The organism is Cupriavidus sp. H39, assembly GCF_050271075.1.
Classification (GTDB): Bacteria; Pseudomonadota; Gammaproteobacteria; order Burkholderiales; family Burkholderiaceae; genus Cupriavidus; species Cupriavidus necator_B.
In genome coordinates, this window is sequence record NZ_CP189848.1 from 167,829 (window position 1) to 283,171 (window position 115,343).

90 protein-coding genes and 1 tRNA gene (2 of these 91 cut by a window edge) are annotated in these 115,343 nt (G+C 68.5%); 45 read left to right on the forward strand and 46 right to left on the reverse strand.

All coding sequences use genetic code 11. The features are described from left to right. From ACOCMH_RS16265 to ACOCMH_RS16275, 3 genes are all read right to left on the reverse strand, one after another. A protein-coding gene (locus tag ACOCMH_RS16265) for a lysophospholipase (RefSeq protein WP_427311931.1) crosses the window boundary here: on the reverse strand, positions 1 to 867 show its 5' portion. Its footprint begins 66 nt before the window's first position; 867 of the gene's 933 nt are visible here — the first part of the coding sequence; it begins with the start codon at positions 865 to 867; its stop codon lies off the left edge, out of view. Positions 868 to 981: 114 nt separating this feature from the next. Continuing rightward, the gene (gene cueR / locus ACOCMH_RS16270; protein ID WP_427311933.1) at positions 982 to 1,401 is read right to left on the reverse strand and encodes a Cu(I)-responsive transcriptional regulator; all 420 of its coding nucleotides are present in this window, start codon (positions 1,399 to 1,401) and stop codon (positions 982 to 984) included. Continuing rightward, positions 1,401 to 3,908, reverse strand: coding sequence for a heavy metal translocating P-type ATPase (locus ACOCMH_RS16275; protein WP_427311935.1), 2,508 nt, complete (start codon positions 3,906 to 3,908; stop codon positions 1,401 to 1,403). The genes cueR and ACOCMH_RS16275 overlap by 1 nt, the downstream gene beginning before the upstream one ends. Positions 3,909 to 4,103: 195 nt before the next feature. On the opposite strand from ACOCMH_RS16275, the gene ACOCMH_RS16280 reads away from it, so the two are divergent. Then, entirely contained in the window at positions 4,104 to 4,304 is a 201-nt protein-coding gene (locus tag ACOCMH_RS16280) for a heavy-metal-associated domain-containing protein (RefSeq protein WP_427311937.1), read from the forward strand. A gap of 61 nt (positions 4,305 to 4,365) precedes the next feature. Here ACOCMH_RS16280 and ACOCMH_RS16285 read toward each other — a convergent pair whose 3' ends face one another. Together ACOCMH_RS16285 and ACOCMH_RS16290 are read right to left on the reverse strand one after the other, a co-directional pair. Next, positions 4,366 to 5,088 carry an OmpW/AlkL family protein gene (locus ACOCMH_RS16285; RefSeq protein WP_427311939.1) on the reverse strand — a complete coding sequence of 241 codons (723 nt, stop codon included), beginning with the start codon at positions 5,086 to 5,088 and terminating at the stop codon, positions 4,366 to 4,368. Positions 5,089 to 5,356: 268 nt separating this feature from the next. Next, positions 5,357 to 7,345: an alkyl/aryl-sulfatase gene (locus ACOCMH_RS16290; RefSeq protein WP_427313307.1), complete on the reverse strand. Its 1,989-nt coding sequence runs from the start codon at positions 7,343 to 7,345 to the stop codon at positions 5,357 to 5,359. Between the two features lie 188 nt (positions 7,346 to 7,533). On the opposite strand from ACOCMH_RS16290, the gene ACOCMH_RS16295 reads away from it, so the two are divergent. After that, positions 7,534 to 8,178: a TetR/AcrR family transcriptional regulator gene (locus ACOCMH_RS16295; protein WP_427311941.1), complete on the forward strand. Its 645-nt coding sequence runs from the start codon at positions 7,534 to 7,536 to the stop codon at positions 8,176 to 8,178. Here ACOCMH_RS16295 and ACOCMH_RS16300 read toward each other — a convergent pair whose 3' ends face one another. After that, positions 8,179 to 9,132, reverse strand: a complete 954-nt coding sequence (locus ACOCMH_RS16300) for a delta(1)-pyrroline-2-carboxylate reductase family protein (protein WP_427311943.1) — start codon at positions 9,130 to 9,132, stop codon at positions 8,179 to 8,181. Between the two features lie 59 nt (positions 9,133 to 9,191). Beyond that, positions 9,192 to 10,205, reverse strand: a complete 1,014-nt coding sequence (locus ACOCMH_RS16305; RefSeq protein WP_427311945.1) for an aldo/keto reductase — start codon at positions 10,203 to 10,205, stop codon at positions 9,192 to 9,194. Positions 10,206 to 10,305: 100 nt separating this feature from the next. Between ACOCMH_RS16305 and ACOCMH_RS16310 the strand changes: the two genes are divergently transcribed. Further along, complete coding sequence (locus tag ACOCMH_RS16310; RefSeq protein WP_427311947.1) at positions 10,306 to 11,229, forward strand: LysR family transcriptional regulator; 924 nt, start codon at positions 10,306 to 10,308, stop codon at positions 11,227 to 11,229. Here ACOCMH_RS16310 and pbpC read toward each other — a convergent pair. From pbpC to ACOCMH_RS16330, 4 genes are all read right to left on the reverse strand, one after another. Further along, positions 11,219 to 13,444, reverse strand: coding sequence for a penicillin-binding protein 1C (gene pbpC, locus ACOCMH_RS16315; RefSeq protein ID WP_427311949.1), 2,226 nt, complete (start codon positions 13,442 to 13,444; stop codon positions 11,219 to 11,221). The genes ACOCMH_RS16310 and pbpC overlap by 11 nt on opposite strands. Further along, on the reverse strand, positions 13,441 to 14,145 hold the full coding sequence (locus tag ACOCMH_RS16320) for a lysoplasmalogenase (RefSeq protein ID WP_427311951.1): 705 nt from the start codon (positions 14,143 to 14,145) through the stop codon (positions 13,441 to 13,443). Before ACOCMH_RS16320 ends, pbpC begins: the two co-directional genes overlap by 4 nt. Beyond that, the gene (locus ACOCMH_RS16325) at positions 14,142 to 20,210 is read right to left on the reverse strand and encodes an MG2 domain-containing protein (RefSeq protein WP_427311953.1); all 6,069 of its coding nucleotides are present in this window, start codon (positions 20,208 to 20,210) and stop codon (positions 14,142 to 14,144) included. Before ACOCMH_RS16325 ends, ACOCMH_RS16320 begins: the two co-directional genes overlap by 4 nt. A 109-nt stretch (positions 20,211 to 20,319) precedes the next feature. After that, the gene (locus tag ACOCMH_RS16330) at positions 20,320 to 20,805 is read right to left on the reverse strand and encodes an Lrp/AsnC family transcriptional regulator (RefSeq protein WP_427311955.1); all 486 of its coding nucleotides are present in this window, start codon (positions 20,803 to 20,805) and stop codon (positions 20,320 to 20,322) included. A 167-nt stretch (positions 20,806 to 20,972) separates the two neighbouring features. Between ACOCMH_RS16330 and phhA the strand changes: the two genes are divergently transcribed. The 4 genes from phhA to ACOCMH_RS16350 all read left to right on the forward strand — a co-directional run bounded on the left by phhA (position 20,973) and on the right by ACOCMH_RS16350 (position 24,965). Continuing rightward, a complete protein-coding gene (gene phhA, locus ACOCMH_RS16335; protein ID WP_427311957.1) occupies positions 20,973 to 21,890 on the forward strand; it encodes a phenylalanine 4-monooxygenase in 918 nt (305 codons plus the stop codon). A gap of 166 nt (positions 21,891 to 22,056) precedes the next feature. Continuing rightward, on the forward strand, positions 22,057 to 22,356 hold the full coding sequence (locus ACOCMH_RS16340; protein ID WP_012354319.1) for a 4a-hydroxytetrahydrobiopterin dehydratase: 300 nt from the start codon (positions 22,057 to 22,059) through the stop codon (positions 22,354 to 22,356). A 147-nt stretch (positions 22,357 to 22,503) separates the two neighbouring features. Further along, positions 22,504 to 23,208, forward strand: coding sequence for a response regulator transcription factor (locus ACOCMH_RS16345; RefSeq protein WP_012354320.1), 705 nt, complete (start codon positions 22,504 to 22,506; stop codon positions 23,206 to 23,208). A gap of 128 nt (positions 23,209 to 23,336) precedes the next feature. Next, positions 23,337 to 24,965, forward strand: a complete 1,629-nt coding sequence (locus ACOCMH_RS16350; RefSeq protein WP_427311960.1) for a sensor histidine kinase N-terminal domain-containing protein — start codon at positions 23,337 to 23,339, stop codon at positions 24,963 to 24,965. 21 nt (positions 24,966 to 24,986) lie between these two features. Here ACOCMH_RS16350 and ACOCMH_RS16355 read toward each other — a convergent pair whose 3' ends face one another. Beyond that, entirely contained in the window at positions 24,987 to 25,502 is a 516-nt protein-coding gene (locus ACOCMH_RS16355) for an SET domain-containing protein (RefSeq protein WP_216621379.1), read from the reverse strand. Positions 25,503 to 26,631: 1,129 nt separating this feature from the next. Between ACOCMH_RS16355 and ACOCMH_RS16360 the strand changes: the two genes are divergently transcribed. Both ACOCMH_RS16360 and ACOCMH_RS16365 read left to right on the forward strand, forming a co-directional pair. Continuing rightward, complete coding sequence (locus ACOCMH_RS16360) at positions 26,632 to 26,910, forward strand: HU family DNA-binding protein (protein WP_012354324.1); 279 nt, start codon at positions 26,632 to 26,634, stop codon at positions 26,908 to 26,910. A gap of 241 nt (positions 26,911 to 27,151) precedes the next feature. Further along, positions 27,152 to 28,150 (forward strand): DUF2272 domain-containing protein, encoded by a 999-nt coding sequence (locus tag ACOCMH_RS16365; RefSeq protein WP_427311963.1) that lies wholly within the window; start codon positions 27,152 to 27,154, stop codon positions 28,148 to 28,150. Positions 28,151 to 28,225: 75 nt separating this feature from the next. Here the strand turns inward: ACOCMH_RS16365 and dinB are convergent, their stop codons facing one another. The 4 genes from dinB to ltrA all read right to left on the reverse strand — a co-directional run bounded on the left by dinB (position 28,226) and on the right by ltrA (position 33,556). Continuing rightward, entirely contained in the window at positions 28,226 to 29,305 is a 1,080-nt protein-coding gene (dinB, locus tag ACOCMH_RS16370; RefSeq protein WP_427311965.1) for a DNA polymerase IV, read from the reverse strand. Positions 29,306 to 29,369: 64 nt separating this feature from the next. Further along, entirely contained in the window at positions 29,370 to 30,275 is a 906-nt protein-coding gene (rarD, locus tag ACOCMH_RS16375) for an EamA family transporter RarD (RefSeq protein ID WP_427311967.1), read from the reverse strand. A 148-nt stretch (positions 30,276 to 30,423) separates the two neighbouring features. Beyond that, positions 30,424 to 31,560 carry a TRAP transporter substrate-binding protein gene (locus tag ACOCMH_RS16380; protein ID WP_427311969.1) on the reverse strand — a complete coding sequence of 379 codons (1,137 nt, stop codon included), beginning with the start codon at positions 31,558 to 31,560 and terminating at the stop codon, positions 30,424 to 30,426. Positions 31,561 to 31,846: 286 nt separating this feature from the next. After that, the gene (gene ltrA, locus ACOCMH_RS16385) at positions 31,847 to 33,556 is read right to left on the reverse strand and encodes a group II intron reverse transcriptase/maturase (RefSeq protein WP_427311971.1); all 1,710 of its coding nucleotides are present in this window, start codon (positions 33,554 to 33,556) and stop codon (positions 31,847 to 31,849) included. Between the two features lie 1,441 nt (positions 33,557 to 34,997). On the opposite strand from ltrA, the gene ACOCMH_RS16390 reads away from it, so the two are divergent. Further along, a complete protein-coding gene (locus ACOCMH_RS16390; protein WP_427311973.1) occupies positions 34,998 to 36,686 on the forward strand; it encodes a carbohydrate porin in 1,689 nt (562 codons plus the stop codon). On the opposite strand, the gene ACOCMH_RS16395 is transcribed toward ACOCMH_RS16390, so the two are convergent. The 12 genes from ACOCMH_RS16395 to def all read right to left on the reverse strand — a co-directional run bounded on the left by ACOCMH_RS16395 (position 36,670) and on the right by def (position 47,836). Continuing rightward, a complete protein-coding gene (locus tag ACOCMH_RS16395) occupies positions 36,670 to 37,422 on the reverse strand; it encodes an aquaporin (protein ID WP_427311975.1) in 753 nt (250 codons plus the stop codon). The two genes, ACOCMH_RS16390 and ACOCMH_RS16395, sit on opposite strands and share 17 nt — an antisense overlap. A gap of 297 nt (positions 37,423 to 37,719) precedes the next feature. Then, a complete protein-coding gene (locus ACOCMH_RS16400) occupies positions 37,720 to 38,211 on the reverse strand; it encodes a hypothetical protein (protein WP_427311977.1) in 492 nt (163 codons plus the stop codon). 191 nt (positions 38,212 to 38,402) lie between these two features. Further along, positions 38,403 to 38,753 carry a BrnA antitoxin family protein gene (locus ACOCMH_RS16405; protein WP_427311979.1) on the reverse strand — a complete coding sequence of 117 codons (351 nt, stop codon included), beginning with the start codon at positions 38,751 to 38,753 and terminating at the stop codon, positions 38,403 to 38,405. Further along, positions 38,719 to 39,006 (reverse strand): BrnT family toxin, encoded by a 288-nt coding sequence (locus ACOCMH_RS16410; RefSeq protein ID WP_427311981.1) that lies wholly within the window; start codon positions 39,004 to 39,006, stop codon positions 38,719 to 38,721. Before ACOCMH_RS16410 ends, ACOCMH_RS16405 begins: the two co-directional genes overlap by 35 nt. Positions 39,007 to 39,300: 294 nt before the next feature. Further along, a tRNA-Phe gene (locus ACOCMH_RS16415) sits at positions 39,301 to 39,376 on the reverse strand. A gap of 60 nt (positions 39,377 to 39,436) precedes the next feature. Next, a complete protein-coding gene (locus tag ACOCMH_RS16420; protein WP_427311983.1) occupies positions 39,437 to 40,147 on the reverse strand; it encodes a response regulator in 711 nt (236 codons plus the stop codon). Between the two features lie 52 nt (positions 40,148 to 40,199). Next, positions 40,200 to 42,632, reverse strand: a complete 2,433-nt coding sequence (locus ACOCMH_RS16425) for a sensor histidine kinase (protein WP_427311985.1) — start codon at positions 42,630 to 42,632, stop codon at positions 40,200 to 40,202. Then, positions 42,629 to 43,531: a DUF4390 domain-containing protein gene (locus ACOCMH_RS16430; RefSeq protein ID WP_427311987.1), complete on the reverse strand. Its 903-nt coding sequence runs from the start codon at positions 43,529 to 43,531 to the stop codon at positions 42,629 to 42,631. Before ACOCMH_RS16430 ends, ACOCMH_RS16425 begins: the two co-directional genes overlap by 4 nt. Positions 43,532 to 43,540: 9 nt before the next feature. Then, positions 43,541 to 44,971, reverse strand: coding sequence for a 16S rRNA (cytosine(967)-C(5))-methyltransferase RsmB (rsmB, locus tag ACOCMH_RS16435; RefSeq protein ID WP_427311989.1), 1,431 nt, complete (start codon positions 44,969 to 44,971; stop codon positions 43,541 to 43,543). Positions 44,972 to 45,113: 142 nt separating this feature from the next. After that, positions 45,114 to 45,974: a zinc metalloprotease HtpX gene (gene htpX, locus ACOCMH_RS16440; protein WP_427311991.1), complete on the reverse strand. Its 861-nt coding sequence runs from the start codon at positions 45,972 to 45,974 to the stop codon at positions 45,114 to 45,116. A gap of 188 nt (positions 45,975 to 46,162) precedes the next feature. Continuing rightward, complete coding sequence (gene fmt / locus ACOCMH_RS16445; RefSeq protein WP_427311993.1) at positions 46,163 to 47,176, reverse strand: methionyl-tRNA formyltransferase; 1,014 nt, start codon at positions 47,174 to 47,176, stop codon at positions 46,163 to 46,165. 153 nt (positions 47,177 to 47,329) lie between these two features. After that, positions 47,330 to 47,836: a peptide deformylase gene (gene def / locus ACOCMH_RS16450; RefSeq protein ID WP_018005004.1), complete on the reverse strand. Its 507-nt coding sequence runs from the start codon at positions 47,834 to 47,836 to the stop codon at positions 47,330 to 47,332. Positions 47,837 to 47,996: 160 nt separating this feature from the next. On the opposite strand from def, the gene ACOCMH_RS16455 reads away from it, so the two are divergent. The 4 genes from ACOCMH_RS16455 (at position 47,997) to ACOCMH_RS16470 (ending at position 53,712) form a co-directional block, all read left to right on the forward strand. After that, entirely contained in the window at positions 47,997 to 49,178 is a 1,182-nt protein-coding gene (locus ACOCMH_RS16455) for a LysM peptidoglycan-binding domain-containing protein (protein WP_427311995.1), read from the forward strand. Between the two features lie 7 nt (positions 49,179 to 49,185). Beyond that, a complete protein-coding gene (gene dprA, locus ACOCMH_RS16460; RefSeq protein ID WP_427311997.1) occupies positions 49,186 to 50,388 on the forward strand; it encodes a DNA-processing protein DprA in 1,203 nt (400 codons plus the stop codon). An 83-nt stretch (positions 50,389 to 50,471) separates the two neighbouring features. Further along, the gene (locus ACOCMH_RS16465) at positions 50,472 to 50,876 is read left to right on the forward strand and encodes a thioredoxin family protein (RefSeq protein ID WP_427311999.1); all 405 of its coding nucleotides are present in this window, start codon (positions 50,472 to 50,474) and stop codon (positions 50,874 to 50,876) included. Between the two features lie 157 nt (positions 50,877 to 51,033). Continuing rightward, positions 51,034 to 53,712 carry a DNA topoisomerase III gene (locus ACOCMH_RS16470; RefSeq protein ID WP_427312001.1) on the forward strand — a complete coding sequence of 893 codons (2,679 nt, stop codon included), beginning with the start codon at positions 51,034 to 51,036 and terminating at the stop codon, positions 53,710 to 53,712. Positions 53,713 to 53,789: 77 nt separating this feature from the next. Here the strand turns inward: ACOCMH_RS16470 and ACOCMH_RS16475 are convergent, their stop codons facing one another. Continuing rightward, positions 53,790 to 54,731, reverse strand: a complete 942-nt coding sequence (locus tag ACOCMH_RS16475) for a LysR family transcriptional regulator (protein ID WP_427312003.1) — start codon at positions 54,729 to 54,731, stop codon at positions 53,790 to 53,792. A 201-nt stretch (positions 54,732 to 54,932) separates the two neighbouring features. On the opposite strand from ACOCMH_RS16475, the gene ACOCMH_RS16480 reads away from it, so the two are divergent. Next, positions 54,933 to 55,223 (forward strand): hypothetical protein, encoded by a 291-nt coding sequence (locus ACOCMH_RS16480; RefSeq protein ID WP_427312005.1) that lies wholly within the window; start codon positions 54,933 to 54,935, stop codon positions 55,221 to 55,223. Between the two features lie 262 nt (positions 55,224 to 55,485). Here ACOCMH_RS16480 and ACOCMH_RS16485 read toward each other — a convergent pair whose 3' ends face one another. The 3 genes from ACOCMH_RS16485 to ACOCMH_RS16495 all read right to left on the reverse strand — a co-directional run bounded on the left by ACOCMH_RS16485 (position 55,486) and on the right by ACOCMH_RS16495 (position 58,452). Then, positions 55,486 to 55,935 (reverse strand): hypothetical protein, encoded by a 450-nt coding sequence (locus tag ACOCMH_RS16485; RefSeq protein ID WP_427312007.1) that lies wholly within the window; start codon positions 55,933 to 55,935, stop codon positions 55,486 to 55,488. Positions 55,936 to 56,159: 224 nt separating this feature from the next. Beyond that, positions 56,160 to 56,354, reverse strand: a complete 195-nt coding sequence (locus ACOCMH_RS16490; protein ID WP_012354346.1) for a YbdD/YjiX family protein — start codon at positions 56,352 to 56,354, stop codon at positions 56,160 to 56,162. A 25-nt stretch (positions 56,355 to 56,379) separates the two neighbouring features. Further along, positions 56,380 to 58,452, reverse strand: a complete 2,073-nt coding sequence (locus ACOCMH_RS16495; protein ID WP_427312010.1) for a carbon starvation CstA family protein — start codon at positions 58,450 to 58,452, stop codon at positions 56,380 to 56,382. Between the two features lie 406 nt (positions 58,453 to 58,858). Between ACOCMH_RS16495 and ACOCMH_RS16500 the strand changes: the two genes are divergently transcribed. Continuing rightward, a complete protein-coding gene (locus tag ACOCMH_RS16500; RefSeq protein ID WP_427312012.1) occupies positions 58,859 to 60,265 on the forward strand; it encodes a cache domain-containing protein in 1,407 nt (468 codons plus the stop codon). After that, entirely contained in the window at positions 60,262 to 60,948 is a 687-nt protein-coding gene (locus ACOCMH_RS16505) for a response regulator (RefSeq protein ID WP_427312014.1), read from the forward strand. The genes ACOCMH_RS16500 and ACOCMH_RS16505 overlap by 4 nt, the downstream gene beginning before the upstream one ends. A 273-nt stretch (positions 60,949 to 61,221) precedes the next feature. Here the strand turns inward: ACOCMH_RS16505 and ACOCMH_RS16510 are convergent, their stop codons facing one another. Next, positions 61,222 to 63,078 carry a phosphoenolpyruvate carboxykinase (GTP) gene (locus tag ACOCMH_RS16510; RefSeq protein WP_427312016.1) on the reverse strand — a complete coding sequence of 619 codons (1,857 nt, stop codon included), beginning with the start codon at positions 63,076 to 63,078 and terminating at the stop codon, positions 61,222 to 61,224. A gap of 555 nt (positions 63,079 to 63,633) precedes the next feature. Between ACOCMH_RS16510 and ACOCMH_RS16515 the strand changes: the two genes are divergently transcribed. The 5 genes from ACOCMH_RS16515 (at position 63,634) to ACOCMH_RS16535 (ending at position 71,539) form a co-directional block, all read left to right on the forward strand. Next, positions 63,634 to 64,659 (forward strand): D-2-hydroxyacid dehydrogenase family protein, encoded by a 1,026-nt coding sequence (locus ACOCMH_RS16515; RefSeq protein WP_427312018.1) that lies wholly within the window; start codon positions 63,634 to 63,636, stop codon positions 64,657 to 64,659. 219 nt (positions 64,660 to 64,878) lie between these two features. Further along, a complete protein-coding gene (locus ACOCMH_RS16520; protein WP_427312020.1) occupies positions 64,879 to 66,051 on the forward strand; it encodes an MFS transporter in 1,173 nt (390 codons plus the stop codon). Between the two features lie 151 nt (positions 66,052 to 66,202). After that, a complete protein-coding gene (locus ACOCMH_RS16525) occupies positions 66,203 to 66,841 on the forward strand; it encodes an MOSC domain-containing protein (RefSeq protein WP_427312022.1) in 639 nt (212 codons plus the stop codon). Between the two features lie 261 nt (positions 66,842 to 67,102). Further along, entirely contained in the window at positions 67,103 to 68,338 is a 1,236-nt protein-coding gene (locus ACOCMH_RS16530; protein ID WP_427312024.1) for an efflux RND transporter periplasmic adaptor subunit, read from the forward strand. 3 nt (positions 68,339 to 68,341) lie between these two features. Next, positions 68,342 to 71,539, forward strand: a complete 3,198-nt coding sequence (locus tag ACOCMH_RS16535) for an efflux RND transporter permease subunit (protein ID WP_427312026.1) — start codon at positions 68,342 to 68,344, stop codon at positions 71,537 to 71,539. Positions 71,540 to 71,561: 22 nt separating this feature from the next. On the opposite strand, the gene ACOCMH_RS16540 is transcribed toward ACOCMH_RS16535, so the two are convergent. Both ACOCMH_RS16540 and ACOCMH_RS16545 read right to left on the reverse strand, forming a co-directional pair. Then, complete coding sequence (locus ACOCMH_RS16540) at positions 71,562 to 71,939, reverse strand: helix-turn-helix domain-containing protein (protein WP_427312028.1); 378 nt, start codon at positions 71,937 to 71,939, stop codon at positions 71,562 to 71,564. Beyond that, the gene (locus ACOCMH_RS16545) at positions 71,936 to 72,145 is read right to left on the reverse strand and encodes a type II toxin-antitoxin system RelE family toxin (protein ID WP_427312029.1); all 210 of its coding nucleotides are present in this window, start codon (positions 72,143 to 72,145) and stop codon (positions 71,936 to 71,938) included. The genes ACOCMH_RS16540 and ACOCMH_RS16545 overlap by 4 nt, the downstream gene beginning before the upstream one ends. A 308-nt stretch (positions 72,146 to 72,453) precedes the next feature. Here ACOCMH_RS16545 and ACOCMH_RS16550 point away from each other — a divergent pair, with 308 nt between their 5' ends. From ACOCMH_RS16550 to ACOCMH_RS16605, 12 genes are all read left to right on the forward strand, one after another. Continuing rightward, entirely contained in the window at positions 72,454 to 74,733 is a 2,280-nt protein-coding gene (locus tag ACOCMH_RS16550) for a TonB-dependent hemoglobin/transferrin/lactoferrin family receptor (RefSeq protein WP_427312031.1), read from the forward strand. A 26-nt stretch (positions 74,734 to 74,759) separates the two neighbouring features. Further along, positions 74,760 to 78,749 (forward strand): cobaltochelatase subunit CobN, encoded by a 3,990-nt coding sequence (cobN, locus tag ACOCMH_RS16555; protein ID WP_427312032.1) that lies wholly within the window; start codon positions 74,760 to 74,762, stop codon positions 78,747 to 78,749. 39 nt (positions 78,750 to 78,788) lie between these two features. Further along, a complete protein-coding gene (locus tag ACOCMH_RS16560) occupies positions 78,789 to 79,298 on the forward strand; it encodes a MotA/TolQ/ExbB proton channel family protein (RefSeq protein WP_427312033.1) in 510 nt (169 codons plus the stop codon). Beyond that, positions 79,295 to 79,642: a DUF2149 domain-containing protein gene (locus ACOCMH_RS16565; RefSeq protein WP_427312034.1), complete on the forward strand. Its 348-nt coding sequence runs from the start codon at positions 79,295 to 79,297 to the stop codon at positions 79,640 to 79,642. The genes ACOCMH_RS16560 and ACOCMH_RS16565 overlap by 4 nt, the downstream gene beginning before the upstream one ends. A 13-nt stretch (positions 79,643 to 79,655) precedes the next feature. After that, positions 79,656 to 80,492 carry a ChaN family lipoprotein gene (locus tag ACOCMH_RS16570; RefSeq protein ID WP_427312036.1) on the forward strand — a complete coding sequence of 279 codons (837 nt, stop codon included), beginning with the start codon at positions 79,656 to 79,658 and terminating at the stop codon, positions 80,490 to 80,492. A 507-nt stretch (positions 80,493 to 80,999) separates the two neighbouring features. Then, the gene (locus ACOCMH_RS16575; protein ID WP_427312037.1) at positions 81,000 to 81,968 is read left to right on the forward strand and encodes a Bug family tripartite tricarboxylate transporter substrate binding protein; all 969 of its coding nucleotides are present in this window, start codon (positions 81,000 to 81,002) and stop codon (positions 81,966 to 81,968) included. A 228-nt stretch (positions 81,969 to 82,196) separates the two neighbouring features. Continuing rightward, entirely contained in the window at positions 82,197 to 82,670 is a 474-nt protein-coding gene (locus ACOCMH_RS16580; RefSeq protein WP_427312039.1) for a tripartite tricarboxylate transporter TctB family protein, read from the forward strand. A 25-nt stretch (positions 82,671 to 82,695) separates the two neighbouring features. After that, positions 82,696 to 84,210 carry a tripartite tricarboxylate transporter permease gene (locus ACOCMH_RS16585; RefSeq protein ID WP_427312041.1) on the forward strand — a complete coding sequence of 505 codons (1,515 nt, stop codon included), beginning with the start codon at positions 82,696 to 82,698 and terminating at the stop codon, positions 84,208 to 84,210. A gap of 125 nt (positions 84,211 to 84,335) precedes the next feature. Continuing rightward, positions 84,336 to 85,394: an AbrB family transcriptional regulator gene (locus ACOCMH_RS16590; RefSeq protein WP_427312042.1), complete on the forward strand. Its 1,059-nt coding sequence runs from the start codon at positions 84,336 to 84,338 to the stop codon at positions 85,392 to 85,394. Between the two features lie 50 nt (positions 85,395 to 85,444). Continuing rightward, complete coding sequence (locus ACOCMH_RS16595; RefSeq protein ID WP_427312043.1) at positions 85,445 to 85,858, forward strand: PaaI family thioesterase; 414 nt, start codon at positions 85,445 to 85,447, stop codon at positions 85,856 to 85,858. A 16-nt stretch (positions 85,859 to 85,874) separates the two neighbouring features. Next, complete coding sequence (locus ACOCMH_RS16600; protein WP_427312044.1) at positions 85,875 to 86,771, forward strand: patatin-like phospholipase family protein; 897 nt, start codon at positions 85,875 to 85,877, stop codon at positions 86,769 to 86,771. A gap of 66 nt (positions 86,772 to 86,837) precedes the next feature. Further along, a complete protein-coding gene (locus ACOCMH_RS16605; RefSeq protein WP_427312046.1) occupies positions 86,838 to 88,316 on the forward strand; it encodes a dihydrolipoyl dehydrogenase family protein in 1,479 nt (492 codons plus the stop codon). A 127-nt stretch (positions 88,317 to 88,443) separates the two neighbouring features. Here ACOCMH_RS16605 and ACOCMH_RS16610 read toward each other — a convergent pair whose 3' ends face one another. Beyond that, positions 88,444 to 89,901, reverse strand: coding sequence for a sensor histidine kinase (locus ACOCMH_RS16610; protein WP_427312047.1), 1,458 nt, complete (start codon positions 89,899 to 89,901; stop codon positions 88,444 to 88,446). Between the two features lies 1 nt (position 89,902). Beyond that, complete coding sequence (locus ACOCMH_RS16615; RefSeq protein ID WP_427312049.1) at positions 89,903 to 90,577, reverse strand: response regulator; 675 nt, start codon at positions 90,575 to 90,577, stop codon at positions 89,903 to 89,905. A gap of 296 nt (positions 90,578 to 90,873) precedes the next feature. On the opposite strand from ACOCMH_RS16615, the gene ACOCMH_RS16620 reads away from it, so the two are divergent. Next, positions 90,874 to 91,968 carry an ABC transporter substrate-binding protein gene (locus ACOCMH_RS16620; protein ID WP_427313308.1) on the forward strand — a complete coding sequence of 365 codons (1,095 nt, stop codon included), beginning with the start codon at positions 90,874 to 90,876 and terminating at the stop codon, positions 91,966 to 91,968. 14 nt (positions 91,969 to 91,982) lie between these two features. Here the strand turns inward: ACOCMH_RS16620 and ACOCMH_RS16625 are convergent, their stop codons facing one another. Continuing rightward, positions 91,983 to 92,726, reverse strand: a complete 744-nt coding sequence (locus ACOCMH_RS16625) for a TetR family transcriptional regulator (protein ID WP_427312051.1) — start codon at positions 92,724 to 92,726, stop codon at positions 91,983 to 91,985. Positions 92,727 to 93,357: 631 nt separating this feature from the next. Between ACOCMH_RS16625 and ACOCMH_RS16630 the strand changes: the two genes are divergently transcribed. From ACOCMH_RS16630 to ACOCMH_RS16640, 3 genes are all read left to right on the forward strand, one after another. Next, positions 93,358 to 94,608, forward strand: coding sequence for an efflux RND transporter periplasmic adaptor subunit (locus tag ACOCMH_RS16630; RefSeq protein ID WP_427312052.1), 1,251 nt, complete (start codon positions 93,358 to 93,360; stop codon positions 94,606 to 94,608). Positions 94,609 to 94,681: 73 nt separating this feature from the next. Beyond that, on the forward strand, positions 94,682 to 97,834 hold the full coding sequence (locus ACOCMH_RS16635) for an efflux RND transporter permease subunit (protein ID WP_427312054.1): 3,153 nt from the start codon (positions 94,682 to 94,684) through the stop codon (positions 97,832 to 97,834). 2 nt (positions 97,835 to 97,836) lie between these two features. Then, positions 97,837 to 99,321 carry an efflux transporter outer membrane subunit gene (locus ACOCMH_RS16640; RefSeq protein ID WP_427312055.1) on the forward strand — a complete coding sequence of 495 codons (1,485 nt, stop codon included), beginning with the start codon at positions 97,837 to 97,839 and terminating at the stop codon, positions 99,319 to 99,321. Between the two features lie 254 nt (positions 99,322 to 99,575). On the opposite strand, the gene ACOCMH_RS16645 is transcribed toward ACOCMH_RS16640, so the two are convergent. The 7 genes from ACOCMH_RS16645 to ACOCMH_RS16675 form a co-directional block, all read right to left on the reverse strand. After that, positions 99,576 to 100,415 carry an OmpW/AlkL family protein gene (locus tag ACOCMH_RS16645; RefSeq protein ID WP_427312057.1) on the reverse strand — a complete coding sequence of 280 codons (840 nt, stop codon included), beginning with the start codon at positions 100,413 to 100,415 and terminating at the stop codon, positions 99,576 to 99,578. Positions 100,416 to 100,495: 80 nt separating this feature from the next. Continuing rightward, positions 100,496 to 101,776: a DUF2957 domain-containing protein gene (locus ACOCMH_RS16650; protein ID WP_427312058.1), complete on the reverse strand. Its 1,281-nt coding sequence runs from the start codon at positions 101,774 to 101,776 to the stop codon at positions 100,496 to 100,498. A gap of 36 nt (positions 101,777 to 101,812) precedes the next feature. Next, on the reverse strand, positions 101,813 to 103,168 hold the full coding sequence (locus ACOCMH_RS16655) for a DUF2957 domain-containing protein (RefSeq protein ID WP_427312060.1): 1,356 nt from the start codon (positions 103,166 to 103,168) through the stop codon (positions 101,813 to 101,815). Between the two features lie 152 nt (positions 103,169 to 103,320). Continuing rightward, the gene (locus ACOCMH_RS16660) at positions 103,321 to 104,241 is read right to left on the reverse strand and encodes a DUF1571 domain-containing protein (RefSeq protein WP_427312062.1); all 921 of its coding nucleotides are present in this window, start codon (positions 104,239 to 104,241) and stop codon (positions 103,321 to 103,323) included. A 171-nt stretch (positions 104,242 to 104,412) separates the two neighbouring features. Then, positions 104,413 to 105,390: a TetR/AcrR family transcriptional regulator gene (locus ACOCMH_RS16665; protein WP_427312064.1), complete on the reverse strand. Its 978-nt coding sequence runs from the start codon at positions 105,388 to 105,390 to the stop codon at positions 104,413 to 104,415. Between the two features lie 275 nt (positions 105,391 to 105,665). Further along, on the reverse strand, positions 105,666 to 107,261 hold the full coding sequence (locus tag ACOCMH_RS16670) for a GMC family oxidoreductase N-terminal domain-containing protein (RefSeq protein WP_427312065.1): 1,596 nt from the start codon (positions 107,259 to 107,261) through the stop codon (positions 105,666 to 105,668). Between the two features lie 7 nt (positions 107,262 to 107,268). Beyond that, positions 107,269 to 107,874, reverse strand: a complete 606-nt coding sequence (locus ACOCMH_RS16675; RefSeq protein ID WP_427312067.1) for a hypothetical protein — start codon at positions 107,872 to 107,874, stop codon at positions 107,269 to 107,271. Positions 107,875 to 108,000: 126 nt separating this feature from the next. Between ACOCMH_RS16675 and ACOCMH_RS16680 the strand changes: the two genes are divergently transcribed. The 6 genes from ACOCMH_RS16680 to ACOCMH_RS16705 all read left to right on the forward strand — a co-directional run bounded on the left by ACOCMH_RS16680 (position 108,001) and on the right by ACOCMH_RS16705 (position 113,861). Further along, complete coding sequence (locus ACOCMH_RS16680) at positions 108,001 to 109,074, forward strand: AraC family transcriptional regulator (RefSeq protein WP_427312069.1); 1,074 nt, start codon at positions 108,001 to 108,003, stop codon at positions 109,072 to 109,074. A gap of 256 nt (positions 109,075 to 109,330) precedes the next feature. Continuing rightward, a complete protein-coding gene (locus tag ACOCMH_RS16685; RefSeq protein WP_427312071.1) occupies positions 109,331 to 110,902 on the forward strand; it encodes a flavin-containing monooxygenase in 1,572 nt (523 codons plus the stop codon). Positions 110,903 to 110,967: 65 nt separating this feature from the next. Next, a complete protein-coding gene (locus tag ACOCMH_RS16690; RefSeq protein WP_427312073.1) occupies positions 110,968 to 111,858 on the forward strand; it encodes an SDR family NAD(P)-dependent oxidoreductase in 891 nt (296 codons plus the stop codon). Further along, on the forward strand, positions 111,855 to 112,814 hold the full coding sequence (locus ACOCMH_RS16695) for an alpha/beta fold hydrolase (protein WP_427312075.1): 960 nt from the start codon (positions 111,855 to 111,857) through the stop codon (positions 112,812 to 112,814). The genes ACOCMH_RS16690 and ACOCMH_RS16695 overlap by 4 nt, the downstream gene beginning before the upstream one ends. Before the next feature lie 10 nt (positions 112,815 to 112,824). Next, positions 112,825 to 113,700, forward strand: coding sequence for a metal-dependent hydrolase (locus tag ACOCMH_RS16700; RefSeq protein ID WP_427312077.1), 876 nt, complete (start codon positions 112,825 to 112,827; stop codon positions 113,698 to 113,700). Then, positions 113,697 to 113,861 carry a rubredoxin gene (locus ACOCMH_RS16705; RefSeq protein WP_171516510.1) on the forward strand — a complete coding sequence of 55 codons (165 nt, stop codon included), beginning with the start codon at positions 113,697 to 113,699 and terminating at the stop codon, positions 113,859 to 113,861. Before ACOCMH_RS16700 ends, ACOCMH_RS16705 begins: the two co-directional genes overlap by 4 nt. 195 nt (positions 113,862 to 114,056) lie before the next feature. On the opposite strand, the gene ACOCMH_RS16710 is transcribed toward ACOCMH_RS16705, so the two are convergent. After that, positions 114,057 to 114,893 (reverse strand): MerR family transcriptional regulator, encoded by an 837-nt coding sequence (locus ACOCMH_RS16710; protein ID WP_427312079.1) that lies wholly within the window; start codon positions 114,891 to 114,893, stop codon positions 114,057 to 114,059. Positions 114,894 to 114,986: 93 nt separating this feature from the next. On the opposite strand from ACOCMH_RS16710, the gene ACOCMH_RS16715 reads away from it, so the two are divergent. Next, on the forward strand, positions 114,987 to 115,343 hold the 5' portion of the coding sequence (locus ACOCMH_RS16715) for a LysR family transcriptional regulator (RefSeq protein WP_427312080.1). 600 nt of this gene lie beyond the right edge of the window; the window shows 357 of its 957 coding nt (coding positions 1-357); the start codon lies at positions 114,987 to 114,989; the stop codon falls past the right edge of the window.

Genomic DNA, 115,343 nt, shown 5'->3' on the forward strand with positions numbered 1-115,343 from the left:
CAGCGGCTGCGCTTCATTGAAGATCTCGTGGTAGCCGTGATCGAACCAGGCCTGTTCGCGCAGGTCGGGCGGCGCATTGTCGAAAAAGGTGCGGCTGCCGGCCGGGTCCACCACGCGGTCGGCGCCGCCGACCAGCATCAGCATGGGCGCCTCCAGCAGCGCGGCGTCGGCCTGGGCCTGCGCCATGCCGCGGATAAACCCTTCCAGCACGCCGGCGGTGATGGTGGTCTGCACCAGCGGATCGGCGCGATAGGCGGCGACCACCGCCGGGTCGTGCGACAGATCCCGGGCATCGATCGGGTTGGGCACGCGCAGCCGCGGCGCCAGCGTCAGCAGCACGCGGTGCAGCGCCAGCGCCGGCCGCGACAGCCGCAGCGCCAGCGCCGGCGAGGACAGCACCAGGGCGCGCACCGGCCGCACCCGCGCGGTGGCAAAGCGCGCCGCGATCAGGCCGCCCATGCTGTGGCCGAGCAGGATCGGCAATTCGTGCCAGCCCGGCACCGCGGCATCGTAGATCTCGGCGAGGTCGTTCAGGTAGGTGTCCGGATGGTCCGCGACCATGCGCGCGCCGCCGCTGGCGCCGTGGCCGCGCAGGTCGAAGGCCCGCACCCGCAGTCCCAGGCCGCACAGCACCTCGGCGACATGCTGGTAGCGGCCCGCGTGTTCGGCCAGCCCGTGAACCAGCAGCACCGAGCCGAGCGGTTCGGCAAAGCGGGCCGGATCGGGTTGCCAGGTACGGAGCAGCAATTCGGTGCCGTCGCGCATGCGCTGGCGGCTCTGCGCCGGCGCAAGGCTGGCCGCCGTGGTGGCGGCAAGCGCGTTGGCAACGGCGGCCATGGCCGGGTCCTCCGTCATCGGCTGTTCCATCTGCACAGGTCTCCTGCCGGCACGGTAGCGCACCGGCTGTCTTATTTTTGTGGATACCGCTTTGCCGGCCAGCCCCGGCCACGCCGGGCGTTCAGGCCGACCCCAGCCGTGAGCTCAGCCGTGGCAGGCCGGCCGGTCCGGCGCGTCCGGCTGCGCCATGTCGGCCAGGATCGGGCAGTCCGGCCGGTCGTCGCCGTTGCAGTGCTGCGCCAGTTCGCGCAGCGTGTCGCGCATCGCCGCCAGTTCGGCGATGCGCTGCTCCAGGTCGGCCACATGCCGCAGTGTCAGCGCCTTGACGTCGGCGCTGGCGCGGCCGCGGTCGTGCCACAGCGACAGCAGGTTGCGGATCTCGTCGAGCGAGAATCCCAGATTACGGGCACGCCGCACGAAGCGCAAGGTATGCACCGCGCGTTCGTCATAGCGGCGGTAGCCGCCTTCGGTGCGCGGCGGCGCCGCCACCAGCCCGATCGATTCATAGTGGCGGATCATCTTGGCCGATACGCCCGAGGCCTGTGCCGCTTCGCCGATATTCATCACTCGCCTCCTTGCGTCGCCGCGGACGCGCCCGGCGCGGTGCCGGCCTGCGCACGCCAGCGACGCAGCAGCAGCGCATTGGCGACCACGCTGACGCTGGAGAAGGCCATCGCCGCGCCCGCCACCACCGGGTTGAGCAAGCCGGCCGCGGCCAGCGGGATCCCCACCACGTTATAGATAAAGGCCCAGAACAGGTTCTGGCGGATCTTGCGCACGGTGCGGTGCGAGACCGCCAGCGCATCGGCCACCAGCGCCGGGTCGCCGCGCATCAGCGTAATGCCGGCGGCATGCATGGCGACGTCGGTGCCGGTCGACATGGCAATGCCCACGTTGGCCGCGGCCAGTGCCGGCGCATCGTTGATGCCGTCGCCCACCATCGCCACCACCGCGCCATCGCGGCCCAGCGCCTGCACGCGCGCGGCCTTGTCCTCGGGCAGGACTTCGGCCTGCACGTCATCCAGCCCCAGCGCCTGCGCCACGCGCGCCGCCGCGCCGGCGTTGTCGCCGGTCAGCATCACGGTGCGCACGCCGGCGGCGCGCAGCCTGGCGATCGCCGCCGGCGCCCCCGGCTTGATGGCATCGCCGAAGGCGACCAGCCCGGCCACGCGCGGCGGCGTGGCCTGCACCAGCCACGACACGGTGCGGCCCTCGGCGCGCAACTGGTCGGCCACGGCAGCCAGCGTGCCCGCCGGCGCGCCCAGCGACTCGCGCAGGCGCTCGCTGCCCAGTTGCAGGGCGTGGCCGTCGACCACGCCGGCAATGCCGCGGCCCGGCAGCGCCTGCACGCCGCTGGCCTGCGGCACGGCGATGCCACGCGCCTGCGCCGCGGCCAGCACGGCGCGCGCCAGCGGATGCTCGCTGCCGCCCTGCAGCGCGGCCAGTTGCGCCAGCAACGCGCTGCCGTCGGCGTCGGCCGGGTCGGCCGCATGCAATGCCACCACTTCGGGCTTGCCGACCGTCAGCGTGCCGGTCTTGTCGAACGCCACCACGCTGACCCGGTGCGCGATTTCCAGCGCCTCGGCGTCCTTGATCAGGATGCCGGCGCGCGCACCGGCGCCGGTGCCGGCCATGATCGCGGTGGGCGTGGCCAGCCCCAGCGCGCACGGGCAGGCGATCACCAGCACCGCCACGGCATTGAGCAGCGCCGCTTCCCAGTCGCCCGCAAACAGGCCCCAGCCCAGCACCGTCACCAGCGCAATGCCCAGCACCACCGGCACGAACACGGCGCTGACGCGGTCGACCAGGCGCTGGATCGGCGCCTTGGCCGCCTGTGCGTGCTCGACCATGCGAATGATGCGCGCCAGCACGGTCTCGGCGCCCACCGCCACGGTGCGCGCCACCAGCAGGCCTTCGAAATTGATGGCGCCGCCGGTGATGCGGTCGCCGGGCTGCTTCGGCACCGGCAGGCTTTCGCCGGTCAGCATCGATTCATCGGCATGGCTGGTGCCTTCGACCACCTCGGCATCCACCGGGATGCGCTCGCCGGGGCGCACCACCACTTCGTCGCCGATGCGGACGTCCGCCAGCGGCACGCTCTGCTCGACCCCGCCGCGCCGCACGCGCGCGGTGTCCGGGCGCAATGCCGCCAGCGCGCGGATGGCCTCGGCGGTCTGCCGCTTGGCGCGCGTCTCCAGCCACTTGCCCAGCCGCACCAGCGTGATCACCACCGCCGCGCTCTCGAAGTACAGGTGCGGCATGGCATCGGCCGGCGTGTGCCACATCAGCCACAGCGACAGCCCGTAAGCGGCCGTGGTGCCGAGTGCGACCAGCAGGTCCATATTGCCCGCGCCCGCGCGTACCGCCTTCCAGCCCGCCTTGTAGAAGCGCCAGCCGAACACGAACTGCACCGGCGTGGCCAGCAGCCACTGCACCCACGCCGGCAGCATCCAGTGCACGCCGAACCATTCCAGCACCATCGGCGCCACCAGGGGCAGCGACAGCGCCGCCGAGATTGCCACCGGCCACGGGCCGTCCCAGAACGCCGGACGCGTGGGCTGCCCGGGCTGGGCTGCCTGCACCGCATCCGCCACCGGCGTCGCGCCATAGCCGGCGCGCGCGACCGCGCTCACCAGCGCCGCGGTATCGGCGGCGCCGCGCAGCACCGTCACGCTGGCGCGCTCGGTGGCCAGGTTGACGGTGGCCTCGACCACCCCGGGCACGGCGCGCAGCGCCTTGTCCACCCGGGCCACGCACGAGGCGCAGGTCATGTCGGCGATATGCAGTTCGAGGGTGTCCTCGGGCACGGCGTAGCCGGCCTCGGCCACGGCGCGCGCGGCCGCAGGCAGCACCGCGGCGGATGCCGCGCGCAGCGTAGCAGCCTCGGTGGCCAGGTTCACGGCCACGTCGCGCACGCCAGGCACCTTAGCCAATGCCTTTTCGACGCGCCCGACGCAGGAAGCGCAGGTCATGCCTTCGACCGGCAACCGCCATTCAGGCATGGCGTCGGCGGGCGGGCGGTGGCCCGTGCGGACCGGTTGAGAAGCGAGCACAGCGCTGGAATCTGGCATGGTTCTGAATCATCCACAGTGTCGATGTCAGCATCATGGACCTTACCATCATTGGAAGGTCAAGGCCCCGTTCAGATGATGCCTGCGACACGTCGACACCAGAATTTCCCCTTGCGCTTCCCATGGTGGCAAGGTTCAAACTATGTCTGTCGCGGCTCCATACCGCGTTTCCATCCCGTTCAGGAGCGTTCCAACATGATCCAGTTCCAGGTTGAAGGCATGACTTGCAACCACTGCGTCGGCGCCATCACGCGTGCCGTGCAGGCGGTCGATCCCGCCGCGCGCGTCAGCGCCGATGTGCCGGCCCAGGCCGTGCGCGTCGACAGCGGCGCTGACGCGCAGGCGTTGCGCCAGGCCATCGAGGCGGCCGGCTACCCGGTCAGGTCGGCGGCGTAAGCCGTCGTCACCCAGCAAAAAGGGCGCCCCCGGGCGCCCTTTTGCTTGACGTGTGCCCCGTTCAGAAGCGGTAGCCCACGTTCAGGAACGTCACCACCGGATCGATCTTAATCTTGGTGTGCGACTGGATCGTCACCGGGCCCGCCTGCGTGGTGAACGACGCGCGCGTCGACAGCGGCACATACGACACCGACAGCCCGACGAACCAGTTGTCGTTGATGGCGTAGTTGGCGCCGATATTGAACACGGGGTTCCACGACGGCTTGGCGCTGGCGGTCATGCGTGCGCCGGGCGCGAACTCGCGGTTGACGAAGTTCTGGTTGGTAATGGTCTCGTCGGTAAACCAGGTGTAATTCACGCCGATGCCGACATAGGGGCGGAACTTGGTCTTGGCGTCGAAGAAGTGGTACTTGACCAGCAGCGCCGGGCTCCACTGCTTGACCGAGCCGAGCTTGCCATACTGGGCGTAGTTGCCGGTGCCCTTGACATCATGCTTCGGCGGAATGCCCGCGATGATCTCGCCCGAGATGTTGTCGGTAAAGTAATGGCTAAAGGCCAGACCCAGCGTGTCGGCGGACTCGATTTTCGCGCCGGTATTTGGGCGGGTGATGCCGACCGGGCGGCCGCCAATGCTGTCCACGGTGAGCGGATCGGCGGAGCTGTTCGGCATCACGCGGAACCAGCCCATGCTGACGATATTGCTGCCCGCGGACTGCGCGTGCGCGGCTCCGGTCAGCGCCATCACGGCGCCCGCGGCCAGCATCTTCTTATAGGTCGATTTCATAATCCTCTTACTCCTCTTTCGGTAACTGCCGCGTGCATTATCCGGCCAGCCTGCGCGCGGTTGTTTCATCAATGACACGGATTCGTAGAGGACGCCCCCTAAAGGGAGGGTTAACCATGAAAAAAAGCGGCGGCCGCGGCCCACCGAGGCGACCGTCCGCAGCGTCCACGCAACGGTTTATGCCGCACGGCGGAAAAAACCCTCACATGGAAGCGGTTTTAGCGGCCTGGCGCGCAACAGCAGCCGCGCGCCGGAGCCCGGGACGGCGTCAGGGCGTCACGATGGCAAAGTTCGGCTCGGACTTGTCCATCAGCCCCGCCCACGCCGCCAGCACCTGCGCGTCGCCCTCGACGCGCGCGCGGCCCGCCTGGGTCTCCGCCTGCAGCGTGGTCTGGCCGGCCAGCACGCCCATCAGCACCGCGCGCGGCATGGTCAGCGTGGCCTGCGGCGAGGCATGCTGCGCGTCGGCCTTGTAGCGGAACACGCCGTTTTCCACGGTCAGCGCAAAACGCTTGCCGGTGTCCGGCTGTACCCAGTTCAGCGCCAGCGTCTTGCCGGCGGCACGGTCGCCGTTCAGGCTGATCGCCAGGTAGTCCAGGAACATGGTGTCGGTCATCGCGCGCAGCACGTCCGGGCTGCCGGCGCGGCGGCCGGTCTTGGGCGGGCCCGCGCGCAGCTCGGCGGCGCCGCTCAGGTAGGCGTTGCGCCAGGTCGACGATTCCGCCTGGTAGCCGAGCTGCTCCAGCGCGTCGGCCTCCAGCTGGCGGGCCGCCTGGTTGGACGGGTCGGCAAAGACCACATGCTTGACCACCTCGGCCACCCAGCGGTACTCGCCGCGCGCATAGGCGGCGCGCGCCTGCTCCAGCACGCGCGCCGCGCCGCCCATGAATTCGACATAGTGCTTGCCGGCCTCTTCCGGGGGCAGCGGGTTCAGGTTGGCCGGGTTGGCGTCATACCAGCCCAGGTAGCGCTGGTACACCGCCTTGGCGTTGTGGCTGACGGTGCCGTAGTAGTCGCGCAGGTGCCATTCGCTGGCCAGCGACGGCGGCAGCTTGACGCGCTCGGCGATCTCCGCCGGCACATAGCCCAGGTTGGCCAGCCGCAACGACTGGTCGTGGATGTATTTGTAGCCGTCGCGCTGCTTGCCGAGGTAAGTGACGATCTCCTGGCGGCCCCAGGTGGGCCAGTGGTGCTGGGCGAACAGGACGTCGGTGCGTGCGCCGAAGCGGTCGATGGTCTGGTCCAGCGCGCGCCACCACTGGTTGGCATCGCGCACCTGGGCGCCGCGGAGGGTGTAGAGGTTGTGCAGGTTGTGGGTGGCATCCTCGGCCGCGCACAAGGCCTTCCACTGCGGGAAGTACATCAGCATCTCGGCCGGAGCCTCGGTGCCGGGCGCCATCAGGAACTCGATCTGCACGCCGTCGAGGGTGCGCGTGTCGCCGGTCTTGTGGATCAGGTCGGTCGGCGCGATCAGCGTCAGGGTGCCATGCGCCACGGCCTTGCCCAGCCCCACATCGACCTGCCCGGTGGCCGAGCGCGGCAGGTTGAAGCCATACATGTATTGCGCGCGACGGCTCATGGCGTTGCCGGCGAAGACGTTCTCGCTGACGGCCTCTTCCATGAAACCCTCAGGCGCCAGCACCTTGACCCGCCCTGCCTTGACGTCGTCTTCGCTGACGACGCCCTTGACGCCGCCGAAGTGGTCGCCATGGCTGTGGGTATAGATCACCGCCACCACCGGCTTCCGCGGCCGGTGCCTGAAGTACAGATCCAGGCCGGCGCGCGAGGTCTCCGTCGCGGTCAGCGGGTCGATCACGATCAGGCCGGTATCGCCCTCGATGATGGTCATGTTGGCGATATCGAAGCCGCGCACCTGGTAGATCCGGTCCGTCACCTGGAACAGCCCGTGGTGCAGATTGAGCTGGGCCTGGCGCCACAGGCTGGGGTTCACCGTGGGCGGCGCCGTGTCTTGCTTGAGGAAGTCGTAGGGCTGGAGCGCCCACACCACATTGCCCTTGGCGTCGCGGATCTCGGTCTGGTCCAGCGTGCCGATAAAGCCCCGGCGCGCCACCTCGAAATCGCGCCGGTCCTGGAACGGCAGCTGTTGCAGCACGGCCGCGTTGGCACGCGCGGTGGCAGCGGTGGCCGGGTTGCCTGCCGTGGCCGGGCCGGCGGCGGCACTGGCGGGACCGGCAAGGGTGAAGGCGGCTGCGGCCAGGGCGGCAGCGGCGGCGGCAAAGGCGGTGGGGTACGGCATCATGGTCTCCTGGAATGCTGCGCCGGGCGTCGGTGGTCGACCGCCAAACGCTTATGTCATTGTGCTGAACGTTCAGTACAATTCAGGAGTTTGGTGGCAGACCTCGTCTACTGTCAAATAGACTCCCGGCGCAGATCGGACCCTGCCGCCAGCGACCGTCTTCCTCCACTTCTTGCCGCCCCCATCCAATGCCCTCGACCCGCCCGGCCGCCAGCCCCGCCGCCCAGAACCCTCCCGCGCCCGTCGCCAAGAACCGGCGCGGCCTGGAAACCCGCGAACGCGTGATCACCGTCACGTGCGGGCTGATCAGCGCGCACGGCTACGCCGAGGTCACCCTTGACCAGATTTCCGCAGAGGCCGGCGTGGCCAAGAGCAGCCTGCTATGGCATTTCGGCAGCAAGGAAATGCTGCTGGCCGAGGCCGCCAGCAGCCTGTTCCGGCAGATCGGCGAGGAACTGGGCGCGGAGCCGCGCCACGGCAGGACCGCGGCACGGCGGCTCGAGAATACGTTCGACCGGGTCGCCGACTATTTCACCGCCAACCCCGAAGCCAAGGGTGTGGTGCTGGCGCTGCTGTTCTCCGGCAGCGTGCCGGCCAGCGTGCGCGAAGAAATCCGCCGCAGCTGGGACAGCCACGTGCGGGAACTGGTCGAGGCGCTGTCGGCCCCCGGCCGTCCGCTGCCCGCGCCGATGGCGCGCCTGATGATCGCGACCATCCACGGCTGCTACTGCCACTGGTACGCCAGCGACCGCAGCGAACCGATCGCCGCCTTCCTGGCGCCGGCGCGCGAGCTGTTCGGCGACTGGCTGCGCAGCCGCGACCGCGGCGGCTGATCAGGCGCGGCTGGCGAGCACGCACGCCGCCAGGTCCCACAGCGCATAGCCCACGCTCTTGAATACCAGCGGGCTGCCCGCCCGCGTGCGAATGGCGTCCGCCTGCAGGATTGCGGTCTCGAACGGCTGCACGTCGGCCCAGTCGATGCCGGCCTGCAGCAGGTCGCCGGCCTCGTCCTCGATGCCGAACAGGGTGTCGGCCAGCAGGCGGCCATGGCCGGCGGCGGCGTGGCACAGCGCCGGCGGCAGCTCGCACATGTCGGGCCGGAACGCGCCGACCGCGGCGATGAAGTGATGGTCGCGCCAGAGGCCGCTGTCCAGGTCCGGCAGCACTGCCGTGCGGCTCGACGTGACCGTGACCACCATCGACACGCGCGGCAACACCGCCGCGACCGACTCCGCCACCTGCGCTTCCACCCCCAGCGCCCGGGCATGCGCGACCAGCGCGTCGGCCTTGTCGCGCGTGCGCGAATGCAGCCACAGCTTGCGCACGCCCAGCCCGGCGACGAAGGCCTCCAGGTGCGTCAGCGCCTGCACGCCCGCGCCGACGATCAGCAGTTCGCCGTCGGGGCGCGCGGCAAAGCGCTGCGCCGCCAGCAGCGACACCGCCGCGGTGCGCCGCCCCGTCACGGTCGGTCCGTCGAGCATGGCGATGCGCGCGCCGGTATGGGCATCGGCCACCACCACTTCGCCGAGGATGCTGGGCAGCCCGCGTTGCGGGTTGCCGGGATGGACAGTGATGTTCTTGGTCATCACCAGCTTGCGGTTGCGCGCGGGCATCACCAGCAGCGTGCCCTCGCCGCCTTGCGCGTCGCCTACCGGCAGCGCGATGCGCGGCGGCGCCATGGCGGTGCCGTCGCGCAACTCGGCCAGCATGTCGGCGATGGCTTGCGCCAGTTCGGGATACGGCAGGCGCGCGGCAGTGGTGGCGGCATCGAGGGGGACGAGGGACATGCGCGGGCTCCGGCAGGACGTGGCGAAGCGCCATTATTGCGCATGGCCGCGCCCGCGCTTCAGCCCGCCAGCAACGCCATCACCTGCGCCGCATAGCGCGTACCCGCCGCTGCGCCGGCCGGAAACACCGCGTCGATATCGGCCAGGTCGCGTGCGTCCAGCCGCACCGCCAGCGCGCCGAGGTTGTCGTCCAGGTTGGCGATGCGGCGCGTACCCGGGATCGGCACCACCTGCGGCCCGCGCGCCAGCACCCAGGCCAGTGCCAGTTGCGCCGGCGTGCAGCCCTTGTCCGCCGCCAGCGCGCGCACCTTGTCGACCAGCGCCAGGTTGCGCGCAAAGTTCTCGCCCATGAAGCGCGGGTTGGTCCGGCGGAAGTCGTCCGCGTCAAAGTCCTCCGGGCTGCGGATCGCGCCGGTCAGGAAGCCGCGCCCGAGCGGACTATAAGGAACGAAGCCTATCCCCAGGCGCGCGCAGGCGGCGAGCACGCCGTCCTCGTCGGCGTCGCGGGTCCACAGCGAGTATTCGCTCTGCAGCGCCGTGATCGGATGCACCCGGTGTGCGCGTTCGAGCGTGGCGGCGCTGGCTTCGGACAATCCCAGCCAGCGTACCTTGCCGGCCCGCACCAGGTCCGCCATGGCGCCGACGGTGTCCTCGACCGGCACCGCCGGATCCACGCGATGCAGGTAATACAGGTCGATGTGGTCCGTCCCCAGGCGCTTCAGGCTGGCCTCGCAGCTGGCACGCACATAGTCCGGCCGGCCATTGACGCCCCGCGTGGCGGGGTTGGCGGGGTCGCGCACCAGCCCGAACTTGGTCGCCAGCACCACCTGCCCGCGCCGCCCGGCGATGGCGCGGCCCACCAGTGCCTCGTTGGTGTGCGGGCCGTAGATATCGGCGGTGTCGAGCAGGTTGATGCCGCGCTCCAGGGCGTGGTGGATGGTGCGGATCGACTCGGCGTCGTCGTGCGCGCCATAGAAGTCGCTCATGCCCATGCAGCCGAGGCCGAGCGGAAAGACGCTGGGGCCGGTCTCGCCCAGCTGGCGCAATGAGGTGGAAATGGCGTTGGCGGTCATCGAGGGCTCCGGTTGGCCGGCGGCATGCCGGCGGTGCATGGGATGCGGCAAGTATGGGCACTCGACCCGCCAGGAAACAGCGTGCTACGCTGCATGCATCATGAAGCCAGACTTCACAATCGATATTGATTCACTGCCCGCGCTCGCCGCCTTCGCCCGCGTGGCCCGGCTGGGAAGCTTTACCGCCGCGGCCACCGCGCTGGCCGTCAGTCCTTCGGCGGTGTCGCAGACCATCCGCCAGCTGGAAACGCGCCTGGGCGTGCGGCTGCTGCAGCGGACCACCCGCAGCGTCGGCCTGACCGAGGCCGGTGCCGCGCTGCTGGCGCGCGTGGAACCGGCGCTGGCCGAGATCGGGGCCGCCACCGACGATATCCGCCAGCAGCGCGACCTGCCCGCCGGCACGCTGCGGCTGACCACGCCAACCACCGCCGGCGCGCTGGTGCTGCGGCCCCTGCTGGCCGACTTCATGCGCGCCTTTCCCGGTCTCACCGTCGACGTGGTCACCAACGACCGCTTCGCCGACCTGGTCGCCGAAGGCTTTGACGCCGGCCTGCGCCTGGGCGAGGCCCTGCAGCGCGACATGGTTGCCATCCCGGTCACAGGCCCATTGCGCATGGTGGTGGCGGCTTCGCCCGATTACCTCGCGCGCCACGGCACGCCGCGCCATCCGCGCGACCTGCACGCGCACCTCTGCCTGCACTACCGCTTCGGGCCCCATGGCAGCATCTATCGCTGGGAGTTCGTCGAAGACGGCCGCACCTTCACCATGGATACGCGCGCCGCGCTGATCGCCAACGACAGGACCTTGCTGCACCAGGCGGCGCTCGACGGGATCGGGCTGATCCACGAATTCCCGGTGCATATCCAGCCCTCGCTCGACAACGGCCGGCTGGTCACCGTGCTCGATCCCTGGCTGCCGCCGTTCGACGGGCTCTACCTGTATTACCCGAGCCGCGTGCTGATGCCGCCCAAGCTGCGCGTATTCGTCGATTTCCTGAAAGCGCGCGCAGGCCTCAGCGCCTAGCCGCGGGCACGGGCGCGCGCACCGAAGCACCGCGCACCTCGATGCCGATGCGGTCCACCACCTTGCCGGCGGCATCGAGCAGTTCCACCTGGTGCCGGCCCGGCCACGGCAGCCATGCCACCTCGCCGCCGCGTCCGAGCGGCTTGCCGTCCATGCGCCAGCTGACCGCGCGCGCCGGCTGGCCGGCCACGCCCTGCGCCTGGAACCATACCCGCTGCGAGGCCGGCGGCATGTCGGGATCCAGCGCAAACACCGTGCCGTCGGCGGGCGTGGCGATCATCGGGGCCGCCGTGCGCGCGGCCGGTGCGCCCACGCTGACGCGCCGGATCGCGGTGCCCGCCAGGAACACTTCATCGCGCGCGGGCTCCAGCCCGTCGTCGAAGCTCAGCGCCACGCGCTCCACGCCGGCGGGCATGGCGGGCGCCTGGCTGGGGCGCGCGCGGTGCAGGACTTCCATCACGTCATGCCATACCGGCGCCGCGCCCGACACGCCTGAGACGTCGCGCATGCTGGCGCCGCTGGCATTGCCGACCCACACGCCCACGGTGTAGTGCTGCGACCAGCCGATGCACCAGTTATCGCGCATGTCCTTGCTGGTACCGGTCTTCACCGCGGTCCAGAAGCGCGTGGTGAGCGGGCTGTCGAGCCCGAAGGTGCGGGCGCGGGCGTGGCGGTCAGACAGGATGTCGGCGACCACATAGCTTGCCCCGGGCTGCATCACGGTCTTTGCCGGCGTGGCCGGCGCCCCTTGCCGCAGCCGTGGCGGCGCGTAGCTGCCGCCATTGGCGAGCGCGCGGTAGGCATTGGTCAGCGCCAGCAGCGACACGTCGGCGCTGCCCAGCGCCAGGCTGTAGCCATAGTAGTCGCCCGCCTCGGTCAGCGGCAGCCCCAGCGCCACCAGGCGCTTGTGGAAGCGGTGCGGGGTCACCATCACCAGCGTGCGCACCGCCGGCACGTTCAGCGATGCCGCCAGCGACGCACGCAGGCTGACCCAGCCGGCATAGCGGTGGTCGTAGTTCTGCGGCACGTAAAGGCCGCCGCCGACCGGCAGGTTCACCGGCCGGTCGTCCAGCAGCGAAGCCGCCGTGAGCCGCTTTTCTTCCAGCGCCTGCGCGTACAGAAATGGCTTGAGCGTCGATCCGGCCTGGCGCAGCGCCGCCGCGTGGTCCACCTGCGCGGCGCCGGACAGCGCGCCGGACGAGCCCACGTAGGCCAGCACGTCGCCAGTGGCGTTGTCGATCACCACCACCGCGCCGTCCTCGACATTGCGCCCGGCCAGTTCGCGCAGGTGCCGGTCCAGGCTGGCGACGGCAGCGCGTTGCAGGCGGGCGTCGAGCGTCGAGGCGATGCGCGCGGGCATGGCGGCGCCGGCCACCAGTTGGGCACGCGCCTCGCCGACCAAGCGCCGCGACAGGTGCGGCGCGAGCTGGGCCGCGCCCGCTGACGGCATGGCCGCGGCGGCGCGCTGCGCCACCGGTCCGGTGCGCAGCAGCGCCAGTTGCGCGAAGCCCTCCAGGCCGTCGCACTCGCGCGGCAGGCGCATCTCGCGCAGGATGCCGCAGGCCCGGCTGGCCACCTGCGCGGCCCGGGCATTGGGCGCGCGCACCAGCGCCACCGCCAGCGCCGACTCGCGCGCATCGAGCCCTTCGGGATACTTGCCGAACAGCGCCTGCGACATCGCCGACAGGCCCACCAGTTCGCCGCGGAACGGCACCAGGTTGAGATAGGCCTCGAGGATCTGGTCCTTGCTCCAGCCGCGTTCCAGCGCCGCGGCGCCGGCGGCCTGCCCCAGCTTCTGCGTGACGCTGCGTCCCTGCCCGGGCGCGCCGGGGCGGCGCAGGTCTTCATCGAGCAGGCCGGCCAGCTGCATGGTCAGCGTGGAAGCCCCGCGCGTGCGCGTGTTCCACAGGTTGGCCCACGCCGCCGCGGCCACGCCCTGCCAGTCAACGCCGCTATGTGCATAGAAGCGCCGGTCCTCCGACAACACGATGGCCGTGCGCAGCGCGGGCGAGGTGTCGGCCAGCGCCACCCAGTCACCGCGGCGCGCACGGAAGTCGTCGCGCACGCGGCCCACCGGCTCGCCGTGGCGGTCCAGCACCACCACGTCGGCGCTGCGCCAGTCGGCGCGCACCTGCGCGAACGTGGGCAGGGCCGCTGCCGGCGCCGGCCACGCCAGCGCCGTCCCCACTGCGACTGTGGACAGGCACCGCTTCATTGTTGCGTGCGTCCCGACACCAGCCCCGCCACCAGCAGCACCTGCGCCGCGGCGTAGGTCCACCAGATGCCCAGCTGGAAGGATTCGAACGGCACCAGGAAGCGCGCAATGCCGATCATCATGTCCGACGCGGCAAAGCACAGCGCCCCCAGCGCCGCCAGCGGCGTGGGCAGGCGCGCCACCAGCGCGCTGCACACCATGGCGGCGAGCACGCCCACGTACAGCGTGACCGGCACGGTCAGCGTGCCGAGGTTGGGCCAGAAGCGGCCCAGCATGGTGCCCGCCACGCCGAGCATGGCGCCACAGGCAATCAGCCGGTGCGGGCGGGTATCGCCGGCCAGCGGCACCAGCAGGCGCAGGTAGGCCAGGTGCGCCAGCAGGAAGGCGCCAAGCCCGCCCACGAATGAAAACGACAGCGTCGGCAGCGCCAGCAGGAAATCGCCCAGCGCCGAGCACAGCAGCGCCGTAACCAGCCAGCGGCGCTCGCCGGGCACGCGGTGGAACCACGCGGCGCGCGCCAGCAGCAGCGCCATCGCGGTCTTCCACGCCGGCTGCATGGCGATATGCCCGGTCAGCGGCGCGCCCTCGGGCAGGTCCAGCGCCACCTGCACCAGTAGCGCACCGTAGAGGAGGCCGGCCATGGTGCCCGCGAGCCACCACTCGCGCACGCGCGCCGGCATCATCACGGCCAGCCAGCTCATGGGCGCGCCCCGACCGCCAGCCGCGCGTTGGGCGCCACGCCGAACACGTCGGGCGCATACATCGCTTCGACCCGCGTGGGCGGCAGCGCGAAGTCGCCCGCGTTGTTCAACCGCACCGTGTATTCGACCGAGACCTTGCCCTTGGGCAGGTAACCGAAGTACTCGCGGTAGGCCTGCGGCGTGCGCTCGATATAGGCCGGCCAGGCCGCGCCCTGGCGCTGCTCGCCGCGCGTGGCGATGGCCGAGTCGCGGCCCAGGCCGCTGCCCAGGATGGTGGCGCCGGCAGGCACCGGATCGCTCACCACCACCCAGGTCATGTCGGCCTGCGCATCGATCTCCAGCTTGACCCGGTACACGTCGCCGCGCGACCACTTGCCCGCCACCGCCTGTTCCTGCGGCGTCACGGTGCGCTGGATGCGGTAGCCCGCCGCCAGCGGCGCGGTCACCGGCACCGCCGCCATGGCGCGCACCGTGGCCCACGGCTGGCCCGCGCCGGCGTGCTCCACCTGCAGCGTGCCGCCTTCGGCAGCCGGCCAGGGCAGGTCGATGCCGCCCTGCGCCACGCCGTCGCTGCGCTGCGCGCGCGCCCAGTCGAAACTGCGTGCGGCGTCGGCGGCATTGCTGACGCTGGCGCGCGTGGTGCCGGCCACCGGCGTCTTTTCGAACGCCTGCGCAAAGCGCGTCACCGCCAGCATGCCCCAGGCGTTGGCGGTGGTGGTGCCCCAGGCGCCGTGCACCTGGCGTCCCAGCAGCCCCGTGGCCAGTTTCGGCGCGTCTTCCTTCCAGCCCGGCAGCTCCGACGCCAGCGCCAGCAGGCGCGCGGCATTCACATCGCCGCCGGCCATCATCCACCACCAGTTGTCAGTGCGCTCGGTGGAGAACGCCAGGCGCGTGCCCTGCACCGTCAGGCGCGAGCGCAGCAATTGCTGGGCCTCGGCCAGGCGCTGCTCGCGCTGCGGAATGTCCTGCACGCGCGTGAGCAGCAGGGTCCAGTCCAGCAACGCCGAGGTCGGCCACTGCGCCGGCAGGATCTGGATCGATCCCAGCATGCGCGCCTGCGCATGGCCGGTGCGCGACAGCGCCTCGAGCGCGGCCAGCTTGCGCACCTCCAGATACTGCGTGCCGCCGGCGGGCGACCAGCTGTCGCGGCGGATGCGGCCTTCGACAAAGTCGGTCAGGCCGCGCTCCATCTGCGCGCGCTGCGCGTCGGGAATGCGCAGCGCCTGCCCGGCGCGCGCCGCCTCATCGGTCACCGCGAGCAGGTAGGCAGTCAGCACTTCGCTGCCGTAGTCGCTGTCGCTGTTCAGCGGGAAGTACGAAGCCAGGCCGTTGGCATCGAGGTAGGACGGCAGCTGCGTCATCAGCGCGTCCCACGCGGCGCTGTCGTTCAGGCCGATGGCTTTCGACGCGCGCTGCTCCAGGCAGGTGAACGGGTAGTTGCGGAACCACTCGCGCACGCCCGGCATGCCGCCCGCCAGCGACGACTGGAAGCTGACCTGCAGCCCGCCGCGTACCTTGCCCGCCGGGTCGGCCAGCGCGCCCGGCGGCGCCTTGACCGGCACCGACAGCGACGGCGCCACCTGCGCCAGCGTGGCCTGCTGCACCGTGACCGGCACCGCCGGCACGATCTGCTGCGACACCTTGATGCGGTCGGAGGCACCCTGCGTGCCCTGCTCGCTGGCCTGCACTTCCCACATCACGGTGCCGGTGCGCGCATACGCCAGCAGCGCGGGCGCGGTCACGTCCCAGCCGATCTCGCGCGCTTCGCCCGCGGGGATCTGCACGGTCTGCACCGGCAGGCCGGTCTCGTTGCCAAGCAGCGTGCCGCGCGCGCTGGCCTGCACCGTCATCGCGCGCCGGGTGGTATTGCGCAGCGTGAACATGGCGCGGTAGCGGTCATCCTCGCGCACCAGCGGCGGCAGCCCGGAAATCACCTGCAGGTCCTGGGTGGCGGCAATGGTGGCGCTGCCGGTGCCGAAGCGGCCCAGGCCCAGGTCCGCCACCGCGACGATGCGGAAGCTGGTGAGCGAATCGTTGAGCGGCACCTCGACGCTGGCACGGCCCTCGGCGTCGAGCTGCACGCGCGGGTTCCACAGCAGCAGCGTGTCGAACAGCTCGCGCGTGGGGCTCTTGCCGCCGCCGCCGCCCGCCGGCACCGCCTTGCGCCCGTAGTGGCGGCGCCCGATGATCTCCATCTGCGCGGTCGCGGTTTCCACGCCGTAGCCGCGCCGCTGCAGCATCGCGTCGAGCAGGTCCCAGCTGGTGTTGGGCATCAGCTCCAGCAGCGCCTGGTCCACCGCGGCCAGCGCGACTTCGCCGTTGGCGGCGGGCTTGCCGTCGGGCAGCTTGACCTGGATCGCCACGCGCGCCTTGCCGCGCACCGGATAGCTGGTCTTGTCGGGGGTCACCGCGACGTCGAGCCGGTGGCCGGCATTGCCGACGCGGATCTCGGCCAGCCCCAGCCGGAAGGCTGGCTTGGACAGGTCGACCAGCGCGGTCGGCGCCGCATACTCGCGCCCTTCGCTGCGGAACGCGCGCCACCATTCGCCCGGCTGGCGCCAGCCCCAGGTAAAGAACGAATACCACGGCACCTCATGCAGGCGCCCGCGCAAGGCCAGCACCGACACGTAGACGTTGGGCCCCCACTCCGGCTTCACCTGCACGCGCACGGTGGGATCGCTGCCGTGCAGCTCGACCACCTGGGTCTGGTAGATGCCTTCGCGCTCCACCGCCACCAGCGCGGTGGCGTGGCGGAACGGCATGCGCACCTGGAACACCGCGGTGTCGCCCGGCGCATAAGATTTTTTCTCCGGCAGCAGGTCGATGCGGTCATGGTTCTCGCCGCCGAACCACAGCTCGCCCTGGCGCGTCACCCACACCGTCGAGGCTGCCTGCGCGGTACGGCCGTCCTTGTCGCGCGCGCTGGCCACCAGCTCGATCTGGCCGGCCTGCTCCAGCGCCACCTCGCAGCGCGCGCGGCCCTGCGCATCGGTGCGGGTTTCGCATACGGTGCCGAGGTCGCGCGTCTCGGTACGGTTGTCATAGCGGTAGAAGCCGCCCACCACGCGCTTGCGCGCCGAGGTGGTGATACGGGCGCGCGCGTTGATTTTGACCGGGGCGTCCGCCACCGGCTTGCCGTTGACGTCCAGCACCACGCCGTGCACCGCCAGCTTCTGCCTGACCGAGACCCAGTCGTCGGTACGGATGCCGGCCACCACCGCCGCCGGCCATACCGGCACGGTCTGGCGCAGTGTCTGGATCTCGCCGTTGGGATCGGCAAAGCCGGCTTCGAGCACCAGGTCGCGCGGGGCGTCGGCCTTGGGCAGCTTGCGCAGCGTCACGCTGCCATTGCCGTTCTTGTCCAGCGTCAGCGGCAGCTTGTCGGCGACCAGCTTCTGGCCGTCGGCGCTGGCATCGCGCTGCTGGTCCTCATCCATGTCCTCGTCGCCGCCGCTTTCGCGCTGCGCGCGCGGGGGGTTGAACGAGAATTCGTCATAGCCCGGGAAGCTGACGTATTTGTCGCGCAGCAGCGCGGACATGCGCACCGGCAACCCGGCGGCGCCGCCGCCGGAAAGATAGTGGATCTCGACGCCAACCGGCAGTTCGGCCGGTGCCACCACGGGACCGCCCTTGCCCGCCACCTGCAGCGTGCCGGCGAGCACCGGCAGGCGGAACGCCTCGACGCGGAAGCTGCCGCTGGTGTAGCTGCGCGCGCCGCCGTCGTCTTGCGCGCCATCGCCCTTCGGGCTTTCCAGCTCGACGGTATAGACCCCCAGCTTGGCCGCCGCGGGCACCTGGAAGGTGCTTTCCGCGCTGCGCCCGCCGGTCGCGGTCTGGCGCCATTGCAGTGGCAGCTCGTAGCGCTGGCCGCTGCCCTCATGGCGAATGGTCACGCGCGTTGGCAGCGGACGGCTGGCCGGCGGTAACGCAAAGCCCTGCACGGTCTCGGCGCGGATCAGGTGCTTCATCGACACGGTTTCGCCGGCGCGCAGCAGCGTGCGGTCGAAGATAGTGTGGGCGCGCACGGTGGGCGTGGCGCTGGTGTCGGTGGGCACATTGAAGCGCCAGCTCTCGATGCCGCGGTTCCAGTCCGACATCACGAAGGCCATGTCGGCCTTGCCGCGCGCCTGCGGGTGCGTGGCGGCGATGCGGGCGGAGACAAAATAGCCCGACAGCCCGTTCTGGTCGCACGCGCCTTGCGGTGCCGCGGCCAGCTTGGCAAAGCGCGCCACGCCGCTGGCATCGGTGCGGCCTTCGCCAAGCAGGCGTCCGCTGCAGTCGCGCACCGCCACCGCGGCATCGCGGACCGGCTTGCCGTCGTCCAGTGCGGTGACCCAGGCCACCCCGCTGCGGCTGCCATCGTCCTCGTTGCCGGTGCTGCGGCCCAGCTTGAAATGCACGCCGAGGTTGGTGACCAGCGCGGCGGTGCGCACGTACATCGGCGCGCGCTTGCCCAGCAGCGCCTCGCCCAGCATCGGCGAGGCGATCTCGACCACATGGAAACCCGGCTCCGGCAACGGGATGCCGACCACCTCGAACGGCCGCGGCGCATCGCCCGAAGGTTTGGGCACGGCCAGCTTCTGCACGCCCGGGGCGCGCTCGAGCAGCGACACCGAGCGGGTTTCGATCGACACCGCATTGCGCGGATTATTGACGCGGTACGGCGCGCGGCCCGCCAGCACGGCGTCGAGTTCGCCGCGCGTATAGCTGGCCTCATGCAGCCGGCGCACCAGGCCGAACCACTGCATCACCGCCGCGTCGTCGTCGACGCGCAGCTTCATCACGGTGCCGGCCCTGGCCTGCACGCCGCGCACGGCGAGATCCGCTTCGACATTGCGCAGCGTCACCGGCAGCAGCGGGGGATAGTCGGCCGCCTGCTTGCCGCGCGGCAGTTCGCCGAAGCGCTCGACCACGCCGAACGGCGCCGCGGCAAACTTGGCCAGCGGCGGCATCGAGGCGGTGGCCACCTTGAGCGGGAACAGGTCCGCATTGGCCAGCGCGCGGCCGCTGTCGTCCTGCAGGTTGCGCGGCACTTCGATGGTGAACTGCGCCTTCTCGGCGAACGGCGCGGCAAAGGTGAGCGCGCTGACGCTGGCGTCCGCCGCCAGGTCGGGATCGAACTGCGGCGCGCGCGGACCCGACGGGGTCTTCAGCACCACGCTTTCGGCCAGCTTGCGCGGCACCGGCGCCGAGAACGTTACCGACATCGGCCGCAGCGGCGTGCACGGGGCTTGCGCGTGTTCGCGCTCGCAGCTGAAGCTGGCGGTAAACGGCTCGCGCACGGTGTAGTCGAAACGGCGTTCCTCGCGCGTGGCGACGCCCGAGGGCGTGGCAATACCCGCGCCCAGCACCAGCTGCACCCGCGCCGCGCCCGGCAGCCGCTGCTGGCAGGCGAGCAGGTGCACCGCATCGGGCGCCGGTTTGGCCAGACGGTCCCAGCGGATGGCCGCGAGCACCGCCTCGCGCTCCTTGCCGGCCAGCAACCGGACCGGAATGCGCTCGCCCAGCCCCTGCGCCTGGCACCAGGCGTGCTCGCGCACCGAGGCCGCGGTGGCGGCACCGTTGAAGCGCAGCGCGAAGACCTGGTCTTCCTCGATCTCGCCGCCCGACGGCCGGCTCGAGACCACGGTCGGGCCGCCGGTCTCGAAGCGGTATTCCGCCTTGCCGGCATAGGCACTGCCGGCCTCGCTGCGCAGGCCGGCACGCATGCGCACGGTGCAGCGCACGCCCGGCGGCAGGTCGCTGGCGAAGTCGTAGACCCAGTTTTTTGCGTCGATCCAGCGCGCCTGGCCGCTGGTGCTGGCACCGGTGCAGGAGACCGCCGCGGGCGCGGTGGCTTGGACGTCGCCCATCGGCACCATGGCTTCGTCAAAGCGGATGGCCACCTGCCGCACCTGGCCGACCGTGCCTTCCGGCGAGAAACGGCTCACCTGCGCGGCCAGCGCGCCCCCGGCCAGCGTGGTCAGCACGGCCGCCATGCCCACGGCCGCGCAAGCCCGCGCCATGTGCGATTGCTGCAGCGAACTGCCAAGGCCCCGATCGGCTCGGGCGACGATCCCCTTCATCCTGCCATCCTCCGTTTCCGCCACGTTTGCGGCACCCGGCGAGGGTGACACGCACGCCACAGGAGCGCAAGACCGGCGCGCACCCGGCAGCGCGTTCCGGGGAGACGTTTCAGCGCAGGTGCGACAGCGGCAGCGGGCCCTCGCACTTGATTGCCGTCAGCACGATGTTCGACCGTACGCTCTCCACGCCCGGCACGCGCATCAGCCGTTTCATGGTGAATTCGGCCAGCGTGGGCAGGTCAGGCACGACCACGCGGATCAGGTAATCGGCCTCGCCGGCGACCGAATAGCACTCCTGCACCTCTTCCAGCAGCAGGATCTCTTCGCGGAAGCGCTCGATGATGGTGTCGCCGTGATGCGCCAGCTTGACACTGATAAACACCACCACGCCCAGCCCCAGCGCCTGCGAGGACAGGCTGACGCGGTATCCGGTGATGACCCCGTCGGCTTCCAGCCGCGCCAGCCGGCGTCCGACCTGGCTGGGCGACAGGTGCACGCGCTCGGCCAGCTGCTGGTGCGTGGTGCGGCCGTCGGCCTGCAGCGCGCTGAGCAGGGCGAGGTCATAGGCGTCGAGGGAAATATTCTGGGCAGCCATACATGAATCCCGCATCCGTAGGTCGTTGAATGCGCATTATATGCATGAACCTCCGTAAACAAGCGGACTATGCGGACAGATTGCGGCTCCGCGCGCCTAAACTACGCAGTGAATCCGCATTCATGCTGCCGCCGACGCAGCCAGCACGCATTCAAGGAGACAAGGCCATGGCCAGCGAAGCCCCCGGCGCCTTCCAGGGCACCCTGACCGACAAGCTCAAGGAACAATTCGAAGCCGGCCTGCTGTCCGGCCAGGAACTGCGCCCGGACTTCACCATCGCCCAGCCGGTGCACCGCTACACCAGCACCGACCACGCGATCTGGCGCAAGCTCTACGAGCGCCAGGCCCAGATGCTGCAAGGCCGCGTCAGCGATGAATTCCTGCAGGGCCTGGCCACGCTGGGGATGGAAAAGGACCGCGTGCCGGACTTCGACCAGCTCAATGAAACGCTGATGCGCGCCACCGGCTGGCAGATCGTGGCCGTGCCCGGCCTGGTGCCGGACGAGGTGTTCTTCGAGCACCTGGCCAACCGCCGCTTCCCGGCCAGCTGGTGGATGCGCAAGCCCGAGCAGCTCGACTACCTGCAGGAGCCGGACTGCTTCCACGATGTGTTCGGCCACGTGCCGCTGCTGATCAACCCGGTCTTTGCCGACTATATGGAAGCCTATGGCAAGGGCGGCCTGAAAGCGGCGGGGCTGGGCGCGCTGGAAATGCTGTCGCGGCTGTACTGGTACACCGTCGAGTTCGGCCTGATCCGCACCCCGCAAGGGCTGCGCATCTATGGCGCCGGCATCGTGTCGAGCCAGGGCGAGTCGATCTACAGCCTGGACTCGGCCAGCCCCAACCGGATCAGCTTCGATGTGCGCCGCATCATGCGCACGCGCTACCGCATCGACACCTTCCAGAAGACCTACTTCGTGATCGACAGCTTCGAGCAATTGTTCGACGCGACCCGCCCGGATTTCGCGCCGCTGTATGAAGCCCTGCGTGCCCAGCCGACGCTGGGTGCGGGCGACATCGCCGAGGGCGACCACGTGATCAACGCCGGCACCCGCGAAGGCTGGGCCGATACCGAAGACATCTGAGCCGGCCCGCCCGGCCAAACCCCGGGGCCGCTGCCCCGCTCCCCGCTTTGTGGAACAATGCCGGCATGCCCGCCGCCCCGGCGCGGGCGGGCCGGCTGTCCGTCCGATGCGCGTTGTCCGCATCGGACGACCTTCGTTTTCTCCCAAGATCCAGATCGAGCCCATCATGACTCCTCTTTCCCCGCAAGCCCGTGCCACGCTGCTCGCCGACCTGCCCGGCTGGACCACCGTCCCGGACCGCGACGCGATCTTCAAACGCTTTACCTTCCACGACTTCAACGCCGCCTTCGGCTTCATGACGCGCGTGGCGATCCAGGCCGAGAAGGCCGACCACCACCCGGAATGGTTCAACGTCTACAACCGGGTCGACATCACGCTGTCCACGCACGATGCCAACGGCCTGACCCAGCGCGACATCGACCTGGCCCACTTCATCGAGCGCGCCGCCGACGCGGTGACGAACTGACCCGGCGGGCCGCAGCGGTAGCTGTAGGCAAACCGTAAGGAAGCGGGGAGCGGCGCCTAGTACAATCTGCGGCAGGCCCGCACCGCCATGTGCGCCGTGCGGCCTTTCCCTGCAAGCCATGCCCAACGTCCTTCCCGAACTGCCGCCATGCGTATCCTGCTGATCGAGGACGACCGCCAGATTGCCAGCGGCGTCGAAGCCGGCCTGTCCCGCGCCGGCCACCAGGTACGCGTCGTCCACGACGGCGTCTATGCCACCGAACACCTGCTGCGCGAACAGCACGACCTGGTGATCCTCGACCTGGGCCTGCCCGGCATTGACGGCATGACCCTGCTGGCGCGCTACCGCGCCCGCAACCGCACCACCCCGGTCATCATCCTGACCGCGCGAGACGAACTGGAAGACAAGCTCTCGGGCCTGAACGCCGGCGCCGACGATTACCTGATCAAACCCTTCGCCCTGCCCGAGCTGGAAGCGCGCGTGCGCGTATTGCTGCGCCGCAGCCAGCATGGCGAGGCCGCGCCCGAGCGCGACGTGCGCCTGGGCCGCCTGCGGCTGTCCGGCAACGACCGCCGCATGTTTATCGACGCCCGCCCGCTGGAGCTGTCGCCGCGCGAGTTCGCGGTGCTGGAGCTGCTGCTGCAGCGCCAGGGCCGCGTGGTCAGCAAGGCCCAGCTGCAGGACCACCTGGCCACCTTCGCCCACCCCGCCGGCGAGGGCGGCGATACCGTCGGCGACACCGCGATCGAGGTCTACGTGCACCGCGTGCGCAAGAAGCTCGAGGACAGCGACGTCGAGATCGTCACCGTGCGCGGCTTCGGCTACCTGCTGCAGATCCGCGCCGGACAATGAAACCGCTCCGGCCGCCGCGGTTATCCGCCACGCGGCCCTGTCCTTCGGCCTAGCCGGCAATGTGGCCTCGCTCCCGCTCCTCCTCCCGGGTTTCCTGGCGCACGGCCTCCCGCATCTCGACGCGGAACGTGCCCCCACCTTCCGCTGCGGCTGATGCCGCGGGCGTCAACCCGGCGCCCGCGGCGACGCGCCAGGCCTCCCGCCCCGGCTCCAACATCAGCCTGCGCGTGCACCTGCTGCGCGCGCTGGCCACGCCGCTGTTCGCGCTGGTGCTGACCAGCGGCTCGCTGTCGTACTGGCTGGCGGCGCACTACACCACGCAGGTGTTCGACCGCGCGCTCTATGGCGTCGCCAACAACATCGCCCAGCAGATCCGCATCGCCGGACCGCGGCTGGAGCAGGACATCCCGATGATCGCGCAGACGCTGGTCGAGGCCGAGGGCACCGACCGCATCTACTGGCGCATTCACGGTCCCGACGGGCTGATCGGCGGCATGGATACCTGGCTGGGCTACGGCACGGGCCAGACCACGCTGCATGACGCGCGGCTGTTCTATGCGTGGTTCAGCGGCCGCCAGGTGCGCGCGGTGCGGCTGCCGGTGATGCTGCCCAGCGCCGCGGTGGACGAGCTTGGCACCAGTGAGGCCGGCAAGCCTGCGCGGGGCCCGATCGTGGTGGAAGTGGCGGAATTGCTGGACCGGCGCGAGACCGCCGCCAACGAGATCCTGCTGTCGGTGTCGGTGCCGCTGATCCTGCTGCTGCTGGTGGGCAGCCTGATCCTGTCGCACGTGCTCAAGGAAGAGCTGGTGCCGCTGCAGATCCTGGCCGACAAGCTCAACCGGCAGACCGCGCGCTCGCTCGCCGCGCTCGATGAAACCCAGGTCCCGGCCGAAGTGGCGCCGCTGATCCGCGGCCTGAACGCGCTGCTGGCGCGGCTGCGCGACGCGCTCGACGCCCAGCGCAAGTTCATTGCCGATGCGGCGCACCAGCTGCGCACGCCACTGACCGCGGTCAAGCTGCATGCCGACCGTGCCCAGGCCGCCGATTCACTGGAAGTGGCCCGCCATGCGCTGCGCGAGGTGCAGACCGCGGCCGACCGCGCGGTGCGCCTGTCCAACCAGCTGCTGTCGCTGGCGCGGGCAGAGCCGGGGCTGTCGCTGGAACGGCTGGGGCCGGTGGAACACTTCGACCTGGCCGAGCTGGCCTTTGAAACCGGCGCCGAGTGGGTGCCGCAGGCGCTGGCGCGCCGCATCGACCTGGGCTTCGAGATCCTGCCCGGCCCCACCTTCACCGGCGGCGCCCCGGCCGTGGTGCGGGGCAACCGGCTGCTGATGCGCGAAGCGCTGTCCAACCTGATCGACAATGCGGTGAAATACGTGCCCGCGGGCGGTCGCATCACGGTGCGCGCCGGCGGCGAGACCATGGGTCACCGCGGCATGGCGGTGGTGATGGTGGAAGACAACGGGCCCGGCATCCCGCCGCAGCGGCGCGAGGAAGTGTTCAAGCGCTTTTTCCGCGGCGACCGCGCGCCGGAGCCGGGCGGCGGCCGCGCCGACCAGGCTGGCGGGGCCGGCCTGGGGCTGGCCATCGTGCATGAGATCGTGACCCTGCACCACGGCACCATCCGCATCGAGGACGTGCCGCCACTTCCGCCCGGGACCGCGCCAGCCCCGTCAACCGACAGCCCGCCGGAGCGGCGCGCGGTGATGCGCTTTGTCATCCGGATTCCCTGCGAGCCGGCCGGGGCGGTAGCCTGAACCGCCGCGCGGGCACCGGCCTTACTTGGCCTTCTTCTTCTTTTCCTTCGGCGCCAGCATGGTGCCGCGGCATTGCGGGCTGCCGCAGCGGCACTCGAATTCCTTCTTCAGCTTGGCGGTATAACGGGCGTCGATCACCAGGCCGTAGTCATAGAACAGTTCCTCGCCCTGGGCAATGTCGCGCAGCGCGTGGATGAAGACGCGGCCCTTCTTCTCGCGCGCCTCGCAGTTGGGCTCGCAGGCGTGGTTGATCCAGCGCGCGCGGTTGCCGCCGTACTTGGCGTCGATCACGCTGCCGTCATCCAGGCTGAAGTAGAAGGTGTGGTTGGGATCGCTGGGATCGTGCGGATGGCGCTCCAGCGCCTTCTTCCACGAAATGTGCTCGCCCTTGTACTCGATCACGCGCTCGCCCTCGGCAATCGGGGCGATGGCATAGACGCCCTTGCCGTGCACGCCTGACTGACGCACCTCGATCCGGTCGCTCGCCGTTTTCTTGCTGCCCGCTTCCGCTGCCTTGCGCTTTGCCTTGTCCGCCATTTGCCTTTCCGTGCTCTCGCCTGTTGTGCCTGGGTGGCCGGTGCCGGCCTCCCGGCGCGATCGGGGATGATACCGGGGCTGCCGCGACACGTATACGTAGCAACCGTCTCCGCCCGGGCTCAGCCAGTCCGGGTCAAGCCCTGAGGACGTATACCCACGCCGCCGAGCCGCGCCCCAGCCGTATACGTCCCCCCCTGTTTACCACCCCGCATGTGGATAACCGGGCCCCGATCTGTGGACAAGCACGCGGATTGGGTGTGGGCTGCCTGGGGCTGGCATGGGGATGCCTCGGGCATAAGTCGGAGCGGGTCAGCGGACGACCTCATCCATAGGGCTGAGTCTTCCACCTCGGCCAACATTCGGTGCGACCACTTCTCGTTTACGTAAACCGTTGAAGACAATGATGTTTACCGGGTTTTCCACAGCGGATGCGGGTGTTTACCTACTACTACTATTTGTATACATGAAAGAAAAAGGTAAACCGAAAGAACGACCCCCGGCCCGGGGCACCAGCCAAAAGGCGACAGGCGTAAACGGCGGGTTTGCGAGAGACTTTGAGTTTTGCCCGTTTGGGTATACGGGCGAAGTAAACGAAGGAGGGAGCCAGACACGCACGTATACGCGTAGGGCGGCAAGGCTAAGGAAAGAGCACAGCCAGCCCATGCACGGGCCGAATAAAGAGAGTTCAGTCGCCCTGGAGCCACCCTCACCTCAACATGCACGATAGTGCAGTTCACCTGGGCAAGCCCTATCGGGCTCCCAGACGGCCTGGGCGCAGAAGAGCCCCAATGCCCCTCGGAACGCTTCTGAGGCTGCCAGCGGCCTTCTGATGGCTTTCTGGCGGGGTATACGTGCCCGGGGGTTCACAGTGGCCTGCAGCGGCTGGCGAGCCCAGTCTCGACTGCCTACACCGCCATCCCGCCAGGAAGCACACCTCCCTGACAGTGCCAATTTGCCGCCAGCCCCGCGCTGGCGCGGCCTCGCGGAAACTGTCAGGTAACAATCTGTTCCCGGTGCGCCTTGTCCGACACGGTATCATGTGGCCCGCGGCGTCTTTGCCGGAGCGGTGCCAGCCTGGCCGCCCGGCATGCGGACGCCTGTGTTTTATCAACTCGATACGGAGTGAAGCATGACGAAAACCGAACTGATCGACGCTATCGCAGCCGGGGTGGACGGTCTGACCAAGGCCAAGGCCGAACAGGCACTGAACGTGACCCTGTCGGCCATCATGGACGCCGTGGCCAAGGGTGACACGCTGAGCCTCATCGGCTTTGGCACGTTCAGCAAGGGCGAGCGTGGCGAGCGCATGGCGCGCAACCCGCGTACTGGTGAAGAAATCAAGGTCGAAGCCGCCAAGACCGTGAAGTTCAAGGCTGGCCAGAAGTTCAAGGACGCTGTCAACCAGTGATCCTGACGGGCTGCACTGCAGAGCCCGGCATTGCCTGACCCCGCCATGCCGCCGCCCCGGTGCCCGAGGGCGCAGGCGCGCGCCATGCGGGGGACGTTATCCACAGTCGTGATCTGACTCTTCTGCAGTATCCGCCGCATCACCCGCCCAGCGCCGGGGCGATTGCGCGCGAAGTCTTCCAACAGGCGTCCAGCCTTGGCCAGCACTGGCCATGCCGGGCGCCGTGCCATGTGGGGCCAACATGTTTGCCCATCCGCAGCGCCACAAATCTCCACAGCGTTATGCACAGCGCTTTCCACAGCCGATTCCACAGCGTTCTCCACAGGCGCTCGCGCCGCTGCGCGCCGCCTGCGCGGCCGCGGCGCTGGCACTGCTGAGTGCCTGCACCACGGTCAGCGAGCCGGCCCGGCCGCAGGCACGGGCACTGCCCGACACCGAGCGGCCGCTGACGCGCCCGGGCGCCACGGCGCGCGAGCGCATCGTCGAGATCGCCACCCAGGAATGGGTGCGCTGGGGCAGCCAGGTGGTGCGGCTGGGCCGCGACGACACCGCTTGCGTGACCTACAGCCCGGTGCCGGCGCCGGAGCTTCCGCCCGAGTTGCCGCTGGCATCCCCGACTGACAACGGGGCGCCGGCGGCGGCCACCACCGATACGGAGTCGAAGACCAACGGCAACCCGCCGCCCGCCCCCAGCTGCCTGTCTTTCCCGGACGGCACCGGCATGGAGGCCACGCCGCTGGGATGCACGCTGGCGCGCCGCTACTGGGGCATCGTTGGCGAGGCGCCGAGTTGCAGGCAGGTGACGCAGGGCGCCTGGGCGTGGTCGGCAGTCTTTGTGTCATGGGTGTTGCGCAAGGCTGGGCTGGACGAGCGCCAGTTCCTGACCGGCCAGTCGCACTCGATGTACGTGGTCGATGCCCGCGACGGCATCCTGCCCCATCCCGCCTTCCGCATCGAGCCCGTTCCCGCGATGCCCCGCCCCGGCGACATCATCTGCGCCGGCCGCGGGCGTGACCGCTATCTCGAGGACATCGCCGAAATTGGTTTCGGTACCACGCCGATGCATTGCGACATCGTGGTCGCCGTGGATCCGGCAGCGCGCGTGGTGCGCGCCATTGGGGGCAACGTCCAGCAATCGGTCTCGATGGAAGAGATCGAGCTGGGCGATTCGGGCCGGCTCGACGGTGTCACCAACTCGCACATGCCGTGGCTGCTGGTGATGCGCAACGACCTGCAGTAGATATTGTTATTGATACGAATTATTGGCGTGTTCTGTTTTTGATCGGTCTGATAAGTCGTGCGAATGATTGCGGGTTCAGTCGAACAGCTCGAGCTGCGCGGTATCCCGGTCACTTGTGCCGACCCCGACCCCAAGCAGCCGCACCGGCAAGCCCCGGCGCGCATGGCCCTCTGCCAGCAGCCGCGCATAGACGCTGCGATCCGGGGCATGGCCGCGGCATTCGACCGTGGTCTGGCGGAAGTCCGAGAAGCGCAGCTTTACCGTCAGCTTGTCGATGGTGTCATGCGCCTGGGCGCGCGCGATGCGCGCCTCGAGCATGGCGATCAGCGGTTCCAGCTCGGCCAGGCAGGCCGGCAGGTCGGGCAGGTCGTCGGCGTAGGTTTCTTCCACGCTGATCGACTTGCGCTCGCGCTCGGGCGTGACCGCGCGCTCGTCCACGCCGCGGCACAGCTTGTACAGCCGCGCCCCGAACACGCCGAACTCGCGATGCAGGCGGTCGGCAGACCACGGCCGCAGGTCGCCGCAAGTCTCGGCACCCAGCCGGCGCAGCTTGGCTGCGGTGACCTTGCCGACGCCATGGATGCGCTCCACCGGCAGCGCGGCGACAAAGGCGTCGACTGCCGCCGGCCGGACCACGAACAGCCCGTCGGGCTTGTTCCAGTCGCTGGCGATCTTGGCGACGAACTTGCTGGGACCGACCCCTGCCGACACCGTCACCCCGACTTCTTCACGCACGCGCTGGCGGATCTCCTCGGCAATGCGCGTGGCGCTGCCGGCATGGCGCGTGCACAGGCTGACATCGAGGTAGGCCTCGTCCAGCGACAGCGGCTCGACCAGCGCGGTGTATTCGCGGTAGATCGCAAAGATGCGGCGCGAGACCTCGCGGTACTTGTCCATCGCGGGGCGCACGATCAGCAGGTCGGGGCAGCGCTTGAGCGCCTGCGCCGACGCCATTGCCGAGCGCACGCCGAAGGCCCGCGCCTCGTAGTTGCACGTGGCGATCACCCCGCGCCGGTCGGGCGCGCCGCCCACCGCCATCGGCCGGCCGCGCAGCGACGGGTCGTCGCGCATTTCGACCGAGGCGTAGAAGCAGTCGCAGTCGCAATGGATGATCTTGCGCTGGACCGCGGGACTGGCATCAGGCGGGGCGGACATGGGGGCCGGGCTCGGGATCGGCTTTGTTCTGGTTATCCGTTGGATGAATGACGGTGATCAATTTTCAGGTCGTTTCATTGATCGATTGGATGCCGGCGGGCTTCTGCCGCGCATTCATCCACAACCCTTCGGCCGCATACAAGGCCAGCGACAGCCAGATCAGCGCGTAGCCGGCCTGCTTCTGCGCCGGGAACGGCTCGTTCCACAGCCACACCCCCAGCAGCAGTTGCAGCGTCGGACCGGTGTACTGCAGCAGACCCAGCAGCGACAGCGGAATGCGCCGTGCTCCGGCCGCAAAGAACAGCAGCGGCACCGCCGTCACCGGCCCGGCCAGCAACAGCAGCCACTGCGTACCCGGCGCTGCGTGGGTGAAACTGTCCTGGCCGGTGGCGAACAGCCAGCCCAGCACGGCGGCGGCCAGCGGGAACAGCAGCAGCGTTTCCAGCGACAGCCCTTCCAGCGCGCCCAGCGCACCGGTCTTGCGCAGCAGCCCGTAACCGCCAAAGCTGGCGGCCAGGCCCAGCGCAATCCATGGCAGCTGCCCCGCCGCCACCGTCAGCCAGGCCACGCCGGCCGCGGCCACCGCGATCGCAAGCCATTGCACCCGGCGCAGGCGTTCGTGCAGGAACACCACGCCCAGCAGCACGCTGAACAGCGGGTTGATGAAATAGCCGAGGCTGGCATCGACCACGCGGTTGGCCGATACCGCCCAGATATACAGGAACCAGTTCGCGCACAGCAGCGCCGCGCTGGCGGCAAACGACAGCAACAGGCGCCGGTCCCGCACCACCTGGCCGAGCCACGCCCATTGGCGCCGCCAGGCCAGGATCAGCCCCAGGAATACCAGCGACCACACCATCCGGTGCAGCAGAATCTCCACCGGCGCGATGCCGGGGAGCGACTTGATGTAGAGCGGGAGCAGCCCCCAGATGACGTAGGCCAGCAGCGCGTAGAGAATGCCGAGTTGCATAGGGTTTTCCGATCGATGCCGGCGATTCTACCGGGGCCGCGCCCTCCCCGCCGGCGCGCACCGCGCGCGGCCGCCGCCAACAAAAAACCCCATGCTCCGCTGGGACCATGGGGTTTGCTGATGGCCCGGTTGCCCGGGCGCACGCGGCTTACAGCTTGCGCGCGAAGCTGAACTGGGCGAAGCCCTGCTCGGCCACGTTGAACCACGCCGCCTGGTTGTTGCGGAACACGCGCCAGTCGTCGTAGATCTTCTTGAACGACGGGTTCTTCGCGGTTTCGTCGGCGTAGGATTCCTGGGTCGCCTTGAAGCAGGCCTCCATGATCTCCTTGGAGAACGGACGCAGCTTGACACCGTTTTCCAGCAGGCGCGCCAGCGCCTGCGGGTTGACCGTATCGTACTTGGCCATCATGGTGGTGTGCGCCTCGATGGTGGCGGTTTCCAGCGCGCGCTTGTACAGCGCGGGCAGCTTCTCGAACTCGCTGGCCGAGGCGTAGAACGACAGCTGCGCGCTGCCTTCCCACCAGCCCGGATAGTAGTAGTACGGGGCCACCTTGTAGAAGCCCAGCTTTTCGTCATCGTACGGGCCCACCCACTCGGCCGCATCGATGGTGCCTTTTTCCAGCGCGGGGTAGATGTCGCCGCCGGCAATCTGCTGCGGCACCACGCCCAGGCGCGCCAGCACCACGCCGGCAAACCCGGCGATGCGGTACTTCAGGCCCTGCAGGTCAGCCACGGTCTTGATTTCCTTGCGGAACCAGCCGCCCATCTGCGCGTTGGTGTTGCCGCCCAGGAAGTTGACGACGTTGTATTCCTTGAAGAACTCGCGCATCAGCTTCATGCCGTTGCCCTGCAGCATCCAGGCGTTCTGCTGGCGCGCGGTCAGGCCGAACGGCACGGTGGTGTCGAAGCAAAGTGTCGGGTTCTTGCCGAAGTAGTAGTAGCCGGCGGTGTGGCCGATCTGCACGGTGTTGTTCTGTACCGCGTCCAGCACTTGCAGTCCCGGCACGATTTCACCGGCGGCAAAGACCTTGATATTGAACTTGCCTTCGGTCAGTTCGCGGACCCGTGCCGACAGCGTTTCGGCGCCGCCGAAGATCGTGTCGAGCGACTTGGGGAAGCTCGAGGCCAGGCGCCATTCCACGGCGGGGTTGCTGCCCACCACGGCCGGCGCGGCCGGGCCGCTGGCGGCGGCAGGCGCAGCCTTTTCTTCACCCTTGCCGCACGCGGCCAGTGCCCCGGTGGCAGCCACGGCCGACGCTTTCAACAGAAAGGAACGACGTTCCATCTCCACTTCTCCTCTTATAGATATTGATTCGGATGCGGGCGCACGGCTTGCATGAGGCCACGCGCCGGACCGTGACGCACCGGCCGCCGGGGTACGGCGGCCTGCGCAGCGCTGTGCCTGTGGCGAACGGGCACGGCGGCGTGCCCTGCAGGCCCGACGCCGGAACCGCGCGCACGGCCGAGGGCTGTCTTACCCGAAAGAGTAGGGTAGGGACGAAGGTCATTGCTGACCTGTCCCCCCCTAGGAACCGTACGTGCGAGTTTCCCCGCATACGGCTCGGATCGCACTAAATGCCCCTCTCGGACACCGGCTTCACAACAGTTCTACCTTGGTAATGCACTTGCCTGTGACAGTTCGGATGCAACAGTACGCGATTCCCCAGTGCATCGGAGCCCCCGAGTATGCGAGGTTCGATGTGATGATCTTCCCATCCTGTTTCCTTGGTTATCTTGCACTGACACACCGCGCACAAGCCTTGCTGGGATAGATACAGCTTGATCCACTGCTTACGGTGCGCCATGTTTTCCAACATACGCTCCTGCCGCAGCTTCTCGCCGTACCGCTCCTGCACTGGATCGAAGGGATTGTAGTCCCCCCGAATCTTCTTGTGCCGCCGAATCGGCGTGCTGGACAGCGAGTACAACTCCGTCCAGCCTTCACTGCCTTTGCCGCTCACGAACTTGGTACCAAACACCCAATTTCGTTCGCCGACGGTCGCGAAGTATTTCTTCCGCACCCATTCGACGGACTTATGTGGATGTCGCCGCTTTGCCCACCGTCGTAGAGCATTGAATATTTCATGCTCCACACGGGCGAACATCGCTTTTGCCACCACTGGACTGTGATACTGAGCCCAGCCCCTTAGCATCGGGTTTAACAGCCGGATTAAGTCCGACTGCTCCACCGTCTTGTTGGTGCTGATGACCGCCTTCACCTCGCGATAGAACGCTTGCGCGTTTTTCTTGCTTGGCTTGATAAGCAGTGTTCCGGAGTACTTCCGGAAATTCCACCCTAGGAAGTCAAAGCCCTCAGTGATGCTGACGATTCGCGTTTTCTCCGTCGACAGCGACAGTCCCCGTACTGCAAGGAACTGTTCTACCCACGGCTTCACCTCGTTCGCTAGGACCCCCGGCGTATCACCGGTGATGACGAAGTCGTCCGCGTAACGCACAACGTTCACTTTGAGCCTCTTCGCCTTGGTCGCTCCCCACTTCGCTCCGAGGAACTTGTTGAGTTGCGTTTCCAAGCCGTTCAGCGCCACATTTGCCAGGGTCGGGGAAATGATGCCTCCCTGTGGTGTTCCGGCTTCGGTCGCCTGAAGCCGACCCTGAAATACCACGCCAGCTTTCAACCACTTCCGAAGGATTGCTTTGTCCATGGGGACATTGCTTTCCAGCCAGTCGTGACTGATATGGTCAAAGCATCCTTTGATGTCTGCTTCCAGTACCCATTGGGCCGAGGTCCTCTGGGATAGGGATACAAACAACTGGGACATGGCATCCGCCGTGGATCGATTAACCCGGAACCCATAAGAATTCGGATCGCTCGTCCCTTCGGACACCGGCTCCAGTGCCAGCAGATACAGCGCTTGCATGGCTCTATCCAACATGGTTGGAATGCCCAGAGGCCGCTCCTTCCCGTTGGCTTTTGGGATATAGACCCTCCGTAATGGCAACGGCCGATACCCTCGACGCTTCAACCTCCCAATGGCTTCCCATCGGGCTTCAGACGTTTTCCACTTTTCGCGATCGACACCTGCCGTTCGCTTACCTTGGTTCATTGTCACTCGTCGTACCGCCAATGCTTTTGCGGAAAACGAGCGGGTTAAGGACCGTTGCAGGGCTTTCACCCTTCGCCAATCCCCATCCTGTGTTGCCTTCGCAATTCGAATCTGCATTTCTCGGACGTTCCGTTCCACGCGGCGCCAATCAATGGCGCCCCAGGTTTGCGGCACGCCGGAGAGCGCAGATTCATCCTTGCGGATCAATGCTTCCATGCTGCTCTCCTATCTTGAGGATCTCCCCCAATATCAAGAGGCAACACGCCCCTTGAGGGACGTGTTGCCCCTCAAGGGAAGAAAAATTTAAACAAGCGAGATCAGTCAGCCGTCCTGCGACGTTTGACCAGTTGGAAGTCTGCCCGCTTTCGCGTGGGATGATGTTTCAATCCCTATCCGAGCCATTACAGTCCGGCATTCGCTTTTTCCAACATCCCATACCCGCACAGCCAACAGCGTTCCTTACGGTTCGCCTGCCTGAGCCAAACTGCGCTCCGGCAGCCATACGGGCTTACCACGTTCCCTGCGCATTACACGACTGGGTTAGGGTCTGCCTTTCCGCCGGTGGTCATCGTGGCGACGTGTCCCAAGGCTTGAGTAGGACAACCGACCACACACCTTTTGGTTAATGCCTGGCAGCAGCTTTGGCATCTCAATCGTTACGACGTTTATCAGCAGTTCACTTACGTTACCCATACCAGTCAGCCTAGCGCCTCAACCCCGTTGCTGCTCGGAGCGTCTACCGTCCTGTCTCACGACCTGATGGCACCCTTTCGGGGGCTACATTGTCAGGAGAGCTTCACACCCCACCGTTACCAGTGACGCATGTCTCCCTAGGCTACTGCTAGTCGCATAGCAGGTTCTCTATCGCGCTACCCTTTCGGGCATAACCGACCGAACCATAATGCACAGAGCTACCGCTCCGGAACCTCTCTTGCTTGCCACTGTGCTCCTATGCAAGCGAGCGCTTGACGGCATCGGTCGCTCTTGCGAGCGACGGCAGCCGTCCCAAAGAACGTAGCGCCGTTCTATGCAGAACGGTTTGAATGCTATGTTGCGGCGATACAACGGAGTCTCCGCTGTCTAGCCGCATACACCCTCCGTTAGGGGGGTGTCTACAGAGAACTCGCCCAAAGGCGAGCGTCCCCGCCCTTGGGCAATGGCTGGAAATCCATCCAGCAAAAAGCAAGCTGCAAGTTGGCCACTGTTCCGGCTTCCTCACAACACATCGGACTCCCCTAGCTGTTCGGCCGGGTTCGTCTAAGCAAGTAATGGTCGAGATTGGACGGTTCAGGCCGAAGCCCTCCCCTTGTCTCGACAAGGTCGATGCTCCTTACGTTGGAGCTACCCGGACACGAGAATGCGTGTCGCACCAAGCCAGCCGATTATAGCGGTGGCTCTTTCGGCACGGGGCCCCGCGCAAGTGCGGGTTTTCGCTAGTCAATTGCGTCATATCCGCTATTTTCCGCATCGTGAGACGCCGCACAGTGTGATGGATTTTGTAACCCGGCTTGCGGTCAAATGGTCTCGGCTGATAAAAAACAGTCCCGATTCCGCAGCCCTGCCTGCCTGGCAGGATGGTTGCCACGCGGAATTGCCGTACCCGTTGCCGTCCCCATTGCCGTACCAATTGCCTGCTTCTGCTCGTCGATTCCCCCTGATGCCGTCCGGCTCCCGCGCTTGCGCTGGCCGGCACGTGCCGCTGCGCCGCCTCGGCTTTGCCGTGCTGGCCGCCTGGGGACTGGTGGCGTGCGCGCAGACCGGCGATCCGGCTAGCGGCACGGCTACGCCTGCCACGGCGTTGCAGCCGCCGCGCATCGCGCCACCGCCGGGGGTGCCGGCAACGGTTACCGCGGCCGTGGCGGCGCCAGCCCCGCCGGCGGCAGCGGCGAACACTGAAACGGCGGCATCGCCCGCGCCGGCCGAAGGCGACGACCCGCTCGCCGGGCTGATCGCCGGCGCCGCGGCGCCCGCGGCAAGCGTCACCGTACCCGCCACAGCGGCAACCAGCGTCGCCGCGACCCTGCCGCCGGTCGATCCTGACTTCGTCGGTCCGCCCGAACCACCGGCCCCGCCGCCGCCGCCGCTGGTGCTGTTTCCGCCCAAGCTTGGCGAATTCCAGGCCGAGGCGCCCCCCGCCCCATCTCAAGGCGCTGCCACGGATGCCGGCGCGCCGTCGGACGCACCCCCGGTACTGCATTCGCAACTGCCCGCCGACGACCCGGCGGGCGAATCCGTGTGGCGCCTGAGCTACAGCGGCCGCGCCGCGGCCGAGGAGCGCCCCGCCACCATGCGCGCCTGTCCCGGTGGGGCGCTATCCACCGGCATCGGTAGCGGGCTGGCCTGCCGCAGCACGGGCGAAGTCAAGATCCGCGAGTCAGTGCTGGACCTCGACGGTGGCGCCCAGGTGATGCTGATCGCGCAGGCGCGCGGCACGGATGCCACTACTGTCAATGGCCGCCCGGCGGCCATCGACCCCTATGCCCTGGTGCCGCAGTTTTATACGGCGGTCAGCGGGCTGGCGGTGCTGGACGGCGCCACCATGTGGGCCGGCCGGCGCGACAACGCGCCGTTCCTGATGTCGTCCGGGCTGCTGCCGCCGAATTCCACGGCGATGCGCTTCGGCGTGGACAACGCCAAGGTGATCGGCGATATCGGCCTGAACTACCAGTACACCGCGCGCGCCGACCAGAACGGCCAGAACCTGCCCAGCTACCACTCGCTGCGCACCGCGCCCATCCCCACCAATGAACAGGGCTCGGTCCAGCTCGGCTTCACGCGGGTGGAGGCCCAGCCGCTGGTAGAGGACCCGGGCGGTGCATGGTGGGCTTCGGCGCTGCACGAGCAGAAAGGGGTGCTGTTCGGCACCAACCGGCTGGGGGTGCAGTTCGGCGCGGGATCGCGCAACGCCATGACCGGCTATACCGGCATGGGACCGGCGCTGTCGCGCACGCGCGTGGCCGACTCGATCGAATGGAAGAGCCGCTGGGGGCTGAGCGGCGCGGTGGAGCAAAGCCTGCAGTTCGACCGTTCGCCGGTCGGCACGTTGCAGTGGACCACCACGCGGCTGCGTCCGGCGTACGTCGCCAGCAGCCAGTTCCGGTTGAATTTCGAGGTGTCGCACGACCAGATCTCGTCCGGCTTTGGGGTCAGCGGCCAGCGCACCGCGCTGACCGTGGCGCCTACGCTCACGCTGGGCAAGTCGGCCGGCAACGCCAACCTGCGCGCCTTCTACACCTACAGCCGTGCCAGCGACGTGGAAGGCATCGGCTACACCGCACCGGCCGACGCATGGGCCTCGCAGGCGAGCGGCTCGATCTTCGGCGTGCAGCTCAATCGGCGCTGGTAGTTGGCCGGGTTGTTGCGGGGCGCATGGTGGAGCCCAGGGCGTGGGGCACGGCACTGGCTCCGGCCGGCGCTGTCGCAGCGGACTTGCGGCACAGCCAGTGGAACAGCAGCGTGGCAGCCAGCCCGCCGCCGATCTGTGCCAGCACGAAGCCCGGCACGTCCTGCGGCCGGATCCCGGTGAAGGTATCGGTCAACGCGCAGGCCAGCGTCAGCGCGGGATTGGCGAACGAGGTCGACGACGTGAACCAGTAGCCCGCGGTGATATAGCCGGCTACCACAAACGGCACCAACTGCGGCCGGCTGCGCAGCGTGCCGATGCCCACGCCGACCAGGCCAAAGGTTGCCACGAACTCGCTCCACCACATCGACGCGCCGGTGCGGCTCTGCGCCGACCACGCCAATGCCGGCTCGCCGAACATGGCATGCGCCGCCAGCACGCCGCAAACGCCGCCCGCCAGCTGCATCAGCACATAGCGCAGCGCATCGCGCGGCGCCAGCGTGCCTTGCACCAGTGCCGACAGGCTCACCACCGGATTGAAATGCCCGCCCGAGACCGGCCCCAGCGACACCAGCAAGGCCACCAGCCCGGCGCCCGTGGCCAGCGAATTCGCCAGCAGTGCAAGCGCGGTATCGCCAGCGGCGAGGCGCTCGGCACGAATGCCGGAGCCGACCACGATCGCCACCAGCAGCGCGGTGCCGAGTCCTTCCGCCACCAGGCGGCGCGCCAGCGTACTCATCGCAGCGCTGCGCCGGCGCAGCGGCGCAAAGCATGGGCGGGACTCAGGCTGGACCGCGGACTTGTGTGAGGGCCGGTGGCGGAAAGGATGGGGACAGCGCGCAGCAACAAGATGGACAACGTCGCCTGAGACGACGCCTCGAACAGTGGCAGATCGTGGCCATGAGCATGGCAACGCCGCGGCGCAGCGGCTGCGCGCGCGGTCGCGACAGTGTTCCGCCGCGGCGCGGGGGCGTCAATGTGCGCTGACGATGTTGTGTGCTGACGCCGGGTTTCGAATCGGGTCGTTCAGCGCAATTCAGCGCAACAGGAACGCAATATCCTCGACCACGATATTCGCCACCGGGATGCCCTTGCGGCGCTGGAACAGGATGTGCTGCTGGACGCGGCTGCGCTGATCGGCAAACACGGCGGGATCGATCGGCGTGCCCATTCGCATGTAGTGCTGGACCAGCAGCTTGTAGGCGCGATGGCGCACCTGCATGGCCTCGGTTTCGGCACGCAGCCGCTTGATCTCGGCCGGGCTGCGGTCGATGGCCTGGTGCAGTTCTTCCACTGTGCGCGCGTGCAGCTCGCGGTAGACGTCGCGCTCGGCTTCCATTTGGTGCAGTTCGTCGCGCAGCGCGCGGATCTTGTTCTGCAGCTTCAGGGTCTGCGACACGGCCTGCTGCATCCGCCCCGCCGCGCCCAGCGCCTGGCTGGCGGCGGCCATGGTGCTCTTCCACAAGCCGCGCTCGCCGGCCGCGGTTTGCGGTGGCCAGCGCTTGTCCGTCCCGATCAATGTGTCCATCCAACCCCCCGGTGAGAAGTATCGGCCCGGGCCGGTTATCTGCATTATGGAAGCGGCTTGGCCGGCCTGGCCCGCCCTGCCTGGCGGCAGCGCTTCAGGGCATCGTAGAGAGACATGGATCGGCTGCCAAGTAGAAGATATTTACTTCTGGATTGGGTGTTGCGCGCCGGGCGAAACGGCGGCCGCGGCCATCAACGGCCAGGCAGCAGGCGGTGCGACTTCGCGTAGGCACGCAGCACATCGTTGATGCGCGTCTGCCAGCCATCACCGGTGGCCTTGAAGGCTTCGACCACATCGCGGTCGCAACGCATGTTCAGCGTGACCTTGCGTTGATCTTCCGGCAGCGCCGGGCGCCCGCGTGGCCGCAACAGCGCCTGCGCCGCCTGCTCGCCGACCAGCCGGGGCAGTACTTCACGCGCCGGCCGCATGCGTGCGAACTCGGCATCTGTCAGCGGCGGGTTGTCGCGGTCGGCCTGTGCGGCGCGCGTCAGTGCCTTGTCCTCGGCATCAGTCGGGATATGAACCTTCCGTTTCGTAGACATACTTCAGTACCTCGCGGCGGTTGGCTTTGCGCAGGCTGATGATGCGCATCGTCTCGCCTCGCATCGTGTAGACCATCACAAAAACACGGTTGCCGATCAGCCCGGTAGCGATCACGCGCCCTTCACCGTACGCAAACCGCAGATCGTCCCGGATCAGCGCACCTTCCATATCGAACGCTTCGGCCAGTGCCAGCGATACGCCATGCTTGATCTGGTTGGCCAGGTCCTTGACCGGATCGAACACCACCGGCATTGATTTATTGTATAGACGTTAAATGGACGGGGACAAGGGATATATTTGCCAATACGGAAATTGCCTGCCGCCAGCGCGGGCGAGGTCTCCCTGCTGAGCATGGGAGCGTCAAGATGTGCCGGCACGCAAAAGGCAACCTTGACTGCGATCAGCCGTGCCTGGTAGTTCGGGGGAATGCGACGTGGATGGGATCGAAATGTGTCGCCGGGCGGCGGCGATGCGGGGCATGGCACGCGTACCGGAACAGCGCCCAATGCAAAAAGCCCGGCTGCAAGAGCCGGGCTTTTTCTGTTCTGGTGGCCTGGGACGGAATCGAACCGCCGACACAAGGATTTTCAATCCTCTGCTCTACCGACTGAGCTACCGGGCCAAAGAAGCGAAACTATAACTGGACTTTTGGAGCCAGTCAAGCGTCATCCAGGCCACTGCGTCAGTGCTCGGCCGGCTCCGGCTTGTTGCGGCCCAGCTCGACGCCGAGCTGCTTGAGCTTGCGGTACAGGTGGGTCCGCTCGAGCCCGGTTTTCTCGGCCACGCGGGTCATGCTGCCGTGTTCTCGCAGCAGGTGGTACTCGAAATAGGCGCGCTCGAACAGGTCGCGCGCTTCGCGCAGCGGCATGTCGAACGAGAACTGCATCTCCGCCTCCGGCACGCGCGCCGGGCTGCCGTTGGGAGCGGCTTCTACCGTAGCTTCGGGCGTGGTGGCGGCCGTGCCGGTTTCCGCCGACGGCGCGGTGGCCGGAGCGGCGGTGGCGGCTGCGCTGCTGCGCGGGCGTTCGATGCCGCGGGCCAGGCCCTGCTCCACCGCGGACAGCAGCTTCTGCAGCGCGATCGGCTTTTCCAGGAAATTGAGCGCGCCGATCTTGGTAGCCTCGACCGCGGTGTCGATGGTTGCGTGGCCCGACATCATGATGACGGGCATGGTCAGCTGTCCCTGCGCGGACCACTCCTTGAGCAGCGTCACGCCATCGGTATCGGGCATCCAGATATCGAGCAGCACGAGATCGGGCGTGCCCGCCGCGCGGTAATCGCGGGCCTGTTGCGCGTTTTCCGCGAGTTCGACCACATGGCCTTCGTCGCTGAGGATTTCCGAGAGCAGCTCGCGGATTCCCATTTCGTCATCGACTACGAGGATGGTTGCCATACTTCCCCTCTTAACCCCACCGCAGCGTTCCGGGACCGGACGCCAATGTTGACTATGCCAGTTTAACGAACAGGATCGAGATCTGCGCACCGACGATCTCGGCACCCTCCGTGCGATTGCGCAGTTCAATGCGCGCGCCGTGTTCGTCAATGATCTTCTTTACCATCGCAAGCCCAAGACCCGTGCCCTTGGCTTTGGTGGTCACATAGGGTTCGAACGCGCGGCTCAGGATGCGTGGTGCAAAACCGGGACCATTGTCCGCAATGGTGAGCTTGACGGCCTGCCGGTTCTCGCCGGCAGAATCTTTGTATTCTACAGTCTCGGTGTGCAGAGTGATATGGGGCGCGGCCCTACCGGCCGCGACGTTCTCCGCGGCCGCGTCCTGCGCGTTCTGCAACAGGTTGTGGATGACCTGGCGCAATTGCGTGGGATCGCCCTTGATCTCGGGCAGCGCGCTGCCCAGCGTCGGATGGATCACGGGGTGCTCATGCACCGTCGGATCGTCGATGCCATACAGGTGCAGCACCTCGGCTACCAGGCTGTTGAGCTGCAGCGATTGCAGCACCGCGGGCGGCGTACGCGCGTAGTCGCGGAAATCATCGACCATGCGCTTCATCGCGGCCACCTGGTTGACGATGGTGGCGGCGCCGCGCTTGAGCACGTCGGCATCGGTGCCCTCCAGCTTGGGCGAGAGCTTCATCTGCAGGCGCTCGGCCGAGAGCTGGATCGGCGTCAGCGGGTTCTTGATCTCGTGCGCCAGGCGCCGTGCCACCTCGCCCCACGCAACCGAGCGTTGAGCGGAAATCACATCGGAAATATCGTCGAAGACGATCACATAGCCGGGCTCGTCACGCTCGCCGCCGGGCAGGCGCGCGCCGCGCACCAGCAGCGTCAGCGGCTGCTCCTCGCCCTGCGGCAGTTCGATCTGCTTCTGCCAGTGCTCGGCGCCGCCCAGCACCTCGCTGGTGTTCTGGTCCGAGAAGGCCTGGCGCACGATCTCGCCGAACGACGCCATGCCGGGGATCTGGTCCATCGGCAGGCCCATCACCGCGCTGAACGGCTGGCGGAAGATGCGCTCGGCGCCGGGGTTAGCGGTGATCAGCACGAAGCGGCGGTCGAACACCAGCACGCCCGCGGTGAGGTTCTGCAGCACGCTTTCAAGGTAGGCCTTCGACTGCTCCAGCGCGGCGCGGTTTTCTTCCACCGCCAGCCGGGCCTCGGCCAGCTGGCGCGTCATCTGGTTGAACTGCTGCGTCAGCATGCCCAGTTCATCGCGGCTCTTCAGCTCGCGCTTGGGCGACAGATCGCCCTCGGCCACTTCCTTGGTCCCCTGCAGCAGCATCAGCAGCGGCCGCGCCAGCTGGCCGCCAAGCAGCAGTGCCAGCATCACCGCGATGAACACCGCCAGGAACAGCGTCAGCGTCAGCGTGCCGATATACATCTTGCGCAGGCCGGTGCGGCCCAGCGCCTTTTCCTGGTACTCCTGGTACGCGCGCTGGACCTCGTCGGCATTGCGCGCCAGCGCCGCGGGCACGGGGTGCAGCACCTGCAGGTAGCGTTCTTCGCGCACGCTCTCGCCGACCAGGCCGAAACCGCTCGAAGGGGAGTCTTCCGGGCTGCGTTCGACCGACAGGCCGGAGCCGGCCCAGCGCGGCGGCCGGGTCAACGCGCGGGGTGCGCTGGCGGCGCTGATCGTATCTTGTGCCGGTCCTGGCGCCGCACCCAGCGGGATGATCACGCGCAGGCGGTACAGGTGACTGCTGTCGACGCGCTCGGGAGCCTGGCCGACGTCGCTCGACGGATCGGTGCCGCCCTCCACCGCGGCATAGCCGCCCGCCAGCCGCGCCTGCTCTGCCAGCACGCCGGAAGGCAGGTCCGGCACCAGCGAGGCATAGTTGCTGGAAGCGGTGGCCAGCACGCGGCCGCTGCCGGTGAAGATGGCGGCTTCCTGCACGCCATACTGCTCGCGCAGCCGGTTCAGCTGCAGCGAGGTGGCCACGCCGGAGGCGCCGGCCAGCTGCTCGGACATCAGCCGCGCTTTGACCTGCAGGTCGGCCAGCGAGCTGTCGATGGTGGCGCGTCCCAGGTTCAGACCGGCCTCGAGCGCGGTTTCCACGCGCACGTCGAACCAGGACTCGATGCTGCGCGAGACGAACTGCAGCGACACCAGGTAGATCAGCACGCCGGGCAGCACGCCGACCACGCCGAAGAATACGGCGAGCTTGGTCATCAGCCGCGTGCCGAACTTGCCGCGGCGATAGCGCAGCCACAGCGTCACCGCCAGCGCGCCCACGGTCAGCACCAGCAGCGCGCCGATCACCAGGTTCACCTTGAACAGCAGCGTGAAATAGCGATCGAAGAATTCGGTATTGGCCGACGCGCCGGCAAGCAGGCCCACCAGCACCAGCGCCAGGAACACGATGATGCCGGCCACGACGCGGTACAGCAGGCGCCGGAACCGGCTGTCCCACAACGGGTTGCTCATGGCTGGCTCGAAGCGGGCTGCGCCAGCATCGCCGGCGACAGCGCGTACGACACAGTTTGCAGGTACAGGCCGCGCCCTTCCCCCGGGCCCCGCTCATTGGCTGCGGCAGGCGCCGATGCCGCAGCCGGTGCCGGCATGGGGGGCGAGGCTGGCAACGCAGGCAATGCCGGTGCCGGTGGCGGTGCCGGCGGCTGGGGCGGTGGTGCCGGCGGTGGTGCGGGCGGAGGCGGCGGCGGCGCGCTCAGATCGGTCGGCACGGTGTAGGTGAAGCGCCGCCAGTCTGATGCCAGGTTCCAGTCGCGCGTGTTGACGGCATTGATCTGGAACGGCTTGGGCAACTGCGACAGGTCCAGCCGCATGCGCACTTCGGCGCTGTAGGTTTCGCCGGGCTTGACCGCATTGCGCTCGAACACCCGCCAGCCGCGCACGCGCTGGATAAACTGCAGCGCGCTCTTCAGGCGCGTGAACGGCAGTTGCAGGCCACCGGTGGAGATGCGGTACTGGCGCGTCAGCGGCTGGTACGACAGGCGCACGCTGCGGGTGGTGTTGACCGGCTTGTCATCGAACCAGTACCAGCGCGAGCGCGAGAGCTGGAAGTCGACCGCGAAATAGAGCGAGATGCCCTTGTGCAGCGCGTCCTCGAGCGTGGGCGGCAGGTCGAAGTCAAAGCTGGCGGCCAGCTCGAAGCCGCCGTCCTGGTATTCGATGCGGGCTTCGGTGGCCTCGATGACCTGCGCCTGCGCGGCGCGGGGCAGCCACAGCGCGGCGGCCAGCGCCAGTATCAGCGCGAGCGCCCAGCGCGCCAGCCGGCTGCGCGGGTTGGGCACGGAGGCTGCGCCGGTGTCGGCGCAGCGGGCCACTTCAACGCGAAAGCCTGACAGGCGCGGCGTGCTCGGCATCGGATCAGATCAGGCGCGTTTCTGGAAGCGGGCGTAGAAGAAGCCATCGTGATCGGATGGCAGGCTGGCGCCGCCGGTGCTGTCAAGGGCGGCCTGGTCACCGTCCGCGCCCGCGGCAAGCGTTGCATGGGTGCCGGGCAGCAGCTGCCCTGGCGCCTGCAATCGTATCGCATCTGCCAGTTGCTCACCAAACCAGCGCGCCTGCTCCTCGCCCTCCGTTGGGAAAATAGAACAGGTGACATAGACCAGGATGCCGCCCGGCTTGAGCAGCGGCCACAGCTGCGAGACGATGCGGCGCTGCTCGGTGATGAGCTTGGCGATATCGGTCTCGCGGCGCAGCCAGCGAATATCGGGATGGCGCCGTACGATGCCCGAGGCCGAGCACGGCACGTCGGCGAGAATGCGGTCGAAGAGTTGCCCGTCCCACCAGTCGGCGGGACGGCTGGCATCGCCGACCACGACCTTTGCGGACTTGCCCAGGCGCGCCAGGTTTTCGCCGATGCGGGTGGCGCGCTGCGCGTCGCTCTCGACCGCGGTCACGTCGATATCGGCCAGCTCCAGCAGATGTCCGGTCTTGCCGCCGGGCGCCGCGCAGGCATCGAGCACGCGCATGCCGTCGGCCACCTCCAGCAGCGGCGCGGCCAGTTGCGCACCGGCGTCCTGCACCGAGACCACGCCTTCGGCAAAGCCCGGCAGCTGCGTTACCGGCACCGCGCGCACCAGGCGCACCGCCTGCGGGCCCACCACACGCCCGGCCAGCCCGGCGTTGGCCAGGTCGGTCTGGTACTGCGGCACGGACACGCGCGCGGTGTTGACGCGTACCGTCATCGGCGGGCGCACGTTGGCACTGGCGGCCAGCGCCGTCCACTGGTCAGGATAGGCCTCGCGCAGCATGCGCAGCCACCACGGCGGCAGGTTCCAGCGCGCCTGCTCGTCGCGATTGACCTCGGCCAGCAGCGCCTTGCGCTCGCGCAGGAACCGCCGCAGTACGGCGTTGACCAGTCCGCGCGCATGCGCAGTCTTGGGTTCGGAGGCGGCGGCGCTGACGGCCTGGTCGACCACGGTGAAGGTGCTGTAGCCGGGGCGGCCGGCGTCGGCATCGTGGCGCGCCGGGTCGGCGCTGTCGTGCTTGTCGCGTGGCCCCGGCGTGTGTTCCAGCAGCAATGCCAGCGCCACCGCCAGCAGCGAATCGACCTGCGCCCCGGGCGGGCGCGTCACCAGTTTGGTCACCAGCGCGCGCGCGGTGCCGAACTGGCGCATGGTGCGGTAGGCAATGTCCTGCAGCGCGCCGCGACTGGCGGCATCGCGCACGCGGTCCAGCCGCAGTTGCGCGGCGGCGTCCTCGATCGCCTGGGGCAAGGCCGTGCCTTCGCTGACGGCGCGCACCGCGGTGGCGGCGCCAAGCATCTGGAAGGCAAGCGAATCGGGAGGCAGGCGCATATCGGTCAGGCGGCGGATCAGGCAGCGGTCAAGGCGGTGAATCGGGAGGGCGTGGGGCGCGGGCCAAAAAAAGCCCGCCGGTCCATGCGGAACAGCGGGCAGTTTACCTTGTGCCGGGGCCGGGCCCCGGATTTCCGGCCGCTCAGGCGGGGTAGGTGCCGGTCTGCGCCATCTGCATCAGCCGCGCGATGCGTTCCTCGGTGGCCGGATGGGTCGAGAACAGGTTGGCGATGCCGCCACCGGAGAGCGGGTTCATGATCATCATCTGCGCCGTGGCCGGGTGTTCCTCGGCGGCCTGGAACGGGATGCCCTGCGCGTAGCGGTGGATCTTGTCCAGCGCGCTGGCCAGCGCCTGCGGGTCGCCGCTGATCTCGGCGCCGGCGCGGTCGGCTTCGAATTCACGCGCGCGCGAGATCGCCATCTGGATCAGCGAGGCCGCGAGCGGCGCCAGGATCGCCACGGCAATGCTGGCGATCGGGTTGGTGCGGTTGCCGTTCTCGTCGCGCCCGCCGAAAAACATCGCCATATTGGCCAGCGCCGAGATCGCACCCGCCATGGTGGCGGCGATGGTCGAGGTCAGGATGTCGCGATGGCGCACGTGCGCCAGCTCATGCGCCATCACGCCGCGCAGCTCGCGCTCGGACAGCACCCGCAGGATGCCGGTGGTGGCCGCCACGGCGGCGTGCTCCGGGTTGCGGCCGGTGGCAAAGGCGTTGGGCGCGTCTTCGTTGATCAGGTAGACGCGCGGCATCGGCAGGCCGGCGCGCTGCGCCAGTTCCTGCACCATGCCGTAGAACTGCGGCGCGCTGCCGGCATCGACTTCCTGCGCGTTGTACATGCGCAGGACCATCTTGTCCGAGAACCAGTAGGAGAAGAAGTTCATGCCCAGCGCGATCAGCAGCGCGAACATCATGCCGCTGCGCCCGCCGATCATGCCGCCGATAACGATGAACAGCGCCGTGATGGCCGCCATCAGCATGAAGGTCTTGACCCAGTTGAACATTGCGGTGATCTCCGTGTAATCGTGAGCCGCGTCCCGCGTGAAAGCGGACGCGATGACCGTTAGATAGGGGGCAATCGCCGAAAATTCAACGGCGGTTCAACGGAATGGGAGGAGCGGCGCAGCCGGCGGGCCCGGCCGGGCGCTGCCCCCGGCACTTATGCCGCCATGTGCGGCAAAGGGCTGCCCGGTTATTCCTGGGCGGCGCCATTGCCGGGCACCACGCAGCGCGTGCCCGGCGGCAGCGGCAGGCCCTGCAGGAACTGCTGCGCCGGCTGGCGGCGCCCGCCCGGCTTCTGCAGTTCGGTGACCTGCAACGCGCTGCCCTCGCCGCAGGCGATCAGGATGCCGGCGGCGTCGGCCGCCAGCACCGTGCCCGGCGGATGCGGCAGGCTGCTTGCCGCCGCCAGCGGCACCGCCTGCCAGCACTTGATCACGGTATCGCCCACCTGCACCGTCGCGCCCGGGAACGGGTTGAAGGCGCGCACCTGGCTGGCCAGCGCCGCGGCGGGGCGACGCAGGTCCAGCGGCGCTTCGTCCTTGGCGATCTTCTCGGCGTAGGTAACGCCTTCGGCCGGCTGCGGCGTGGCGGCCAGCGTGCGGCCGGCTTCCAGCTCCCGCAGTGCCGCCACGATCATGCGCGCGCCCAGCGCGGCCAGCGTGTCGTGCAGCGTGCCGGTGGTGTCGTCCGGGCCGATCGGCACGGCTTCGCGCGTGAGCATGTCGCCGGTGTCCAGGCCCTCGTCCATCTGCATCAGCGTGATGCCGGTCTCGGCGTCGCCCGCTTCGATGGCGCGGTGGATCGGCGCCGCGCCACGCCAGCGCGGCAGCAGCGAGCCATGGATATTTAGGCAGCCCAGCCGCGGCAGCGTCAGCACCTCGGCCGGCAGGATCAGGCCGTAGGCGGCCACCACCATGACGTCCGGCGCAATGCCGGCCAGCGTGTCGATGGCCGCGGCGGCCTCTTCCGGATACTTGCCCTGCCGGCGCAGCGACCGCGGCTGCAAGACCGGCGCCAGGCCGTTGGCGACGGCGAACTGCTTCACCGGGCTGGCCTGCAGCTGCATGCCGCGGCCGGCCGGACGATCGGGCTGGGTCAGCACGGCGACCACCGGAAATCCGGCGGCGTGGATCGCTTCCAGCGCGACGCGTGCAAACTCGGGGGTGCCGGCAAAGGCGACACGCAAGGGGCTGGCTTGGGACATGGCAGGTTCCGTGGCCTGAAATGGCACCGGCCGCTGTAGCGGCCGGTATCTGGGTTCTTCGGAAGTCATAAAGATAACAGACCCCGCGCCGATGCCGCACGCGGGTGGCCGGATTCCGGCGGGCTGTTACATCTTTATTGCCGCGGCGGCGGCTTACATGCGGGTCCGTTCGCGCTTCTGCAGCTTGCTCTTGATGCGGTTGAGCTTGAGCGGCGACAGGTACTCGACGAAGACCTTGCCGCGCAGGTGATCGATCTCATGCTGGATGCAGACCGCCAGCAGGTCGTCGGCGTCGAGCTCGAAGCTTTCGCCCTTCTCGTTGAGCGCGCGCACGCGCACGCGGTCGGGGCGCTCGACCCGGTCATAGACCTCGGGCACCGACAGGCAGCCCTCTTCCCACACCTTGCGGTTGTCGCTGGCCCAGACAATCTCCGGGTTGATGAAGACCTGGAGCTGGTCGCGCGTTTCCGAGACGTCGATCACCACCACCTGCTCGTGCACGTTGACCTGGGTCGCGGCCAGGCCGATGCCGGGCGCTTCGTACATGGTTTCCGCCATGTCCTTGACCAGCTGGCGGATGCGGTCGTCCACCGCGGCCACGGGTTTGGCGACGGTGTGCAGGCGGGGATCGGGGTAGGTCAGGATGTCGAGTTTTGCCATGATGCTGGGGCGCAACGCCGGCTGCTGCCGGCAACCGGGCCGCGTTGCGGCGGCGGATGTTTACATGCAGAATCGGGGCGCAAGTACAAAAATTCAAGGCGCGCCGCAACAGGCACGCTCTCCCGGGTCAATCCGGCCGAACCTCCGGCCGGTCAGGAAAATGCGCGATCTTACCAAAGAACACCAGGCGGCGTCGGGCCGCAGGCTGCACGCGTTCATCCCCAGGTTTGCTTATCCGTTATTGAGTGCCGCGGCCTTCACCGCCGCGGCCGCGCTGCCAGCCACAGCGGCGGACCTGACGGTCACGCCGGCCCAGCAGGCCGAAGCCCAGCGCACCGCCCGGCAGGGCATTCCCGTGGCCGACCTGGCCGCCAACGCGCCATCGCAATATACGGTGCGCGCCGGCGACACGCTGTGGGGCGTTTCGGGCCGCTTCCTGCGCCAGCCGTGGCGCTGGCCCGAGCTATGGGGCATGAACCGGCAGCAGATCCGCAATCCGCACCTGATCTACCCGGGCCAGATCCTGTACCTGATCCAGCGCGACGGGCGGGCCTGGCTGTCGACGGCGCCGGGCGGCAGCGACGCCGTGCGCCTGTCGCCGCAGATGCGCGGCGGCACCACCGACACGGCCGCCATCCTGAGCATCCCTGCCGCCGATATCGAGCCCTTCCTGATCCGGCCGCTGGTCGTCGACCAGGACACGCTGGACACCTCCGCGCGCATCGTGGCGGTGTCGGAATCGCGCGTCATCCTCGGCCGTGACGACACCGGCTATGCCCGCGGCATCCCTGCGGACGCGCCGCAGGGCAGCGACTGGCAGGCCTACCGCCCGCTCACCCCGGTGCGCGATCCCGTGACGCAGGCCGTGCTCGGCTACGAGTCCGAATATGAAGGCAATGTGCGCCTGGCGCGCGGCGCGCAGGGCCCGGACGCCGTCTCGACCATGCAGGTCACGCAGGCCAGGCAGGAAATGGGCGTCGGCACGCTGCTGATGCCGCAGCCCGCGCGTGAAGCCTTGCGCTATGTGCCGCACGCGCCCGATGCGCAGCTCGACGGCCGCGTCGCCAAGGTCTATGGCGGGGTGGAGTTCGGTGGTGCGAGGCAGGTGGTGGTGCTCAACCTGGGCAGCCAGGCCGGGGTGGAACCAGGCCACGTGCTGGCGCTGTCGCGCACTGGCGAAACCGTGGCCGACAAGACCGACGGCAACCGCGCCATCCGGCTGCCGGACGAGCGCTACGGCCTCGCTTTTGTCTTCCGCGTGTTCCCCGGCGTGTCGTATGCGCTGGTCACCGACGCTTCCAACGTGATCGCGGTCGGCGACCGGGCCACCTCGCCGCGCTGAACCCGCCTTGGCGACGTCTGCGGCGGCGCCGGTCTGCGCCGCATCCCTGGGCCATGCCGGCGCCGGCGGGCAAGCCGCCATCCGCAATGCCGACGACCTGAAGGCATGGCTGCAGCTGACCTGTGCCCCCGGGATCGGCCCGGTCGCGGTGCGCTTGCTGCTGGCTGCGTTCGGGCTGCCGCAGCAAGTGTTGGCACAGAGCGTGACGGCGCTGTCCGCCGTCGTTCCGGCCAAGCTGGCCCGCGCGGTACTGGCCAGGCCCGATGCCGGGCTGCCGGCGCTGGTTGAACGCACGCTGGCGTGGCTGGGCACGCCGGGCAACCACCTGCTCACGCTGGCCGATGACGCCTACCCTGCCCGCCTGTTCGACCTGCACGATCCGCCGCCGCTGCTATATATCAAAGGCGATCCCGCGATGCTGGCCCGCCCGGCGGTGGCCGTCGTCGGCGCGCGCAATGCCACCGCGCAGGGCAAGCGCAATGCGCAGGCTTTCGGGCGCGAACTGTCCGGGGCGGGCCTGACGGTGATCTCCGGCCTGGCGCTGGGGATCGACGCCGCCGCCCATGCCGGCGGGCTGCTTGGCTGCGGCAGCACGATCGCGGTCACGGGTACGGGGGCCGACCGGGTCTATCCCGCCGACAACCTGGCCCTGGCCCATGAGATCTCTGAGCGCGGCGCCGTGGTCACCGAATTTCCGCTTGGCATGCAGGGTATGCCGGCCAATTTCCCGCGCCGCAACCGGATCATCGCGGCGCTCGCGCACGGCGTGCTGGTGGTCGAGGCCGCGGCGCGATCCGGCTCGCTGATCACCGCGCGGCTGGCCGCGGAACTGGGCCGCGAGGTGTTCGCGGTGCCCGGATCGATCCACGCGCCGCTGTCTCAGGGCTGCCACCTGCTGATCCGCCAGGGCGCCAAGCTGGTGGAACGCACCGAGGACGTGCTTGAGGAAATCAACCTGGGGCCGGCCTCACCGCTTCGGCCGCAGGCCGCGGCGCAGGCCCTGGCCTCGCAGCCAGCTGCGGAGCAATCTGAATTAGCCGACCGTGCCGACCCCCTGCTGGCCGCCCTCGGCTACGATCCGGTTACGCTGGATGCGCTGTGCGAGCGCAGCGGCCAGCCCCCGGACGCCGCCGCGGCACGCCTGCTGGAACTGGAACTGGCCGGGCTTGCCGAGCGTCTACCGGGAAACCTGTTCCGACGCCTTGCGTGAAGGCGGCACGGCCGGCCCTCAGCGCAATACCGATACAATCGCCGGCTGTCCGTGTGTCGCGGGCTCCTCATGTTTCCGATGCCATGACCGTTTACTTTCCTGAACGTGACGCCGGCGCCATTGCCGAGTGCCTGGCGGCGCGGCCGCAGGGTCGCCTGGTGGCCTGCCTGTGCGCACAGTGGTGCGGCACCTGCCGGGATTACCTGACGGCGCTGACGGCGCTGGCGGCACGCCATCCGGACGATTGCTTTGTCTGGATCGATATCGAGACCCATGCGGATGCGCTTGGCGATATCGATATTGAGAATTTCCCGACCGTGCTGGTGCAGCCGGCAGCGGGTGGGGTGCCACGGTTCTATGGCACCCTGCTGCCGCATGTCGAGGTGCTCGAGCGCATGCTCGCCCGCGGTGCGGCCATGCCGGTGCCCGCGGAAGAAGCGCCTCAGGTGCTGGAGTGGTTGCTTGGCGGACGGCGCGGCGGCGCCTAGGCGGTGTACGGGACGGCAAGAGGGCCGCAAGGAGGCTTGCTTGCACCACCGTCGAAACCGCGCTTATTATTGGCGCCTCATAGCCCCCGGCGTTCTGATTACTACGTTTGCAGTGCAATTAGCGGGTTGCCAGAAGCAGCTCGCAAGGACCCTTCCCATGTCAAAAGCCCTCATCATCGCGGAAAAACCGTCGGTCGCGGCGGATATCGCCCGTGCCCTCGGGGGGTTTACCAAGCACGACGAGTATTTCGAGAGCGACGATTACGTGCTGTCCTCTGCCGTCGGCCACCTGGTCGAGATCGCCGCGCCGGACGAATATGAGGTCAAGCGCGGCAAGTGGAGCTTCGCCAACCTGCCGGTGATCCCGCCGCATTTTGACCTGCGCCCCATCCCCAAGACCGAGTCGCGCCTGAAGGTGCTGAACCGGCTGATCAAGCGCAAGGACGTCACCGCGCTGATCAACGCCTGCGACGCGGGGCGCGAAGGGGAACTGATCTTCCGCCTGATCGCGCAGCAGGCCAAGGCCAGGCAGCCGGTGCGCCGGCTGTGGCTGCAATCGATGACGCAGCAGGCGATCCGCGACGGCTTTGCCGCGCTGCGCGAAGACGAAGACATGCTGCCGCTGGCCGACGCCGCGCGCTGCCGCTCCGAGGCCGACTGGCTGGTCGGCATCAACGGCACGCGTGCCATGACCGCCTTCAACAGCAAGGGCGGCGGCTTCTTCCTGACCACCGTGGGCCGCGTGCAGACCCCGACGCTGTCGATCGTGGTGGAGCGCGAAGAGAAGATCAAGCACTTCGTGCCGCGCGACTACTGGGAGGTGCGCGCCGAGTTCATCGCCGCCGCCGGCCTGTATGAAGGCCGCTGGTTCGACCCCAAGTTCAAGAAGAGCGAGTTCGATCCCGAGGCGCGCGAGTCGCGGCTGTGGAGCGAGGCCGAGGCCAAGAGCATCGTTGCCGCCTGCCGCGACAAGTCCGGCACCGTCACCGAGGAATCCAAGCCGTCGACGCAGCAGTCGCCGGCGCTGTTCGACCTGACCACGCTGCAGCGCGAGGCCAACTCGCGCTTCGGCTTCTCGGCCAAGAACACGCTGGGCCTGGCGCAGGCCCTGTATGAAAAGCACAAGGTCCTGACCTACCCGCGTACCGATGCGCGCGCGCTGCCCGAGGACTACCTGGACACGGTCAAGCAGACCATGGACATGCTGGCCGACAGCTCGCCCAACTACCTGCCGCACGCCAAGAAGATCCTGGCGCAGGGCTGGGTCAAGCCGAACAAGAAGATCTTCGACAACAGCAAGATCAGCGACCACTTCGCCATCATCCCGACGCTGCAGGCGCCCAAGAACCTGTCCGAGCCGGAGCAGAAGCTGTACGACCTGGTGGTGCGCCGCTTCCTGGCGGTGTTCTTCCCGGCGGCCGAGTTCCAGGTCACGACCCGCATCACCGAAGTCGCCGGTCACCACTTCAAGACCGAAGGCAAGGTGCTGGTCAACCCGGGCTGGCTGGTAATTTACGGCCGCGAGGCGCAAGGCGACAAGGACGCTGCCAACCTGGTGCCGGTGGCCAAGGACGAGAAGGTCAAGACCGACAAGGTCGAAGGCGTCGGCCTGACCACCAAGCCGCCCGCCCGCTACAACGAAGCCACGCTGCTGTCGGCGATGGAAGGCGCCGGCAAGCTGGTCGATGACGACGCGCTGCGCGAAGCCATGGCCGGCAAGGGCCTGGGCACGCCGGCCACGCGCGCGGCGATCATCGAAGGGCTGCTGACCGAAAAGTACCTGGTGCGCGAAGGCCGCGAACTGATACCCACCGCCAAGGCGTTCCAGCTGATGACGCTGCTGCGCGGCCTGGGCGTGCAGGAACTGACGCAGGCCGAACTGACCGGCGAATGGGAGCACAAGCTTTCGCAGATCGAGCGCGGGCGCCTCAAGCGCGATGAATTCATGCGCGAGATTGCGCAGATGACGCAGCAGATCGTCAAGCGCGCCAAGGAATACGACAGCGACACCATTCCCGGCGACTACGCCACGCTGGACACGCCGTGCCCGCAGTGCGGCGGTCAGGTCAAGGAGAACTACCGCCGCTTTGCCTGCACTGCGTGTGAATTCTCGATCAGCAAGATCCCGGGTGGCCGCCAGTTCGAGATCGAGGAAGTTGAAGAACTGCTGCTGAAGAAAGAGATCGGGCCGCTGCAGGGTTTCCGCAGCAAGATGGGCCGCCCGTTCGCCGCCATCCTCAAGCTGGGCAAGGACGACGAAGGCCATTACAAGATGGAATTCGACTTTGGCCAGAATGACGACGACAACGACGGCGAGCCGGTCGACTTCAGCGGCCAGCAGCCGGTGGGAACCTGCCCGAAGTGCGGCGGCTCGGTGTTCGAGCACGGCATGAAGTATGTCTGCGAAAACAGCACGACCAGCCCGAAGAGCTGCGACTTCACCACCGGCAAGATCATCCTGCAGCAGGAAATCAGCCGCGAGCAGATCGGCAAGCTGCTCAACGAAGGCAAGACCGACCTGCTGACCGGCTTCAAGTCGTCGCGCACGGGCCGCAATTTCAAGGCCTTCCTGGTCAAGCAGCCGGACGGCAAGATCGGCTTCGAGTTTGAGGTGCGCGAGCCCAAGGCCGGCGCCAAGACGGCCGCCAAGGCCCCGGCCAAGGCGGCATCGCGCGGCACGGCCGAGGCCGAAGCGGCGCCCGCGACGAAGACGGCCGCCAAGACCGCGGCCAAGACCGTCGCCGCCAAGGCGCCGGCGAAGAAGGCCGCCGCAAAGAAGGCGCCCGCCAAGACCCCCGCGGCGAAGAAGACGCGCGCGGCCGCGGCCGGCGAGTAAGCGCAGCCGCCCATGGCAAAACGCCCGGCATTGCCGGGCGTTTTGCTGTCTACGCTGCGCAAGCGGCGCGCTGCCGTTCAGGTTCGCAAGGCGTGGGCGCCCAGGCTGGCGACAGGGTGCGCCTCCTTGTCCCGCACCTGCCCTTCTTCCAGCAGGAAGTCGATAAAGGCACGCACTTTGGTGGGCAGGAACTTGCGGCTGGGATAGACCACGCTGACATCGCGCCGGGGCAACTGGTATTGCGGCAGCACGTGCACCAGCCGGCCCGATTCGATATTGGGCCGGGCCAGGTAAGACGAGAGCATGGCCACGCCCATGTCGGCCAGTGCGGCCTGGTGCGCCAGTTCGGCGTTGCTGCACAGCAGCCCCGGGCGGATCGGCACGGTGAGCTCGCCTTCGGGGCCCAGCAGCGTCCATTCATGCTCGGCGCTGGGCAAGCGCATGGCGATGCAGCGATGGTGGCTCAGTTCGTGGGCATGGCGGATCGGCGCATGCGCGGCGACATAGCCGGGCGACGCGCACAAGATCACCTCGGCCGAAATCAGCGGGCGCGCGACCAGGTGCGAGCCCAGCCCCAGGTCCGACAGCATCACGGCCACGTCGCGGCCTTCTTCTACGATATCGACATTGCGGTCCGACAGGATCACGTCGAACACCACCTCCGGGTAAAGCTGCTGGAAACGCGACAGCAGGCCTGGCAGCAGGTGCAGGCCGAACATGACCGGCGTCACCAGCCGCAGCGTGCCGGACAGCGACTGGCTGCGGGCCGTGACCACGCTTTCGGCTTCCTCCACGTCTTCCAGGATCTGCTGGCAGCGTTGCAGGTAGGTCTCGCCGGCATCGGTCAGCGACAGGCTGCGGGTGGTGCGGTTGAGCAGGCGCGTGCCGAGATGGCTTTCCAGGTCGGCCACGTAGCGGGTGACCACGGCGTTGGACATTTCCAGCTGCTGCGCTGCACGCGCGAAGCTGCCGAGCTCCACCACTTTGGAAAACACACGCATCGACTGCAGGCGATCCATGACATAGTCTCCCGATTCTCTGCTGAATTCTTACGCAATCAGCCTATTTTATTGTTCGAATCAAAACTAATCATTGTGGATCCTGATATTTATTGATATGAGGGAAATGCCTAATATCTAGCCATCGGATGCCGCAATGCAACATGCCCTTCGCCTGAAGGTGCCGGATCAGGCATCCACGCTACAAGAAAGGCCCGAATCATGAAAACCAACCGTTACGCCCTGATCGCTGTCGCCACCGTTGCTGCCGCCCTGTCGGCCGCCCCCGCCTTCGCCAAGAGCGGCAAGTTCGACGTCTACACCGACGGCGCCAAGGTGGCCAGCTTCGACGTCTATGCCGACGGCGCGCGTGCCGGCAAGTTTGACCCGTACACGGACGGTGCCAAGGCCGGCAAGTTCGATACCTTCACCGACGGCGCGCGCACCGGCAAGTTCGACACCTTCTCGGAAGGCGCGAAGTACGACACCACCACCGATCGCGCACCGCTCTAAGCCAAGCCAGCGCTGGCGCGGTCGGCCCGCTTGCACCTGGTCTCCACAGGTCTTTAGGAGAGCGCCCTCGCGCCTCTCCCGCTTTATTGGAGAAGAAGCCCGCACCGGTTCCGGTAGCGGGCTTCTTTGTTTCTGGCGCCGGTGCGTCGGGGCCAAACTGCAACTGATTATGCCAGACGCCGCAAAGCAAAACGGCACGCGGCCGCTGCCGGCGCAAAGAAAAACGGGCCATGACGGCCCGTTTTGCTGACCCCGCTGCGACTTAATCGTCGTAGTGGTGGTGGTGCTTGTGCTTCTTGCGCTTGTAATTGCTCTTGTAGTAGCGGCGGTCGTCGTCGTACGAATTGCTGCGCGAGACGTTGCCACCCAGCGCCGCGCCGGCGCCGCCGCCGAGGCCGGCGCCGATCAGGCCACCGGTGCGCCCGCCCATGGCGTTGCCCGCCGCGGTGCCGGCCCCGCCGCCGAGCGCGCCGCCGATGATGGCGCCAGTGCGCTCGCGGCGGTTGGAGGTGACCGCGCCACCGGCGCCGCCGCCCACCGCCCCGCCGATCACAGCGCCGGTGCTGCCGCCCAGCGCGCCGCCGACTGCGGCACCGGCGACGCCGCCGAGGGCGCCACCGAGGGCATTGTTCATGTCGCCCGCGACGGCCGGCAGCGCGCAGGCCGCCAGGGCAAGGGCAACGGTCAGGTTGCGAACGGGATGGCGAGTCATATCTTTTTTCCTCTAATTGCCATGATGTGTCGCAAGTGTAGATAAGGAGCCGCGCCGTTGCTGTAACCACCTGTAAAGCCCTGTAACCCCCTCGAGAAACGGTATCCGGCGATTACAAAGGCGCGGTAAAAATACAACACTTAATAGAAAGACAGGCGATCATGTGATCGCCTGTCTGCATTGTTTGCCGGAGGATAGGTCCGGCGTCGATGGCTACCGTGCCTCTAGCAACACTTTCCCTGGCCGCCGCCGTAGCGGGCTTCCTGGCGCTCGCGGAAAAACTCCTCGTAGCTCATCGGCGCACGGTCGGGATGCGTGCTTTCCATATGCGCCACATAGGTCTGGTAGTCAGGCAGCCCGACCATCAGCCGCAGCGACTGCCCCAGGTACCGGCCCATGGTGCCAAGTTGTTCCAGCATGGCGGGCTCCTTGTCGATGTATGGATCAGGACTGGGCCGAAGCGGCGCCCGGCAGGGGCTCGAACGGCGTTTCCTTGTCGGTCGGGCGGTTCACGGCGCGTGCCTGCATCGCGGTCTTGAAGCCGTAGAACACGATGGACAGCACCACCACCATGAACAGCGCGCACAGGCCGGCATCCAGGTAGTCGTTGAAGACGATGCGGTGCATCTGCTCCATCGACTTGGCCGGGGCCAGCACCTTGCCCTCGGCGATGGCGGCGCTGAACTTGGCGGCGTGGGTCAGGAAGCTGACCTTCGCGTCGGCATGGAACAGCTTCTGCCAGCCGGCGGTCAGCGTGCAGATCAGCAGCCAGACCGTGGGTACCAGCGTGACCCAGGCGTACTGGCCGCGCTTCATCTTCACCAACACGCAGGTGCCCAGCACCAGCGCCACCGCGGCCAGCATCTGGTTGGAGATGCCAAACAGCGGCCACAGCGTGTTGATGCCGCCGAGCGGATCGACCACGCCCTGGTACAGGAAGTAGCCCCACGCCGCCACGGTCAGCGCGGTGGCGATCAGGTTGGCCGGCAGCGAGTCGGTGCGCTTGAGCGACGGCACGAAGCTGCCCAGCAGGTCCTGCAGCATGAAGCGGCCGGCGCGGGTGCCCGCGTCGACGGCGGTCAGGATGAAGAGTGCCTCGAACAGGATGGCGAAGTGGTACCAGAACGCCATCATGGCCTGGCCGCCGACCACCTGGTGCAGGATGTGGGCGATGCCCACGGCCAGCGTCGGCGCACCGCCGGCGCGCGAGATGATGGTGTTCTCGCCAACGTCCTTGGCGGTCTGGATCAGCACGTCAGGCGTGATGACGAAGCCCCAGGTCGACACCGCCTGCGCCACGGCCTCCGGCGAGGTGCCGATCACGGCCGCCGGGCTGTTCATGGCGAAGTACACGCCGGGTTCGATCACCGCCGCGGCGACCAGCGCCATGATGGCGACGAAGGACTCGGCCAGCATCGCGCCGTAGCCGATGAAGCGTGCGTGGGTCTCGTTCTCCAGCAGCTTGGGCGTGGTGCCCGACGAGATCAGCGCGTGGAAGCCCGACACCGCGCCGCAGGCGATGGTGATGAACAGGAACGGGAACAGGTTGCCCGACCACACCGGCCCGCCGCCCGCCGCGAACTGGGTGAAGGCCGGCATCTTCAGCTCCGGCGCGACGATCAGGATGCCGATGGCCAGCGCGATGATGGTGCCGATCTTCAGGAAGGTCGACAGGTAGTCGCGCGGGGCCAGCAGCAGCCACACCGGCAGCACGGCGGCGATAAAGCCGTAGATGATCAGCATCCAGGTCAGCGCCTTGCCGTCGTAGGTGAACAGCGGCGCCAGCACGGCGCTTTCATGCACGTACTGGCCGCCGAGGATGGCCAGCATCAGCAGCACGAAGCCGATCACCGACACCTCGCCGATGCGGCCCGGGCGGATGTAGCGGGTGTAGACGCCCATGAACAGCGCGATCGGGATCGTCACCGCCACGGTAAAGGTGCCCCACGGCGAGTCCGCCAGCGCCTTCACCACGATCAGCGCCAGCACCGCCAGGATGATGATCATGATCATGAAGCAGCCGAACAGCGCGATCATGCCCGGCACCGTGCCCATCTCGGACTTGACCAGGTCGCCCAGCGAGCGGCCGTCGCGGCGCGTGGAGATGAACAGGATCATGAAGTCCTGCACCGCGCCGGCGAACACCACGCCGGCCAGCAGCCACAGCATGCCGGGCATATAGCCCATCTGCGCGGCGAGCACCGGGCCGACCAGCGGGCCGGCCCCGGCGATCGCGGCGAAATGATGGCCGAACAGCACCGCCTTGTTGGTCGGCACGTAGTCCAGGCCGTCGTTGTGGCGCCAGGCCGGGGTCATGCGTTTCGGGTCGAGCTGCATCACCTTGTCGGCGATAAAGCGGCTGTAGTACCGATAGGCGATCAGGTAGATGCAGAGCGCGGCAACCACGATCCACAGCGCGCTGACGGCTTCGCCGCGCGCCAGCGCGACAGTGCCGAAGGCAAACGCGCCAAGGATGGCGACGGCCAGCCACACCAGGTGTTCTCCGATGCGATTCATAGTGAAGGTCTCCTCAGACCGGAATTTGTAAAGCCTGCGGCGGCGAAGGACTGGCAACTGGCAACGGGCGGGTCGGCGGCGGGCGCGCCGGGGCGGGCAGCGTGGGCAATCCGGCGGTGAGGGGTCTCCTGGGCTGCTGGAATTGAGGCTGCTGCGCGCCCGGTTCGTGTCGTTTCCGGATCTCGTCTGGCAGGCAGGCGATGCACCAACCGGGTAGGCCGTGCACCAGCTGCGTGGACCCGCGCCGCATGTTGGGGCAGCTCGCGCGTCCGGCGTGTAGTATTGACAGCCGCCAAACCCCGCACAAGCGCGTAACTACGCAGCACTTCTGCGTAGTACTACGCAAGTCGACGGTGGCATGCCGCCTGCGCGGCATCGGTGTTTACCCCCGATCCCCCGGTCTTGTATGAAACTCCGCCAGAAGATCCTCTTGCTCGCCGTGGCGCCGCTTGCGGTGGCGATGCTCGGCATCGCGCTTGCCGTGCGCTTCCAGGCCACCCAGCTCGCGCAGCACGAGCGCGCGCTGGTCGAAGCCGCCTACCTGCAGAGCAAGGAGACCGAGCTGCGCCATTACGTGGAGCTGGCGCAGAGTGCGATCGCGCCGCTGGTGCGCTCCGGGCGCAGCGACGCCGCCACGCGCGAAGCGGCGATGGAAGCGCTGGCGCGGCTGGACTACGGCCCCGACGGCTACTTTTTCCTGTACGACCTGCAGGGCCGCAACCTGATGCATCCGCGCCAGCCCGAGCTGGTCGGGCAGGATTTGTGGTCGCTGCGCGACCCGCAGGGCGCGCCCACTATCCAGCAACTGATCGCCGCGGCCAAGGGCGGCGGCGGCGCGGTGCGCTACCAGTGGCGCAAGCCCTCGTCGCAGCAGCTGGCGCCCAAGCTGGGCTATGTGGTGGCGGTGCCGGAATGGGGCTGGATGTTCGGCACCGGCATCTACCTGGATGATGTCGAAAGCACGCTGCGCCAGCTCGACGCCCGCGCCGAGACCGATATCCGCGAGACCATGGCATGGATCGGCGTGATCGCCGGCATCAGCATCCTGCTGGTGGCGGCCAGCGGCCTGGCGCTCAATATCAGCGAGCACCGCGAGGCCGACGCCAAGCTGCGCCAGCTCGCGCAGCGCGTGGTGCAGTCGCAGGAAGACGAGCGCGCGCGGCTGTCGCGCGAGCTGCACGACGGCATCAGCCAGTTGCTGGTGTCGGTCAAGCTGGTGCTGGAGACCGCCGCCAACCGGCTGCGGCTGGCCCCGGCCGAAGGTGCGGCGGTGGCGCCGGTGCTTGGCATGGCGCTGAACCGGCTCGACACCGTGTTCAACGAAGTGCGGCGCGTGGCGCGCAACCTGCGCCCGGCCCTGCTCGATGACCTCGGCCTGTTCGCCGCGCTGCAGCACCTGGCGCGCGAGATGCAGGGCGGCAGCGGACTCGAGATCGCGGTGACGCAAAGCGGCACCCCGCGCGAACTGCCCGACGAGCAGGCCACCGCGCTGTTCCGCATCGCCCAGGAAGCGCTGACCAACGTGGAGCGCCATGCCGGGGCCCGGCGCGTCGCGGTGTCGCTGGCGTTCGACGCCGATGCCACGCGCCTGGCCGTGCGCGACGACGGCCACGGCTTCGATGTCGCGCGCATGCAGGCCGACCCGCAGCGCGGCATTGGCCTGCGCAACCTGCGCGAGCGCATCGCCGCGCTGTGCGGGCAGTTCGACATCCTTTCCGGCACGGGCGGTACCCAGATCATCGCCTCGCTGCCGCTGGCCAGCGCCGCCGCCGTCGCGCGCGACGCCATTTCCGCAGGACCCTCGCAGTCATGATCCAGTTTCTTGCCCAAGATATCGAAGACCACGAAGCCCTCGCCCGCGTGCTGCTGATCGACGACCACGCGCTGGTGCGCGATGGCATGCGCATGCACCTGGCGCTGCAGCCGGGGCTGCGCGTGGTGGGCGAAGCCGATGACGGCGAAGCCGCGCTGGCGTGGCTGGACCGCGCCGGCGCGGCCGACATGCCGGACCTGGTGATCACCGATATCGGCATGCGCGGCATGGGCGGGATTGCGCTGGCGGCGGCGCTGCACGACCGCTATCCGGAACTGGCGGTGCTGATCGTGTCGATGCACGACAACCTGGAATACGTGCGCCAGGCCGTGCGCGCGGGCGCGCGCGGCTATGTGCTCAAGGATGCCCCGGCCGACGAACTGATCGCGGCGATCCGCTCGGTGCTGGCCGGACGCGTGTTCTACAGCGCCCGCATCGCGCGCGGCATGGCCGAGCAAAGCCCGGCGGCCGGCCCGCTCGATGCGCTTACGCCGCGCGAGCGCGATATCCTGCGCGGCATCGGGCGCGGCCTGGCCAACAAGGAGATCGCGGCGCAGCTGGGGGTGTCGGTGCGCACCGTCGAGACCCATCGGCTCAATCTGAAGCGCAAGCTGGGGATTGAAGGGCGGGCGGGGCTGGTGAAGTATGCGGTGGAGACGCTGGGGGATAGCGAGGCCGGGTGATGGCCGCACCATGCAAACGAAAAGAGCGGTTTCCTGTGCGCCAAAACCGCCCGAACTTGCCAAGGCAAGGTGTTCTCCCTCTCCCCTCATGGGGAGAGGGCCGGGGTGAGGGGTGGTCTAGCAAGGAACCCCATCAAGCGGAGCCAGCGGTTTAAACCCACAGGCTTCAGCCTTTGATCCTCCTGCCCTCACCCCCTGCCCCTCTCCCGCAGGCGGGAGAGGGGAGCAAACCAGCGCGATGCCGGTTGCTTGATCAGGCGCGGATGCCGGGGATCACCCCTCCAGCCGCTTGCCCAGCGCCGCGCGCGTTTCAACCAGCGCCTGCGGCAGGTGCTGCCGCAGCTTGCTGAACAGCTCGTCGTGCAGCGCCAGCTCCTGCTGCCACGCGTCGCGATCGATCGAGGTGACCTGCTCGAACTGCGCCGGCGAGAACTCGACGCCGTTCCAGTTCAGGTCCTGGTATCGCGGCGAGGTGCCGAACACGTGCTCGGCGCCCTGGCCCTTGCCTTGCACGCGGTCGATCATCCACGACAGCACGCGCATGTTCTCGCCAAAGCCCGGCCACACGAAATTGCCGTCGGCGTCCTTGCGGAACCAGTTGACGCAGTAGATCTTCGGCAGCGTGGCGCCCGCGGCCTCGAGCTTCTTGCCAAGTTCGAGCCAGTGGCCGAAGTAGTCGCTCATGTTGTAGCCGCAGAACGGCAGCATGGCGAACGGGTCGCGGCGCACCACGCCTTGCTGGCCGGCGGCCGCGGCAGTGGTTTCCGAGCCCATGGTGGCGGCCATGTAGACGCCTTCGGTCCAGTTGCGCGCCTCGGTCACCAGCGGCACGGTGGTCGAGCGGCGGCCGCCGAAGATGAACGCATCAATGGGTACGCCGGCCGGGTTGTCCCAGTTGTCGTCGATCGACGGGCATTGCGACGCGGGGGCGGTGAAGCGCGCGTTGGGGTGCGCGGCCTTGGCGCCGGTGGCCTTGGCGATCTCCGGGGTCCAGTCCTTGCCCTGCCAGTCGACCAGGTGCGCGGGCGCCTCCTTGGTCATGCCTTCCCACCAGACGTCGCCGTCGTCGGTCAGCGCGACGTTGGTGAAGATGACGTTTTCCTTCAGCGTCGCCATCGCGTTGTAGTTGGTCTTCTCGCTGGTGCCCGGCGCCACGCCGAAGTAGCCGGCTTCCGGGTTGATCGCGTACAGGCGGCCGTCCTGGCCCGGCTTGATCCAGGCGATGTCGTCGCCGATGGTGGTGACCTTCCAGCCCTCGAAGCCCTTGGGCGGGATCAGCATGGCGAAGTTGGTCTTGCCGCAGGCCGACGGGAAGGCGGCGGCGACATGGTATTTCTTGCCCTCGGGCGAGGTCACGCCCAGGATCAGCATGTGTTCGGCGAGCCAGCCTTCGTCGCGGCCCATGGTCGACGCAATACGCAGCGCAAAGCACTTCTTGCCCAGCAAGGCGTTGCCGCCGTAGCCCGAGCCGAACGACCAGATCTCGCGCGTTTCCGGGAAATGCACGATGTACTTGGTGGGATTGCACGGCCACGCCACGTCTTTCTCGCCGGCGGCGAGCGGCTTGCCGACCGTGTGCACGCACGGCACGAAGGCGCCGTCGCTGCCCAGCACCTCATACACGGCCTTGCCCATGCGGGTCATGATGCGCATGTTGACCGCCACATACGGCGAATCCGACAGCTCCACGCCGATATGGGCGATCGGCGAACCCAGCGGCCCCATCGAGAACGGCACCACGTACAGGGTACGGCCGCGCATGCAGCCGTCGAACAGGCCGGCCAGGGTCTGGCGCATCTCGGCCGGCGGGGTCCAGTTGTTGGTCGGGCCGGCATCTTCCTGCTTCTCGGAGCAGATGAAGGTACGGTCTTCGACCCGCGCCACATCCGACGGGTCCGACAGGGCCAGGAAGGAGTTCTTGCGCTTGGCCGGGTTCAGCCGCTGCATGGTGCCGGCGGCGACCATCTGCTCGCACAGCCGGTCATATTCTTCCTGCGAGCCGTCGCACCAGTAGATGTTGTCGGGCTTGGTCAGCGCGGCGACTTCCGCGACCCAGGCAATCAGCTTGGGGTGCTTGACCCAGGCCGGCGCATTGACCGCTGCCGTACCTTGCATCGTGGGGTGGTTCATACTGCAAACTCCAGGTTTGTAAAGGGAAGGAAGGGAAGGAATCCTTGCAAAGCCTGGCCGGCGGGCCGGGTACCCTCCGTATTCCGCCGGTATGCCGACATGCGTGCTTGGGGCTGGGAATCGCACTGCCGCGGCGTCACTTTTGCGGCCGCATCCAGGGCGTCACATCCCGTTACAACTGGCGGCGGCCCGGTTTGTACAAAAGGTCGCGGCGGTCGCGCCGGCTGCGCTACAGTGGCGCTTCGCCCGCGCAAGGTGGCCTGCACATGCCGGCCGGGCTTTGTCCGGAGGCAGCCGCGTGACGGGAGCAAGGCTCGACCGACAATCCGCGGCGGCACCGGAGCGGGCAAGGATACCACTGGCGCACCCCCCTGTTTTTTGCTGCGCAACAATCGCCGGCGCGGGCCGGCGCGCGTGTTGCACCGGTCGTAGCGTGGGTTGCGGCACGCCGGTGCGGGGTTCGCAACGTTTCACAACAATACTGTTGGCTGGCGCGCGGCTCAGTGGGCGCGCGCACCAACTGGCACAAGGTCCAGAAGACAACCAGGGTTGCCGATGAAGATTGCCGTACTCGACGATTACCAGGATGCGGTGCGCAAGCTGCCGTGCTTCAGCCTGCTGGAAGGGCACGACGTCAAGGTGTTCAACAACACCGTCAAGGGCGTAGGCCAGCTGGCCGCGCGCCTTTCAGACGTGGAAGCCGTGGTGCTGATCCGCGAACGCACCCGCATCACCCGCCAACTGCTGGAAAAACTGCCCAAGCTCAAGCTGATCAGCCAGACCGGCCGGGTTGGCGCCGGGCCGGGCAGCCATATCGACCTGGAGGCGGCGACCGACCGCGGCGTGGCAGTGCTGGAAGGCGTCGGCTCGCCGGTGGCGCCGGCCGAGCTCACCTGGGCGCTGATCATGGCCGCCCAGCGCCGCATTCCGCAGTACGTGGCCAGCCTGAAGCATGGCGCGTGGCAGCAGTCGGGGCTGAAATCGACCACGATGCCGCCCAATTTCGGCCTGGGCCAGGTGCTGCGCGGCCAGACCCTGGGGATATGGGGCTACGGCAAGATCGGCCGGCTGCTGGCCGGCTATGGCTGGGCCTTCGGCATGAAGGTGCTGGTATGGGGCCGCGAGGCATCGCTGGAGGGCGCGCGCGCCGATGGCCTGGACGTGGCGGACTCGAAGGAACAGCTGTTTGCGGACAGCGATGTGCTGTCGCTGCACCTGCGCCTGAACGACGACACCCGCGGCATCGTCAAGCAGGCCGACCTGACCGCGATGAAACCGACCGCGCTGTTCGTCAATACCAGCCGCGCCGAACTGCTGGAAGAAAACGCCCTGGTCGCCGCGCTGAACCGGGGCCGCCCGGGCATGGCGGCGGTCGATGTGTTCGAGTCCGAGCCGATCCTGCAGGGCCACGCGCTGCTGCGCATGGAAAACTGCATCTGCACGCCGCACCTGGGCTATGTGGAGCGCGACAGCTACGAGCTGTACTTCCGCACGGCGTTCCAGAACATCCTGGACGTGCTGGACGGCAAGCATGACTGCATCGTCAACCCGAAGGCGCTGGCGCCGGTGCTGACGCGCTGAAGCGCTTCCGCTACCGCGGGTTTTCTCCCCTCTCTCCCCCCGCGGGAGAGGGGAACCCCATTCACGCGGCGTTACCTGCGGCTGGCGCCGATCCCCCAGCGAACGCGAATTCCCCGAAGCCGCTACACTCGGGACTTCCCTAACCGCCGGCCGCAATGGCCGCGGCAGTCGCGAACAAGACAAGGCGCCCCCGCGCCCTCCCCACCTCCCAAGGCCGGCATGGATCCCAGGCTCGTGACGCTCTGCGTCGGCAATTTCGTCATCGGCACCGGCGCGATGATCGTTACCGGCATGTTGAACGACATTGCCGGCGATTTCGGGCTGGGCGCGGCCAGTGCCGGGCAGCTGATCTCGGTGTTCGCGCTGGCCACCTGCATCGGGGCGCCGCTGTTCGCCACGCTCGGCTCGCGCATCGACCGCCGGCTGCTGCTGGCCGGTTCGCTGCTGGTCTACGGGGTGATGCACCTGGCCGCGGCGTTCGCGCCCGGGTTTGCGGCGCTGATGGCGATCCGCTTCCTGACCGCGATCGGCGCGGCCATCTATACGCCGCAGACCGCGGCCACGTTGCCGCTGCTGGTCAATGCGCAGACCCGCGGGCGGGCCATCAGCTTTGTGTTCCTGGGCTGGAGCATCGCCAGCGTGGTGGGCGTGCCGCTGGGGACGTGGATTTCCAGCACGCTGGGCTGGCGTGTCAGCATGGCGCTGGTCGGCGTGATGGCGCTGCTGGTGTCGGCGGCGGTCTGGCGTGCGCTGCCGCGCGGGCTGATGGTGCCGCCGGCCGGGCGTGAGGCCTGGGGCGCGGTGCTGCGCCACAAGCCGGTGATGCTGGTGGTGCTGACCACCATGATCTCGTCGGCGGGCATGTTTACCCTGTTTACCTATATCGCCCCGCTGATGCGCGACGTCTACGGCATCAGCGGCGGCGCGCTCAGCCTGATGTTCCTGGCCTATGGGGCCTGCGGCGTGTTCGGCAACGCCATGGCGGCGTCGCGCATGGACCGGGTCACGCCCAGCCGGATCGTGCAGGTGACCCTGCTGACGTCGATCACGGCGATGGTGCTGTGGCCGCTGGCCGGACTGGGCAGCGTGGCGCTGGTGGCGCTGTTCATGCTGTGGGGCGTGGGCGGCTTTGCCACCAACAGCGCGCAGCAGGCGCGGCTGGTGCTGCTGGCGCCGGAGCGGGCGTCGGTGTCGATCTCGCTGAATTCCTCGTCGATCTACCTGGGCCAGGCCGCCGGCGCCATGGCGGGCGCGGCCATCTATACCCTAGCCGGGCCTGACACGCTGCACTGGGGCGCGGCGGTGCTGATGCTGGCGGCGCTGGCGGTGTCGCAGCGGGCGCGCCTGCTGGGTTGCCGCTGGCAGCCGCCGCAAGCGGCCCAGCAGGTATGATGCCGCGCTGAAACGCCCGCCGTCCCCTGTTCCCGGCTGCTTGTGAGGCACCGCACCAAGCACTTGTCCACAGCCTTATCCGCCCCGTTATCCTCAGGGATATCCGCAGCTTATCCACATCCCTTTCCACCATCACGAAGCGGGGGCGCACGTGAGCGATTCCAGACCTTGGCCCGGCCTTGCGCGTGTGCTGGCGGTCAGCCTGGGCAAGGCCATCCCGCTGGTTGTGGCAGGGGCGGGCACCGAGGCGGTGGTGCTGTCGGGCATCCGCAAGCATCCGGTCAGCACGCTGCTGCACCCGCTGCGGGTCCAGGTGCAGCCGTTGGGCCTGGCGGGCGACGAGCAGGGCGACCTGACCGTGCATGGTGGCCTGGACAAGGCGGTCTACGCTTATCCGTCGGAGCACTACGCCTGGTGGAACGCCCGCCGCCGCGCCTGCGCCCAGCCCGAGTCCGGGCCGCCGCTGCCCTACGGCGCGATCGGCGAAAACCTGACGCTGGAGGGCCTGCTCGAATCCGCGCTATGGATCGGCGACCTGGTGCGGGTCGGCACCGCGCTGCTGCGCGTGGAGGCGCCGCGCCAGCCCTGCTACAAGTTCAACGCCGCGCTGGGCTACCGCCATGCGGTGCGCGACATGGTTCAGAGCGGCTACTCCGGGGTCTATCTCAGCGTGGTGCTCAAGGGCGAAGTGCGCGCCGGCGACGCCGTGATTGTGCAGGCCGGACCACGGGAATTGTCGGTCGACAGCGTAAATCAGTGGCGCCGCGATGGCCGGCGGCAGCTTTTCTGATAATGTTTGTCTAACCATACAAGCGCCCCGCTACACATCTCTCCGGCCTCCCCTGTGGCCCGGACGGCGTTTGCCGGCGCCGGGCATTACCAGACCCTTGCACCTCTGTAACGGACTGTAATACGCGGCGCTGGCTCCGGCGGGCGAAGCGCGGTACTAGTAGAGTCTTTGCGCGACACGCACCGGCAACATCTGGACACAACAGGCCGGGCGGTACACGGGGAGTGGCGCTGAAGACGCGGGGCAGAGGGTCCACACAACATGAAATCAGACAGGATCGACCAGCCCAAGGGCTTTGTCGACAGCAACTGGAGGGCGGCCGCCGGGACCGGGCGCGGCCGCGTATCGCCGTGGGTGGTGGTGGCCGTGGTGCTGGTCATGGCCGGCCTGGGCTGGCTGGCCTGGCGCACGTGGTTCGCGCCCAAGCCGGCGCCCAAGCCGCCGGCGGCGGCGGTGGTGTCCACCGTGCCGGTGCAGCAAGGCGACGTGCCGCTGCAGGTCTCGGCCAATGGCAATGTCACGGCGCTGTCCACGGTGGAGGTGCGGCCGCAGGTGTCCAGCACCGTGCGCACCGTCCATATCAAGGAAGGCCAGACCGTCAAGCCCGGCGACCTGCTGTTCTCGCTCGATACCCGCATGGACGAGGCCAACCTGGCCAAGGCGCAGGCCCAGCTGCTGCGCGACCAGGCCGACCTGGCCGATGCCCGCCGCACGCTGGCGCGCAGCCAGGAGCTGGTGCAGCGCAACTTCATCTCGAAGAGCGCGGTCGATACCGCGCAGGCCAAGGTCGACGGCTTTGCCGCCACCGTGCGCGCTGACCAGGCCGCGATCGAAGCCAGCCGCGTGGCGGTCAGCTACGGCGCCATCCGCGCCACCATCAGCGGCCGCACCGGCGTGATCAACGCCTTCCCGGGCTCGCTGGTGCTGCCCAACAGCGCGCAGCCGATGGTCATCATCGCCCAGGTGCAGCCGATTGCCGTCACCTTCAGCCTGCCCGAGCGCCAGCTGGGCGCGCTGCGCGAGGCGCTGCGCGCGGGCCCGGTGCAGGTCACCGCGCAGCCCAATGATGGCAGCAAGGCGCCGGTGACCGGCCGGATCACCTTTGTGGATAACACGGTCGATCCGCAGTACGGCACCATCCGCGTCAAGGCGCAGTTCGACAACGAGGAACAGCGGCTGTGGCCAGGTACCTACGCCACCGTCAGCGCCGTGGTGCAGACGCTGAAGGGCGCGCTGTCGGTGCCGCCGCAGGCGGTAGTGACCGGGCCCGAGGGCCGTTTCGTCTACGTGGTGCAGCCCGACAGCAAGGTGGCGCGCGTGCCGGTGCGGGTGGTGACCACCACCGCCGCCGCCGCGGTGGTCGAGGGCGTGCAGCCCGGCGCCCGCGTGGTGGTGGAAGGCACGCAGAACCTGCGCCCCGGCGCGCTGGTGCGCGAGGCGCCGGCCCGCGCGGCTTCTGCCGCGGACGCTGCCCGCCCTGCCACCGCGGGGCACTGAGCCATGACGCTCTCGGAACTCTGTATCCGCCGTCCGGTGATGACGGTGCTGCTGTGCCTGGCCGTGGTGGTCACCGGCATCGTGCTGTACCCGACCATTCCGATTGCCGCGCTGCCCAGCTTCAACTCGCCGGTGATCCAGGTCACCGCGACCCTGCCCGGGGCCAGCCCCGAGACCATGGCCGCGTCGGTGGCCACGCAGCTGGAAAAGCAGTTCGCGACGATCCCGGGCGTGTCGGTGATCAGTTCGTCGAACACGCTCGGCAACTCCAGCGTCACCATCGAATTCAACAACGACCGCAATATCGACGACGCGGCGGTCGACGTGCAGGCGGCGCTGTTCCGCGCGCAGCGCTCGCTGCCGATCGAGATGACGGTGCCGCCGTCATACCGCAAGGTCAACCCGGCCGACGCGCCGGTGCTGCTGCTGGCGATCAACTCGCCGGCAATGAGCCTGGCCGACCTGAACGCCTTCGGCGACAACCTGATCTCGCCCACGCTGGCCACCTTGCCGGGCGTGGCGCAGGTGCAGATCTTCGGGCAGAAGCGCTTTGCCGTGCGCGTGCGCGCGCACCCGGACGCGCTCGCCGCGCGCGGGCTGACGCTGGACGAACTGGCCACCGCGCTGAACCGCGCCAACGCCAACACGCCGGTGGGCACGCTCGACAGCGCGCGCCAGACCCTGACCATCCAGGCCAACCGGCAGCTGACCAGCGCCGACGCCTTCCGCAATATCATCGTCGCCAGCCAGCCCAACGGCGCGCTGGTGCGGCTGGCGGACGTGGCCGAAGTCGAGGACAGCGTCGAGACCATCAAGACCGGCAGCTGGCTCAACAATGAACGCTCGATCGTGCTGGCCGTGCTGCGCCAGCCCGACGCCAACACCGTCGCCGTGGTCGACGCGATCCATGCCGCCCTGCCCCGCCTGATCCAGCAGATGCCTGGCTCGATCAACGTGTCGGTGGTCAACGACCGCTCGCGCTCGATCCGCGAATCGATCCACGACGTGCAGTTCACGCTGGCGCTGACGGTGGCGCTGGTGGTGCTGGTGATCTTCCTGTTCCTGCGCCGCGCCGCGGCGACGCTGATCCCGACGGTGTCGCTGCCGATCTCGCTGATCGGCACGGTGGCGCTGATGAAGGCCTTCGGCTACAGCCTGGACAACGTCTCGCTGCTGGCGATCACGCTGGCGGTGGGCCTGGTGGTGGACGACGCCATCGTCATGCTCGAGAACATCGTGCGCCATATCGAGGAAGGCGTGCCGCCGCTGAAGGCCGCGCTGGTCGGCTCGCGCGAGATGGGCTTCACCATCCTGTCGATCTCGATTTCGCTGGTGGCGGTGTTCATCCCGATCTTCTTCATGCCGGGCGTGATCGGGCTGCTGTTCCATGAGTTCGCGGCGGTGGTGTCGCTGTCGATCCTGGTGTCGGCGCTGGTGTCGCTGACGCTGATCCCGATGCTGTGCGCGCGTTTCCTGTCGGCCGAGAACGTGCCGGTCGACGAATCGCACCATGCCTATGGCGACCACGCGGCGGCGCCGCCCGCCGTGGCGCAACCGCAGACCTTCGGCATGCGCTCGACGCAGTGGTTCGAGAACCTGTTCGAATTCACGCTGCACCGCTATGCGCGCGGCCTGGACTGGTGCCTGGCGCACCGCCGCACGGTGCTGGTGGCGGCGGGCCTGACCTTCGTGCTGACCGCGGTGCTGTTCGTGGCCATCCCCAAGGGCTTCTTCCCGGAAGAAGACATCGGCCAGATCCGCGTCAACGCCGAAGGCCCGCAGGATATTTCCTTCGACGCCATGTCAGAGCGCCTGCGCGACGCGGCCGAGCGCATGCGCGCCAACCCGGCGGTCAAGAGCATCGTGGTGGCCATCGGCGGCGGCCCGTCGCCGGCCATCAATACCGGACGCATGTTCGTGGAACTGAAGCCGCGCGGCGAGCGCGAGGCCATGCCGAGGGTGATCGAGTCATTGCGGCGCGACGTGGCCGGCGTGCCGGGGCTGGCGGTGTACTTCGCGCCGGTGCAGAACCTGCAGCTGGGCGGGCGCCAGAGCAAGAGCCGCTACCAGTACACGCTGCAGAGCGTGAAGGCCGGGCAGTTGCAGGATTACTCGGACAAGCTGATGGCCCGCATGCGCGCCGACAGCGTGTTCCGCGACGTCACCAGCGACTCGCAGCAATCCGGCCTCGAGGCGCACCTGACCATCGACCGCGACAAGGCCAATGCGCTGGGCGTGCAGATGCAAGACGTGCGCACCGCGCTGTATTCGGCCTTCGGCGAGCGCCAGGTGTCGACCATCTACACGCCGATCGACAACTACTACGTGATCCTGCAAGCGGCCGATGCCGACCGCACCGACGAAAGCGCGTTCTCCAAGCTCTATGTGCGCAGCAAGACCGGGCAGATGGTGCCGGTCTCGGCCTTTGCCACTACCGAGCGCCGCGTCGGGCCGATCGCGGTCAACCACCAGGGGCAGCTGCCCTCGGTGACGGTGTCGTTCAACCTGGCGCCGGGCGCGGCGCTGGGCGACGCGTCGGCGCGCATCGATCGCTACAAGCAGGAAATCGCGATGCCGACCTCGATCTTCACCAGCTGGGGCGGCGACGCGGCGGTGTTCCAGTCGTCGCAGGCCACGCAGATCGTGCTGCTGGTGGCGGCCATCGCGGTGATCTACACGCTGCTGGGGGTACTGTATGAAAGCTACATCCACCCGCTCACCATCCTGGCGGGTTTGCCGTCGGCGGCGCTGGGGGCGTTGCTGACGCTGTTTATCTTCAACGTCGAGCTGTCGCTGATCGCGGTGATCGGCGTGCTGATGCTGATCGGCATCGTCAAGAAGAACGCCATCATGATGATCGACTTCGCGCTGGCGGCGCAGCGCGAACAAGGGATGACGCCCGCCAGGGCGATCCGTCAGGCGTGCCTGCTGCGCTTCCGGCCAATCATGATGACCACCTTCGCCGCGGTGATGGGGGCGCTGCCCCTGGCACTGGGCCTGGGCGCCGGCGCCGAGCTGCGCCAGCCGCTGGGCCTGGCGGTGGTCGGCGGCCTGCTGTTCTCGCAGGTGATCACGCTGTTCATCACGCCGGTGATCTACCTGGCGCTGGACCGGTTCTCGGGCACGGGACCGCTGCAGATCGACGCGGAAGGCAACAAGCTGCCGCAGCAAGTGCCCGGGGAGACGGTGCGGCAGCACTGAGGGCGATCGCTGGAAAAGCTCGCTATTCGCCCGGTTCCGAGAGGATCTCGCCAGGCACGTCCAAGGCTTGCGCCAGCCGGCGCAGCGCTTCTGGACTGCCCGCGCGCGAGCGGTTTTCGATCTGGCTGAGATAAGGTTTGCTCAGGCCGGCGGCCCGGGCAAGGGCATCCTGCGTCAGCCGGCGATAGTTGCGCCACGCCTTGACCGGATGGTCGCCCGCCAGTTCGGCGTCGAGCACCGCCGCCGGCACGCGGAAGCCATCATCCTTGGCCTTTGCCGCGTCGAACAAGGCGACGTCGCCGGCGTCTTCAATCAGGTGCTTGACGCGTTCCCATACTTGAATGGGGACTACCGCGTATTCGCGGCGGCCGTCGCGTTCAATGAACTGAATGTCGGTCATTGGTAAGCCCCTCCACGTGGACTGATGGCCAATACCAGGATCACCAGCCGGCCGTTCTCGATTTCGTACAAGACTCGCCAGTCCCCTACCGGTAACCGGTAGCCGTCGCGGCCCGCGAGTTTTTTGGCGTTAGGGTTCGGCGCGTAAGGATCGACGGCAAGCACGCGGATCTTCGCGACGATTGTTGCGGCAAGGTTACGTGGCATGGTCCGCAGCGCTTAGGCAGCCTGCTTGGTGAACTCAATGGCGTACATGCGGGATCATAGCGCTGTGCAAACACGTTAGCAAACAAAGTTTGCAAACGGTTGGCTCAATTGCGTCAACATTCCATACATGTGGCATGCGCGCCACGTCCTTTGAGTTAAGTCGTTTACCTATCTGTCTTAAATGATAATAATTCTCGTTAACTAAACGGCGTCACCCCCGGCCTAGCCAGGCGGGCAGCGCCTTTACGCGAGCCAGCCACCCTTTACGGTTTCCGCCAGCCAGCGTCCGATTTCTTTGGGGAGAATCCATGAATCGTCGCTGTCTGGCGCGCCTTTGCGCCTCCGTCCGGGTCACGCCAGTTGCCGCCGTCTGCGCGGCGCTGGGTTCGCCAGCCATCGCCGCCGATGGCGCCGGCAACACCACCACGCTGGCTGCGCTGAATGAGGTGGTGGTCACCGCCACCCGCACCGAAGAGCGCGCCGACGCCGTCGCTTCCACCATCACCACGCGCGATGCGCGCCAGATCCAGCGCGCGCAGCCGGTCGACGAGGCCGGCCTGTTCGCCGACGAGCCGGATATCGACGTGCCGCGCGACCGTCGCCGCTTCGGTGCCGGCAGCATCAATATCCGCGGCATCGAAGACAACCGCGTGCTGCAGATGGTCGACGGCGTGCGCCTGCCGGACTTCTTCAACGGCGGCGGCCCGTCGAACATCTCCAGTTCGACCCGCGATGCACCGGAGTTCTCGTTCCTGAAGCGCGTCGAAGTGCTGCGCGGGCCGGCGTCAAGCCTGTATGGCTCGGACGCGATCGGCGGCGTGGTGGCGTACGCGACCAAGGATCCGTCGGACCTGATGCAGGGCCGCAAGGTCGGCGGCGAGCTCGGGCTGAACTGGAACGGCATCGACAATGGCTTCGGCCAGAGCGCGGGCGTGGCCGGCGGCAGCGATACCCTGCAGGGTCTCTTCATGTACGCGAACCGCGACGCGCACGAAATGAAGAACCTGGGCAGCGACGATTCCAACTCGGTCAACCGCACCCGTCCCAACCCGCAGGACGCGCGCACGCTGGCCTGGCTGGGCAAGCTCCTGCTCAACGCCAGCCCGGCGCACCAGTTCAAGTTCACCTACGAGCATCGCGACGCCAACACCGACACCGACCTGCTGCGCTTGTCCACGGCGCTGCCGCGCGTCACCGCCGCCCATGGCAATGAAGACCTGAGCCGCGACCGCGTCAGCCTGGACTACGTGTGGAAGCCGGCCAGCGGCGTGCTCGACCGCCTGGCCGCGCAGGTCTACTACCAGGAGTCCGAGACCACCACGCTGACCAACCAGGTGCGCAGCAACACCAGCGCCGGCTGCTCGGCCACCACGCGCGGCACCAGCCTGTGCAACGTCTTGCTGGGCTTTGCCTTCAGGCAGGAGCAGACCGGCTTCAACCTGCAGGGCGACAAGTCGTTTGCCACCGGCGGGGTCGCGCACCGGCTGATCGGCGGCATGGATTTCATGCGCGTGCGCTCGTCGGAATCGCGCGACGGCACGGTGCGCAACCTGACCACCGGCACCACCACCAGCTCGCTCGCCGGCGAGAATTTCCCGATCCACGACTTCCCCACCGGCGAAACGCGCCAGACCGGCCTGTTCGCGCAGGACGAGATGCGCATCTTCGATGGCCGCTTCACGCTGACGCCGGGGCTGCGCTTCGACCATTACGCGCTGTCGCCCGATGGCGATGACCTGGTCTACAACCGTGCCGGCGGCCGCCCGGCGGTCAGCAAGAGCGATTCGCACCTGTCGCCCAAGCTGGCGGCGCTGTGGCAGGCGAGCGACCGCGTCAACCTGTGGGCGCAGTATGTGTTCGGCTACCGCGCGCCCAACTACCAGGAAGTCAACGGCAGCTTCCGCAATCCGGTGCAGGGCTATGGCGCCGCGCCGAATGCCGGCCTCGATCCGGAGAAGAGCCGCTCGTTCGAGCTCGGCGCGCGCTACACCAGCGACAACGTGCAGACCAGCGTGGCACTGTTCGACAACCGCTACCGCGACTTTATCGAACAGGTGCAGCTGACCTGTCCGTCCGACCCCGCCTGCCTGCCCGGCCTGCGCGCGACCTACCAGTACCGCAACCAGACCAGCGTGCGCATTTACGGCGCCGAGTGGCGCGGCGTGTGGCGCTTCCTGCCGCAATGGCGCATCGATGGCGCGGTGGCGTACGCGCATGGCAACAACGAGCAGTCCGGCCAGCCGCTGAACAGCGTCTCGCCGCTGCGTGCCAGCGCCGGGCTGACGTGGGAACGCACGCAGGGCCAGGGCGCCGCGGTCCGCTGGCGCGGCGCCCGGCCGGTGACCCGCACCGACGATTCGTCGTTCACCTACTTCCAGCCTGCGGGCTACGGCGTGGTCGACCTGCAGGCGTGGTGGCGCTTCAGCCGCTATGTCAGCCTGGCGCTGTCGGTGAACAACCTGTTCGACAAGAAGTACTGGCTGTGGGGCGACTTGCGCCAGACCGGCGTTGCGGCGACCGAGCCCGGCGTGGATTTCTACACGCAGCCGGGCCGCACCTTCGCCGCCAGCCTGAAGCTGTCGTTCTGAGCCGGCATCGGCGCAAGGAGGTTCGCATGTTGCCACCCACCCTGACCCGCCGCTGGCTCTGGACGCTGCTGTGCCTGCTGGTGTGGATCGGCGCGGCCCAGGCCGCGCCGCGCATCGCCATCCTGACCAGCTCGCCGGTGCCGGCGGGCAAGTTCGGCCCGCTGCGCGAACTGGCCCAGGCGCAGGGCATGACGCTGGAGGCGCAGTACCTGGAGCGGATGCCGGCGCAGGGGGTCGCGCCGTTTATCCACAACGCGGACCTGCTGATCGTCGATGCGCCGCGCGACCATATCGTCACCGCGATGCTGCAGCGCCTGGGTCCGCTGTGGAGCGAGGCGCGCGTGCCGCGCATGCTGATCGCCACCGATCGCTATGAAGCGCATGGCGTCGACGACAAGCTCGCCGCCCCATTGCAGGCGTACTACGTCAACGGCGGCCGCGGCAACTTCGGCGCGATGATGCGCACGCTCGCGGCACGGCAGTTCCGCCTGCATGGCGCGGAGGGCGAAGCTGGCATCCCGGCGCCCGTGGTGTTCCCCAAGGCGGCCTATTACCACCCCAGGCTCGCCGGCGTGATCACCACTTCGCCGCAGGAAGCGCTGGCGGCCTCGGGCAGCAGCGGCCCGGTGATCGGCATCGCCATCCACCAGGCCTATGTGTCGGGCCTTGATAGCGCCTTTGTCGACGACCTGATCGGCCGCCTCGAAGCGCGCCACGCGCGCGTGCTGGCGTTCTACGGCCCGGTGATGGACGCCGACGGCATGACGCGCATGGCCATGCCCGCCGGCAAGCGGCTGGTCGATGTGCTGGTCAACGCCCAGATCATGCTGAACCCGCACGGCCGCAGGGCCGAGTTCGAGCAGCTCGACGTGCCGGTGCTGCAGGTCATGCCCTATCGCAAGGGCGATGCGCAGGCCTGGCAGGACGACCCGCACGGCATCAGCCTGACCGATACGCCGTTCTACCTGGTGCAGCCCGAACTGGCGGGCGCGATCGATCCCATCGTGGCTGCCGCCACCGACAAGGGCGACGGCGCCATCGTCGGCCTGCCGGCGCAGCTCGATGCGGTCGCCGAGAAGGCGCTGGCGCTGGCACGGCTGCGGCACCTGCCCAACGCCGACAAGCGCGTGGCCATCCTGTACTACAACTATCCGGCCGGCGAGAAGAACCTTTCGGCATCGTTCCTGAACCTGCCGAAGAGCCTGGCCAGCACGCTGGCGGCGCTGCGGGCGGCGGGCTACACCACCGAGGCCGCCGGCGAAGCGCGGCTGCAGCGCGACCTTGGCGCGTTGCTGGCCCCTTTCTATCGCAGCGGCAGGCTGGCGCCGTTGCTCGATGCCGGCCTCGCGGTGTGGATGCCGATGACGCAATACCGCCGCTGGTACGACGCGCAGCCCGCGGCGTTCCGCGCCGCGGTGGCGCAGCGCTGGGGCAGCCCTGAGCAATCGGCGATGGCCACCACGCGCCACGGCGAGGCCGGCTTCGTGATCCCGCGGCTGCAGCTCGGCAACGTGGCGCTGATGCCGGTGCCGCCGCGCGGCGAGCGCAATGAAGCGGACGAGAAGGCGCTGTACCACGCCACCAGCACGCCGCTGAACCACTTCTACATGGCAGCCTACCTGTGGGCGCGCCAGGACCGCGAGGCGCTGGTCCACTACGGCACGCACGGCACGCAGGAATGGACCCCGGGCAAGGAGCGCGGCCTCTCCGTCACCGACCAGCCCTACCTGGTGCTGGGCAGCGTGCCGGTGATCTACCCGTATATCGTCGACGACGTCGGCGAAGCGATCCAGGCCAAGCGCCGCGGCCGCGCGGTGATCGTCAGCCACCAGACGCCGCCGTTCCGGCCCGCAGGCCTGCATACCGAACTGGTATCGCTGCACGACCAGTTGCACGCGTACCTGCAGCAGGACGAAGGCGCGGTGAAGGACACCATCCGCCAGCAGATCCTGTCGCGCAGCGCGTCGATGCACCTGTTCGAAGACATGGGCTGGACCGCGGCGCGGGCGCGCGCGGATTTCGGCGGCTACCTCGATGCGCTGCATGCCCACCTGCACGAGCTCGGCGGGGCGCTGCAGCCGTATGGCCTGCACACCTTCGGGCAGTCGGAGGACCAGGGGCTGCGGCTCTATACGACCATGGCGATGCTGGGCAAGGACTGGCTCAGGCACGTGTTCCCCGACGAGCCGGAAGAGCTGTTCGCGGTCGACTACGCGCAGCTGGCGCAGACCCCGCCTTATGCAATGGTGCGCCGCTACGTGGCCGAGGGCGCCTCGCTGGATGCACTGCCCGATGCGCGCCAGCGCGACGACATGCAACGTGCGCGGCAGCTCTATGCCAGCCTCGATGCAACGCCGGAGAACGCCGGGCTGCTGAACGCGCTGGGCGGGCGCCACCTGCCATCCGGCGCCGGCGGCGACCCGGTGCGCAATCCCGACACGTTGCCGACCGGCCGCAACCTGTACGGCTTCGACCCGTCCAAAGTGCCCAGCCCCGCAGCGTGGAAGGCGGGCCAGGCCGCCGCCGAGGCGATGATCGCCGACTGGCGCAAGCGCCATGGCCGCTATCCCGACAAGCTCGCGTTCTCGCTGTGGAGCGTCGAGACCATGCGTCACCAGGGCATGCTGGAAGCGCAGGCCATGGCGGCGCTGGGCGTGCGGCCGAAATGGGACGACGGTGGCCGCGTCGTCGGTGTCGAACCGATTCCCGTGGCGGAACTGGGCCGTCCGCGCGTGGACGTGGTGCTGTCGGCGACCGGCCTTTACCGCGACCACTTCCCCAACCTGATGAAGTGGCTGGCCGAAGCCGTCAGGGTGGCCGCCGCGCAGCCGGAGCCGGACAACGTGGTGGCCGCCAATACGCGCGCGGTGCGCGAGCGGCTCGCCCGGGTCGACGTTCCCGCCGACCGCCTCGACGGACTCGCGCTGACGCGCATCTTCGCCAGCGAATCGGGCAACTACGGCACCGGCCTGAACGATGCGGCGATGGCCACCGATACCTTCGGCAGCGGCCGCCAGGCCGATGCCAGGCTGGCGCAGCTGTATCTCGCGCGCATGCAGTACGCCTACGGCCCGGACGAGCAGCACTGGGGCGAGGCGTTGCCGCAGCTCAACCTGTATGCCGAGAACCTCAAGGGCGTCGACGGCGCGCTGCTGGCGCGCAGTTCCAACCTGTACGGCATGCTGACCACCGATGACCCGTTCCAGTACCTCGGCGGCATCGGGCTGGCGGTGCGCCACCTGACCGGCAAGGCGCCGGAGCTGCTGATCTCCAACCTGCGCGATGCCAGCCACGCCCGCACCGAGACCGCCGCCGGCTTCCTCGCCACCGAATTGCGCACGCGCTACTTCCATCCCGGCTGGATCGAGGGCATGAAGGCCGAGGGCTACAGCGGCGCGCTCAACGTGCTCGACACCGTCAACAATTTCTGGGGCTGGACCGCGGTCTCGCCGGAGATCGTACGCGACGACCAGTGGACCGAGTTCGCCGAGGTCTATCTCAACGACAAGCACAAGCTCGGCCTGAACGCATGGTTCGAACAGCACGCCCCGCAGGCCCAGGCGCAGGTGATCGAGCGCATGCTCGAAGCCGCGCGCAAGGGCTACTGGAAGGCGGACAGCAAGCTGCTGCGGACGCTGGCGCAGCGCTATGAAGAGCTGGCGCAGCGGCACGACATCGTCAGCCAAAACCGGGCGTTCAACCAGTATCGCGAGCAGCAGGTCCGCGCCGCCGCGCCAGGGTATGGGCTGCAGCCGCCCGCGGCGGCGACGCGTATGGCTCCCGCTCCGACGCAGGCTGCCGCGCCGGCACCAGCGCCCGCGCCCGCGCCGAACCCGCCACAGCCCGTGCAAGGCATGCAGCTGGTCGAACGCAAGCCGCTTGCGGCCGACATCGTGCCGGTGCTGTCGTGGCTGGCCGGCGGCATCGCACTGGCAGCCGCGCTCCTGGGCGGCGCGCTCAGCGCGCGGCGGCGGCGGCTCGATGCCGGGGGCAGCTGGCTGCCGCAACGGCGCTGAGGCAACCAAGGATATCCATCGCATTCAACCAGACCAGCCATGACACCCACCCTGCTCGAAACCCTGATGTACGACGTCGGCCAGCTGTTCCTGATCCCGACGCTGGCGCTGATCGCGCTGCTGTTTCTCTATGCCTTCTGGGCGCTTGGCGAATTCGCCATGCAGGCCTGGCTGCGCGCGCGCCACCCCATCGGCAGCGGGCGCGGCTACGTGCTGGTGGCATGGGCGCGCAAGCACCAGGTGGCCGATGCCGACGCGCTCGATGTCGCCGCGCACCGCTTGCTTGAGCGCCCGCGCATCGCCACGCGCGTGGCGCCGATGCTGGGGCTGGTGGCGACCATGATCCCGATGGGGCCGGCGCTGAAGGGCCTGTCCGGTGGCAACCTGGCCAATGTGGGCGAGAATCTCACCATCGCCTTTTCCGCGGTAATCCTGGCGCTGATCGCGGCCAGCATCACCTTCTGGGTGGTCAATGTGCGCCGGCGCTGGCTGGCCGAGGAACTGGTGTGGCTGGGGCAGTCGCGGCCGCAGTGGGAGGTCGACGCATGAAGTTCCTGGAAGAAAGCGAGGCCGATGACCCGATCCTGTCGGTGGTGAACCTGATCGACGTGTTCCTGGTGGTGATCGCCGCGCTGCTGGTGGCGATTGCACAGAACCCCGCCAATCCGTTCACGCACGATGACGTGACCATCATCACGAATCCCGGCAAGCCGAATATGGAGATCGTGTCGCGCCAGGGCGAGAAAGTGGTGCGCTACCAGGCCAGCGGCCAGGTCGGCAGCGGCGACGGCATCAAGGCCGGCGTGGCGTACCGGATGCAGGACGGATCGATGGTGTATGTGCCGGAGCAGCCGGCGCCGCGGGCATCGGTGCCGGCTACGGAAACCAGATAAAGGAAACCGCGTGATGTCATTCCGCTTGTACGCAGCCGCCATGCTGGCCGCGGTTGTTGCTGTGCTGAGCGCCGGCTGTGCCGCCTCGGGGCCGGCGCCGTCCACGGTCAGCGCCGCCTTTGCCGGCAAGCCCTACGTGCTGCTGGGCGAGGTGCACGACAACGCCGCCGGCCAGCGGCAGCGGCTGGAGGCGCTGACGCGCGCGGTCGAGCAAGGCTGGCGCCCGGCCATCGCCATGGAGCAGTTCGACCGCGAGCGCCAGGCCGATATCGACCGTGCCCGGCGCGAGCGGCCGCGCGATGCCGATTACCTGGTCGCGCAGGCCGGCGGCGGCGCCTGGCAGTGGCCGCTGTACCGGCCGGTGGTGGCGTTGGCGCTGCGGTATGACTTGCCGCTGGTCGCGGCCAACCTGTCGCGCACCGATGCGGGCAAGATCGTGCGTGGCGGACTGGACGGGCTGTTTTCCGTGGAAGAGCGGCAGCAGCTTGGCCTGGACGGCGCCTTCCCGCCGGACCTGGTCGCGGCGCAGACGGCGGTGCTCGAGCGCGGGCACTGCGGCAATTTCCCCAGGGCGATGCTGCCGGGCATGCTGGCGGCACAGGCCGCGCGCGATGCGGTGATGGCGCAGGCGTTGCGGCCTTATGCCGGGCGCGGCGCGGTGCTGATCGCGGGCAACGGGCATGTGCGGCGCGATATCGGCGTGCCGCGCTGGCTGGGCGGCGATGCAGCGCAAGCGGTGAGCATCGGCTATGTGGAAAACGCGCCGGAGAAGGGTGCGTTCGATATGGCGGTGGTGGTGCCGGCGGTCGAGCGCAAGGATCCTTGCCTGCAGGCGAAGCCGGCGGGGTGAGGTGGTGTTTCAGGGCGAGGCTGCCATGGACGCGCTAGCCCTCACCCCCTGCCCTCTCCCGCAAGCGGGAGAGGGGAGCAAACCGTCAGCGTGCGAAGCCTGGGAGCTTGCCGAGAACGCTGGCAATCGCACCCCTCTTCCGCATGCGGGAGAGGGGTTGGGGTCAGGGTCGGTGCCGCCACGAAATCCCGCCCGCTCCGACGCCCTTCCCCCGCCATCCACGTAAACCCCAACCCTTTCTCCCGCCATTTGACAGCCTTTTGACAGTTTCCCGCGCCTAGAATCCGCCCCATGACCGGAAGTTCCGGTCTGATGTTCACCAAAAGTCCAAGAACAGTCCCGGCCAGCCCCCGCCGCGCCGGACAGGAGACCAGCCCGGCGCCGCGCTGCTGCGCACGCCGAGGCCCGCAAATCCCGTCCCGCAACGCCGTGGCCGCCGGAACCCCCGGGTCGGATCGCGGCGCCAGCTCTGTGGCATGCGATCACCGGTACAACCAGGAGACCGCCATGCGCCGTACCTATTCCCGCCTTGCCCATGCCGTGATGGCATCCGCCGCCCTTGCCGCCGCTGCCGTGGCCGCCCCCGCGTTCGCGCTGGACAACGTCAAGGTCATGATCGGCGCCAACCCCGGCGGCGGCTTCGACCAGACCGGCCGCTCGCTGGGCGCGGCGATGATCGCCGCGGGCCAGGCCAAGACCGCTTCGTACGACAACAAGGGCGGCGCCGGCGGCACGATCGCGCTGACCCAGTTCGTCAACACCGACAAGGGCAACCCCAATGCGCTGATGGTGGTGGGCGCGGTGATGGTCGGCGCGATCGAGACCAACAAGCCGCCGGTCACGCTGAAGAACGCCACGCCGATTGCGCGCCTGTTCGCCGACACCATGGTCATCACCGTGCCGGCCAGCTCGCCGATCAAGTCGGTCAAGGACCTGACCACGCAACTGAAGGCCAACCCGGGCAGCGTCAGCTGGGGCGGCGGCTCCAAGGGCTCGATCGACCATATCCTGGCCGGCCTGGTCGCCAAGGAAAGCGGCGTCGACCCGAAGAAGGTCAACTACGTGCCGTTCCAGGGCGGCGGCGAAGCCTCGGCCTCGATCATGGGCGGCCACGTGACGGTGGGCATCGCCGGCGTGTCGGAGTTCCTGCCCTTTATCAAGAGCGGCAAGATGCGCGCGCTGGCGGTCACCTCCAAGGACCGCGTCGCCGATATCCCGACGCTGAAGGAGCAAGGCGTCAATGTCGAGATCTATAACTGGCGCGGCGTGTACGGCGCCCCCGGCATCACGCCCGAGCAGCGCAAGGCCATGATCGACGCCGTGGTCAAGGCCACCGAGAGCAAGTCCTGGAAGGAAACGCTGCAGAAGAACGACTGGACCCCGTTCCTGCTGACCGGCGACGAGTTCGGCAAGTTCGTCGACAGCGAATCGACCCGCCTGGGCGCGACGCTGCGTGAACTGGGCGTGGCCAAGTAACACTGTCCGGCGGCCATACCGCCTGAACGCATCTCTCCCGTTTTACCTGTCGTGCCTGCCGACACCGCCGGTGATCCCGGCGGCCGGAAACACGGCGCGGGACCCGGTGTCCACCTGCGATACCGAAGACAACAACACATGTCACCGGGTCCCGCCGCCGCGCGGGCCGCATCTGCCAGCGTCGCGGACGCCAGCCTCAGGGCTGGCGACAATGGCCAAGGAGTCTCCATGAAACCCTCGCACCTCGCCATCGGCATTGCCGTGCTGGCGCTCTCGCTGTTCTTCTTCCTCGGGCTGTCCGGCATTACCGGCGACGAGGGCTATGCCGGCCTGTCGCCGCGCTTCGTGCCCACGCTGGTGGCGATCGGCCTGGCGGTGTGCGGCGCGCTGCTGACCTGGCAGGGCGTGCGCGGCGGTTTCCGCAACATGCCGGAAGAGGATGCCGAACTGCCCAGCGCGCCGCACAACCTCGGCGGCTTCCTGTGGGTCGCCGCCGGCCTGGTGCTGAACATGGCGCTGATCGGCACGCTCGGCTTCGTGTTCGCGTCGACGCTGCTGATGGTTTGCGTGGCGCGCGGGTACGGCAGCCGCCGCATCGTGCGCGACGCCATCATCGGGCTGTGCATCACGGTGCCGATGTGGGCGCTGTTTGAATTCCTGCTCGGCATCAACCTGCCGCTGCTGCCCATCGCCGGCTTCTGAGCCGCCTGCCTGCAAGGAGTCACGCATGGATACCCTGAACCTGCTGATGCACGGCTTTGCCGTGGCGATCACGCCGATCAACCTGATGTGGGCCCTGGTGGGCTGCTTCCTTGGCACCGCCATCGGCGTGCTGCCGGGCATCGGCCCCGCGCTGACGGTGGCGATGCTGCTGCCGCTGACCGCCAAGGTCGAGCCCACCGCGGCGCTGATCATGTTTGCCGGCATCTACTACGGCGCGATGTACGGCGGCTCGACCACCTCGATCCTGATGAACACGCCGGGCGAGTCCTCCACCATGGTCACGGCCATGGAGGGCAACCTGATGGCCAAGCACGGGCGTGCCGGCCCGGCGCTGGCCACCGCGGCGATCGGCTCGTTCGTCGCTGGCACGGTCGCCACCGTGCTGCTGTCGATGTTCGCGCCGGTGGCCGCCGACGTGGCGCTGCAGTTCGGGCCGGGCGAGTATTTCATGATCATGCTGCTGGCCTTCACCACGGTGTCGGCGGTGCTCGGCTCGTCGCTGCTGCGCGGCATGACGGCGCTGTTCCTGGGCCTGGGCATCGGCCTGATCGGCATGGATTCGCTGTCGGGCCAGACCCGCTACTCGATGAACGTGCAGGAGCTGTACGACGGCATCGACATCGTGGTGGTGGCGGTGGGCCTGTTCGCGGTGGGCGAGGCGCTGTTCAACGCGTTCTTCCCGCAGCCGGAGGGCACCTTCAACAAGCTCAGCTCGGTCCACATGAACAAGTCGGACTGGAAGCGCTCGATCCCGGCGTGGATCCGCGGCACCTTCATCGGCTTCCCGTTCGGGCTGATCCCGGCCGGCGGCGCCGAGATTCCGACCTTCCTGTCGTACGCCACCGAGAAGAAGCTGTCGAACCACAAGGATGAATTCGGCAAGGTCGGCGCGATCGAAGGCGTGGCCGGCCCCGAAGCGGCCAACAACGCCGCCGTGACCGCGACGCTGGCGCCGCTGCTGACGCTGGGCATCCCCACTTCCAACACCACCGCGATCCTGCTGGCCGCGTTCCAGAACTACAACCTGCAGCCGGGCCCGATGCTGTTCCAGACCTCGGGCGACCTGGTATGGGGCCTGCTGGCTTCGCTGTATATCGGCAACGTCATGCTGCTGGTGCTGAACCTGCCGGCGATCGGCCTGTGGGTACGCATGCTGCGCGTGCCGACGCCGCTGCTGTACGGCGGCATCCTGATCTTCGCGGGGCTGGGCGCCTACGGCATCCGCCAGTCGTGGTTCGACCTGCTGCTGCTGTTCGTGGTCGGCCTGCTGGGCATGGTGATGCGCCGCTTCGACTTCCCCACCGCGCCGGTGATCGTCGGCATGATCCTCGGGCCGATGGCGGAGAAGCAGCTGCGCAATGCGCTGTCGATCGGCCAGGGCGACTGGAGCCTGTTCGTGCGCCAGCCGATCTCGGCCACCATCCTGGCGCTGACCGTGGCGGTGGTGGTGATCCCGCGCCTGCTGCGCTGGCACGCCAACCGCGGCTCGGCGCACGCGCAGGCGGACAACGCCGCCTGATGCACGCGATCTTGCGGTAAGCTTTGCGGGGCCCGCACGCCGGTGGTGTGCGGGCCTCTTGCTTTTGGTTTTCCGTGTTCCAGAACAACAAGCCGCCGGCGCCCTCGGCGCCAGGCCGCCGCCACATGTCTCTCTTTGCCAACCGCTGGCTGTCCGCGCTGCCCACGCTGGCGCTCGGGCTGGCCGCCGCCCTGCTCTGCACCGTCCTGCATACCCCGCTGCCGTGGATGATCGGGCCGCTGCTGGCCGTGGCCGGCGCGCGCATGGCCGGCGCCGACCTGCGCGCGCCGGCGCAGGCGCGCAATGCCGGCCAATGGGTCATCGGCGCCTCGCTCGGGCTGTATTTCACGCCGGACGTGGTGGCGCGGCTGGTGGAGTACCTGCCGTACATCGTGGCCGGCTCGCTGTTCGCGCTGGCGCTGGGCGCGGGCGGCGCGCTGCTGCTGCGGCGGACCACCGGCGTGGCCTTCAAGACCGCGTTCTTTTCCACCGCCATCGGCGGCGCCTCGGAAATGGCCAACCTGGCCGAGCGCAACGGCGCGCGCATCGACCAGGTGGCGGCGGCGCATTCGCTGCGGGTGCTGATGGTGGTGGTGACCGTGCCGGCGATCTTCCAGTACGGTGGCATCCATGGGCTCGACCCGTATATTCCCGGCCCGCGCGTGGTCAGCGCGCCGGGGCTGGTGGCGCTGGTGGCGATCACGCTGGGCGTGGCGCTGCTGGTGAAGCGGCTGAACCTGCCCAACCCGTTCGTGATCGGCACGCTGCTGGCGGCGGCGGTGCTGACCGCCTGCGGCATCGAGCTGTCGGCCATCCCTTCCTGGATGAGCCGGGCTGGGCAGTTGCTGATCGGGGTGTCCCTGGGCGTGCGCTTCTCGCGCGAGTTCCTGCATACCGCACCGCGCTTCCTCTCGGGCGTGGCCGTGTACACGGTGCTGGCGCTGATGGTGTCGGCGTTGTTCGGTTGGGGGCTGTCGGCGCTGTCGGGCGCGCACCCGGCCACGGTGATCCTGGGCACCACGCCCGGGGGCATTGCCGAGATGTGCATCACCGCCAAGGTGCTGGAGGTGGGCGTGCCGCTGGTGACCGCCTTCCACGTGATCCGGATGGCGTTCGTGGTGCTGGCCACCGGGCCCCTGTATCATTGCCTCAAACATCGCGTCGCGCCGGAGGAGACAGAATAGCGGTCCGTCACAGGACCGCTATGGTGCGGCCAGCCAGAACAAGGAGCACCATGCCCGAAGCCTTGACCCTTGCCGACATCGACGCCACGCTCGAGCGCGTGCTGGCGCCGTGGGTACGCCAGCTCGGCCTGCGCGCCGAAGCCGTCGATGCGCAAGGCGTGACGCTGCGCCTGCCGTTCAGCGAATCGTTCCGCCATGCGGGCGGCGTGGTCTGCGGCCAGGTGCTGATGTCGGCCGCCGATACCGCGATGATCGTCGCCGTGGCCAGCGCGCTGGGCGCGTTCCGGCCGATGACCACGGTGACGCTGACCACCAACTTCATGCGTCCCGTGATCGACGGCGACGTGCTGGTGCGCGCCAACGTGCTGCGGCTCGGCAAGACCGTGGTGTTCGGCGAGGTCGAACTGACCGGCACCGATGGCAAGCTGGCGGTGCAGGCCACCACCACCTACGCGCTGCTCTGACGGATCCCGGATCGCGATGCATTCCTGCCTTGCCAATCCCTTCGACCAGGTCGTCTTTGCCGGCGGCGGCAACCGCTGCTGGTGGCAAGCGGGCTGGTGGGACACGGTTGCGCCGGAACTGCAGCTGCGCCCGCGCGTGATCGCGGCGATCTCGGCGGGCGCGGCCACCGCCTGCATGGTCTATGCGCACGACTCGCACCAGACCATGGACTACTACCGCGCGGTGCTGTCCAACAACCGCCGCAACGCCTACTGGGGCAACTTGCTGCGCAACGAGCGCGTGTTCCCGCATTACGGCATCTACCGCACCGCGCTGCTGACCATCTTTGCCGACGGGCGCCTCGCGCACCTGCAGCAGGCGCCCGAGATCCGCATCGGCGTCGCGCATATCCCGCGCTGGAGCGGCCCGCGCCTGGCGGTGGCCGCCGGGCTGCTGGCCTACAACATCGACAAGCACGTGCTCAAGACGCTGCACCCGCGGCTGGGACGCAAGCTGGGCTTCCAGCCCGAGTTCGTGCGCGCGCAGGATTGCGCCGCCCCCGAGCAACTGGCCGACCTGCTGCTGCAGTCGGCGTCGACGCCGCCATTCACGCCGGTGCTGCGCCGCGATGGCCGCCCCGTGCTCGACGGCGGGCTGGTCGACAACGTACCCGTCGATGCGCTCGATGCCGCGCCCGGCAATGTGCTGGTGCTGGTCACGCGGCTGTACCCGCGCCCGCGCCGTTTCGTGCTGGAGCAGGGCGGCCAGCGCCGCCTGTACCTGCAGCCTTCGCAGCGCGTGCCGATCTCGAGCTGGGACTACACCCGGCCCGAGGCCATGACGCACGCCTATGAACTGGGCCGCCGCGACGGAGAAACTTTCCTGCGTGAGTGGCCGTCGATCCTGAATACCGAACTGCGGCCCGCTGCCTAGTTTCCGTCTTGCCGGCGCTGGCCTGATGATTGTCGATGCGGCCGCGTGCCGCGACAGGAGGCATGGATGACCAAACGCCAGACACCGCTTTCCACAACGCCGGAGGCCAGGGCGCCGCGGCGCGCCCGCGAGGTCAGCGCGGCGCCGCCCGTGCAGCAGGTGCCGCGCGCGCGCAGCGGCCGCACACGGCGCAACGACAAGGTGCGCGAGGCCGACCTGGTGGTGATCGGCGGCGGCTCCGGCGGCGTGGCCTGCGCGCGGCGCGCCGCGGCGCACGGCGCGCGCGTGATCCTGGTCGAGCGCGATGCCATCGGCGGCACCTGCGTCAACCGCGGCTGCGTGCCCAAGAAGATGCTGTCCTACGGCGCGTCGTGGTCGGCCATCCTGTCGGGCTGCCTGTCGCACACCGGCGGGCATGAGGACTGGCGCGACGCCATCGTGCGCGTCAACGCCGAGGTCGCGCGGCTGAACGTGGGCTACACCCAGCGCCTGACCGAGTCCGGCGTGGAGGTCATGCGCGGCGAGGCACGGGTCACCGGCCCGGAGGAAGTCTGCGTCGGCGACGAGACCATTCATGCGCGCCGCATCCTGGTCGCCACCGGGGCCCGGCCGCGCACGCTCGACGTGCCCGGCGGCGACCTGGCGGCAAGCTCCGACGACGTCTTCACCTGGCAGAGCCTGCCCGCGTCGGTCGCCGTGATCGGCGGCGGCTATATCGGCGTGGAACAGGCCTCGATCCTGTCGCGCTACGGCGTTAAGGTTGACCTGATCGTGGCCGGCGACCGGCTGCTGCCGCATTTCGACCACGATATCTCCAGCTCGCTGGCCGATGCGCTGAGCGCGCGCGGCGTGCGCCTGCACCTGAACGCCGAGGTGAACCTGCTGAGCCAGGCCAACGGCGCGTTGGAGGTGTGCTACCGCCCGAACGGGCGTCCCGGCCAGACCGAGTCGGTGCGCGCCCAGGCCGCGCTGGCGGCGATCGGGCGCATTTCCAATGTGGACGGCCTCGGGCTGGAAGCATTGGGCGTGGCGTTCGGAGAGCGGGGTGGCATCCGCGTCGACCGCCAGTTCCGCAGCAGCGTGCGTAGCGTCTATGCGCTGGGCGATGCCATCGACGGGCTGCACCTGACCCCGGTGGCCACCGCGCAGGGCCGCTGGCTGGCTGACCGCCTGTTCGGGCGGCGCGGCGATCGTGCCGATTTCGACTTCGTGCCCACCGCGGTGTTCTGCGAGCCTGCCATCGGGTCCGTGGGATTGACCGAAGCCCAGGCCATCGAGGCTGCCGGCAAGCCCGAGCGTATCCGTACCGTGGTCAAGCGCTTTGTCTCGCTGGAGCATCGCTTTGCGGGCACGCCGCACCAGTCGGTGTTCAAGCTGGTGCTCAATGCGCGCAGCGGGCGCGTGCTGGGCGCGCATCTGATGGACAACGCCGCGCCGGAAATCGTGCAGACACTGGCGGTGGCGCTAAGGCTGGGGGTGCGGGAATCGCATCTGCAGACTACGGTGCAGGTGCATCCGTCGGTGGCGGAGGAGTTGTTTGGGTAGCTGATGGCTGAGTAGCCGGTTTGCTTCCCTCTCCCGCCTGCGGGAGAGGGAGCACAACAGTGGCTTGTCCACAGTCCGTGGCCCTTGACTGTCTTGGCGAGCGCTCAAAAGGCTCTGGCGCGATGCGCTATTCGCCGATGGGCAGCTTGAGCACCGCGCGCACGCCAGTGCCCTGCGCACCCTCCCCCAATTCCACCGTCCCCCCAAACCGCGCCGCCATCTCGCGCGAAATCGCCAGTCCCAGCCCGGAGCCCGGCTGCGCATTTCCCACCCGCCGGTAGAACCGCGCGAACACCTTCTCGCGTTCCTCGACCGGAATCCCGGGCCCATCGTCCTCCACCACCAGGCAGGCGTGAGCGCCCGAACGCGTGGCCGACAGCGTGATGCGGCTGCCGCGCGGCGAATACTGGATGGCGTTGTGGACCAGGTTGGCCAGCGCCTCGCGCAGCAGCGCGGGGTCGGCGCGCACCGGCAGCGCCAGCCCTGGCACCGGCTCCCAGCCGAAGTCCTGCTGCTTGCCGCGCGCCAGCGGCAGGTAGTCCAGCGCCACGTGTTCGGCCACGGTGACGGCATCGATGACGTCTACGCCCTCGCCGGCGTCGCGTGGCTGCGCGGCGTCGCCGTGGTGCTGGCGTACCCGCGCCAGCGCCAGCAGCTGGTTGGTCAGGCGCGCGGCCTGCTCCAGCTGGGTGACGATGCCGCCCACGGCTTCGCCGGCGGCCTCGCGCGCGGCTTCCGGGTCGGGGGCGTTGAGCTGGCGCTGGGCGTACTCGGCCTGGGTCTTGAGGATGGCCAGCGGCGTGCGCAACTGGTGCGCGGCATCGGCGATGAACTGCGCCTGCGACTGCGCCATCGCGGCCGAGCGCGACACATGCAGGTTGACGGCATCGACCAGCGGGCGCACCTCGGCGGGCACGCGCTCGAACACAAGCGGGGTCAGATCCTCGGGCGAGCGCGCCTCGACGTCGTCGCGCACGCGCGCCAGCGGGCGCAGCACGTAGGTGACGCCGCCCACCAGGATGGCGGCGCTCAGCAGGATCAGCAGCAGGTCGCGCGCCAGCGCGCTGCGCCATACCGAGCCGATCAGCGCGCTGCGCGGCTCGGCGGTCTCGGCCACCTGGATGATCACGCGCATGCGCGCATCGGGCCGGTACACCGGCCGCGCCATGGCAGCAATGCGCACGGCCTCGCCCATGTATTCGGCGTCGTAGAAGCGCGGCTGGTTGTTGGCCAGTGGGCCGCGCGGCAGCGGCAGGTCGCTATAGCCGGTGACGGTGTCGACCTGGCCGGCGCGCTCGGTCGATACCCGGTAGAACACATGGGTCTGCGCCGCGGTCTCGAAGATCTCCATGGCGGCGTCGGGCAGGGTCAGCTGGACGTTGTCGCCGGCCATGCCGATGGCGTTGTCGATGGCGCGGATCGAGCCATAGAGCGAGCGGTCGTAGGCGGTGTTGGCGGCGTCGCGCAGGGTGCCGTAGGTGAGCCAGGTGTCGATCGCCATCATCGCCGCCAGCGCGGGCACCAGCAGCAACAGCAATTGCCGGCGCAGGCTGCCGCGGCGCCACAGCAGCACCGGGTGCCGCATCTCAGCCCCTGGCCTCCGGCTCCAGCAGGTAGCCGAAGCCGCGCAGCGTGACGATGGTGACTCCATGGCCGGCCAGCTTCTTGCGCAGCCGGTAGACCAGCACTTCGATCGCATCCGGGGAGACGTCGGCGTCGAGCGAGAACACCTTGTCGAGCAGCTGCGCCTTGGTCAGCGGCTGGCCGCTGCGCGCCAGCAGCGCGCCCAGCAGGGTCGATTCGCGCGGCGTCAGCGCCAGCGGCGCGCCGTCCAGCGTGAAGCTGCGGGTCTCGCCATCGAACACCAGCGTGCCGCACTGCAGGCGCGGATGGGCGCGCCCGCGGCTGCGGCGGATCAGCGCCAACAGCCGCGCTTCCAGCTCGGCGATGGCGAAGGGCTTGGGCAGGTAGTCGTCGGCGCCCAGGTTGAGGCCGCGCACGCGTTCGTCGAGGGTGTCCTGCGCGGTCAGGATCAGCACCGGGGTGCGGTCATCGCGCCCGCGCATGGACTTCAGCACGGCCAGCCCGTCCTTGCCGGGCAGCCGCAGGTCGAGCAGCACGGCGTCGTATTCCTCGGCCTGCAGGCGTGCCTCGGCCTGCAGGCCATCGGCAACGTGCTCGATCACAAAGCCGCCCTGCTCCAGCGCGCGGGCGACCCAGCGCGCCAGTTCGATTTCATCCTCCACCAGCAGGATGCGCATGCCGGTCTCCTCCTGTGCCGGTTGGGTCCATGTTCTGTTGCGGCGGCGGAAAGCGCCAGATGTCTTCTCGAAAACAGGGTGCGGCACCGATGGAGCGTGCCCGCCGCGGGCGCCTATAATACCCTCGCCCCGCCGGTCCCGGCGCGCTCGCTTCTTCCACCGGCACTTCCCCCGTCACGAGCACCGTGTCTCCGCGTCCGTCCCCGCCTTCCCCGCCGCGCCAGTCCGCCTGCAAAACGCCCGCCTCCGGGCAGCGTCGCCGCCTGCTGGGTGCATCGTTGCTGGCCGGCGCCGCGCTGCCGGCGGCATGGCCCCTACATGCCCAGTCTAGGCCGCCCGCACCGCCGCCGGGATATCCGTCAGGATATGACGCCACCATTGCCGGCGCGCTGCGCGAAGGCATGGTCACGGTGTACGCCTCGACCGACCTGGAGGTCGCGCGGCCGCTGATCGCTGCGTTCGAGGCGCGCTATCCCGGCATCCGCGTGCACTACCAGGATCTCAACACGGTCGAGCTCAACCAGCGCTTCCTGGCCGAGAGCGCCGCGCTGTCGGGCCGGCCGCCGGCGCCCAACGCGGTCTTTGCCGATGTGCTGTGGAGCACCGCGATGGACCTGCAGATCAAGCTGGTCAACGACGGCCACGCGCAGCGCTACCCGTCGCCCGAGCGCGCCGGCCTGCCGGGCTGGGCGGTGTGGCGCGACGAGGCCTGGGGCACCACCTTCGAGCCCGCGGTGATCGTCTACAACCGGCACCATCTGGCCGGCATGCGCCCGCCGCGCAGCCGCAGCGGGCTGGCGCGGCTGCTGCAGGAACATGCGCCGCGCTGGCACGGCAAGGTGGTGACCTACGACGTGGAACGTTCCGGGGTGGGCTACCTGCTGGCGCAGCAGGACGCGCGCATGGGCAGCGAGTTCTGGTACCTGACGCAGGCGCTGGGGCGGGCCGGGGTGCAACTGTCGGCGTCGACCGCGGAGATGATCGAACGCATTGCCGGCGGCGAGCTGGTGATGGGCTACAACCTGCTGGGGTCCTATGCCTTGTCGCTGATGCAGCGCGGCGCGGCCATCGACGTGATCGCGCCGAGCGATTACACGCTGGTGATGTCGCGGGTGGCCTTTATCGCGCGGCGCGCGCCGCGGCCCAATGCGGCGCGACTGTGGCTGGACTACCTGCTGTCGCGCGAGGGCCAGGCGCTGCTGGCCAAGTCGACTTCGCAGCTCTATACCATCCGCACCGACACCGACAGCGTGCACACCGCCGCGGCGCTGTCGGAGCGGCTCGGCTACGCGCTCAAGCCGATCAGCGTCGGCCCCGGGCTGCTGGCGGCGCAGGACGCGATGCGCAAGCGCGCGTTCCTGGCGCGCTGGCGCGAAGCCATGCGCGGCTAGCCGCGCGGCACCGCTCAGGGTATCAGGCCGTCGGTATCGAGCGCGCCCTGCCGGACCTCGGGGCAGGCCTGCTGGCACAGCGTCGACAGTTCCTGGTCCAGCTCTGCCATCGGGCGCGGCACGTAGCCGTGGCGCAGCGCCGGCGAGAATTTCAGGGTATCGATGAAGGCGTCCGCCAGGCGCTCGGCATTGGCGTCGAGGTTGAAGTCCTGCGGCGAGAACAGCCAGTGCGCCAGCACCCCGCCAATGGCGGCATGGAAGGCATTGACGGCCAGGTCCAGGTCAAGCTCGGCAGGCAGCTGGCCACGCTCCACTGCCAGGCGCAGGTGCTCGCGCATCTTGACCAGGCCGTCCTGGTGCGACTGGCGCTGGCGCTCGAAGATGGCGCCGTTGTCCTGCACCATTTCGCACTTGTGGAAGATGATCTCGAAGACGCGGCGCCAGCGCGGGTTGATCACGGTCTGGCGCATCACGTAGGCGCAGATGTCGCGGATGCCGCCGAGCGGGTCTTCCTGGCGCGCCAGCCGCTCCGGCTCGATCAGTGCTTCCACCGGCAGGTGGACGCGGTCGCACATCGCGGCAAAGACATCGCTCTTGTTCTTGAAGTGCCAGTAGATCGCGCCGCGGGTCACCCCCGCCGCCTCGGCAATGTCGGCCAGCGACGGGCGCGCCACGCCGCGGGCGTGGAACACGGCCTCGGCCGCGTCGAGTATCCGGTGGCGCGTCTCAAGCGCCTCTTCCTTGGTGCGTCTGACCATGATTGTCTCTGGTGCCGGCGGCATGACGCGATGCGGTCATGGCCGGCATGGTTTTGGTTCTCCCTGATGGGCGCTCCCGGCAGGCGGCTGCCAGGGCAGGCGCACATGCCGGCGGCGTTGGCCCCGGCGGGTCGTTGTCATCACATGATGGGCATTGCCAGGCTTGCGAGCCGACAGGACGGCGCGCATCCTAACCCGAGCCGGCGGTTTGCGCCGTGATTCCGGGCGGATCGAACGCATTTCGTACCGATCCGATCGAGGGAGCGGCATGGACTTGCGTTTTGGCGTGCCTTTCCGGGCAGGTTGTGCGCCGAAAGGCCCCTTCGCAACATCAACTTAACATACATGCTTGAATGTATATATAATACGCGCTTGCCCGGCATTCGGCCAGCCGCCCCCTGTGACCTACCCAGCACGGCGGGCAATCCTGCCGCAGGCTAGCCGGTCAATGTATCCAGTCGTTACATAAAAGCCACCGTTCGTCGCAATCGTCACCGCGACGCCGCGATTTGTGGCTAGCATCACGCTTTTGCCCGCCGCAAAGCCTTGCGGCGCGCCGTCTCGTTCCCGTTTGTCCGATGACATGCCGGAGCGGTATGGCGGATCTCAAATTGCCATCATGGGGTTATCGATGAGGAAGTCCCAACGTATCAGTTGCGTTGCAGCCTATGCACTAGCGGCCCTGTCGGCCGTGGCGCTGTCCGCCTGCGGCGACAAGAAGGCCGAGGGCGCTGCCCCGCCGACGCCTGAAGTGGGCGTGGTCACCGTGACGCCGTCGCCGGTCGCCGTCGTCAATGAACTGCCGGGCCGCCTGGAAGGCGTGCGCACGGCCGAAGTGCGCGCGCGCGTCGAAGGCATCGTGCTGTCGCGCAACTACACCGAAGGCGGCGAAGTGAAGGCCGGCCAGGTCATGTTCCGCATCGACCCCGCCCCCTACCAGGCCGAGCTGGCCTCGGCCCAGGCCGCGCTGCAGCGCGCCGAAGCCAACGCCGTGTCGGCGCGCCTGAAGGCCGACCGCTACAAACCGCTGGTGGCCGTCAACGCGGTCAGCAAGCAGGAGTACGACGACGCCGTGGCCGCCGCCGGCCAGGCCAATGCCGACGTGGCGTCGGCCAAGGCGGCGGTGCGCACCGCCCAGATCAACCTGGGCTACACCACGGTGACCGCGCCGATCAGCGGCCGCGCCGGCCGCGCGCTGGTGACCGAGGGCGCGCTGGTGGGCAAGGGCGAGGCGACCAAGCTGGCGCTGGTGGAGCAGGTCGACCCGATGTGGGTCACCTTTACCCAGCCGGCCGCGGAAGTCACGCGGCTGCGCCGCGCCATCGAATCTGGCGCGGTCAAGGGCATGAATGGTGGCGCCAAGGTGCACCTGTACGTCGAAGACGGGCGCGAGTACGCGCAGACCGGCAAGCTGCTGTTCTCCGACATGACCGTGGACCCGACCACCGGCGCGATCACCCTGCGCGCACAGTTCCCGAACCCGAACCGCGAACTGCTGTCGGGCACCTTCGTGCGCGTGAAGATCGAGCAGGGCGTGGATGAAAACGCCCTGACCGTGCCGCAGCGCGCGCTGATCCGCGGCGCCCAGGGCGCCAGCGTGATGGTGGTGGGCACCGACGGCAAAGTTGCGGCGGTGCCGGTCAAGGCGCCGCAGGCGATCGACGACCGCTGGATCGTGACCGAAGGGCTGAAGGGCGGCGAGAAGGTGATCGTCGAGGGCCTGCAGAAGGTCAAGGTGGGCGCGCCGGCCAAGGCCGTGCCGTTCGTGCAGGCCGGGGCCTCGGCACCGGCCGCCACCCCGGCTTCGGCTTCCGCTGCCCCCGCCTCGGCGCCCAAGGCCGAAGCGAAGCAGGAAGTGAAGGCCGAGGACAAGCAAGGCTGAACATCGCCGGGGCCGCGGCGGCTGAAGCCAGCTGCCGCGGCACACAGGGCTAGACAAAGAGGGAGCCAGTCTTATGGCCAAGTTTTTTATCGACCGGCCGGTGTTCGCGTGGGTGCTCGCGCTGATCATCGTGCTGGGCGGCATATTGTCGATCCTGCAGTTGCCGATCGCGCAATATCCGAACATCGCCCCGCCGACGATCTCGGTCACCGCCACCTATCCGGGTGCGTCGGCCAAGACGCTGGAGGATTCCGTCACTTCGGTGATCGAGCAGGAGCTTAACGGCGCCCCCAACCTGCTCTACTACAGCTCCACCAGCGAGTCGTCCGGCCTGGCCAGCATCACCATCGCCTTTGCGCCGGGCTCGAACGTCGACCTGAACTCGGTCGAGGTGCAGAACCGCCTCAAGCGCGTGGAAGCACGCCTGCCGGCTGAAGTGCGCCAGCAGGGCGTGCGCGTCGACAAGGCCGGGAACAACTACATGATGTTCCTGACCGTGTCGTCCAAGTCCGGCACGGCCAGCGCGATCCAGCTCGGCAACTACGTCTCGGCGCAGGTGATCGACTCGATCCGCCGCGTGCCCGGCGTGGGCCAGGCCGACCTGTTCGGCACCGAGTACGCCATGCGGATCTGGCTGGACCCGGCCAAGCTGACCGGCTTCAACCTGACCCCGACCGACGTCACCGCCGCGGTGGGCGAGCAGAACATCCAGGTCGCCGTGGGCGAGCTGGGCGGCACGCCGTCGCCCAAGGGCACCGAGCTCAACGCCACCGTCACCACCGAAAGCCGGCTGACCACGCCGGAGCAGTTCGGCAACATCCTGCTGCGCACCAACCCGGACGGGTCGTCGGTGCGCATCAAGGACGTCGGCCGCGTGGAACTGGGCGGCGCCGATTATTCGACGCAGGCCCGCACCAACGGCAAGCCGTCGGCCGCCATCGCCATCAAGCTGGCGCCGACCGGCAACGCGCTCTCCACCGCCACCGCGGTGCGCGCCAAGATGGAAGAGCTGTCGAAGAACTTCCCGGCGGACTACGAGTACTCGGTGCCGTACGACACCTCGGCCTTCGTCAAGATCTCGATCGAGGAAGTGATCAAGACCCTGCTCGAAGCCGTGGTGCTGGTGTTCCTGGTGATGTTCCTGTTCCTGCAGAACTTCCGCGCCACCATCATCCCGACGCTGGTGGTGCCGATCGCGCTGCTGGGCACCTTCGGCGCGCTGCTGGCGTTCGGCTTCTCGATCAACGTGCTGACCATGTTCGGCATGGTGCTGGCCATCGGTATCCTGGTGGACGATGCCATCGTGGTGGTCGAGAACGTCGAGCGGATCATGAGCGAGGAAGGCCTGTCGCCGCGTGAAGCCACGCGCAAGGCCATGGGCCAGATCACCGGCGCCATCGTCGGCATCACGCTGGTGCTGACCGCGGTGTTCATCCCGATGGCGTTCTTCTCGGGCTCGGTGGGCAACATCTATCGCCAGTTCTCGCTGTCGCTGATCGCCTCGATGGCATTCTCGGCGCTGCTGGCGCTGACGCTGACCCCGGCGCTGTGCGCAACCTTGCTCAAGCCCGTCGAAGCCGGCCATCACCATGAGAAGACCGGCTTCTTCGGCTGGTTCAACCGCACCTTCGCGCGCGCGTCGACCAGCTACCAGGGCGTGGTGGCGCGCATCCTCAAGCGCACCGGCCGCTACCTGATCATCTACGCGGTCATCATCGTCGGCGTGGTGGTGCTGTTCAAGCGCCTGCCGTCGTCGTTCCTGCCTGACGAAGACCAGGGCTACATGATCACCGTGGTGCAGCTGCCCAACGGCGCGACCCAGGACCGTACCATCGGCGTGCTCAAGCAGATCGAGGACTACTACCTGCAGAAGGAAAGCAAGGTGGTCGACCAGATGATTACGGTGGCGGGCTTCTCGTTCTTCGGCCGCGGCCAGAACGGCGGTATCGCCTTCGTGCGCCTGAAGGACTGGAAGGAGCGCACCGGCGACGGCGAGACCGCGCAGGCCCTGGTCGGCCGTGCCTTTGGCGCGCTCTCGTTCATCAAGGACGCGATCATCTTCCCGCTCAACCCGCCGGCGATTTCCGAGCTGGGCAACTCCTCGGGCTTCGACTTCCGCCTGCAGGACCGCACCGGCCAGGGCCACGCCAAGCTGATGGAAGCGCGCAACATGATGCTCGGGATGGCCGCGCAGAATCCGGTGCTGATGGGCGTGCGCCCGGAAGGCCAGGAAGACGCGCCGCAATTGCAGATCGACATCGACCGCGAGAAGGCCAAGGCGCTCGGCGTCACGGTGGCAAGCATCAACTCGACGCTGTCGATCGCCTTCGGCTCGAACTACATCAACGACTTCATCTATGAAGGCCGCGTGCGCAAGGTGATCGTGCAGGCCGACGGCGCCGACCGCCGTCTGCCGGACGACCTGACCAAGCTGCGCGTGCGCAACAGCAACGGCGACATGGTGGCGTTTGCCGCGTTCGCGACGTCCAAGTGGGTGATGGGCTCGCCGCGCCTGGAGCGCTACAACGGCATGCCGGCGGTGAAGCTGGCGGGCCAGGCCGCACCGGGCCGCAGTACCGGTGAAGCCATGCGCGTGATGGAAGAGAACTTCGCCAAGCTGCCGCCGGGCTTCGGCTTCGAGTGGTCCGGACAGTCGTACGAAGAACGGCTGGCCGGCTCGCAGGAACCGATCCTGTACACGCTGTCGCTGATCATCGTGTTCCTGTGCCTGGCCGCGCTGTATGAAAGCTGGTCGATCCCGTTCTCGGTGCTGCTGGTGGTGCCGCTGGGCGTGCTCGGCGCGCTGCTGGGCGTGACGCTGCGCGGCATGCCCAACGACGTGTACTTCAAGGTGGGCCTGATCGCCACCATCGGCCTGTCGGCGAAGAACGCCATCCTGATCGTGGAATTCGCCAAGGACCTGCAGGCGCAGGGCAAGGGGCTGATCGAGGCCACGCTGGAAGCGGTGCACTTGCGTTTCCGCCCGATCCTGATGACGTCGATGGCGTTCATCCTGGGCGTGCTGCCGCTGGCGATCGCCACCGGCGCGGGCTCGGGCAGCCAGCGCGCCATCGGTACCGGCGTGATGGGCGGGATGATCACGGCCACGGTGCTGGCGATCTTCCTGGTGCCGGTGTTCTTCGTCGTGGTGCGCAAGCGCTTCAAGGGCAGTGCTCGCCAGCGCATGCTGGACCAGAAGTGGCACGACCCCCAAGAGGAAATCTGAACATGACCAAGACCCTGACCACACTGCTGCTGGTGGCCGGCGTTCTGACGGGGTGCACGCTGGCACCCCACTATGACCGCCCTGCCCCGCCGGTGGCAGACAGCTTCCCGGTGGCGCCCGAGGGCTACGCCACCGCCGAGGCGAAGAGCGGCGAGACCCGCCGCGCGGCCGACATCGGCTGGCGCGAGTTCTTCCGGGATCCGCGCCTGCAGGCGCTGATCGCCACCTCGCTGGAAAACAACCGCGACCTGCGCACCGCCGCGCTGCGCATCGAAGAAGCGCGCGCGCTGTACCAGGTGCAGCGCGCCGACCTGCTGCCCACGGTAAACGCGACCGGCGGCTACACCCGGGCCCGCACCACCGCGGCCCAGGCGGCAACGGTGCTCGGCCAGTCCGGCGTGACCGAGGTCTACCAGGTGGGCCTGGGCATCTCGTCCTATGAGCTGGATTTCTTCGGACGCGTGCGCAGCCTGTCCAATGCCGCGCTGGCGCAGTACTTCGCCACCGAAGAGGCACGCCGCTCGGCGCAGATCTCGCTGGTGTCGGAAGTTGCCAAGGCCTACCTGGCCGAGCGTTCCTTCGCCGAGCAGTACGACCTGGCGCGCGACACGCTGAAGGCGCGTGAAAGCACCTACGGCCTGGCCAAGCAGCGTTTCGAGGCGGGCGCCACCTCGGCGCTGGACCTGCGCGACAACGAATCGCTGGTGGCGCAGGCGCGCGTGGCCGCGGCGCAGCTGGCACGCCAGCGCGCGCAGGCGCAGAACGCGCTTGAAGTGCTGGTGGGCAAGCCCATCGGCACCATCGAGAACCTTCCGGCGCCGGTGCGCCTGTCGGACGAGCGCATCATCAGCGACATCCCGGCCGGCCTGCCGTCGGACCTGCTCGAGCAGCGTCCCGATATCCGCCAGGCCGAGCAGTTGCTGCTGTCGGCCAACGCCAATATCGGCGCGGCGCGCGCAGCATTCTTCCCGCGCATCACGCTGACCGCCAGCGCTGGCACCATCAGCCCGTCGTTCTCGGGACTCTTCGATGCCGGCACGCGCGCGTGGTCGTTTGCGCCGCAACTGGTGCTGCCGATCTTTGACTATGGCCGCAACCTGTCGAACCTGGACCTGGCCAATGTGCGCAAGAACATCCAGATCGCCAACTACGAGAAGACTATCCAGACAGCCTTCGCGGAAGTGGCCGATGCACTGGTGGCGCGCGGTACCCTGGAAGATCAGGTCACCGGCCAGGAAGAGGTGCGCAACGCGGAACAGGCACGCTATGAACTGGCGCGCCTGCGCTTCCGCAGTGGCATCGCCAGCTACCTGGACGAGCTCGATGCGCAGCGCCAGCTGTTCACCGCGGAGCAGGCGCTGATCCAGGCGCGGCAGCTGCGGCTGAACAATGCGATCGACCTGTACCGGTCGCTGGGCGGCGGCTTGCAGGAGAGCAGCGCGGTGGCGCAGCAGGTGCCCGCTGGGCAAAGCGCGGTGACGCAGTAAAAACCTGTTGGCTTGCCAGTAGCCGCAACAAAAAACGACGCGCCTTGGCGCGTCGTTTTTTTTTGGGGTTTGCTCCCCTCTCCCGCTTGCGGGAGAGGGGCCGGGGGAGAGGGCCGGCGCCAGCCATAGCGACGGCCTGTACTTCGCCGACGCTCCCGCCCTCACCCCAAGCCTCTCCCGCAAGCGGGAGAGGGAGACCACAAGCGGTCAATCAAGAGCTAGCGGTACTGCCGCTGGCTCGTCTTCTTTCTACCTCAGAACTTGTACGAAGCCGCCAGGAAGAACACCAGCGGATTCGGCTCCAGCTTGGTCTTCGAGGTCGACAGCACCGTGCCATTGGCCGCCTTGATCGTCATCGTCGAGGTGGTCTTCAGCGGGATATAGGTCACCGCCGCCGTCAGCCCCCAATGCTCGTCGAAGTTATAGGTGCCACCGACATTGAACACCGGCGCCCACGACGACGATGCATCCGCACTGACCGAGGTCGGCCCCGGAATGCCCGCGCCCGCGGCCAGGATCGCGCCGAGGTTGTTGTTGACCGAGCTGGCAAAGGCCGGATTGACTTCGATGTTGGTAAAGAAGTTGTACGAAACCCCCAGCCCCAGGAACGGCCGGAAGCGCGTGCCCGGATCTAGGAAGTGGTACTGCACCATCGCCGCCGGGCTCCACTGGCGCGCCTTGGTGACGATGGGGTTCAGCGCCGGGTCGCCCAGGCTCTGGCGGCCGAGCGCGCCGGCCGGGCCGGGCGGGATCAGCTCGCCGTGGCCATAGAGCTTGAATTCGGGCGGAATGCCGCCCACCGCGGTGATGGCGATATGGTCGGTCACGAAGTGGCTGAAGGTCAGCCCCAGCGTATTGGCGTTGGAAGAGGAGATGCTGCTGCCCGGTGCCGTGAAGCTCGACGGCAGCCCGAGCGGGTAGTTGATCGGCACGTCCAGCAGCGTGGTGGTCAGCGGGTCGCTCTGGCCGTGGGTCCGGATATGGAACCAGCCGGCGGATACCACGTTGTCGCCCTTCTTCTGGGCATGGGCAGGCAGGGCCAATGCGGCCAGCGTGGCCAGCATCAGCATCAGCGTGATGCGTACGGTCTTCATGTTGTGTCCCCGGGCAGTGAAATCACTGGTGGTGCAATCGATGGTGGCCCCGGGCTGCGATGGCCCGGGGCTGGACGGGCTTACTGCACGAACGCGCCGACGGTGAAGTACGGGCCGCTGTCGCGCTGCTCCAGGAAGCCGAACACGCCGCCGGTGAACATCAGCTTGCCGGTCGGCGCCGAGCCGGCCGGCGCTTCGCGGCGCGAGGTGCGGACCACGCCGGGCACCTGCTGCGAGAAGTCGAGCCGGTACGGAATCGCCAGCGACGCATCGGACGGCCGGAACGGATCCATCATGGTCGCGGCGGCGCCCACCAGTGCTGTCACGCGGTAGTTGAAGTTGCTGTCGACGCCGACGTATTCGCCGTTGACCGTGCCCTCGGTGATCGCCACCGCGGGCGCCATCATGCCGATGCCGATTTCGTCGTCGGCGCCGAGCGGGCCGTTGGCGAGCGAGTCATTGGCATAGCCGACGCGGATCATGATCGGCACCAGCTGGCCGCGCAGCTTGCCCACGATCAGGTAGGCCTTGCCCAGCGTGCTGCCCAGCGTGGGCGGCTGGCTCTCGGCCTTGTAGTTGGTCGACAGCAGCGCGCCGTTGGCCTGCGGCACGAAGTTGTTGCCCTTGCGCTCGCACGTGTTGGTGGCGTTATCGCATACCGTGAACGAACCGTCTGCGGCGAGCGCCATGCGATAGTCCTGCGCCACCAGCTGGAACTGCTTCGATGGCACCTCATGGAAGCCCGTGCCGTTGTATTGCCCGGCGATCTTCGACAGGTCGGTCTCGGTCTGCGCGAAGCCGATGAACTGGAAGTACGGGAAAGTGGTATCGGGCACGGCGCCGGCGCCGAGCACGCCGTTGAACTGGATGCGCGCGCCCGGGATGGTGCCACCAACCACGCCTTCGCCGACAAAGAGCTTGGCCGGGCGGTTCGGATCGAGGCTGGCGCCGCTCAGCTCGAACGCGCACTGGTTCAGCTTCTCGGTGGGCAAGCCGGTTTCCGCCTTCAGCGTGCCGCGCATCACGTTCAGCCCGTTGGTGGGATCGCTGCGCGTGGGCTGCACGGTGCCGGTCTGGCGCGGCACCGAGGAATCGAGGAAGGTCACCTGCCAGGTCTTGCGGGTGGTGTCGATCTGCACCTTGACCAGTTCGCCGGAGCCGGTGCCGCCGGTGAAAGTGGTGTTGTAGTCCAGCGATGCGGGGCACAGGCGCGTCTGCGTGGCCGTTGGCGTGGCCGGAGTGTCGTCGCCGCCGCCGCCGCCGCAGGCGGCAAGCAGAGCGGTGGCGGCCACGGCCAGCGCGCGCGCCGGCGGGGTCGATGGGCGCGGCGCCCGCGGCAAGCTGTTTGGTTGGGGCTGCATGGCTTGGTCTCCTCGTTGTTTTGGTCTGCGTTGCAATCAGGGGGCGGCGAGCACGCCGACGCGGAAGGTCGGGCTAGCGCCGCCGGTGCCGGACAAATGGCTGAACACGCGGCCACTGGCGACGAGCGCGCCGGTGGTGCCGCTGTTGTCGGTGGTGGCCACCATGCCCGGCGCGGCCTGGGTAAAGTCGAGCTGGAAGCCGCCGGTCTGGTTCATCGTCATCGGGTCGAGCAGGTCGACGCGCGCGCCCTTGACCAGCGAGGCCGTGTAGGCAAAGTCGCTGCCCGAGCCGATATAGCCGCCATCGAGCTGGCCGCTGGCAACGGTGGTGGCCGGCGCCATCAGTGCCAGCCCCGATTCATCGTCGACATTGACCGTCAGCGGCAGCAGCGAGATCTGCGCATAGCCGGTGCGCACCAGCAGCGGCACCAGCGTGCCGCCAAGCTTGCCCACCACCATCAGGCCCTTGGCGCGGCTGGCGTTGCTGGCGGTGATGGCCTGGCTCTGGAACGACGGATAGCGGCGGCTGCCGTCGGCATTGCCGCTCTCGAACGCGCCGTCGGCGCTGCGCAGCTTCCAGTTGTTGCCGGTGCTGAGGCAGCTGCCGCTCGCCGCGGTGCAGCTGCCATCGGCGTTCAAGGTCTCGGTGGTCTGCGCGGTGGCGGGCGTGAAGTGGCTCGATGCGGTCAGCGCACCGCCGGATGGCACCTGGTGGTAGCCCAGCAGGTTGTAGCGGCCAGCCACCTTGCTGAAGTCGGTTTCGGTTTGGGCGAAGGCCAGCACCGGGTAGAACGGGAAGGTGGTGGCCGGGATCGCGCCCAGTCCGAGCACGCCCGCGTAGGAAATGGTGGCGCCGGGGATGCCGCCGCCGGCAACGCCGTTGCCCAGGAAGATCACCGGCGGTTTGGCGCCGTCGATATTGGCCTGCGAGACGCCGTCCGATGCCGTGGCCGTCTGCAGCGCGACGGCGCAGCGGTTCTGCTCCGCGGTGGGCAGCGACGTCAGGTTGGCAAAGGTGCCGGTGAAGGTCACGCCCGCGCGCGTCGGGCTGACGCTGCCGGGCTGCTTCGGCACCGGGGATTCGATGATCTCCAGCTGGTACGTGCGCGCCGCGGTGTCGAAGCGCAGCTTCACCAGTTCGCCGGCGCCCGAGCCGCCGGTGAAGGTGGTGCCGTAGTCCAGCGCCGCGGGGCACAGCGATCCGGGCGGGCCGCCGAGGGTGACCGGGCCCTGCGCCGGGCACGTGCCCGTGTCCGCGCATTGCGGAGGCGCCTGCGTGCCGGCGCGCGGCGTGTCCTCATCGCCGCCGCCGCCTCCGCAGCCGGCCAGCGCCGCGGCCATGCTCACCCCTGTCACAAACAAAGTCCTGCGCCAAAGCGTCGACATGGTCATTGCCTGTCTCCTGAATTTTTCTGGCGACCCCGGTTTTCGGATCGGCGGTCCGGCTCTGCGTCCGGATCCTGTCGTGTGCGGCGACTGTCGCCGCGCGCGGGTTTCAGCGTCAATAGAGCGGCCGTTCCAAACGGGGCGGCCGCCGTCCCATGTCAGAAGCGGTACTCGGGATTGGCTGGGTCGAACACCGCGGCCTCGAAGGTCTTGCGCACCAGCTTGTCGAACACGATCTTCTCGACCATGTTGCCGTCGGCATCCCACGCGGTTTCCACGCGGATATACGGATGCTTCAGGTCCAGCATCAGCTGCACCTTCTTGGCGTAGTACTGCGGCGCGCCGGCCGGCAGGTCCCAGGTCAGCGCCACCATGCGCACGCCCTGCTCCTGCACGATCTCGGCCTTGCCGTATTTCTCGGACAAGCCGGCGGCGCGCAATGACCTGGCATCGCGCTCGAGCATCGACAGCACGAACTGGAAGCCCAGGTCGCGCACGGTATGGTTGGACTGCGACCGCGCCAGCGAGCCGTCCAGCGCGATCCACATCGAGGTGAAGCCGAGCACACCGCCCAGGTGGCCGTACATCTCGTCCTTGCGGCGGGTCTCGTCATAGAGGATTTCCTGCCCCGCCTGCGCGCCGCCCGGCAGCCACCGGGCATAGAGCTGGCGCGGCGCATGGCGGTAGCGGATCTGCATCTTCGCGGGCGGGTCCTGCCACTGGCCGTTGAGCCGTTCCTGGCGCGACATCCAGTATTCGTATTCGGGGTAGCGGTTCATTTCGGCGCGTGCCCATTTCAGCAGGGCATCGGGCTGTAGCGCCTCGAACACGGCCAGCACCTGCGCATCGGACAGGCGCGCGAGCTCGCCGCTGGCGACCTGGCGCGAGAACAGCGCGGCCTGCTGTGCCGAGGGCAGGCCGTCATAGCCCGAGCCCGCGGCAGCGGCAGCGCTGGCCGGCTGCGCCATGGCCGCGGGCGGCAGCGTCAGCGGCGCGGCCAGCAATCCGAAGACGGTGCCGGCAACGGCGGCAAGGCTGTGCAGTTTGGTCGATAGCTTGATCGGTGCGTGGATTGACACGGCAGCTTCCTCCTCAAGACAGGCAGAGCGAACGGGGCCGCAGCGCCCGCGGGCATGCCGGACGCACGGGGTCCACGGGGCCGCGGCGCGGCCTCGCTGGGTGGATCGACGATTCAGGTAGCGTGAGCGCGGCCGCGCCAGGCCGGCGGTAACCGGCGGTGGCGCGTGCCGCTATGTCCTGGTGCGCATTCGCATCCAGTCATCCAGCGGGTTGCTGGGAAAGCTCACGGTGTGCTCGCGCGCGCGCACCGGCACGCTGGTCACGGCGGCGCGCTTGGTGCCCGCATTGCGCACGGTGCGTGCGCTGGTGCGGGCCTTGCCGAGGGCGGCGGCGGCGTGGCTGGCCGCCTCGCCCATGGTGGCCACGCTCGCGGCCACGCTGGCATCCGGGTCATCGGCGGGCGCCGCCGCCATGCTGGCGGCGCGCTGCGCGATCTGCTGCTGTTGCTGCTCACCCAGCTCGAACACCGACTGCAGCGCCGAGCGTTGTTCCGCACTGGGCTGCGCCACGTTCAGCACGGCCTCGACCATCGCCGTGAGCTGCGCCAGCACGTGGGCATCGCTCATCTGGCGGCCCTGCGTGAACGCGGGCAGCAAGCTGGTCAGTTCTTCGCCGGCGAGCACGCCGGCCAGCGCCTTGAGCGCGAACTGCAGGCGCCAGCCCAGCTCATGCCGCGGCAGTGCCGGAATGGCGCGCGCGAAGGCATCGAAGAAGCGGCCGTACACCGGGGCATAGTGCTCCAGCAGGTATTGCTGGATAAAGGGCGAGGTATCCGAATACACGCGCCCCAGCAGCCGCAGGAACGACGGCCCGCCCACCGACGGATCGCGCGCCATCTGCAGCGCGGGCACGAACAGCGCGCCCATCACGTGTTCGCAGCGGATGGCGTGGCCGGGCCAGCGCGCCTCGCACGCATCGAGCAGCGCCAGGCGCCGCGCGTTGAGCGGGTCCAGGCGCCGGCTCAGCACGGCGTGCATCATGATGTCCTTGCTGCGGAAGTGGTAGTTTACGGCGGCCAGGTTGACGATGGCGCGCGACGTGACCTGCCTGAGCGAGGTGGCTTCGTAGCCGACCTCGGTGAACAGCTTTTCCGTGGCGTCGAGAATCCGGGCCTTGGTGTCTCCTGCCGAGCTTTTGCCGGTCTTCATGGGGGCGCTTCTCTCTTCTGTGCTGCGATAAACCCCTGTGCAATGCACTGCGCTGTCCGCTCCCTGCTCTGACGGCATACGGATGCTTGAAACAGCTGTACGAAGCCTATCCACCGCTTCGGGCGTTTCACAAGCGCTGAATTGGAATGGACATTCTAAAAGCGCGGATTGTGTGGGGAATCGCACCACATTGTCCGCGGCGCGATGCAGCGGGCAGGCTTGCCGCATGCCTGGGCAAGCAGACAACCGGGGCTTGCCCGCCTCGCGCGAATCCATCATGACGTGATGCTTTTGGCCAGGGCGTCGGCATTCTGCGCGGCCAGCGCGAACACCGACAGTTGCGGATTCGCGCCCACGCTGGTGGGGAACACCGAGCCGTCGAACACCGACAGGTTGGCCAGCTGGTGATGGCGGCCATGGCTGTCGACCACGCCGCCGCGCGGGTCGTCGCTCATACCGCAGCCGCCCATCAGGTGCGCGGTGAACAGCGCGGTGCGGAACGGCTTGAGCGGCAGCCGCGCGATGGCCGCGCGCGCTTCGGGCCAGCTGCGGTACTCGGTGGCATCCAGGTGCGCGGGCCGCACCCGTTCGGCGCCGGCCGCGAACTGGGCCTGCGCCATGCTCAGCCAGGCGCGCCGCACGCCGTCCCAGGCGTAGTCGCTCATCGCATAGTCCAGCAGCGGGCTGCCGTCGGGCGCCAGGCGCACGCGGCCGCCCGCGCTTTGCGGCACGAAGCCATCGCGCAGCAACGCCAGCATGGCGTTGGTGTGGGGCAGCTGCGCCATATCGCGGCGCAGTGCCGCGCCCACGCCGTTGACCACGCCGGCGCTGATGCCGGGAAACATCGGCGGCACCTCCAGCTTGTAGCCCATCGGCCCGGTCGCGCCGTCCCGCCACTGGAAGTGGTCGGAAGCAATCGACTGCGGCGCGCCATAATAGGGATCAATGCGCTCAGGCATCTTGGCAGTGCTGATATTCACCGGATGGATAAATGTGCGTACTCCCAAGCGCTGATGCGGGTCCGGCACGCGCGAGCGCAGCAGCAATGCCGGTGTGTTGATGGCGCCGCCGGCGGCGATCACGTGCCGCGCGCGCACGACTACGCCGATCCCGTTGGGTGTGTACCCGTCCGCGCCAAGCGCCTCGCCGGTGACCGACTGCACGCGCTTGCCGTCATGGTCGACGGTACGCACGCGCACGCGGTGCACCAGCGTCGCACCGCTGGCCAGCGCCGCGGGAATGGTCGAGACCAGCATCGACTGCTTGGCGTTGACCGGGCAGCCGAAGCCGCAATAGCCCGAGTTCCAGCAGCCCTTTACATTGCGTGGGATCACGTGCCATTCCCAGCCCAGCGTCTCGCAGCCGCGCCGCAGCACGTCATTGTTGGGATTGGGCGCCATGGCCCAGGGGGCGATGCCCAGGCGCTGCTCCACCTGCTGGAACCACGGCGCCATCTCGGCCTCGCTGTGCCCGGTGACGGCGTGGTGCGTGGCCCAGTGCGCCAGCGTCTGCGGCGGCGTGCGGAAGCTCGACGACCAGTTGACGGTGGTGCTGCCGCCGACCGCGCGGCCCTGCAGGATGGCGATGGCGCCGTCGGCGGTGGTGCGCGCCGCGGCCTCCTGGTACAGCTCGCGGTAGGCGCGCTGCTCGTCCATGTCGCGGAAGCTGTCCGAGGTGCGCAGCGCGCCTTCTTCCAGCAGCACCACGCGCAGCCCGGCGCGGCTCAGCGCTTCGGCGCTGATGCCGCCGCCCGCGCCGCTGCCGACGATGGCGACGTCGGCATCGAGCGTTCGCGTGGCGGTGAAGGTGCCGGCGTCAAGGACCTTCCAGCCGGCGGCGATGCCGGCATCGTAGAGATTGTCGATGGCCATGTCGGGTTCAGGCGTGCAGCGCCTGGTAGATGGCCGCGTTGGGGCCGGGATAGCCGCTGCCCGCCCACGCGGCGGGCAGCACGTAATAGCCGACGCTGGCGAGCTTGACCAGCACCACCGCGCCGGCATTGAGCGTGGCCAGGCGGCTGGCGCGCCAGCGCGCCAGGAAGGTCTGCACCTGCGCCGGCGTGGCCCCGGTCCAGTCCTGGCGGATGCCGGTCAGCGCCCAGCGCAGCGGCATGGTGGCCAGCAGGCCGAACAGCTTGCGCAGTTCTGCCTGCGCGCCCGCGCCCATGGCCGCGCAGGTGGCGTCGATATTGCGCAGTGCATCGTGCGCCAGCAATGCCTGGCGCGGCGGCGGCGCCTCGGCCAGTTCGGTGACGATGGCCGGCAGCAGCGCGCGGAACAGCGCCACGTCGTCCGTGCGCAGGAACGACATGCCGGGGTGAGGCGCACTGTCGGCAGACGAGCAGCCGGCCAGCGACGGCACCAGCGCGGTACACGCCAGCGCGGCCGAAAAGCCGAGGCCGACCTTGAGGAAGCCGCGCCGCGTCAGCGCGTGCAGCGCTTCGGCATCGGGCACCGCGCGGCGATGGTGGGAATGGGGGCGCATCGAGTCTCCTTGCGTCGGTTTCTTGTGTTCGGACTGGTATCCAGGCGGGGCAGTCCCGCATTGACGCTCCCCGGAGTTTGGATAAAGATCGGTGCCCGGTCTTGATCCCGCATGACAGGTGAATTGATGCCACGCGCCAACCCGTCCGATGGCGGTGCCGGTGGTATGCAGGCCAGCACCGAGACTGGCACCGTCTCGCTCGCCTACCTTCGCGCCGTGCTCGACCACGGCGAGCGCCAGGGCATCGCCCCGGCCGAGCAGCTGCGCGCGGTTGGCGTGCCGCCGGCGTTGCTGGACGCTGGCGCGCAGGCGCAGACCGCGACGCGCATTCCCGGTGCGGCCTACCTCGCGCTGCTCGACTGGCTGGAGCAGGCCACCGGCGATGCCGATGTCGGCCTGCGCGCCGGCGCCGCCTTCGCGCCGCGCCACTATGCCGAGATGGGCTACGTAGTGCTGACCACGCCCACCGTGCGCGACGCCATCGTGCAGGGCATCCGCTATGAAGTGCTGGCCAACGACATCGGCGCCACCCGCCTGATCGAAACCCCGCAGGCCGCGTGCATGACATGGGCGTCGCGGCATGGCCCGCTGTCGCGCCATGCGCACGAGCTGCATATGGCCACGTGGGTGGTGTTCGCGCGCTGGCTGATCGGCAACCAGCATGTGGCCACGCAGGTGGAATTCCCGCACGCCGCGCCCGCCGATACCCGTCTGCATGCCGAGGTGTTTGGCTGTCCCGTGGCCTTCAACGCCGGGCGCCATGCCATGCATATCGAACACGCCTTGCTGGACCTGCCGTCGCTGCAGGCCGATGCCGGCATGCAGGCGCAGATGACGCGCATCGCCGAGGCCCAGCTAGAGCAGATCGTGCCCGCTGGCGCCGACGCGCTGGCGCAGGCGCGCGCCTGCATCCGCGCCCGGCTGCCGCAGGGCGAGGTGCCCATCGCTGACGTCGCGGCCCAGCTGGGCCTGCCGGTGCGCACGCTGCAGCGGCGGCTGCAGGCGCAGGGCATCAGTTATTCACAGCTTGTGGACAACGTGCGGCGCGCGCTCGCGCAGCAGTACCTTGCCGAACCCGGCACCAGCCTGGCGCAGTGCGCGCTGCGGCTGGGCTATTCCGAGCAGAGCGCCTTCACCCACGCGTTCAAGCGCTGGACCGGTGAAACGCCGCATGGCTGGCGCAAGGGCCGGACCACCTAACGCCGCGTTGTTGCGCGCGTGCCTTCGCAACGGGCGACGCCGAAAAAAATCCTTGGGTTTCAAACGCACGGCGCCACGCCATGCCGCAAGGGCGTAGCCGCCGCTTATGCCCGTTTTATGTGCGCCATAAGCCGCTGGAAACCTCCAGAAATTAGAACCATCCTTCGACTCACGGCATTGACCGCCCGGCGTGCGCTTCCTACGATGACATCCATCAATGTCACAAAAAACACTGTCGATACGGTGAGGAGCGCGCATGCATGCACCCGCGGAGTTGCCGCAACAGGCCCCCCCAGCCCCTGAGCACACCGACATTGCCATCATCGGCAGCGGCTTTGCCGGCCTGGGCATGGCGATCCGGCTGCGCGAGCACGGCGAGCACGATTTCCTGGTCTTCGAGCGGGCCGGCGCGGTCGGCGGCACTTGGCGCGACAACCACTACCCGGGCTGCGCCTGCGACGTGCAGTCGCACCTGTACTCCTTTTCCTTCGCGCCCAACCCGGACTGGTCGCGCATGTTCTCCACCCAGCCGGAAATCCGCGCCTACCTGGAAGACTGCACCGACCGCTTCGGCCTGCGCCCGCACCTGCGGCTGCACCATGAGTTGCGCCACGCCGCCTGGGATGAGTCGGCGCAGCTGTGGCGGCTGCAGATGGCCGACGGCAAGGTGGTGCGGGCGCGCGTGCTGGTGTCGGGCATGGGCGGGCTGAGCCGCCCGTCGTATCCGGATATCCCGGGACTGGATGCGTTCGAGGGCGAGTGCTTTCATTCGCAGCACTGGAACCACGCCTATGCGCTCGGCGGCAAGCGCGTTGCCGTGATCGGCACCGGCGCCAGCGCGATCCAGTTCGTGCCGCAGATCGCGCCGCAGGTGGCGCAGCTGGACCTGTACCAGCGCACCCCGCCGTGGATCATGCCCAAGCCCGACCGCGAGGTCAGCGCCGCCGAGCGCTGGCTGTTCCGCCGGCTGCCATTCACGCAGGCACTGGTGCGCACCGGCATCTACTGGATGCTGGAGTCGCGCGTGCTGGGTTTCGTGCTGCATCCGAAGATCATGAAGGTGGTGGAGCGCGTCGCGCGCCGCCATCTGGCGCGGCAGGTACGCGACCCCGCGCTGCGCGCGACGCTGACGCCGGACTACACCATCGGCTGCAAGCGCGTGCTGATCTCCAACGACTACTACCCGGCGCTGACGCGCGACAACGTCAACGTGGTCACCACCGGCATCGCCCGCGTCGAGCGCGACGCGGTGGTGCTGCGCGACGGCACGCGCCGGCCGGCGGACTGCATCATCCTCGGCACCGGCTTCCATGCCACCGACCCGCTGCCGCGCGGCGTGATCTCGGGGATCGGCGGCGTGGACCTAGTCGACGCGTGGCGTGACGGCGCGCAGGCCTACCTGGGCACCACGGTATCGGGCTTTCCCAACCTGTTCTTCGTGGTCGGCCCCAACACCGGCCTGGGCCACAGCTCGATGGTGTTCATGATCGAGTCGCAGGTGGCCTATATCGCCGACGCGCTGCGCCAGATGCGCCGCGAAGGCGTGCAGGCGGTGGACGTGCGCGAGCCGGTGCAGCGCCGCTTCAACGAACGGCTACAGGCGCGGCTGGGCCATGCGATCTGGTCCGCCGGCGGCTGCGCCAGCTGGTACATCGACCCGCGCAGCGGCCGCAACACCACGCTGTGGCCGGGCTTCACCTGGCAGTTCCGCCGCGCCACGGCCAGCTTCCGCATGACCGACTACGACCTGTACCCGGTGCGGCGCGCGGTGCCGGACGAGGCCGCGATGCCGCCGTCTGCCGACATCGCCAGCGCCGCGGGTGCGTGACGCCCGCAGATATTTCCCCTGATTCCGCCCAGAAGAACGACACACACACCGGAAGGAGACCGGACATGAAGGACTTCCGCAACAAGGTTGCCGCGATCACCGGCGCCGGCTCGGGCATCGGCCGCGCGCTGGCACTGGCGCTGGCCCGCGAGGGTTGCCAGCTGGCATTGTCGGACCGCAACGAGGCCGGGTTGGCGCAGACCGCGGCACAGGCCATGGCCGCGGCACCGCACGCCCGCATCACGCAGCACACCGTCGACGTGGCCGACCGCGCCGCGGTCTATGCGTGGGCCGCAGCGGCCGCCGAAGCGCACGGCCGCGTCAACCTGATCTTCAACAACGCCGGCGTGGCGCTGTCCAGCACCGTCGAGGGCATGAGCTACGACGACCTGGAATGGATCATCGGCATCAACTTCTGGGGCGTGGTGTACGGCACCAAGGCCTTCCTGCCGTACCTGAAGGCCAGCGGCGACGGCCACGTGGTCAATACCTCGAGCATCTTCGGCATCTTTGCCCAGCCCGGCATGGGCGCCTACAACGCCAGCAAGTATGCGGTGCGCGGCTTCACCGAATCGCTGCGGCAAGAGCTGGACCTGATGGACTGCGGCGTGTCGGCCACCACCGTGCACCCCGGCGGCATCAAGACCAATATCGCGCAGGCCAGCCGTGTGTCGGCCAGCGTCAACGGCTTCCTGGTGCGCGACGCGCAGCACGGCAAGGACGAGTTCGAGAAGTTCTTCATCACCTCGCCCGACAAGGCCGCACGCGTGATCCTGGAGGGCGTGCGGCGCAACCGGCGGCGCGTGCTGATCGGGCCCGACGCCTACGCCGCCGACGCCATGGCGCGGCTGCTGCCCGCCGCCTACCAGTCGCTGGTGGTGCGCGAGACGCGCCGCAAGCGCGATCTCGGCAACGTGGTGGCGCCCGCTCCGGTGCGCCAGGGAGAGCGCCCGTGAACCGCCTGGCGATGGAAGCCGACGCCGCGCTGCTGGCGCCGCCGGGCGCGCTGACGCGCTGGTTCGGGCAGGGCCGCGTGGGCCTGTTCAGCCTGTCGCGCGCCACGCTGGCGCAGCGCCATGCGCTGCCGGCGTCGCGCTGGGTGCGCGTGCTCGATGCGATGGTCCACTACACCGACGAAGGCCCCGCCGACGGCGAGACGCTGGTGCTGATCCACGGCTTCGGCGCGTCGCTGCATACGTGGCAGGGCATCGTGCCGGCGCTGGCGCAACGCTATCGCGTGCTGCGGCTGGACCTGGCGCCGTTCGGGCTGACCGGCCCGCTGCGCGATGCGCGCGGACGCATCGAGACCATGGACGTGCACCGCTACCGCGACTTCATCGATGCCTTCCTGGCGGCGGTCAATGTGCGGCGCGCCAGCGTGATCGGCAATTCGCTGGGCGGGCTGATCGCGTGGGACCTCGCGGTGCGGCGACCGGGCGCGGTCGACAAGCTGGTGCTGATCGATGCCGCCGGCTTTCCGATGAAGCTGCCGGTCTATATCGACCTGTTCCGCCATGCGCCGGTGCGCTGGTCGGCGCCGTGGCTGCTGCCCGAATTCATCATCCGCGCCGCCACCCGCGACGTCTACGGCGACGCCTCGCGCGTGCCGGAAGCCACCTTCCGCCGCTACGTGGACTTCTTCTACGCCGAGGGCAGCCGCGAAGCCGTCGGCAAGATGGTGCCGAAGCTCGACTTTGCCCAGCTCGACACCCACCTGCTCGGCAGCGTGCGCGCGCCCACGCTGGTGCTGTGGGGCGAGCGCGACCGCTGGATCCCACCCGCGCACGCGCAGGCCTTCGCCGAGCGCATCCCGGGCGCGCAGTTGCGCCGCTACGCGGGCCTGGGCCACGTGCCGATGGAAGAAGACCCGCAACGCGTGGCCGCGGACCTGCTGTCCTTTTTTGCTAACTGAGGAGACCGCCATGATGCCAGTCCGCCGCGACGTGCATCCCCACCTGCCGCCGGAGCGCATCAGCGACTGGCACGAACGGGGCCGTCACGTCACCCATTTCCTCAACGCGCTGTCGATCTTCTTCCCGGCCGGCGAGCGCTTCTTCATGGACAGCGTGCGCAATTACCGCGACCAGGTGAAGGATCCCGAACTGAGCCGCGCCATCGCCGGCTTTATCGGCCAGGAAGCGATGCACACGCGCGAGCACATCCTCTACAACCGGCTGATGGAAGACGCCGGCCTGCCCGCCGCGGCGCTGGACCGCGCGGTATGGCGGTTGCTGGACCTGCTGCGCAAGATCCTGCCCCACTCATGGCAGCTGGCCCATACCATCGCACTGGAGCATTACACCGCGATGCTGGCCGACGGCGTGCTGAAGGACGTGCGCCACCTGGGCGCGAACTCGCAGGCCGGCTATCGGCAGGTGTGGACCTGGCACGCGCTGGAGGAAACCGAGCACAAGGCGGTGGCCTACGACGTCTGGAACACCGTGATGAAGCCGGGGCTGTACCGCTACTTCGTGCGCACCTTCACCATGCTGACCACCACGGTGACCTTCTGGGCCATGGTGTTCGTGTTCCATCTCACGCTGGTGATGGGCGACAAGGGCTGCCGCAACAAGCTGCGCGGGTTTGGCAGCGCGCTGCGCTTCCTGTGGGCCTCGCCCGGCGCGCTGCCGCGCATGATCCCGGAGTGGCTCAGCTACTTCCGCCCCGGCTTCCATCCGTGGGACGACGACAACCGCGCCGAGCTGGCCCGCATCGAGCCGCTGGTCCGCGAGATCGAAGACACCGCGCGCGCAGCCGGCGTCTCCACCCGGGCCCCGTCGCTGCGGGGGACGGCATGACCATCTGGCAGTGCCAAATCTGTGGGTTCGTCTATGAAGAAGCGCTCGGCATGCCCGAGCACGGCATCGCGCCCGGCACACCGTGGGGCGCGGTCCCGCCGGAATGGCGCTGCCCGGACTGCGGCATGGCGAAAGCGGATTTCGACATGGTTGCGGTTTAGGCGCGGGGGAGAGGTCGGCAAGGGCTGAGGTGCTGCATAACGTGACGGCGTAGCTCCCCTCTCCCGCGAAGTGGGAGAGGGGTGGGGGTGAGGGCCAGTGTGTCCACGAAGTCCAGGCCTGCGGTATGCCAGCGCCCGCCCTCACCCCCCTGCCCCTCTCCCGCAAGCGGGAGAGGGGAGCACACCACCAGCGTGCTAGGACTTCCCGCTGCCCCCACCCTCCTCATCATGCAAATGCTCGATGATCGCCGCCACCCTGTCCCCCAGGTACTTGTTGGCCGAGATCTCCAGCGCCCGCATCATCTCCGTCTCCGCCATCACCAATGCCAGCGGGCGGATGCGCCACAGGATGTCGACCAGCCGCGGCACGTCCTGCGGTGGCGGCAGCTTGCCTTCGCCGAAGCGGTCCAGCTCGCGCACCACGGTGGCGACGATGTGGTCCGATATCGCCTGGAAATGCCCGCGCGACTGCGCGATGATCTCCAGCACGTCTTCCAGCGCAAAGCCCGCGTGGGCGATCTCGGCGCCCGCGGCCAGTGCGCGCGGGCTGCGTGCCAGGTAGCCCAGCCCATCCGGTTCCAGCAGCCCCAGCGAAATCGCCTTGGCCAGCGCCGGGCGCGAGATCGCGCGGCCGAACAGACGCGCCAGCGCCAGGTAGGAGTAGTGCCGCGGGGTTTCGTTGGTCCACGGGCTGCTGATGGCCGTCTCCAGCCCCAGGATCGAGCGCAGGTCGTGCCCTTCGACGATGGCCTTGAGCAGCTCGGTGATATTGGCCAGCGTGTAGCCGCGCGCCAGCAGGTGGTGGATCAGCTTGAGCCGCCCCAAGTGCGCCTGCGTGTAGATGCCCACGCGCCCGCGCCGCTGCGGCGGGTCGATCAGGCCGCGGTCCTGGTATGAGCGCACGTTGCGCACCGTGGTGCCGGCCACGCGCGCCAGTTCGTCGATGGTGTACTCCGGGGCAGGCGGCGGTCCGGATGCGGCGGACGCCGTGCGGGTCGGGGACGAGGATTGGCGGCGCCGGGTCAGTGTCATGCAAAAATTCTAACCGACGAACGCGGCAGGCAAAGTCGCCGCGGGTTTTGCCGATAATGCAGGCATTGCCCCCACCGCGACCGCCCGCTCTCCATGCATATCCGCTGGCTCGAAGACTTCGTCTGCCTGGCCCAGGCCGGCAGCCTCGCGCGCGCCGCCGAACTGCGCAACGTGACCCCGCCCGCCTTTGGCCGGCGCATGCAGGCGCTGGAGGTCTGGGCCGGCGCCCCGCTGATCGACCGCAGCGCCTTCCCGGTGCGGCTGACCGCCGAAGGGCGCCAGTTCCTGGAAGCCGCGCAGAGCGCGCTGCGCACGCTCGACGACACCCGCCTGGCGCTGCGCGCCGCGCATCGCGCCGACGCCAGCACCGTGACCATCGCCACCGGCAAGACGCTGGCGCGCTCGATGGTGCCGGCCTGGCTGGCGGGATTGCGCGAGGCACTGCGCCAT

Bases quoted from the DNA above. Each gene is read 5' to 3' on its own strand.
- ACOCMH_RS16365 (WP_427311963.1), top strand. From the start codon at position 27,152: ATGTTTGCCCATCCGCAGCGCCACAAATCTCCACAGCGTTATGCACAG.
- ACOCMH_RS16520 (WP_427312020.1), top strand. From the start codon at position 64,879: ATGGATCCCAGGCTCGTGACGCTCTGCGTCGGCAATTTCGTCATCGGC.
- ACOCMH_RS16390 (WP_427311973.1), top strand. From the start codon at position 34,998: ATGCCGTCCGGCTCCCGCGCTTGCGCTGGCCGGCACGTGCCGCTGCGC.
- ACOCMH_RS16595 (WP_427312043.1), top strand. From the start codon at position 85,445: ATGCCCGAAGCCTTGACCCTTGCCGACATCGACGCCACGCTCGAGCGC.
- ACOCMH_RS16505 (WP_427312014.1), top strand. From the start codon at position 60,262: ATGATCCAGTTTCTTGCCCAAGATATCGAAGACCACGAAGCCCTCGCC.
- ACOCMH_RS16420 (WP_427311983.1), bottom strand. From the start codon at position 40,147: ATGGCAACCATCCTCGTAGTCGATGACGAAATGGGAATCCGCGAGCTG.
- ACOCMH_RS16585 (WP_427312041.1), top strand. From the start codon at position 82,696: ATGGATACCCTGAACCTGCTGATGCACGGCTTTGCCGTGGCGATCACG.
- ACOCMH_RS16430 (WP_427311987.1), bottom strand. From the start codon at position 43,531: ATGCCGAGCACGCCGCGCCTGTCAGGCTTTCGCGTTGAAGTGGCCCGC.
- cueR (WP_427311933.1), bottom strand. From the start codon at position 1,401: ATGAATATCGGCGAAGCGGCACAGGCCTCGGGCGTATCGGCCAAGATG.
- ACOCMH_RS16545 (WP_427312029.1), bottom strand. From the start codon at position 72,145: ATGCCACGTAACCTTGCCGCAACAATCGTCGCGAAGATCCGCGTGCTT.
- ACOCMH_RS16320 (WP_427311951.1), bottom strand. From the start codon at position 14,145: ATGAGCTGGCTGGCCGTGATGATGCCGGCGCGCGTGCGCGAGTGGTGG.
- ACOCMH_RS16285 (WP_427311939.1), bottom strand. From the start codon at position 5,088: ATGAAATCGACCTATAAGAAGATGCTGGCCGCGGGCGCCGTGATGGCG.
- ACOCMH_RS16640 (WP_427312055.1), top strand. From the start codon at position 97,837: ATGACCAAGACCCTGACCACACTGCTGCTGGTGGCCGGCGTTCTGACG.
- ACOCMH_RS16485 (WP_427312007.1), bottom strand. From the start codon at position 55,935: ATGACTCGCCATCCCGTTCGCAACCTGACCGTTGCCCTTGCCCTGGCG.
- ACOCMH_RS16345 (WP_012354320.1), top strand. From the start codon at position 22,504: ATGCGTATCCTGCTGATCGAGGACGACCGCCAGATTGCCAGCGGCGTC.
- ACOCMH_RS16380 (WP_427311969.1), bottom strand. From the start codon at position 31,560: ATGGAACGTCGTTCCTTTCTGTTGAAAGCGTCGGCCGTGGCTGCCACC.
- ACOCMH_RS16590 (WP_427312042.1), top strand. From the start codon at position 84,336: ATGTCTCTCTTTGCCAACCGCTGGCTGTCCGCGCTGCCCACGCTGGCG.
- ACOCMH_RS16275 (WP_427311935.1), bottom strand. From the start codon at position 3,908: ATGCCAGATTCCAGCGCTGTGCTCGCTTCTCAACCGGTCCGCACGGGC.
- ACOCMH_RS16410 (WP_427311981.1), bottom strand. From the start codon at position 39,006: ATGCCGGTGGTGTTCGATCCGGTCAAGGACCTGGCCAACCAGATCAAG.
- ACOCMH_RS16340 (WP_012354319.1), top strand. From the start codon at position 22,057: ATGACTCCTCTTTCCCCGCAAGCCCGTGCCACGCTGCTCGCCGACCTG.
- ACOCMH_RS16325 (WP_427311953.1), bottom strand. From the start codon at position 20,210: ATGAAGGGGATCGTCGCCCGAGCCGATCGGGGCCTTGGCAGTTCGCTG.
- ACOCMH_RS16580 (WP_427312039.1), top strand. From the start codon at position 82,197: ATGAAACCCTCGCACCTCGCCATCGGCATTGCCGTGCTGGCGCTCTCG.
- ACOCMH_RS16515 (WP_427312018.1), top strand. From the start codon at position 63,634: ATGAAGATTGCCGTACTCGACGATTACCAGGATGCGGTGCGCAAGCTG.
- ACOCMH_RS16300 (WP_427311943.1), bottom strand. From the start codon at position 9,132: ATGTCCCTCGTCCCCCTCGATGCCGCCACCACTGCCGCGCGCCTGCCG.
- phhA (WP_427311957.1), top strand. From the start codon at position 20,973: ATGGCCAGCGAAGCCCCCGGCGCCTTCCAGGGCACCCTGACCGACAAG.
- ACOCMH_RS16490 (WP_012354346.1), bottom strand. From the start codon at position 56,354: ATGCTGGAACAACTTGGCACCATGGGCCGGTACCTGGGGCAGTCGCTG.
- fmt (WP_427311993.1), bottom strand. From the start codon at position 47,176: ATGTCCCAAGCCAGCCCCTTGCGTGTCGCCTTTGCCGGCACCCCCGAG.
- ACOCMH_RS16675 (WP_427312067.1), bottom strand. From the start codon at position 107,874: ATGCGCCCCCATTCCCACCATCGCCGCGCGGTGCCCGATGCCGAAGCG.
- ACOCMH_RS16475 (WP_427312003.1), bottom strand. From the start codon at position 54,731: ATGGATCGCCTGCAGTCGATGCGTGTGTTTTCCAAAGTGGTGGAGCTC.
- ACOCMH_RS16480 (WP_427312005.1), top strand. From the start codon at position 54,933: ATGAAAACCAACCGTTACGCCCTGATCGCTGTCGCCACCGTTGCTGCC.
- ACOCMH_RS16600 (WP_427312044.1), top strand. From the start codon at position 85,875: ATGCATTCCTGCCTTGCCAATCCCTTCGACCAGGTCGTCTTTGCCGGC.
- ACOCMH_RS16405 (WP_427311979.1), bottom strand. From the start codon at position 38,753: ATGTCTACGAAACGGAAGGTTCATATCCCGACTGATGCCGAGGACAAG.
- ACOCMH_RS16690 (WP_427312073.1), top strand. From the start codon at position 110,968: ATGAAGGACTTCCGCAACAAGGTTGCCGCGATCACCGGCGCCGGCTCG.
- ACOCMH_RS16305 (WP_427311945.1), bottom strand. From the start codon at position 10,205: ATGACCGCCAACGCCATTTCCACCTCATTGCGCCAGCTGGGCGAGACC.
- pbpC (WP_427311949.1), bottom strand. From the start codon at position 13,444: ATGAAGCGGTGCCTGTCCACAGTCGCAGTGGGGACGGCGCTGGCGTGG.
- ACOCMH_RS16530 (WP_427312024.1), top strand. From the start codon at position 67,103: ATGAAATCAGACAGGATCGACCAGCCCAAGGGCTTTGTCGACAGCAAC.
- cobN (WP_427312032.1), top strand. From the start codon at position 74,760: ATGTTGCCACCCACCCTGACCCGCCGCTGGCTCTGGACGCTGCTGTGC.
- ACOCMH_RS16570 (WP_427312036.1), top strand. From the start codon at position 79,656: ATGTCATTCCGCTTGTACGCAGCCGCCATGCTGGCCGCGGTTGTTGCT.
- ACOCMH_RS16290 (WP_427313307.1), bottom strand. From the start codon at position 7,345: ATGCCGTACCCCACCGCCTTTGCCGCCGCCGCTGCCGCCCTGGCCGCA.
- rarD (WP_427311967.1), bottom strand. From the start codon at position 30,275: ATGCAACTCGGCATTCTCTACGCGCTGCTGGCCTACGTCATCTGGGGG.
- ACOCMH_RS16665 (WP_427312064.1), bottom strand. From the start codon at position 105,390: ATGAAGACCGGCAAAAGCTCGGCAGGAGACACCAAGGCCCGGATTCTC.
- ACOCMH_RS16470 (WP_427312001.1), top strand. From the start codon at position 51,034: ATGTCAAAAGCCCTCATCATCGCGGAAAAACCGTCGGTCGCGGCGGAT.
- ACOCMH_RS16500 (WP_427312012.1), top strand. From the start codon at position 58,859: ATGAAACTCCGCCAGAAGATCCTCTTGCTCGCCGTGGCGCCGCTTGCG.
- ACOCMH_RS16710 (WP_427312079.1), bottom strand. From the start codon at position 114,893: ATGACACTGACCCGGCGCCGCCAATCCTCGTCCCCGACCCGCACGGCG.
- ACOCMH_RS16360 (WP_012354324.1), top strand. From the start codon at position 26,632: ATGACGAAAACCGAACTGATCGACGCTATCGCAGCCGGGGTGGACGGT.
- ACOCMH_RS16400 (WP_427311977.1), bottom strand. From the start codon at position 38,211: ATGGACACATTGATCGGGACGGACAAGCGCTGGCCACCGCAAACCGCG.
- ACOCMH_RS16425 (WP_427311985.1), bottom strand. From the start codon at position 42,632: ATGAGCAACCCGTTGTGGGACAGCCGGTTCCGGCGCCTGCTGTACCGC.
- ACOCMH_RS16330 (WP_427311955.1), bottom strand. From the start codon at position 20,805: ATGGCTGCCCAGAATATTTCCCTCGACGCCTATGACCTCGCCCTGCTC.
- dinB (WP_427311965.1), bottom strand. From the start codon at position 29,305: ATGTCCGCCCCGCCTGATGCCAGTCCCGCGGTCCAGCGCAAGATCATC.
- ACOCMH_RS16700 (WP_427312077.1), top strand. From the start codon at position 112,825: ATGATGCCAGTCCGCCGCGACGTGCATCCCCACCTGCCGCCGGAGCGC.
- ACOCMH_RS16625 (WP_427312051.1), bottom strand. From the start codon at position 92,726: ATGGTCAGACGCACCAAGGAAGAGGCGCTTGAGACGCGCCACCGGATA.
- ACOCMH_RS16605 (WP_427312046.1), top strand. From the start codon at position 86,838: ATGACCAAACGCCAGACACCGCTTTCCACAACGCCGGAGGCCAGGGCG.
- ACOCMH_RS16645 (WP_427312057.1), bottom strand. From the start codon at position 100,415: ATGAAGACCGTACGCATCACGCTGATGCTGATGCTGGCCACGCTGGCC.
- ACOCMH_RS16535 (WP_427312026.1), top strand. From the start codon at position 68,342: ATGACGCTCTCGGAACTCTGTATCCGCCGTCCGGTGATGACGGTGCTG.
- ACOCMH_RS16655 (WP_427312060.1), bottom strand. From the start codon at position 103,168: ATGACCATGTCGACGCTTTGGCGCAGGACTTTGTTTGTGACAGGGGTG.
- ACOCMH_RS16610 (WP_427312047.1), bottom strand. From the start codon at position 89,901: ATGCGGCACCCGGTGCTGCTGTGGCGCCGCGGCAGCCTGCGCCGGCAA.
- ACOCMH_RS16295 (WP_427311941.1), top strand. From the start codon at position 7,534: ATGCCCTCGACCCGCCCGGCCGCCAGCCCCGCCGCCCAGAACCCTCCC.
- ACOCMH_RS16630 (WP_427312052.1), top strand. From the start codon at position 93,358: ATGAGGAAGTCCCAACGTATCAGTTGCGTTGCAGCCTATGCACTAGCG.
- ACOCMH_RS16575 (WP_427312037.1), top strand. From the start codon at position 81,000: ATGCGCCGTACCTATTCCCGCCTTGCCCATGCCGTGATGGCATCCGCC.
- ACOCMH_RS16540 (WP_427312028.1), bottom strand. From the start codon at position 71,939: ATGACCGACATTCAGTTCATTGAACGCGACGGCCGCCGCGAATACGCG.
- def (WP_018005004.1), bottom strand. From the start codon at position 47,836: ATGGCAAAACTCGACATCCTGACCTACCCCGATCCCCGCCTGCACACC.
- ACOCMH_RS16680 (WP_427312069.1), top strand. From the start codon at position 108,001: ATGCCACGCGCCAACCCGTCCGATGGCGGTGCCGGTGGTATGCAGGCC.
- ACOCMH_RS16565 (WP_427312034.1), top strand. From the start codon at position 79,295: ATGAAGTTCCTGGAAGAAAGCGAGGCCGATGACCCGATCCTGTCGGTG.
- ltrA (WP_427311971.1), bottom strand. From the start codon at position 33,556: ATGGAAGCATTGATCCGCAAGGATGAATCTGCGCTCTCCGGCGTGCCG.
- ACOCMH_RS16635 (WP_427312054.1), top strand. From the start codon at position 94,682: ATGGCCAAGTTTTTTATCGACCGGCCGGTGTTCGCGTGGGTGCTCGCG.
- ACOCMH_RS16395 (WP_427311975.1), bottom strand. From the start codon at position 37,422: ATGAGTACGCTGGCGCGCCGCCTGGTGGCGGAAGGACTCGGCACCGCG.
- ACOCMH_RS16560 (WP_427312033.1), top strand. From the start codon at position 78,789: ATGACACCCACCCTGCTCGAAACCCTGATGTACGACGTCGGCCAGCTG.
- htpX (WP_427311991.1), bottom strand. From the start codon at position 45,974: ATGTTCAACTGGGTCAAGACCTTCATGCTGATGGCGGCCATCACGGCG.
- ACOCMH_RS16465 (WP_427311999.1), top strand. From the start codon at position 50,472: ATGACCGTTTACTTTCCTGAACGTGACGCCGGCGCCATTGCCGAGTGC.
- ACOCMH_RS16550 (WP_427312031.1), top strand. From the start codon at position 72,454: ATGAATCGTCGCTGTCTGGCGCGCCTTTGCGCCTCCGTCCGGGTCACG.
- ACOCMH_RS16615 (WP_427312049.1), bottom strand. From the start codon at position 90,577: ATGCGCATCCTGCTGGTGGAGGATGAAATCGAACTGGCGCGCTGGGTC.
- ACOCMH_RS16705 (WP_171516510.1), top strand. From the start codon at position 113,697: ATGACCATCTGGCAGTGCCAAATCTGTGGGTTCGTCTATGAAGAAGCG.
- ACOCMH_RS16670 (WP_427312065.1), bottom strand. From the start codon at position 107,261: ATGGCCATCGACAATCTCTACGATGCCGGCATCGCCGCCGGCTGGAAG.
- ACOCMH_RS16310 (WP_427311947.1), top strand. From the start codon at position 10,306: ATGAAGCCAGACTTCACAATCGATATTGATTCACTGCCCGCGCTCGCC.
- ACOCMH_RS16280 (WP_427311937.1), top strand. From the start codon at position 4,104: ATGATCCAGTTCCAGGTTGAAGGCATGACTTGCAACCACTGCGTCGGC.
- ACOCMH_RS16355 (WP_216621379.1), bottom strand. From the start codon at position 25,502: ATGGCGGACAAGGCAAAGCGCAAGGCAGCGGAAGCGGGCAGCAAGAAA.
- ACOCMH_RS16455 (WP_427311995.1), top strand. From the start codon at position 47,997: ATGCGCGATCTTACCAAAGAACACCAGGCGGCGTCGGGCCGCAGGCTG.
- rsmB (WP_427311989.1), bottom strand. From the start codon at position 44,971: ATGCGCCTGCCTCCCGATTCGCTTGCCTTCCAGATGCTTGGCGCCGCC.
- ACOCMH_RS16650 (WP_427312058.1), bottom strand. From the start codon at position 101,776: ATGCAGCCCCAACCAAACAGCTTGCCGCGGGCGCCGCGCCCATCGACC.
- ACOCMH_RS16495 (WP_427312010.1), bottom strand. From the start codon at position 58,452: ATGAATCGCATCGGAGAACACCTGGTGTGGCTGGCCGTCGCCATCCTT.
- ACOCMH_RS16685 (WP_427312071.1), top strand. From the start codon at position 109,331: ATGCATGCACCCGCGGAGTTGCCGCAACAGGCCCCCCCAGCCCCTGAG.
- ACOCMH_RS16510 (WP_427312016.1), bottom strand. From the start codon at position 63,078: ATGAACCACCCCACGATGCAAGGTACGGCAGCGGTCAATGCGCCGGCC.